Raw genomic sequence first — 115,343 nt, 5'->3', positions numbered from 1 at the left:
GGCATCGGTATGTTCTACAAAGGGAAACCAGTACATGAGGTATCCCAGCAGAAATATCAGGAAAGTACGTTTGAAGATTTTGGCTAAAACAGCGGAGTTACCCAGCTGTTCATATTTCTTCATGCTGAAGCTCATGGCGTTGCCCACGGCAAAAAGGAAGGAAGGAAATACCAGATCGGTGGGTGTCCATCCATGCCAGGGGGCATGGTCCAGCGGCCAGTAAGTACCTCCTGTGCCGCCGGTGTTTACAATGATCATGAAGCAAACAGTCATGCCGCGGAACACGTCCAGCGGTAAAAAGCGTTGGGAGCTTTGAGTCATTTTCCCCGGGTTATTGGTTGACAAGATGGTAAGGAATGCGTTTGAGTGTCTACAATATAGACATCTCTTTCCCAAAATCCAAATACCCGGGAAAAAATGAATGACTGGAAAGTTTTATTTGGAGAAGCCGCGGCCTAATACTTCGTGCACTTCGTGAATCACAACAAACGCTTCAGGATCAGCTTTCTGTACCAGTTCTTTGAGGCGCATCAGCTCCTGTTTGCCGATTACTACATATAATACTTCTTTCCGGTCGCCGGTATAGGCGCCATGACCATGTAATACGGTGGCGCCCCGTTGCATTTCCCCGGTGATCTTTTCGGCTATCTGGGGAGTATGCTGGGAGATAATGGTAATAGCCCTTTTGGTATTCAGACCGTCTACAATATAATCTACGGCCCTGGCGCCGATGTATACGGCAATAAAGGTATAAAGGGTTTTCTCCAGGCCGATGATGAAGGCGGATGCTGCAATTACTACAATATCAAAGATGAGCATCGCATTGCCGAGCGACCAGCCGAAGTATTTCTGGCACATCCGGGCTACGATGGCCGAGCCTCCGGTAGTGCCGCCGGAAAGGAATACCAGGCCTATGCCAATGCCGACCAGCAGACCGGCAAAAATGGCCGCCAGCAAGGTGTTGGAGGTGACCGGCGTCAGGTTGTTTTCTGTCAGGTACAGGAACAGGGAACAAAAGATGATGCCCAGTATCGTGTATAACATCACCCGCCGGTCCAGCAGCCGGTAACCCGCTACTATCAGGAATGCGTTGATGATCAGGTTGGTAATGCCGGGCGACCAGCCAAAGTAATAATAGGTAACGATGGTAATACCGATAACCCCGCCTTCGGAAAGTTTATTGGGGATGGCCAGGTAATTGATACCTACCGCAAATATCAATGCGCCAACGATCAGCAGCAGGATATTCTTCACATGTGATTTCATAGGGCAAAAATAGATTATTTATGCACGCAGCGATGGTTGTCTCGCAAAGAGCGCAAAGATTTTTGTTTGATGTAAGTACGCAAAGGAGCGGAGACCGACCGCCAGATTATGTTATGTTTTCCCGGTATATCTAGCGGTAAACAAGTTTTAATGTAAAACATGGTCTCCACTCCTTTGCGTACTTACATCAAACAAAAATCTTTGCGCCCTTTGCGAGAAAAAATCTTTGTGAGAAAAAATTTGGAATTATTAAAACTCGATGTATATTTGTCTACCAATTCAGTAGACTAATAGTTTACGACAGGGAGAATAAGGCAATACTCCCGGCATCCTTTGATCCACCAGCAAAGAGCAGCCGCCATTAATTGACAATTGTGTTAAACAATACACTATGAACCGGCATACTCAGGACTGTGGACTACGTTCCCAAGCGTTGATAATATCAAAGGTAAACGATACCTGTTTCCATCATATGATTGTGCTGCAAGGTTGTTGTAGCTGTTGACAAATACATCTTTGCGTTCTGTAAGCTGTAAATAGAATGCCTGGTCAGGCCTGCGGGGATGGTATGCTGCAAATTTATTGGTGGTAAATTTTTCAGTATCATACCTACCCGCGCCTTCCTGGCATATCATATGATTGATTCCAAAATCGCTTGCTATGAAAATTGTAGGATACATGCTCCTGGTGGCTGCAGGGTTTATCACTTCTCCTGTCAGCGCCCGCCAGGTTTCAGATACTATAACGGTTACGGGTACACGTTTTACTTTCCCCCTGGTACAGGAATGGATTGACCAGTTCCGGCAAACGCACCCCCAAACCATATTCCGGCTGGTATCTCCCAGAGATCCGGCAGCATCACAGGCAGTAATACATTTTGTTGCCCAACGGATCAGCCAGAAAAAAGAAACCTTTCAATACACACCGGTGGCCCGTTACGCCCTGCTGCCGGTTACCAATACCAAAAGCGGATACGCCGCCAAACCATTAACGGTAGATGCTTTGCGGGCATTATACTTTAAACGGAACGGGGGAGAAACCACTTCGGAAAAAGCAGTGGTATACAATCGCAGGGAGAAATCCTGCGCGCCGGTAACCTTTGCATCCTTTTATGGTGCTGCTTTTGAAGATATTAAAGGGAAACAGGTGCCGGGAGATGACCAGCAACTGCTCAAGGCTGTACAGGAAGATCCGGATGCTATATCGTTTAATAACCCCGGTTTCATCTACGACCTGCGCAACCGTAAACCCGTACACGATATTGCCGTGATCCCGCTCGATCTGAACGGCAACGGTCAACTGGAAAATACAGAAGATTTTTACGCCGATCTCGATGTGCTGATCCGACGCCTGGAAACCGCGCCCCCGGCAGGTATTCCCATAGAAGACGTCGTATTGAGTTACGATCGGTCGCTCGATAAAAACAAACCCATTATCCGCGAGTGGATACAATACATCCAGGCTGCCGGCCAGGAACAGTTACACCACTTCGGTTTCCTGACTACTTCACCTGCTACGGCGGCTGTCAACCGATAACTAACGGAAGCTATATACTCCGGTCAAGAGGCATTATCCTAAACAATACTGGTGGGTGTTGCAGGATGATTGCCTCCACCGCCGGGGATTATCACCTTACTTTATTTATCCTATGAGAACGCCTGTTGATCATCAGGAAAAAAACTAATGATAAAGGGCGTACTAACGTAAACGCTTATACTTTTTTCGGAAAGCCTAATTTTATCAGGAAGGAACCACTTGTTTTCAGGTAAGGCTCCCAGTGCCAGCAAGTCCCGGTCGCATGCCGGGGCTTCTTTTTTATACAGATCAACCCCCCGCTGTAGTCACCCCTCCGGAAAATATTTTTCATTTTTCTTATGGAAAATATTTTTCCTCCACATCTAGTTAAAAAACAAATTACCATGGACTCAGCTAAAATCCCGGGGAATGAATTCCTCGACATCCTTTTCGAAGGAAGAAACAAAGATTATGGGGCCTACTCATTGCGCAACCGTTATGATCGTCGTGTACGCAATGCCGTTATGGGTACCGCTTCTATTGTATTGGTGATGGTGGGTGGATATGCTTTGAACAATACATTAATGGCAAAAGATAAGATAGGGCCGCTCACCGTAAGGGAAACGCCCACTATGATTAATCCGATAGAAGAGGTGATTCCGGACCCGGTTATACCGCCACCTCCTCCGGTACAGTCAACTCCGCCGCCGGCAGCGCCTACCGTTGATTTTGCCACCCTGGCTGTAGTACCCGACAAAGATGTAAGACCAGATGAAGAGCCTCCAAAAATCAGAGACATCGGAGACAACGCCATTGGTTTTGAAAAAACAGACGGAGATCCGAATGGTGTACCGGATGGATTGGTGGATGTAAGAGGAACTACAACGGGTGTAGTTACTGCACCACCGGCACCAGAGCGTGATGAGATCCGTACTTTTGTAGAAATAATGCCGGAATTTCCCGGTGGAGAAGAAGCCTTGATGAAGTATTTGAGCAGAAACCTGAATTACCCGCGCATGGCGCAGGAGAACGGTGTTGCAGGTACTATCTTCCTACAGTTTGTAGTAAGCAGAGACGGTTCTATCTCCGAAGTGAAAACAGTCGGTGCAGCTAAAGGCGCTGGCCTGGAAGAAGAAGCGATACGTGTAGTACGTAAGATGCCGAAGTGGAGGCCCGGTAAACAAAACGGTCAATTTGTGACAGTACTCTTCAGCCTGCCCATTAGCTTCCGTCTCGACAACCAGTAATACCGGCCTGCATCCATTTAACAGGAATCACCTATACACTTTCCTTCCGCCCTTTTCCAAAAACTTTAATTCATTTAACCTTAAAAAAAACTGCAATCAACCGATTGTTCAAATCCCTTATGCCCATACTTCAGGAATCAACATGAACATAATCAGTTTTCCGCTGTTCTGATACCTATGCTCCCGGTCCGCACTTTGCGGCCGGGATTTTTTGTTATTAGAAATTTTTCAAACATTTTTCAGTTATGTAAAATAATAATTAAAAAATAAAGCGTTTGATATATAAACAACTAAGCAAAATAATTATTAATTTAACGGCCGCTTAGTTCTCTTCTTCAGCACTATAAATGGATTTATTAGTATGGAAGCGCCGGTAAATAACTCGTTGCAGCAGTTCAAAAACCTTGTTGGCACAAAGTTTCAGCTGTATAACAGTCTCTTCACCTCTCTGCCCTTTCACCGGGTAGAGAAGACGGGCATCTTTCTCTCCCTCTTCCTCCTGCACTGCGAGGAAGGATACGCCCGCGGGAACAGTCCCCAAACCATTATGGAGTCCTTTTTTGAGCAGTATACCACGTACCGCGATGAACAACAGCGAACCGATCTGTTGTTCCGCTTCGTACAATACGCCGAAAGGCAGGTGGTATTGTTCGATGCCCTGGAAGATGCCGCATTCCGCTATATCCGCGACCTGGAAGGGGCTGGTACCCTGCGTCACCTGCAGTCGGAAGTGATCCAGGAACAGGCCCAGGCCAGCCTGAAGGAAAAACTGAAACATTTTTCGGTGCGCCTGGTACTCACCGCGCACCCTACCCAGTTCTACCCCGGAGAAGTACTCGGTATCATCAACGACCTGGCCCGGGCACTGGTGGAGGAAAATACTTCCGAAGTAAACATGTACCTGCAACAGCTGGGTAAAACACCTTTCTTTAAAAAAGAGAAACCATCACCTTATGATGAAGCCATCAGCCTGGTATGGTTCCTTGAAAACATATTCTACCGCGCCGGCGGCCGTATCCTGTCCTTCCTGAAGGCGCAGTTCCCGGGCGCCGTCAGCGCCGATAACCCCGTGATCCGCATGGGATTCTGGCCCGGTGGTGACCGCGACGGTAACCCCTTCGTGAACGCAGCTACTACCGTGGAAGTGGCCGCCGCCCTCCGCGCCTCTATTATGCGCTGCTATTTCCGCGAAGTTCGTAACCTGAAACGCCGCCTGACTTTCAAAGGCGTGGAAAACGTAGTGGCCGCACTGGAAGATAAACTCTCCCGCAACCTCTTTACCGCCGGCCATAAAGCTGATATCAGCCGCCAGGAAATACTGGACACGCTGGCGGATATACGAAAAACAATCGTGGAACAGCACAACGGCCTGTTCGTTCACCTGGTGGACAACCTCGCCAGTAAAGTGGAAATCTTCGGCCTCTACTTTACGTCACTGGATATACGCCAGGACAGCTCCATCCACATGGCCCTGCTCGACGCGGTGGCTGCCACCACGGACACGCTGCCGAAAGATTATGCCTCGCTGGACAATGCCGGCAGAATTAATGCACTGCTGAATATCCAACAGGCCATCGATCCGGCGCTGCTGGAAAACCCGCTGCACCAGGATACGCTGCGTACCATCGCTGCTATTAAACAGATACAGGAGGCTAATGGGGAAGAAGGCTGTCACCGCTATATTATCAGTCACAGTACCAGCGAACTCAATGTGATGGAGGTCTACGGCCTGTTCCTGCTGAGCGGCTGGCAAAAAGAATCGATGACCATCGATATCGTACCGCTCTTTGAAACCATCGATGACCTGCGTCATGCAGGAGAGGTGATGAGAGCATTGTATGAAAATGAGGCCTATCGCGAACACCTGCGCCGCCGCCAGTGCAAACAAACCATCATGCTCGGCTTCTCCGACGGCACCAAAGATGGCGGCTACCTGATGGCTAACTGGAGCATCTATAAAGCTAAGGAAGAACTGACCCGCATCTCCAAAGAATACGAGGTGGACGTGGTGTTTTTCGATGGCAGGGGAGGCCCCCCGGCCCGCGGCGGTGGCAAAACACACCAGTTCTATGCCTCCATGGGACGTAATATCGCCAACCAGGAGATACAACAAACCATACAGGGACAAACCATCAGCTCCAATTTCGGTACCGTGGATGCTGCCCAGTTCAACATGGAACAGCTGGTACATGCCGGCATCACCAATGAACTGTTTTCCTCCCGGGAGGTAACGCTCACCGAAGCGGAGGAAGACCTGCTGCAATCCCTGGCCAATGCAGGATATGCATCTTACAATAAACTGAAGAACCATCCGTATTTCCTCGAATACCTGGACCATGCCAGCCCGCTGCGTTATTATGCGGAAGCCAATATCGGCAGCCGTCCGAGTAAACGCAACGCCAACGCGAAGCTCAACCTCAACGATCTGAGGGCGGTACCTTATGTGGGCGCCTGGAGCCAGCTGAAACAGAATGTACCGGGTTATTACGGCGTAGGCAGCGCCCTGCAGCAGTTGCACGACCAGGGTAAATGGGAGGCGCTGGAACACCTGTACCAGCATTCGCTGTTTTTCCGTACCCTGCTGGACAACTGTGAAATGGCCATGAAAAAGAGCTATTTCCCGCTGACGGCCTATCTGGCCAAACATCCGCAATATGGGGAAGTATGGCAGATGATATATGATGAATTTGAGCTGACCAAAAAATTCCTGCTCCGCCTTACCGGCGAATCCGAGCTGATGGAAGCCAGTCCGATCGATCAGCTGTCTATCCAAATGCGGGAAAGGATCGTATTGCCCTTGCTGACCACGCAACAATATGCGCTGACCCGCATACGGGAGCTGGATGCCGACACCAATAATGGTCACGGCCGGGAAACGTATGAAAAACTAATTATGCGTTGCTCCTTCGGAATTATCAATGCCGGCAGGAATTCCGCCTGATCCCCCGTTTATTAATAGTAAAATAACAGTGAAGACCTTAGCAGAGCCATGTTCCGCTAAGGTCTTTGTTCAACATGGAAATCATAATTCGTCCGTGGTAATTCACAATTCTTCCCTACTTTTACATCTCCTATTAGCATAACTACACTTCAATATGGCAAACAGCTTATATGACTTTGGAATGATTGGCCTGGGAGTAATGGGCCGCAACCTGTTACTCAATATGGCGGATCATGGCTTTTCCGTGATCGGCTTTGATAAAGACGCTGCAAAGAATGCCGCGCTGGAATCTGCCGCCACAGCGGGAACAACTGTGAAGGGCGTTGCAGAGCTGGCTACTATGGTACAATTGCTGGAACGTCCGCGCAAGCTGATGATGCTGGTACCTGCTGGTCAGCCGGTAGATGATGTGATTGAATCCCTCATACCGCTGCTGGAGCAGGGTGATGTGGTGATAGACGGGGGAAACTCCCATTATACCGACACCTTACGTCGGGTACAGTATCTCCGCCCGAAAGGCATCCACTTTATGGGGATGGGTGTTTCCGGCGGCGAACAGGGCGCCCGTACAGGCCCCAGCATTATGCCGGGCGGCGATCTCGACGCTTACGCCAAGGTAAGACCTATGCTGGAAGCCATCGCGGCCAAAGTAAAGGATACGCCCTGTGTGGCCTACCTCGGTAAAGAAGGAGCCGGCCACTACGTAAAAATGGTGCATAATGGCATCGAATACGCCATCATGCAACTGATCAGCGAAAGCTATGCGCTGCTGCAAAAAGGCGCAGGGCTCAATAACGACGAGCTGCACCAGGTATTTACCGACTGGAATAACGGCGCCCTGCAGTCATTCCTGGTGGAAATTACCGCCGACATCTTCAAACAAGCCGACGATAAAACCTCCGCCCGCCTCCTGGATGTGATCTCCGATAAAGCCGGTTCCAAAGGCACCGGTAAATGGACGTCCCAGGATGCGATGGAACTGCCCGTGGCGGTGCCGGTAATTGATACCGCCGTAGCTATGCGTACCCTCTCCGGTTACAAGGAACAGCGCCTGGAAGCGGAAAAACTGTATACCGCTCCGGACACTACTGTTCATGTAAGCCGCGAAATGTGGATCAAACAGGTACACGACGCCCTGTATTTCGCTACCATCCTGAGCTATGCACAGGGACTGGCCATGCTGCATGAAGCATCCCGCGACCTGCAAATGGAAATTCCGCTGCCGGAAGTAGTGAAAGTATGGAGAGGCGGTTGTATCATCCGCTCTTCCCTCCTGGAAGTGTTTACACAAGCCTACCAGCAGGATGCCAATCTGGGCAATATTCTCCTGGACAAAGGCGTAGCCTACCTCGTACAGTCCGTGGAAGCCAACACCCGCAGCGTGGTGGCCCAGGCGGCACAAACCGGTATCCAGGCCGCCGGCTTCATGTCGGCCCTGTCTTATTTCGACGCCTTCCGTACCGGCAGAATGGCTACCAACCTGATACAGGCCCAACGCGACTATTTCGGTGCGCACACTTACCAGCGGACAGATATCCCGGGTACTTTCCACACGGAATGGCAGCGTAACAACTCATAAAATTCATTATTAATTTTATATATGCAGATCCATAAACGCCCTCCTGCTTCCATCCTCTTTATTTTCGGCGGCAGCGGCGATTTGAACTACCGGAAACTAACACCTGCGTTATACAATCTTTTTCTCGACGATTGGATGCCCGAGCAATTCGCTATTGCCGGTCTGGGTCGCAGCCCATATTCCGACGAAGACTATCGTACCCACCTGCTGGACGGTATCACCAAATTCTCCCGCAGAAAAGGGGAACAAAACGGCCACTGGAAAGACTTTAGTCAGCATGTGACCTATCTCCAGATGGATGCGGAAGACGCGGCGGCTTACAATAAAATAACCGACTTCGTCAAACAGAAGGAGGAAGAATGGGGCGTACATCCCAATGTGATTTTTTACCTGGCAGTAGCGCCACAGCTGGTGCCCAACATCGCTACCCGCCTTGGCAATCTGAACCTGTGCAGCGATAAACATTGCACCCGCATCGTTATCGAAAAACCATTCGGTCACGACCTGCGAAGCGCACATGAGCTGAATGAACTGCTGGCCTCCAAATTCACTGAAGAGCAGATCTTCCGTATAGACCACTACCTGGGCAAGGAAACCATCCAGAACATCCTGGCTTTCCGTTTTGCCAATGCACTTTTTGAACCGGTGTGGAACCGTAACTTTATCGATAATATCCAGATTACGGCTGCTGAAAGCGTAGGCCTCGAAGGCCGCGGTGGCTACTATGAAAGAGCCGGCGCCCTGCGCGATATGGTGCAGAACCACATCCTGCAGATCCTCTGCATGATCGGTATGGAGGCCCCTGTATCTTTCGATGCCAACGAAATCCGTAATAAAAAAGTGGATGTACTCAACGCCATCCGCCGTATTACACCGGATAAAGTACATGAATTCGCGGTACGCGGTCAGTACGCTTCCGGCTGGAAAAAAGGAGAAAAAGTAGTGGGTTACCGTGAGGAAAAGGGCGTAGATCCTAAATCCAATATCGAAACCTATGCTGCGGTGAAATTTTATATCGATAACTGGCGCTGGCAGGGTGTACCGATCTACGTACGTACCGGTAAATACATGAACCAGAAAGCGACCAATATTATCCTGCAGTTTAAGGAAGCGCCTCACTACGCTTTCCCGCAGGAAGCCGCCCAGACATGGCGCCCTAACAGGCTCACCATCAGCATTCAGCCGGAAATGGATATCCGTATCCGCTTCCAGGCCAAACGTGCCGGTCAAACCATGACCCTGGACCCGGTAGATATGACCTTCAATTATGAAGATGCCAATGGCGAACACGCTCCGGAAGCATACGAGACACTGCTGCTCGATGTAATGGAAGGTGATGCCACCCTCTTCATGCGCGGCGATCAGGTAGATGCTGCCTGGAAAGTGATCATGCCTATCCTGGAAACATGGGAAAACCGCACTCCGCAAGACTTCCCGAATTATTCCCCGGATTCCTGGGGACCGGATGAAGCGGATGCGCTCATCGCCAGAGATGGTCATACATGGATAAACTTACCTTCTAAATAAGTCTTACGCAAAAGCGCAAAGCAGCAAATACACAAAGATCTTTTTAACTTTTTAATTGCTCTTTGCGTCTTTGCTGCTTTGCGCTTTTGCGTAAATAATAATTTACTGCACTATGGAATTACACATCGCCAAAGATCCTGCCCAGCTCAGTGAAAACGTGGCTGCCTGGATCAGCAACTATATACAGGAAGTATTACAGGACCAGGAAAAGTTCACCTTCGTACTGTCCGGCGGTAGTACGCCCAAACAATTATATGCGTTGCTGGCTAAAGCTCCTTATGCCGAAATTCTTCCCTGGGAAAAAATCCATTTTTTCTGGGGCGATGAACGGGCTGTCCCTTTTGAAGATGAACGCAACAACGCCCGCATGGCTTTCGACGTACTGCTGGATAAAGTGCCGGTAAAACCGGAAAATATCCATGTGATGCGCACGGATATCGCACCCGAACAGGCTGCCGTGGAATATGAACAAATACTGCGTAAATATTTCAAGGATGAAGAACTGACTTTCGACCTGGTATTACTGGGCATGGGCGACGACGGGCATACCTTATCCCTTTTCCCCGGTACTGCCGTGGTACATGAAGAAGAAGCCTGGGTGAAAGCCTTTTTTCTCCCGGCACAGGACATGTACCGCATCACCCTCACTGCACCTATCGTAAACGATGCCGCCTGCGTACTGTTTCTGACTACCGGCGCCAATAAGGCACTTACGCTCAAAAGCGTTATAGAAGGCACTTTCGATGCAGATAAATACCCTTCACAGCTGATCCGTCCGCAGGATGGTGAACTGCACTGGTTTGTGGACGAAGCGGCAGCATCGGCCATGGAACTGTAACTGTGATGGTCATGATTTTTGCTGATTAGCGGAGATTGCGTTTTGTTGTTTAAGTGATGAAGTGATGGTAGCTTGAGATAATTGTGGCTTTGGGAGTAACATATGACACCAAACAAGTTATTTTTTATTCAATAATTAGCCGTTACTTTATATTATAAGAAATATCAAATGACAAACAACAAAACATAATCTCCGCTAATCAGCGAAATCAGCATAAATCATGGCTATCACAGTTTTCGATGCACACTTGCATATCATTGACCCCCGTTATCCCCTGATCCCTAACCAGGGATACGTTCCTCCAACTTTTACCGTAGCAGATTACCGCGAAAAGGTGGCAGCACTCCATCTGAATGTTACCGGCGGCGCCGTCGTGTCCGGCTCTTTTCAGGGTTTCGACCAGCAATACCTGTTGGCTGCCCTGGATACACTGGGACCGGGTTTCGCAGGCGTTACGCAGATACCTGCGAACACCACCGATGAAGAGATTATTGCCCTTCATCAGGCGGGTGTACGCGCAGTGCGGTTCAATGTTCAGCGGGGCGGCTCAGAAAGTACCCGTCACCTCGAAGAATTAGGACAAAGAGTATATGACCTGGTGAAATGGCATGTGGAATTGTATATCGATTCCCGGCAACTACCCGGTATTTCCACCACCCTGCATAAACTCCCTAAAATCGTGATCGATCACCTGGGATTGTCTAAAGCGGGCTTTAAGTACCTGCTGCCATTGGTGGAAAAAGGGGCTATTGTAAAAGCTACCGGCTTTAGCCGCTGCGATTTTGATGTAGTCACCGCTATGCGGCAAATTACCGCCATTAACCCGGCGGCACTGGTATTTGGGACAGACCTGCCATCGACAAGGGCGCCTAAACCCTTTGCAATGGCAGATCTGGAGCTGATTACTAAAAATTTCCCGCTGTCGCTGGCAGAGAAAATTTGTCACGATAACGCCCGTGCCCTTTATCAGTTATAAGACTATATTCCAAAATTCCAGCTGTCTGTCCGCACCGTCGCCAGTTGTTCCTTCAGGTGGTCCGGTATCTGACCTTCGAGCAGGAAACCCTGTGGCGTGCTGGGGTAGATGTCTTCAAAAGTACGGATCTGGTTCATAAATACCCGGCGGAAAATATGCCGGCGGGTAATTTTATGCGGGTCCGGCAGACCAATCGCTGCGGTCAGTTCTACGGCGCTTTCGATGGTATCCCGGTGATAATTGGCTACCCGTTGTTTCTTATCATCCACCACCAGGCCGGCTGCCAGCCATTTATCCTGCGTAGCTACGCCGGTAGGACAGCGGTTGGTATTACACAACAATGCCTGTATGCAGCCAAGGGCCATCATCATGGCACGGGCGCTGTTGCAGGTGTCTGCGCCCAAAGCCAGCGCACGGAGGAGGTGAAAGCCTGTCAGCACTTTGCCGGAAGCGATGAGTTTTATATGGTGACGGATGTTGAAACCTGTCAGCGTATCATGCACGAAGGCTAGTCCATCCATCAGTGGCATCCCTACAGAGTTGGAGAATTCCGGTGGCGCTGCACCGGTGCCGCCTTCACCGCCATCTATGGTAATAAAATCGGGATAGATGTCTGATTCCATCATCGCTTTACAGATGGCGTAAAACTCACGGTGCTGGCCGATACACAACTTAAAACCCACTGGTTTGCCATTGCTCAGTTCACGCAGCTTTTTAATAAAAAGCATCATTTCACGCGGACTGTTGAATGCTTTATGGTAAGGGGGAGAGTAGACGGTGGTGTGAGGTTTCACGTGACGGATAGCGGCAATTTCCGGCGTGTTTTTGGCTGCCGGCAGAATGCCGCCATGGCCGGGCTTAGCGCCCTGTGAGAGTTTGAGTTCTATCATTTTTATCTGTGGCAGCACACTTTTCTCGGCAAACAGCTTCTCAGAGAAATTACCATCGTCCTCCCGGCAACCGAAATAGCCGGTACCAATCTGCCAGATGATATCTCCGCCCTGTTTCAGGTGGAAATCGCTGATACCACCCTCACCGGTATTATGGGCAAAATTGCCGATTTTGGCGCCGCCGTTCAGGGCCTCTACTGCATTGGAACTGAGCGAGCCGTAACTCATGGCGCTTACGTTGAAAATGCTGGCAGAATAGGGCTGCCGGCAGTCACGCCCGCCAATTACTACCCGGGGGTCTTTGTTCATCGATTCAAAATCATGCGGCTGTATGGAATGGGCCATCCATTCATACCCTTCTGCATATACGTTGAACTGGGTGCCAAAAGGCTGTGAATCCAGCTCCCGTTTGGCGCGCTGGTAGATAGTGGAGCGATCTACCCGGTTCACCGGACTGCCATCAATATCACTTTCTACAAAATACTGGTAAATCTTGGGGCGCAAAGCCTCCATCCAGTAGCGCATCCGCCCGAAAATGGGGTAGTTGCGGATAATCGCGTGTTTGGTCTGCATCATGTCCATCACCCCCATGATAATGAGCGGCAAGACAAGAATAAGCAACCAGTAAACCCAGGGAAAAAAGAATCCAAGACCAATGATTAGTACCAGGCTCGCAATCGAATATCCAATAAACGCTTTTGCCATAAAAATAAATCGTTTAATCGTTAGCTACTAAAGTTAAAAAAAATTATCCGCCGGCGTATGCGACTATTTTGCAATCGATTAACAACACAGTGTAACGGATTGTTGCCCTGTGGGCGTGATTTACGCTTATTTGCATTTGTGGGAGATTGGTTTTATATTACACGGATGCCGTGGATGGAGCCAGATATGACCGGGACCAATGCCATTTTCTATCCACCTGTATTCATAACCATTGTAGCATTCATTTTTATCGTTATTAATTTATTCTAAACATGATCAGGCATAAGTTTTTAGGGAAACTCATGACAACGGGACTGTTGCTTACCAGCACTGCTGTGTTTTCCCAGGCCAGGAAAGCCGTTCCTTTCGACGCCGCCCGCTTGAAAACCAGCTGGGAAGTAGGAGAAAATAATTATCAGGGGAAGGCCAATTTCCTGTCCACCTTCACCTTTGTTAACAACAGCGACAAACCTTTTCCTGCCAAAGGCTGGGAACTGTATTTTAACTTCATCCGTGAAGTGAAAGGCGGAGAGTTGCCCGGGCATGTAAAAGTGGAGCATATTAACGGTGACCTGTTCCGCTTCACGCCTGCGGAAGGTTTTAAAGGTATTGCACCGGGAGATTCCCTGAAACTGAACATCGTAGGGGATGCCTGGGCCGTTAACTTCACCGACGCGCCAGCCGGTTTATACCTCGTATGGGACGACCAGAAAGAAGTAGGGCTGCCGATTAAGGACTATACCATCCGTCCTTCTACTACTGCGAAACAATTGATGCGTTATCCCGGTGATAAAACAGCCGTTATAACGCCAACGGATATATTTAAACAGAATGCAGCCGTGAAGGATATTCCTGCTGCGCAGCTTCCGCTGATTTTCCCGACTCCTGTGTCGGTTACCGCCTCCGGCGGAAACCTGCTGCTGGACGCTCCTCCGGTGATTAAAGCAGATGCTGAACTGGCCGCTTCCGGTAAGTTCCTGGAAAATGAGATGACTACCCTGCTGGGTAAACGCGCTGCCGGTAAGAAAACCGTTAGCTTCCTGGTAGATAAAAACCTGGCCGCCAACGCCTATACGCTGAAGGTATCCCCTGAAGGCGTGGAAATCACTGCCGGCAGCGATGAAGGCGCGTTTTACGCCATCCAGTCCCTGAAGTCCCTGATAGCGCCTGCTGCATGGGCCGGTGCACAGAAGTCCGTTAGCATACCCACCGTACAGGTGAGCGACCATCCGCGCTTTAACTACCGCGCCTTTATGATCGACGTGGCCCGTAACTATCACAACAAACGTGATCTGTTACGGATCCTCGATGTGATGGCCCTGTATAAACTGAACGTATTACACTACCACTTCAGCGATGATGAAGGCTGGCGCCTGGAAATTCCTTCCCTGCCTGAACTGACGCAGGTGGGCGCTAAACGCGGCCACAGCACCGACTGGAAAAATATGCTGCCGCCTTCCTACGGCTCCGGTCCCGATACCAGCAACGCTGCCGGTTCCGGATACCTTACCCGCAAAGATTTTATCGAGGTATTACGCTATGCAACGGAAAGGCATATACGCGTACTGCCCGAAATAGAAACGCCCGGTCATGCCCGTGCTGCGGTTAAATCCATGGAAGCCCGCTATTACAAGCTGAAAGCAGCGGGTAAAGACAAAGAGGCGGAAGAATACCTGCTCTCCGACCTGGAAGATAAATCTCAATACCGCTCCGTTCAAAACTGGAACGATAACGTGATGAACGTAGCATTGCCTTCTACCTACCGTTTCCTGGATAAGGTAGTGGAAGAACTGCAATCTATGTATAAAGAAGCCGGCGCTCCGCTGACGGCGGTGCATATGGGCGGCGACGAAGTACCTCACGGCGTATTTGAAAAATCTCCTGCCTGCCTGGCGCTCATGCAACAGGACAAGAGCGTGAAAGATGTGAATGATCTCTGGTACTATTACTACCGCAAAGTGAATGATCTGCTGAAGGCCCGTGGCTTGGAAACAGCCGGATGGGAAGAAGCCGGTATGCGTAAAACCACCATCGATGGCGCGGCGGCGAGCATTCCAAACCCCGATTTTGCCAACGATAATTTCCAGCTCAACGTATGGAATAACGTGATTGGCGGTGGTCAGGAAGATCTGTCCTATCGTTTGGCTAACGCAGGTTATAAAATAATCCTGTCCGGTGTAAGCAACTTCTACTTTGACATGGCTGCCATGAAATCCTTTGATGAGCCTGGCTTTTACTGGGGTGGCTTCGTAGATGTGGATAAACCATTTTATTTCATTCCTTTCGATTACTACAAAAATTCCAAGGTAGATGGCAGGGGAAATCCCGTAACTCCGGAGACGTTTGTAGGCAAGGACAAGCTGACTGGTTTCGGTCAATCCAATATCCGCGGTCTGCAAGGTTTGTTGTGGAGCGAAACGGTGACTAATTCCGATCGTATGGAATATATGATGCTGCCTAAACTCCTGGGGCTGGCAGAAAGGGCTTGGGCGCAGGACCCTGCCTGGGCGACTGAAAAAGATCCTGCTAAAGCAGACGCTTTGTATGCACAGGCCTGGAGCGTATTCTCCAATGTAATGGGCAAACGTGAAATGCCGCGGCTGGACTACTACAACGGTGGTTACAACTGGCGTATTCCTACTGCAGGTGTATCTGTAGAAGAAGGTGTGGCAAAAGTAAATGTGCAGATGCCTGGTTTGGTGATCCGTTACACTACTAACGGTGAAGAGCCTACGATAAAAAGCCCCGTTTACAATGGTCCTGTTCAGGCAGGCGGTAAAATACTGAAAGTAAGGGTATTCAATACCCGTGGCCGCAGCAGCCGCACTACTACCGTGAAAGTGCCGCAGCCGACATCACAGCTGAAAAACAACCGGAACTAGCGCTCGCAAAGATTTATAAGAAAGCAAAGAGCACGAAGGTTATTGAAGCGAATATAATAAGAAAGCAAAGGAGCGAAGATCGAATGTTGGTCTTCGCTCCTTCGCTTTCTTATTAATATTAAAAAAGATCTTTGCTTTCTTATAAATCTTTGCGAGCACTATTTACCGGTCATCCATTTTCTCTGACAGCGTTTTTGCTTTTTTGTATTTTGTTCGTTCAACCCATAATAACCAAACTGTGCGTATTATTCCACGTGTTTTGTGTCTTCTGTGCTGTGTATCCATAGCAGTAACAGCAAAGGCGCAGCAGCTAAAGAAAAACGAGTCATACCATCTGAAGATAAAGAGAGCTTCGTCGCCCGTAAAAGTGGATGGTGTCATTGATGAACAAGCCTGGCAGGATGCAGATGTAGCCACCAATTTTCATATGGTGCTGCCGATGGATACCAGCGCAGCGAGGCTGCGTACGGATGTGCGTATGACCTACGATCAGCAGCATATCTATCTGTTGGTAGAGAGCTACACGCCCGACGCCGGTCCTTATATGGTAGAGTCGCTGAGACGTGATTTTGCTTTTCTGAAGAATGATAACTTCCTGCTCTTTATGGACCCTTTCGATGACCAGACCAATGGTTTCTCTTTCGGCGCCAATGCCGCAGGGGCGCAATGGGACGGTTTGATGTATGATGGCGGTAAAGTGGATCTGAGCTGGGATAACAAATGGACTTCCATTGTAAAGAATTATAAGGACAGATGGGTTTTTGAAGCCGCTATTCCGTTTAAGACCATCCGTTATAAAAAAGGCATCACACATTGGGGCATCAACTTCAGCCGCAATGATCTTAAGACTACGGAGAAATCGGCCTGGGCGCCTGTTCCCCGACAGTTTGCCACGGCGTCGCTGGCATACACCGGTAGCCTCGACTGGGATACGGTACCGCCGGCAGCAGGACCTAATATTTCCCTGATACCGTATCTGCTGGGCGGTGTGGTGAAAGATTACAACAAGGGAACGCCCGGTAAATTTCGCCGGGACGTAGGGTTGGATGCCAAGGTAGCAGTGACTTCCTCGCTGAACCTGGACCTGACCGTGAACCCGGATTTTTCCCAGGTAGATGTGGATAAGCAGGTAACCAACCTGGACCGTTTCGAGTTGTTTTTCCCCGAGAAGCGGCAGTTTTTCCTGGAAAACGGAGATCAGTTTTCCAACTTCGGTTATAGCACTATCCGGCCGTTCTTCTCCCGGCGTATAGGTTTGGGAGGGGTGCCTATTCATTTCGGCGCCCGTTTAAGTGGTAAGTTGAACAAGGACTGGCGGTTGGGTATCATGAATATGCAAACCGGAAAACAGGAGGAGACTGGTTTGCCGGCACAGAACTTTACGGTGGCGGCTTTACAGCGACGGGTGTTTTCCCGCTCCAATCTCGGGTTTATCTTCATCAACAAAGAGTCGCTGAATTATGATCCTGCCAAGGAGGTAGATAAGCCGGTTTATTCCCGCTATAACCGCAACATGGGACTGGAGTATAACCTGGCTTCTTCCAATAACTTCTGGACGGGTAAAGCGATGTTGCTGAAATCTTATAGTCCGGGTAAAAGCGGGCATGACTTTGCTCATGCGGCCAACCTGCAATACACCAGTAAGGTGTGGAACATCAGCTGGCAGCATGAATATGTAGGGCGTAACTATAATGCCGAAGTAGGGTATGTGCCGCGGCAGGGTTATATCAAGCTGATGCCACAGGTAACCCGGCTTTTCTTTCCGCAGTCGGGCCCGGTGTTGAGCCATGGTCCGCAGGTAACGGGCACCTGGTTTTTGAATGAAGATTTCCATCGTACCGATAATGAAACGATGCTGAATTATGGTATCGTTTTCCGCAAGCGTAATACGTTGAATATCTGGAGTTCCAATACGTTTATCCAATTGCTGAATCCTTTTGATCCTACGAATACCGGTAAGGATAGTCTGCATACCGGTACCCGGCATAGCTGGAATACGGTGGGGGCGGATTATGTGTCCAAGCCTCAGAGTTTGTTTACCTATGCGTTTTCTGCCCGTTATGGTGGTTATTACGAAGGCGGTACCCGTTTGATGACCAATGCAGAGCTGGGATATCGTTTCCAGCCATATGTGAGCATAGCGTTGAGTGCCAACTATAATGATATCCGCTTACCACAGCCCTGGGGGAAAAACTCTTTCTGGCTGGTGGGCCCCCGGGTGGATGTAACGATGACGAATACACTATTTTTCACCGGCTTTATGCAGTATAACGAACAGCAGAAGAACATGAACGTGAATACCCGCTTCCAGTGGCGGTATCGTCCTGCTTCCGATTTGTTTATTGTATATACCGATAACTATCTGCCGGAACCATTTTATGTAAAGAACAGGGCGTTGGTGTTAAAGCTGGTGTACTGGTTTAATATTTAACAGTTGGTTTGATGCTCACGGATACGGTTACACGTATTTTTTTAGAAGATGATATCAGGAGATATCTGAACTACACGGATACGGATACACGTATTTTTTGTAGAAAATGATATCGGGAGATATCTGTGCTTTTCTGAAAACTGCTTTTTAGTAAGGCATTACAGCTGACGGCTGTTGCGCACCTGGTAGGGTGGGTGACAGCCGTTGATGTTTTACGTTGTTATTCAATCGATTTTTATCTTCTTGTCGCATTTCGCCCTTCCTTGCTGTTTTATCCAATTTTTGTTAATAGGCAGATGTTTAGATCTCATTAACATTTCAATTCGCAATTCAGTCTATCATTGTGATCGAAAAAACACAAAGGCCGCATCCTAAAAAAACTAGAACAGCTCAAAACATCAGAGTTTTCATTTACTATCGTTGTGAATACAACCCCCTGCGGTTTTTACTGTGGGGATTTTTCACGTCCCTTTAATAGGTCCCTAAAACTACTGTGTATGCAATGCTTCCGAAAACTGTCACTCTTATTTTCAGTAGGATTCCTGATGATGCAGGTATCCGCACAAACGGTCACTACCATTTCCGGCAGGGTAAAGGGCGGGAACGGGCAGCGGATATCGGTTTCCTGGTGGAATGAGCCGGGAATTTCGGCCGCCATGAGTTTGGATTCCCTTATACAGAAAGATAGTTTTTGTTTCCGGTTGCCGGCAGTACCGGCGCCGGCCTTGTTTTTTTACCTGGATGCGGGCGGTTCTCATAACTTTTACGGTACCCTTCATCCGGGAGACAGCATTTCCCTTACGTTTGGGGAAGACACCCTGGTAGTAGCCGGCCGGGGGGCGGTAGCCTGCCGCGTGCAATACCTGACCCGCAGGGCGCAGGACCGGATACCGCCGCCGCAGCTGGAGGACGCTGCTTCCAAAGCGACCTGGTACCAGCAGCAGTTATTGGTGGCGGAAAATATGTTGCGGACTTATCATGATAGCCTGCCACCCACCTTGTATACGGTGGTGCGGGCCAATGTACTGGGGGAAACAGCCGCCAAAATAATGGGATGCCTCTGGCAGGCGTCTCCAGGGGAGGAGCAGGCTTTGTTGTATCAGCGTGTAATCAGACCTGCTTTGCCGGCTATCGTTCCATCCGATACTACGGCCTTGGCTATACGTTATCTGAATTATCTGCTGCAAAAAGCGGAAGCGGATTACGTGATGCAGCAGCATAGCCAATGTACGGAAAAGGATATTTATGAATGGATCAAGACCCATTATTCCGGTCTGCTGCGCGATAAATTACTGGCGCATCAGTTGCTGCAAAGTCTGGCTGCCGGCGGCCAGCAGGAGGAGCTGGCAAGTTGTGCCCAGGATTACTTGTCCATTGTGCAGCATGCCGTTTGTAAACAGGCGATTGCCGCTAAATACAGCAAGATCAGGAAAGGAATCAGCAAAGGAATGCCTGCGCCGGCTTTCAGTTTTCCGGATAGTTCCGGTCATCCTGTCAACCTCCGTTATTTTGCCGGTAAGGTAGTGCTGCTACATTTTTATAATGCTGAAGACCCGCTGCTGCCTTCACTTTCCGAGATTAATACCTGTTTTAATAAAGACGAAGTGGTGTTCATTCATATCAATTGTAACAACAATGTTTCCGCCAGGTATCCCGGTGTGCAATGGCAGGCCGGCGACCAGGTAGCGGGGGTATTGGAACAATACAATATCAGTCAGTATCCCGCACTGATCGTGGTGGGAAAGAATGGTAATATCTATGCGACGAAGCCGCCGGACCCCACTGCCGATCACGGCGCAGCCCTTGCTGACATTATCTATGCTGCATTATTGCAGTGACCGCATTTTTATCCTTATATCCAATATTTTATCCGGGCTAACGTTATTAAAAAGTACGCAGAACAACCGCATCAGCGCCATTGACCCGCAGCCGATTTTTAGAGAGAAACCCGTTTAAATCAGTTTACTAATATTTATAATAAAATATATATATGCGAATTCTGGTTTAATCTTAGTTATTATCGTAAATTCAATATATAACCGTTAAGCCCCTCTATGCCACATGCCAAAGCGTTATTTTGATCGACTACAAACCATTGATTACCTAATCAGGATCAAAGGGACCGGTAAACCCGCTCAGTTAGCCAAGCGGCTTCGTATTTCCGAACGAACACTCTATGAATTCCTCAAAATGATGAAGGAGTTAGGTGCTCCCATTGAGTACGACCGGTACAAGGAAAGTTATTACTACTCAGAAAAAGGTGGTTTCAACATCCGGTTCTCCAAGAACCTTGTTACCGCTACTGGTGCTGTAATGATGCTCCTCCTGATCAATCTCTGGTAAAAAGTCGGCGCCCATTCAGCTTCCCAGATCACCGGTAAGTTGTTACTGCGCTTCAGCCGCCCCCAGTGGGCCTAAGATTTACACACGGCAGGTTTAGACAAACCTCCTGTACAAATCTTTTGTTAAATTCATGAAAAATGGACAGTCAACAGGGAATACATTCCTGTCCTGTCCATTTTTTTATTAAGCTTAAAATATTTACAAGTGGTTAACATATAACTGCTTTATTCCTCTCATATTTACCAAGTTGAAAAATAACCCCGCTTGTCCCTTCATCGGTTCAACCCGGGTGCTTCATAAAACGACTTTTTTATAACGCGGTTTAGATTAGATTTTAGATTACACGCAGGTTTCTCTCCAGTCACCTGCTTCCTTTATCTTTATGATACCGAAATCTTTTTTAAAACGACACCAAAACAAATGTTATGTCCCAGGATTACTTTATGCTCCGGTGCGGTGACCGGCACGAAAAAATACCGTACAACGAACTGCAATACCTCGAAGTGATGGATGACCATATCCTGCTACACTTTCCCGACAAACGCCTCGCTACCACGGAAACACTGGAATGGATCATGTCCAGACTCCCACAGGATGCATTCCTGCCCGTACACCACTGGTTTGTAGTGGCCTTCCGCCATATTACAAAAGTGGGAGATGATTACGTGATGGTGGCTGATACGAAAATACCGTTGAACCGGGAAGGCCGCGCTAAGCTGACAGCAGTGATGATGCAAGGCCAGCTATCGGAAGAAGATTATCAATAAAAAATCCCGTGGCACCGAAGGCGTCTGCCCCCGGTACCACGGGAAACCATATATCTCCTAAAATCTAAAATCAACGAATCGCCGACAAAATCTTCCCCGCTACCCCATTGGCATCTTCATCATAGGCATGCCCGCCTGGCAACACCAGCTTGCGATAATGCGGCACGGTAAGATCAGCCAGGTTAAAGTCTTTCTCCCCGGCGCCAAAGACCAGCAAAACCGGCTTATTGGTGATACGGTTGATCTCTGCGGTAACATTCATGCCTTTATTGGCAGAACGCCCCAGCATATCAGAAATATGGACTTCCATATCGGTAAAGCGGGAAGGCGATAAAAAAACCACCTGGGTAACCTGGGATTCAATATTACCGGGTAACTGATTGTAGATAAACGGCAACACATCGGCGCCTAAGGAATACCCGATCAGCACCACTCCGTTGTTGATATTCCAGGCGGACTGATAATGCCGGATCAGCTCCGCTACATCGGCAGCTGCTTGTTGCGGCGTCTTTTTATTCCAGAAATATTTCAGGGCATTGAGCGCTATCACCGGATAGTTGTGCTGCTGGAAAGCATCTATCATGTTGACAGAAAACTTCTTCATGCCACCATCTCCTGTAATATATAGAATCAGCGGAGCGGTGCTGCCGGCGACAGGCGCCTTCACCTGTACGGGTAATTTGTTCACATTGGTTTGTGCCGGCAATTGTATAGCGGTGCATAGTAATAAACCCATCAGCCACCATTTGCCTGTCTGTAATAAATCTCTGGTTAGCATATACAAAGATATCTCCTTCCTCTAAATCAAAATCTGTTCCTTACTCAGGGTTGCATCACCTTGCTCAGGGCGGTGGGTAACTGAAGCAGATCGAAGTCGTGTTCGTAAATCAGGTACTTGTTGGTCCACATAGTGGCGTACTTATCCTTGAACTCCCGTAACCCCTGGTAATGACGGAAGAAACGGAGTTTTTCGTAGGCATATTTCACCATTTTTTCGGCGGTGTTCTCCGGTTGACTGATGCCGGACATCGGTACCATTCCCAGGTTGAGGAATTGTAAGCCCTTGCCCTGGGCGTCCTGTATCAATGCGATGATCAACGCATCCATGACACCACCGGGCGCATTGGTACGCTTGCGGATCAGGTCATAGGTACATTCACCGGGTGCATAATCGGGGATGATGTTGAGAAACGCCGCGATATTGCCTTCTGCGTCGGTCACCGTGATGACATCCTGGTCACGCATGGCAGCAGCATCAAAGAGACCTTGTGAAAACGTCATCTCCTTTACCTCGTATTGTGCCAGCCATTCATCGCTGACAACCTTCAGGGCGCTTAACATGGCAGGCGACTGTGGCGCCGGATGCAGCTGCGTTACATAACCCTTGTTACCCAGGCTGTTGAGTGCATTCCGTAAGGATTTTTTATCCTTACCGCTTAAGGTGAAATCACGGATGTCCATAATCGCTTCCTGTCCGATCAACATTTTTTTCTTCTTCAGCTGGCTGAAATAATAGGTGCTATCTTCATCTACCCGGTAAAAAGCGGGCCGAAGGCCCATCTTCTTACATTGTTGCTCAAATTCTTCCAGCAGTAACAGCTTATTGTCTTCGCTGCAAACCGGCTCTTCCAGCACAATGGCAAAACTGCTGGCTACCCGGTAAGCGATAAAACCTTCGTACTGATCAGATACAAAGAGCACTTTATCTTGTCCTACCTTGAAATAGTCCATGGGCGAATCGCCATATTGACTGAGGTAGAAGCGGGCTTTTTCGAGAGAAGTGGTGGTATGCTGTGATACATGCAGGTAGGGCCGGATGATTGTGTAAAACAGGAAAGCCCAGGCGCTGACACCCAGTACCCGGATGGCTGACATAAACTCTTTCGCAAAACGGGTGACAGGCTGCAGGCCATCATCTTCCAACAACATAAAACAGTGGAAAGCATGGCGGAGGGATTGTTGCCAGGTAAAGTCAATACCAAAATGGCGCACGTTCAGAAAATAAAACCCGATGGTCCCGAAAAAGAGTACCAGCAGGAAAGTGGCTACGGCCGTGACAACGCCGATATTCACCAGTTGAGGATTGCTTTTAACCCGATATTGCCGGGCAGTTATCAGCAACAGTATGCTGGTCACCAGTGCCAGGCTGGCTTCTTCATAATCCAGCGCTTTACTGATGTGACCGAATACAGATATTAACGACACCGACAAAGCCACGATCCATGCGCTGCGCAGGCCCCGGAAAAGAAAGGTGGCCGTTACCAGCAGGATCAGCCCGGAAAACACCACCAGCAGGTTAGACGCATGTATGGAAGTGCCGGGAATATATGCCCGCAACAAGTGCATACGATAGGCTAACGGTGGCGTGAGTACGGAAAATATGTTGACCATCCCCAACAAAAATATCAGGATAGGAGGAAGCAATCGCAGCACCAGTTCCCGACCTTTCAGGGCGAAAGCTACCATACCAGCGGCCAGTGGTAACCAGAACTCAAACAACCGGAACAACAGCGTGATCTCCAGGGCCTGGAGTGTCGTATAACCATAGTTGCTGAGCAGGTAGGCAAGCGACAGTTCAATGGCGCCCAGTCCGCGCAGGAAGGGAGATATGATGAGGAAGATAGTGGCCACAATATAGCCCACACAGGCGGCTTCCAGGGAGGGCGTTACACCCGTGGCCAGCATACTGAGATACAGGTGGGCCACACCGGCCACTTCAATCAGCACGGAGGCCAGTACCGTATACATAAAAGAAGGCACCGATAAATGGAAGGTAAACATCTCATCCACCTTATGTGCAGTAGCCGGAAAATAGCGGATCAGCAAATGATAGACCTTGCCCTTGGTTTGCATAGAGTGCACCAGCCATACCACCACGCCCAGCAACAGGCAAATAGCTGCCAGTCCCCAGCCGGCATCTTTCATACTGCCGGTGTGCAGCATGGCATACATCACTACCGGGATGCCCACCAGGAACACGGAAAGGATACCGATAAAACCATAGATGCCTGAAGCCTGGTGTATCTGCTGTTTATGCAGCTGTGCCCGGCGGAGGCTTTGGGGTACATAGGCCAGCGAACTGATACCGCCAGCCGGCAGGAATACGGACAGGAGGTTGCGCTTCAGAAACAATTCCGTGCCGAGGTAAGTGTTCAGTTTGGAGCGCACCGCGCGGAAACTGAATACATACATGAGCGCCTGTAGCAGGATATACACTCCGGTGACAGCGATGCCAATGATCACCCAAACCCGGTCGGCCTTTTCAATGGCGGGTACCAGGGATTTCAGTTCATGGCGTTGGGAACGGAAAAAATAAATGGCTAACAGGATAAATAACAGCGCCAGCAACTCCTTCCAATGGAGCTTACGCAAAAAAGCTGCAGACAGGATATTTTTTTCAAAAGGCATGGTAAATGGTAATACTTTGATTTTGTTGTCAACCTGCAAAGTTAACCTTCTCACTGGTGTAAACCCGCGTATAGCAGGGAGTTTAAGCGTATTTTAATATCTGGGCTATTCCATTAATACGATTTTTTCGGTATGTATAGTTTGCCCATTTTCATCTAAGAACTGCAGGAAGTATATGCCTCTGGCGAGATAGGAATGTATATCCGGCGAGTAATAGCTACGCGTAGGCAGGGGTTGCTGATATTCCTGTGTGAGTATCCGCCAGCCGGGAACATCCAGGAGGGCAATGGCTTTTACATGGATACCGGCGCCATAGTAAATAGGTAGTTCTTTTTCATGCACATGAAATTTGAGGGGGTGATTGGAATAAGGAAACAAAGCAGTATAGGACCCGGTTTTGGGGCTGTAGGATGGTTGGGGTGCAATGATCCGGCGGTAACTAATTCAATATAAATATACGCATTCCCGTTAGGTTGGCCGCAAAAAAAATCCCGGCCGAAGCCGGGATATCTGCAACAGACAGGGCCGTTTGCTGTTGTCTGGAAGTATTGTTACTTAGTGTTCTTCTTTGTTGTAGGGAACCACGAGTACGGGTATACGGGCATGGCGGATGATGTATTCTGCCGTGCTGCCTACCAGCATGTGATTGAGTCCGGTGCGTCCATGGGTACCGACGATCAGCATAGCTGCCTGTACATCGTGTGCCTCATCGAGCGTTTCATTTTTCGGATTGCCGGTTGTTACACGGATGTTGATATTGGCAGCCGGGTACTTGTCTTTGTAGCCTTGTAAGATGTCTTCTGCTTCCTTGATCCTGCCTTGTATGTCATCGGTAAATACGGGTCCGGTTTCCGGCAGGCCGAGGCCCATGCTGATTTCGATCACGGTGAACAGTGTGATGGAGGCGTTCATTTGGTTGGCCAGCTCGACACCTGTGTTGATCACGTGTTCAGAGAAAGGACCCAGGTCAACTGCGATCAATATTTCTGCCATATGCGGTGTATTTATTTGTGAATAATTATTCATTTATGATCTGTTCTCAGGCTTTGATAGCGTCCCAGCAAAGGTCGAAGGTAGTGTTCATCCTTGTTTTGGTGAGTGTTGATCCGGTGTAGTGGATTTGTTTCACCAGTTCATTCATGGCGCCGATAATAAAGGCGACCAATATATCCGGTTCCAGGTTTTTGATCAGTTGTTCCTTTTGTCCCCTGGCTATCAGCGCATAAAGCGGTTCAGCCAGCTGTCGCGCTTTTTCACGGGTAGCGGCAGTAATGTAGGGAGAGTGGTAACACTGTTCCTGGAAGATGAACTCTTCAAAATTGTGCAGCCGGTAACGGAGTATATTCATCCAGATGCTCCGGAAGCCGGGTTTGAATGGCTGCTGTGCATCATATCCCCGGAAGGATACCATAACGGAATTCTCCCGGCAGGCAGCGAACAACGCATTAATGAGCGCATCCTTATTATCGAAATAAACATACAGGGTGCCGGTAGCAATACCTGCTTCTTTTGAAATATCCCCCATGGTCATGCCGGCCAGCCCCTTTTTAGTTACCAGCTTGAGCACAGCCCCGAAAATACGGGCATACTTCTTATCGTCTTTCAATTTCACGATACAAATATAAGTGAATATTTATTCAGTAAAAAGTGTTTGTGAGGGAGGGGAAATCTGGAGAAAGGCAAACTCAGATAAGCCGGAAAAGAGAAGAATAACGACTATAAATGCACCGAAAAAGCAACGTTCTATGATAACCTGCCGTAGCCTATAAAGTGCTGCGGTTTAAACCATGCCGGCAGATAACAATAATTAGAAAAAAAATCCAACTGGCCTGGACAAGCCGATTGGGGTTTAGCTGAGATATTTGTTAGATGTATGCATTTCATTTGTTACTGGTTTTCATAACGCAGTGTTAGGACCGTAATATTACTGGCAATCCCCGCTGGTTTAGTTAATAGAATCTTAACGCCCTCGGATTAACAAATGCAAATGCTGTTGAGGTTGACTGAAACCCTTTATGGATAAGGATTGGCTGTTTTGGGTTATTTATCCACAGTTATTAACAGGTATCCACATACGATATCCACAGGAGTGTTGATAACCTTCGGAAGCCTTGACTGTAGAGAGGGTGGTATGCCTGGTTGACGATTGGGAAAGGTGAAATGAACGGTTTATCCACAAACGTTATCCACATGATAAACGAGAGCCGTTGAAAGGATGATGTGGCAGGGAGATCGGCAGGGTATAGCTCAACTCCCCTCGGGGAAAGCGCCTGCTGACAGACCATAAATGATATCAGGGAATAAGCAGCGCCAGGAAAGTCACGCCCACTGCGTTGTTGAACGCTACCACCGGATGGTGACAGCCGCAATATGTTTGTCAGCAACAGTTAACGGGGAGACTGTTTTGCTTTGTAGCCCGAATGCCTTAACCAGTCAACTTAAGGGAAGATGCCTTATTGAAAAAAGTCCATTAACGCTTTGGCAACTTTTTCGGGACTATTATCGTTATCAGCGGCGGTATGTCCCAAACAGCGAAATGTTATACGCTTTGCCGCAGGCAAAGCAGTACTTAACGTATCCAGTGCCAGTTTAAGATAACGTTGACTCCTGGTTCCACCCATCAGTAGCATGGCTGCTTTAATGTCTTTACACTGGTCTATCAGTTGGGGTGACTCACCTACCAGTATGAGATCGTAATGCATGGTCGGTATTAAGGCTTTATAGGTCACCTCATCGCCGGTTTGTTTCTTCGCAACGCCCGGTCCGGACCCGGTTTGTCTATAACCAATCCTTGTTCCATCCCTTGAAATAACATAACCGGTAGCAAATTGCTCTGAGAGGGGCATTGCTGGATCTGCGTTTATACGCTAAATGTACAATAAAGTGGCGCTACACAGGTTCGCGGTTACCAGTATTAACAAACATGAGAAACATCGTCGTAGTAATACGCCTCAACTGCAATACAACAGCAGTACTTCCCGTTTCCCATTCCCGCAAAAAAATAGCCCTCGCTGTGACAATGCAGCAAGGGCCTGAAAAACATTCACATGTCATCTGCAGAAATGTAGAGCACTGACAGATGTAATAATCGAAATTGAAGCCTAGTAATATGTTTGAATAAGATGATTGTTATGGTTGAGGAAGTTATCATGCAGGGTACATTCTTAACTTCTGGCACCGAAGATAAAAATTACATGCTGAATAATTGGTTAACCGTTCGTTAATACGGCGTATAGTCTTCCACGCTACCTTTTCTTGTAGCATTTTCCCTATCCCTGATAGCATTTTCCAGACACTTGCAGATGCCGCTGCTTATGTATATTTTTTGACCGATGCTATAAAAAATTCAGCGTTATGAAACGATTTGCACTGTTGCTATGGACGGTATGTCTGTGTTCTGCTCTATTTGCGCAGGATATGCCCGACATGTGGACAAAATCAGGTGGTAACCCCACCCACCCGGGCCTGAAATGGTTTACAGAAGCCAAATTTGGACTTTTTATACACTGGGGTCTATACTCCAAACTCGGCGGTCGCTGGAAAGACAGCAGTTACTACGGCAGCGGTGAATGGATCATGAACCGCGCCAAAGCACCGGCGGCGGAATATGCACAGGTCGCCAAAACATTCAACCCGCAAGGCTTCGACGCTGACGAATGGGCTACCATAGCCCGCGAAGCAGGTGTGAAATACCTCGTTATCACGGCTAAACATCATGAAGGTTTCAGCATGTTCGACTCGAAAGTAACCGACTTCGATATCGTAAAGGCATCTCCCTACGGTAAAGATCCGATGAAAGCACTCTCCAGGGCCTGCCGTGATAATGGCATACAGTTCGGATTCTACTACTCCCAATTCCTCGACTGGCACGAACCTAACGGCGGCGGCAATAGTTGGGACTTCAAAACAAAAGACAAAGATTACCAGCAATATTATCGCACCAAATCCATCCCGCAACTGAGAGAACTGCTCACCAACTACGGCCCGCTGGGACTGGTATGGTTCGATATGCCGGGAGGACTCACGCCTGAACAAACCAAACGGATGATTGACAGTCTGCGGCTACTGCAGCCTAACTGCCTTTTCAGTAGCAGGGTAGGGCACGGACTGGGCGACTACCGCGATTTCGGCGACTCCGAGGTGCCGCCGGTACCCATCGACGGCGCCTGGGAATCTATCTATACCCACAACGATTCCTGGGGTTATATCCAGCATGATCTCAACTTTAAATCTCCCGAAGAAATCATACACCTCCTGTCCAACGTAGCTTCCAAAGGGGGTAACCTGATGCTGAACGTTGGTCCGGACGGAGACGGTAAATGGCCGCAGTACTCCATCAACTACCTGAAAGCTACGGGTAAATGGTTACAACAATACGGTGAAAGTATTTATGGTACTACCTATGGCCTCATCCCGGCACAGCCCTGGGGCGTTACCACCAGCAAACCGGGTAAATTATTCCTGCATGTATGGGAGACGCCAGCCAACCGGAAACTGCGTATCCCGGGTGTAGATGCGAAAGTGAAATCCATTAAAATACTGGGCACCCGGCAAACGCTGACCTTTACCCAGCAACCTGGCGAAACCACAGTACAACTGCCGGTAACGCTGCCGGATACACGCAATACAGTGCTCGTGATGGAATACGACGGTCAGCAGTCCGATCTGTCACAGCTGCGTACCCAAACCGTCAGCAACCAATATAAAGCGGCGGAAATACCGGCTGTATGGGCTGTTTACAATGGCGCTGCGAAAAACAAACTGTTTACCTGGTCACATTATTTCGGTGACTGGAAACATGATAACTGTGCTTACGACATGACCGCTCCGGAAGATGCGTTGGTGTTTCCACTCGATATACAGGATACCGGCGATTATAAAGTGATCCTCGACTACGCCTGTGATCAGGCAAGCGCTACCCAACAGGGCGTGGTAACGCTCAATGGCCAGCAGTTGCCCTTCCTGACATTGTTTGCCGGCAATTATGATACCCACCAACCGCTGATGTTTATACATCATGCCGTGGGTATATTGCATATAGATAAACCCGGAAAACATAACCTGACCGTAAAGCCGGTATCGGGCAACAAAAAGGAATTGTTCCGGTTGCGAAAGATCATATTGCAACCGGTGAAATAAACAGATGCTAAAATCATAGTGACCAATGAAAAAAATGCCCTCCCTGATGTTATTGGCAGCAGGCATGTATGCCTCACTGGCAACAGCACAGGTGAAAACGCCGGCCCATGACTGGCTGGTAAACCCCAAAGGGTTTACCGCTACCGCTACGGAAAAAGAAAAAACGATCGTGCTCGGCAACGGACTGCTAAGCCGCAGTTTTCGTACGGCCCCTAACGTTATCTGTACGGATTACCGTAACCTCGTGAGCGGTGAACAACTGCTGCGCGCCGTAAAACCGGAAGCCCGGCTCTTTATCAACGGTCACGCCTACCAGGTAGGCGGCGCTACCGGTCAGCGTCAAAACGCTTATCTGTTGCCCGCCTGGCTCGATCAGCTACAGGCTGGCAGTAATGATTTTATTTATACCGGTCACGAGTTGACGGATATCCGGCCGGTGCTGAACTGGAAGGCAGCACGCTGGTGTTCCAATCCCCGCCAGGCCACGGGTAAAGCGGTGATCTTCACCTATAAAGCCCAGGCGCCGGAATTACAGGGCGTTACGGTGAAAGTACATTACGAAGTATTTGATGGTATCCCGCTGTTATCCAAATGGCTGGAGATAACTAACGGTACCGCACAAACGCTCAGGCTGGACCAGGTAGTAAACGAAATACTGGCCACTCCGGAAGAAGAATCTGCCGTGGTAGGCCGTCCGGAGATGATTAAAACACCCCATGGCATATACGTGGAAAGTAACTACTCGTTCAACAACGCTATGACAGCGAGCCTCAGCGATCAAACCACTCACTGGAAAACAGATAGTACCTACACCTCGCAGGTGAATTACGACCTGCTTACTCCCTGCCTGCTGGAAGTACATCCTAAAGTGCCGGTAGGTATTACCCTGGCTGCCGGTGAACATTTTGAGTCTATCCGTACCTATGAACTGCTGCTCGATGGTTATGACCGCGAACGCAACGGACTGGCCAAACGCCGGATGTACCGCACGCTGGCGCCCTGGACAACGGAAAACCCCATCTTCATGCACCTGGTGAGTACTGATCCGGTGAAAGTAAAAAACATCATCGACCAATGTGCGGCCACCGGTTATGAAGGCGTGATACTTAGCTTCGGCAGTGGTCTCAATATGGAAGACACCAGTGCGGCCAATATCACGAAATACAAAGCCCTGGCAGATTATGCACATAGTAAAAAAGTGATGCTGGGCGGTTACTCCCTGTTTTCGAGCAGGCGTATCAGTGATGAAGATGATGTGATTAATCCTGCTACCGGTAAACCCGGTGGGGCTTTCTTTGGCAACGCACCCTGCCTGGGCAGCAAATGGGGACTTAGCTACCTGGCTAAATTAAAATATTTTATTACTACCACCGGCTTCGATATCTTCGAAAACGACGGCCCTTATCCCGGCGATGTATGCGCTTCTTCCACGCATCCCGGTCACAGTGGCAAAGAGGACTCCCAATGGAAACAAATGCAGCTGCAAAAAGGGTTATATCATTTCCTGAATGAGAAAGGTGTATATATCAACGCACCTGACTGGTATTTCATGGATGGTACCAACAAAATCGCGCTGGGATACCGGGAGGTGAATTTTTCATTGCCCCGGACAGAACAGCTGATCCTTAACCGGCAAAATATTTTTGATGGCACCTGGGAAAAAACACCCTCCATGGGCTGGGGATTTGTGCCGTTGAGTGAATACCATGGCGGCGGAGCCGATGCTACCCTGGAGCCGCTGAAAGAGCACCTCGATACCTATGAACAGCTGATGATGCAGTATTATGGTGCAGGGGTACAGGCCTGTTACCGTGGTCCGCGCTTGTATGACACTGACAAGACCCGTCAACTGGTGCAGCAGGTGGTGAGCTGGTATAAAAAATACCGTGATATTCTCAATACAGATGTGATACACCTGCGTCGCCCTGATGGCCGTGACTGGGATGGTATCATGCATATCAGCGCCGCGCTGCCGCAGAAAGCAATGGTGATGTTGTACAATCCGACAACGGCGCCTGTTACCCGGGAGATAGCGCTGCCACTGTATTATAGCGGTCTTGCCCAAACCGTAAAAATAAGGGAGAAAGAAGGCCCGTTGAAAACGTATACCCTTGACCGTCAGTATACCGCCCATGTGAAAGTGACGATTCCTGCCTCCGGATATACCTGGCTGGTGGCCGAATAAACCTTAATCAACAACTCCATTTAATGCTTATTTATGAAAAAGCTGACATTCGCCATTATGACCCTGCTGTGCTGCCTGCAAATACAGGTACAGGCACAAAAAAAGATTTTTAACGAAACACCCGAACAAAAAGAAAAGCGGCTGGCCTGGTGGCTGCATGACCGTTTTGGTATGTTTATCCACTGGGGTTTGTATTCCCTGCCTGCCCGTCACGAGTGGATTAAAAACTACGAACGCATGACGGACAGCGCTTACCAGAAGTACTTCGATAACTTCGATCCGGACCTGTACAATCCCCGCGAATGGGCGCGTATGGCTAGAGAAGCCGGTATGAAGTATGCGGTCATCACTACAAAACACCATGAGGGATTCTGTCTGTTTGATTCCAAATTCACGGATTATAAAGCCACGAAGACCGCCATCAAAAAAGACCTGATCAAGGAATGGGTAGAAGCTTTCCGGGCAGAAGGACTGAAAGTGGGCTTCTATTATTCACTGATTGACTGGCATCATCCGGACTTTACTGTGGACCGGGTACACCCGCAACGTACCAACAATGCACAGGAATATGAGCGGCTGAATCAGGCCCGGGATATGTCTAAGTACCGCACTTACCTGTTTAACCAGGTGAAGGAGCTGATGACGAATTATGGTAAGATAGATATCCTGTGGACCGACTTCTCTTACCCGGGTGATCATGGCAAGGACCATAACGACTGGAATTCCATTGAGCTGATAAAAATGGTGCGTAAGCTGCAACCGGGCATTATCATTAACGACCGGCTGGACCTGGAAGAATATGATGATGGCGGCGATTTTGTGACGCCGGAGCAATACAAGGTGTCCGAATGGCCTACCCGTAACGGTAAGCGTGTACACTGGGAAACCTGTCAGACCTTTTCCGGCTCCTGGGGTTATTACCGGGACGAGACCACCTGGAAAGACAATAAACAGTTGCTGGTGTTGCTGATTGAATCGGTAAGCAAGGGCGGTAACGTATTACTCAACGTGGGGCCTACCTCCCGTGGGCTAATCGATTCCCGCGCCCAGGAAAGGTTAGCCGGTATGGGCGCCTGGATGAAAGTCAACAGCCGCTCTATCTACGGTTGTACCGAAGCGCCTGCTGATATTCAGCGGCCGGACAACACCCTGCTCACTTATAATCCTGACACGAAAAGATTGTATGTGCACCTGCTGGATTACCCATTGCAACGTATAGCCCTGCCCGGATTAAAAGGCAAAGTGAAATATGCACAGTTTCTGCATGACGGATCTGAACTGAAAATGAAAGGCGACGATAAAGGCGCGTTAGTCGTGGATGTGCCCGTACGGAAGCCTGACGTTGAAATTCCGGTTATCGAGCTGATGCTGGAGTAGCCGGTATCCGGCTGCAAAGAGTATGAAAAACGCAACGGCGGAAGGTCATTAACGGCCTTCCGCCGTTGCGTTTTTATGACTATAAGAAAAAAGACTTCTTTTTGTGAAAAAGATGTTATTTTTAACCTACCATTTCTTTTTTGTTAAACATTCGGAATGAAGCAATTAGTCAACATAAGAAAGATAATTTTGCGATGGCAGGTATCTTTTCCGCTTCAGCATACCGGTATCTCCGGTAGGTCTTAATGTCATCAATACAGTCATGGAGCAACCATATCAGCCAGCTATGTGCGAGGTCAGGGATATAACGGCAACATATATACCGGATACCGGAGCAAACAGCTGAAAAACCTTAAACCATTAAACGATATTCCCGAAGCGGCTGTGAGCCGACTTTCCGGGGAGAACAGATGAAAACAACTCATTGAAAACCGTAAGACTGTCCTGGCATTTTATCAATCCGCTGAAGACAGGGACCAAAAGGCCACAACCAACAAAATCCAGGGTGTTTTTCCGGAATATTCATCAACCTGTTCCGGATAACCGAATTTGAAAAAATAAGTGCGGCAGTGTAAAAATGTGTAGGAATGGTTAAAATACGATATATATGATTAAATATAATTTGTTAGAATTGCAAAAATAGCCAGCTTTCAAAAAGCTGATAACTAGTTGATTGTAATTCAGTTAATCCTTAAATTATTGATTTTGACCACGTTAGTTGTTAGTTTTATCTCTAATATAGAACAAATTGTATATTAATATTTTTTGAAAAACCATATACGTATCCGATTGACTGCTGCTAGTAATTGTTTCAAATTTGTTTGGGGTATGGAAACCGTGTGAACTTTCCATTATACAAAATATTCAGCCATACCAACTTCCAGACTTACGGTTAAAATGGAAGATTTTTTTCATACGAAATATACATAACCCAAAAGGAATAATATGAAAAAAGTGCGGCCTATAAATGCTGGTCATTTAGGAGAAGGGGAGGTTTATGAGGTTGCAGCATTGCATAGCGAATCAACGAATGTGTTACAACAATTAGCTAAAGATATCTGTAACCTGGTTTTTATGGATATAGAGATACCTGGATTGACTGCGATTGAAGCTGCCAGCATTGTAAAAGCTGCATATCCTGACATCAATGTGATTTTGCTGACGTTGAATGAAAAAGGTAAATCCCTGACAGAGATGCCCGTCCGTGAGGAAGGGCTGGAGGTGGATCATATTCCTCCTGTATCCCTGACAGAGTTTATATCGCAGGTATATGAAACAGCGCTGCAATCAAATATGGTAGCAGTAAATAAGGTATTGGCGTTTTTCCGGAAGGAGCGCGGAAGTTATCATGATCCTTATGGATTGTCACCCCGTGAAAAAGAAATTCTGCGTTGCCTGGTCAACGGTGATACCTATAAGCAGATTGCGGAACATTGCCACATTAGTGTGGGAACGGTGCGATCGCATATTATGAATATCTACCGCAAACTTGATGTGAATTCCCGGTCCAATGCCATTGTTAAGGCCATGAAAGAACGCCTGGTCTGAACTTTTACCGGTAAATGCTGACTTAAACGCCATGAAAGAATAACTGGTGTAAGCCCCTTGCCTGTGCTTGTGCCTGAACTACCTGAACTATGATGGCCATGATTACCACTGATTTCGCTGATGGGCGAAGATCGGCACGATTTGCCATGTGCTCCATAGTACTTTTTTATTCATTGGTATAAAGGAACCTATTACAAGCTCCGCATGGGCGGTTTACCGGCAGGCTACGCACTGATCTTCGCCCATCAGCGAAATCGGCTATAATCATGGCTATCGGCGTTCCAGTTTAGATACCATTGATAAAAGACAAAATAATAGTGAAAGTTATGCAACCGTTTGCATAACTTTCACTATTCTATTTTAAACCTGCTGCCAAACACGTTATGAAAGAAAAGAAAGCAGTCAGGAAAATAATAGCAGCAACCAAATTCAGACAACTTTTGGAACACCGTGATACAATGAAATGAACTGCCATGAAGGCCTCGCCGGCAATGGCAGTAGCGGCGTTTCATTTTGACCAACAACCGATTTACCAACATGATGGAAAGAAAAAGATTCTGGTGGATGTTAGGCTGCCTTTTAGCAAGCGCTATCCTTTGTGAGGCACAACAATCAACCCGCCTGACACAACGATGGGAATACCTGCGGGGTGACCTCGGCGGTATCTGGGAAGCCGTGCGACCGGCAACGGAAGGCAGCCCGGAATCAGTGCCGCTATGGCAACAGGTAACCCTGCCACATTGTTTTAATGCCACAGATGCCGTGAACCCGGATGAAAACTACTACGAAGGTCCCGGCTGGTACCGAACCCTGCTGGATGTCAAAAATCCCTATAACAGCGGCCGTACACTGCTGCACTTCGAAGGAGCAGGGCAGAAAACTACGGTATATGTATATACTACAAAAGTAGCGGCACATACCGGCGGCTACGATGAGTGGACGGCAGATATTACCGGGGCAGTGCAACAATTCCTGCAATCGCCGGATGCCAAACGGTTCAAAGGAAAAGTACCACTTTCCATCCGTTGCGATAATACCCGCGACCTGGAAATGATCCCCTCCGATATGTCGGACTTTAACGTATACGGCGGATTATACCGTTATGTTAATCTCGTATATACGCCGGCGTTATCTTTTGAGACGTTGCATGTACAAGCCGTGACAGATGCTGCTGGCAATAACGGTACACTCTCCGTCAGCGCCGCTTTCCGCAACCCCGGCCACGTTTTCCGCGGTACACTTGAACTGCGTGTGCTCGATCCGCAAAATAAAGTAGTAAAGGAAATTCGTCAGGATATCGATATACAAACAGGTGAACAACAACTGGCAGGCATCTCCCTGAAAAAACCGGTATTATGGTCGCCCGACCAGCCCCGGCTGTATACCATAGCTGCCCGTATCACCGCTGCCGGCGAAACCGCGGAATGGAAAGACCATACCGGCTTCCGTCATTTTGAATTTGTAAAACAAGGACCCTTCCTGCTCAACGGCAAACGACTGCTGCTGCAAGGCACCCACCGGCATGAAGATCACGCGGGCGTAGCTGCTGCTATGACGGAAGACATGATCCGCCAGGAAATGCTGCTTATCAAAAACATGGGCGCTAATTTCATCCGGCTGGGGCATTATCAGCAATCCCGCATCGTACTGCAATTATGCGATAGTCTCGGTATCCTCGTATGGGAAGAAATTCCGTGGTGCAGAGGTGGCCTCGGTGGCGACAGCTATAAAGATCAGGCTCGCCGTATGCTCACCCATATGATCAGTCAGCATCGTAACCACCCGGCGGTGATCCTTTGGGGACTGGGCAATGAAAATGACTGGCCTGGCGACTTTCCGGAGTTTGATAAGGAAAAAATCCGGGGCTTCATGTCGGAACTGAATACCCTGGCACATCAGCAGGACAGCACCCGGAAAACCACTATCCGCCGCTGCGATTTCTGTAAAGACATCGTAGATGTATACTCGCCCTCCATCTGGGCTGGCTGGTATCGCGGCCGTTATACAGAGTATAAATCCGAAAGCCTGAAAGAAATAGCGCGTGTACCACATTTCTTCCATGCGGAATGGGGAGCTGACAGCCACCAGGGCCGCTTTGCGGAGGACCCGGAAAAATTCATCCGGCAGGTAGCCACCGGAAAAGGCGCCGATGAACGCACCGGCGATTTTGCCCTCACCGGCGGTAATGCCCGCGCCTCTAAAGACGGTGACTGGTCTGAGTCCTACGCGGTGAACCTGGTAGACTGGCACCTGAAGGAACAGGAAACCATGCCGCAACTCACCGGTACAGCCTATTGGGTGTTCAAAGATTTTTCCACACCGCTGCGCCCTGAAAACCCGGTTCCTTATGTCAATCAAAAAGGCATTGTAGCAAGAGATCTGACGCCAAAGGAAATATATTACGTGTTCCAGTCGTACTGGACCAAAACACCGATGGCGCATATCTATGGCCACGGCTGGCCCGTGCGCTGGGGTAAGGAAGGCGAGGCGAAAGAAATACGGGTATACTCCAATTGTACCGAAGCAGAACTGTTTGTAAACGGTAAAAGCGCCGGCATGAAAAAACGGAATAGCCAGGATTTTCCCGCTGCTGGTCTGCGTTGGCAGGTGCCATTGCAAACCGGCGCCAACCAGGTGAAAGTAGTGGCCCGTAACGGCAAAGAAACCATTACGGATGAAGTAACCTGGCAGTATCAAACCGATACCTGGTCAGCTCCTGTGAAATTAATCGTAGAAGAAGATAAATCCTTTTCCGGCAATAATCTCCGGAAAGTGCGCGTGAAAGCGGTAGATGAAAAAGGCGTACTATGCCTGGATGCAGCCAGCGAAATCACTTTCTCCGCAGCCGGAGACGGCCGGCTGATCATCGATCAGGGCACCGCCAGCGGTTCCCGTAAAGTACAGCTGGCTAACGGTCAGGCCTGTATTTTTCTGCGCACCGGCAGCGGCAAAGGCAGCACTGTAGTAGCTGCCACCGCGAAAGGAATAGCTACCGGCATGACAACCATTACCTATTAACTGTACTCAAACACAATGTGCTCATGAAAAAACTTTTTACCGGAATAGGGCTGCTGCTGATCTCGTGGCAGGCCAACGCCGCGCCGCCGGCAGATTCCCTGCTGAAGCTCTGGTACAAACAACCTGCCCGTCAATGGGTGGAAGCACTGCCGGTGGGCAATGGCCGCATCGGCGCCATGGTTTTCGGCGGCGTACAAAAAGAAGAATTACAACTCAATGAAGGGTTCCTTTGGTCCGGTACACCGCGTAACGGCGATAACCCACTGGCCAAAGAAACGCTGCCACTCATGCGCCAGGCGCTGAAAGAGGGGAGATATATGGACGCTGACAAGCTGGCGAAAAAAATGATGGGCACCTACAGTGCCCGTTATGTAACGCTGGGCAGCCTTTTCATTGAAAATGATATTCCACAGGAAGCGACTGATTATCGTCGCGAACTGGATCTTACCAAAGGTGTTAATAAAGTATCCTATACCGCTGCAGGCGTGCATTACACGCGGGAAGTGTTTTCCAGTTATCCTGCGCAATTGCTGGTAGTACGATATACTGCCAGCAAACCCGGTATGCTGACTTTTCATACCTCCTTCGCCAATCCAATGCCACATACCAACAAGGCGGTCAACCATCACTATCTCGTGATGAAAGGCCGTTGCCCGGAATACGTGGCTGCCCGTCCTTATGAAGCCAAACAAATCGTTTATGGCGATAAAGGCATTAACTATGAAGTGCATATGGATGCCCGCACCAGCGGTGGTAAAATAAATACCGATACTGCCGGCATTACCGTGAGCGGCGCTACAGAAGCCATGCTGCTGGTATCTATCGGTACCAGTTATAAAAATCCGGAGGACTGGGCCGGTGATCCTGCCGCTGCCGCTGTTGCTCCGTTGAAGAAAGCTCAGGGTACTACCTATGCTTCCCTGCTGAAAGCCCATCTGTCCGACTATCAGCGTTTATTCAATACCGTAACCCTCAACCTGGGCGCCGATGGCGGTGAACAATTACCGACCGACGAACGTCTGAAAGTATATACCCAAAACGGCGGTAACTGCGATCCGCAGCTGACTACCTTATTATACCAGTATGGCCGTTACCTGATGATTGCCGGTTCCCGTAAAGGTGGTCCCGCGCTTTCGCTGCAAGGCTTGTGGAATAAAGACATGCAGCCGCCATGGGGGTCTAACTATACGATCAATATCAACACGGAAATGAACTATTGGCCCTCTGAACCGGCTAACCTGTCGGAATGCGGCCAGCCGTTATTTGATTTTATTCATAAGATGGCTAAACGCGGACGTGTAACCGCTGCCGTTCATTATGGCGCTTCCGGATGGACCGCTCACCATAACACCGATATCTGGGCCATGACCAACCCCGCCGGTGGTTTCGATTTCAGCGATCCCAACGGTAATCCCAAATGGGCGATATGGCCTATGGGCGGCGCCTGGCTGAGCCGCCACCTGTGGGAACACTACCTGTATACCGGTGATAAACAACAGCTGGCGCAACTGTACCCCGATCTGAAAGGGGCTGCGGAGTTTATGCTTGACTGGTTGATTAAAGATGAAAACGGCCATTGGGTAACGAATCCATCCACTACACCGGAGAATAATTTTTTGATAGATGGAAAAAGAGTAGGTTCTGTTAGCATCGCTTCCACGATGGACCTGTCTATTATCCATGACCTGTTTACCAATACCATCCGCGCCGCTGCCGTGCTGGGCAAGGATGCGGATATGGTGGCTAAAATGAAAGACAGGATGAAAGATATGTATCCTTTCCATGCAGGCCAGTATGGCCAGTTACAGGAATGGTATAAGGATTGGGATGATCCGAAAGACAGTCACCGTCACGTATCTCATGTGTACGGCCTGTTCCCGGGTAATTTCATTAACCCCCGCCGGGATACGGTTCTTGCGGCAGCGGCTAAACGTAGTCTGCTGCTGCGCGGCGATGGCGGCACGGGCTGGTCCAAATCCTGGAAGATCAATTGGTGGGCACGGCTGGAAGATGGTAACCACGCCTATACGATGTTAAACAAACAGCTGTTCCTCGCCGGCGGCCAGGAAGTGAGCGTGGCGGATAACAGCGGTGGTTCTTATCCCAACCTGTTCGACGCACATCCGCCATTCCAGATAGATGGCAATTTCGGTGTTACCTCCGGTATTACTGAGATGCTGCTACAAAGCCATGATGGCGTAATACACCTGTTGCCCGCCCTGCCGGATGCGTGGCCTTCCGGCAGCGTAAAAGGCCTGAAAGCCCGTGGTGGTTTTGAAGTAGATATAGAATGGAAAGACGGTCAGCTGACGCACGCTGTAGTACGTTCCGCACTGGGCGGTAACCTGCGCGTACGTACGTCCAAAGCCGTAAAGGTGAATGATGCTGCATTGCAACCTGCTTCCGGCGTGAATAACAACCCTTTTTATCCTTTGCCGTTACCGGTGAAAACAGTGGTGAAAGATGCATCTAAACTGGCGGAACTGCCACTGAAACAGGTATACGAATATGACGTGCCCACTGTGGCAGGCAAAACCTATGACATACGATGAACGTTAGAAAAACATTATTGAGTATAGCCGCCGGCGTTATATCCGTTACTGCCGTTGCCCAGGTAAAGGGGGATGATGACGGTATCCTTTCGCAGCGGGCTGCCGGCAGGGATAAAGCCGCTATAGATACGGCAGTCAACGGTTGGTGGACCGCTTCTATGAAAAATCATGATCAGCGTATCGCCTGGTGGCGGGAAGCCCGCTTCGGCTGTTTTATTCACTGGGGCGTATATTCTGTTCCTGGTGGTGAATGGAAGGGTAAAGAAGTGCCTGGCTACGCCGAACACCTGATGCGCAAGGAAAAAATCAGCCGTCAGGAATATGCCGATCAACTCATCAAACATTTTAATCCGGAACACTTCGATGCAGATGCCTGGGTAAAAATGATCAGAGACGCAGGCATGCGTTACCTGGTCATCACCGCCAAACATCACGATGGAGTGGCCATGTATCCTACTGCTATCGGCGATTACAGCATCAGTCAGTCGCCTTTTAAGCAGGACCCTATGGCGGCTTTGTCTGCCGCCTGCAAAAAATATGGTATCCGCTTCGGCTTCTACTACTCACATGCCTTCGACTGGGAGCATCCGGACGCACCGGGCAATGATTGGGATTACGACAATCCCGGTGGCGACAAGAACCTCCATGGTGGCGGTAACTGGTATGACGTACATCCGGAATTGTTGCCCAAGGCGGTGAAATATGTCAATGAAAAATCCATACCGCAAATACAGGAATTGCTACGAAAGTATCATCCTGATATACTGTGGTTTGATACGCCGCATAAACTGCCGCTGAGTGAGAATATCCGTATTCTACAGGCTATTCGTGCAGTAGATACGAATGTGGTAGTCAATGGAAGACTGGCCCGCAGTAGCGGCATCTCTTTCGGGGATTATAAAAACACCGCCGACAGACCGGCGGAGTTTTATCCGGTTACCGGCGACTGGGAAGCGATTCCTACCACCAATGAATCGTATGGGTATTCCCGTTATGACAAGAGTCATAAGCCACCGCGTTTCTTCATTCAGCTTATGGCTAAAGCGGCGTCCAGAGGAGGCAACCTGTTAATGAACATCGGTCCCAAAGGAGACGGCAGCATCGATAATGCGGACAGCTTAATCCTGCATGGTATCGGTAGCTGGATGAAAGAAAACGGAGAAAGTATTTACGGCACCACCGCCTCACCATTGCCGCCGCAGCCCTGGGGAGTAAGTACCCGGAAAGGCAATAAACTCTATCTGCATGTATTTGAATGGAGTAATCCATTGTATGTCGGCGGTTTGATGGGTAAGGTGGAAAAGGCCTACCTGCTGGCGGATAAACAACCACTGAAAGTAACGCGCCTCAATCCGAAAGATGTAAGCATTGCGGTGGGAGACCTGGCATCGGCTAGTCCGGATAACGTGATCGTGCTGGAAATGAAGGATATAAAAACCGACAGTGTGCGCGTATTGGATACCCGGCGTATCAACAACGTGCTGCTGGCTTTTGATGCGATACAACATGGGAAGGGTTTCTCTTTCGGAGATGGTAAAAAAGCCGCTTATTTTGTACAGGGTTGGAAAAACATGGATCAGTACCTGAGCTGGAAAGTACGTATTACCCGTGACGCGGTGTTCAGCATTGGCATCAAGTACGCCACCGACCAGCCTCCGGGTAATGCCTATGAAATCCGTATCGGTAAAAATGTGATCAATGCGGAAGTGAAGCCGGCGAAAAAAACGGAGATCGTTACACAATCGCTGCAGGAAATTAAACTACCGGCCGGAGAATATGAAATCACGGTAAAGCCTACGCAGATCAGCGGGCCGGAGCTGATGAAACTATTTGAAATCACTATGCAACCAAAATGATAATCGTTATGAAAAAATATTCCCTGATAGGCTGTTTATTGCTGGGCCATCTGCTGGCAAAGGCAGGAGAAACAGACCAGTTTGTAAAATCACTGAAGGCCAGTCCTGCTACTGCTTTTCAATCGAGTGGCGCCGTAGCGCCTGCTACGGTAAAGGTAATACGTAACTGGAACGGCGAGTTGTGCGATGTGCGTGTAGTCAACACCGGTAGTCAGTCCATTAAACTGAAAGAAGTGGTGTTAGGGGCTGTAGGTAAGGTATTACCACCGTCTACCTCCTTTTATGCAGAAGGTTTTCAGATGCTGACACAAACTGCCGGCACGCTGGAAGCACCTAAAACACTGGGCAATTATACGGATGAAGGACACTATAAAATCCCCAAACCGGATGGTTACCTGGCTGTATATAACCTGCTGCGCCTGTATCCGGCAAAGGATGTACAGCTGCTGTTAGGATATACTTCCAGCAACCGTTTTGTGGGGAAGTTCTATCTGTCTGCCGATACCATTAAGGCGGTGGTAGACCTGGAGAACCTGGAACTGGCGCCCGGTAAAGAGTTTAAGCTGGAAGAACTGATGGTGCTGAGTGGTAAAGACGGCAACAACCTGTTGGACCGCTTCGCCAACCGTATTCATCATTTTCATCCGAGACTGGAGTTTAAGGCACCGCCTACTGGTTGGTGCTCCTGGTATTGTTTTGGTCCGAAAGTAACGGCGCAGAATATTTATGACAACCTGGATTATATCAAAACAAATATCCCTGCACTGAAATATATCCAGCTGGATGATGGTTATCAGCCGCATATGGGCGACTGGCTGGAAGTGGGTAATTCCTTTGGGGGCAATGTGCAGCAAGTGCTGCATACCATCCGTGATAAAGGATTTGAGCCGGCTATCTGGGTAGCGCCGTTTATTTGCGATAGTAATTCCACTATCTTCAAACAGCATCCGGACTGGCTGGTAAAAGATTTGAGCGGTAAGCCGCTGCGCAGCGACCTGGTGACTTTCGGCGGCTGGCGCCTGAAACCCTGGTATGTATTGGATGGTACCAATCCCGCAGTGCAGCAGCATTTGGAGCAGTTGTTCCGTACTATGCGCAACGACTGGGGCGTGACCTACTTCAAACTCGACGCTAATTTCTGGGGTGCTATTCATGGCGGCGTGTATTACGATAAAAATGCAACCCGTGTAGAAGCTTATCGCCGCGGTATGGAAGCCATTCTCAAAGGTACCCGCGATGCCTTTATCCTGGGATGTAATCATCCGTTATGGCCTTCGTTGGGACTGGTACATGGTTCCCGCAGCAGCATGGACATCAAACGTACCTGGACCGTATTTGAAAAATCGGGCCGTGAAAATCTTTATCGCTCCTGGCAGAATGGCCGGCTGTGGTGGAATGATCCTGACTGCCTGGTACTTACCGGTAGCATGCCCGACAACGAATACAACTTCCATGCAGCGTTGATATACGCTACCGGTGGTATGCTGCTCAGTGGCGACGACCTCACCAAAATAAGCCCCGAACGTTTAAACATGCTCCTCAAAGCGGTGCCACCTACCGCTAAGGCAGCGGCTTTTACCGATACTAATTTTGAAGTGGGAGAAGTTAACACTAACAGCGGAAAAAATATTATCTTCCTCAACTGGCAGACATCTCCCAAAAAATTAACGGTAAAACTGGATAAACCTTGCGAGGTGCTGGATTACTGGACAGGAAAGAGTTACGGCAAACATAGCGGTAGTTTTACCCTGGAACTGGATGGGCATGATGGAAAAGTATTTACCTTGAAACGCTAAGCATATCCGGCAAAGCAGCGAAGCATCACTTCGCTGCTTTGCATGAACCTATATCCTTTATATCATGCGGTATTACATCCTCTTCTTTATGCTGTTGGCCGGGCAATTGCAGGCACAGTCGCCCTTATTGAAAAAGGTATTGCAGGACACTAAACCAGCTATCCTGGAGCGGGCGGCGTGGGCGTTACAGCAGGCGCCGCTGACCATTACTGCGTTTAGCTGTGACCGTAGTGCCGGTGGTAAACACGATTTTTATTCAGAAGGCGACTATTGGTGGCCTGATCCGGTGCATCCGGATAGTCCGTATGTACAACGCGACGGACAAAGCAATCCGGCCAATTTCGTGGAGCACAGGCAGGTAATGATCCGGTTCAGCCGTATCATGGGCGCACTGGCAGCGGGGTATGTAGCTACCAAAGACAAAACTTACCTGCAACATGCGTTGGTACATGCCCGTGCCTGGTTTGAAGACAATGCTACCCGTATGAATCCCGGTTTGTTGTATGCACAGGCTATTAAAGGAAGAGCTACAGGCAGAGGGATCGGTATTATCGATACCATTCAACTGCTGGAAGTTGTGCAGGCCTTACGCATTATGGAGAAGGCCGGTATGATACCAGCGTCGGACCTGGCGGCGTTTAAGAGTTGGTTCACCGCTTATCTGAACTGGATGACGACGCATCCGTACGGCAAGGATGAAATGAATGCTAAAAACAATCACGGTACCTGCTGGGCTATGCAGGTGGCGGCTTTTGCACAGTTTACCGGTAACCGGGAGTGGACCGCGTTTTGTATCAACCGTTATAAAACCGTGCTGTTACCCGCGCAGATGGCGGAAGACGGCAGTTTCCCGCTGGAACTGAAGCGTACTAAACCTTACGGCTACTCGTTGTTTAATCTCGATGCCATGAGCACGCTCTGTCAGTTGTTGAGCGATAAGAAGAATGACCTGTGGCGTTATACCGCGGATCAGCGTAATATGGCCAAAGGGCTGGCATTTATGTATCCCTATATAAAAGACAAAAGTACCTGGCCTTACCCCAAGGATGTGATGTACTGGAGCGAATGGCCGGTAGCGCAACCATCGCTGTTATTTGGTGCAGCGGCTTTAAACAATACTGAATACTACCGGCTCTGGCTGATGTTAAACCATGACCCGCAGGTGGAAGAAGTGCTCCGGAACCTGCCCATCCGCAATCCTGTGATATATTTGTGATTTACGATTTTTTTTAATATCTTTAGGTTCCTATGAAATAAAACTTTAGCGGTATGAGTTGGATGAACGACTTATATGTTATTTACCAGAAACTGGATGCCAACAGTTGTGAAGCGGTAAAAAATGACATTCTTAAAGCCCAGATAGATGGCTGCAACAGAGGAGAGATTTACTTCCTGGTTTTACAGCAGCTGGTGCAAATAAAAAGAACAAAAGCGTCTGTATATGAGCTGATTAAGGGAGAAGTGGACAGCTTTATCCATTATAGTACCAGCCCGTATCGGTTATCCGCCTAATTCTTCGATCAGTTTCTGCACCTTGATATAATTGGGAGCCTGGGAGGGTATTTTTAATAACCAGTCCAGACATTCCTGCTTGTGTCCTTCCTTGAGATAACTCAGTCCCATGTAAAAAGCAGCTTCATATTTCAGGTCGTTGCTTTGCTGGTAAACCTGTATCAGATCTACCCTGGCCGGCTCCAGCTGGTTCAGGTCTACCTTGCATACACCCCTGTAGTAGCGGGCGTAAAGATTACCGGGATGTTGTTGCAGTACTTTATCGAGCAGCGTGATGGCATCGGCGAAATGGCCGCGGTTAAACTTTTCGATAGCTTCCCGGGGTAACCGGAGGCTGTCGGTATCGGGCGTCTGCATTTCTGTGGAAGCAAACTGACCATAGATATTTTTCCGCCAGGGGCTTACATACAACATGATAGCGATGCCTGCGGCAACGAGGGCAATGAGGATAACGGTATTGCGGATAGGCGTAGGCGTAGTTTCCTTCAGGGAATACCAGGCGTTACGACGGGAGAAAAGCTGATGCAGGAGCGCATCGCGCGACGTGTCTTTGCAGATACGTTGTGCAAGCAACTGCCGGAACAGGTCAAATCGTTTTACCTGCTGGTTAAGTGCAGTATCTGTTTTTAGCCGTGCTTCAAATGTTTTTCTTTCTGTTTCAGCCATTTGGCCGGAAAGAAAACGATCGCTGGCAGCCAGGTCTTCTGCGGCCATGCCGCCGGATTTGAGCCTGGAATCAAGGTTGCTGAAGAGGGAAAGGTAACAGGCTTGCCGGTTGGATGGTAAATCCTGCACCGGTATTTTAGTAGCAACGGCAATATCTTCCTGGAGACAGTTGGTGAGCGACCAGCTCAGCAGCTCTTTACAGCTGTCATTGAGCTGAAGGTAATAACTGTAGGCGAGCCTTCGTTTTTCACCTTCCCGCAGTACATCTTCTATGTCCTGCATATCATCGCGGCTGAGGGCGGCATTTTCTTCTGCTTCCATGCCGGCAATACGTTGTCCCCGGTTTTCCAGTTCCCGCTCCCAGATACGTTTGCAGAGCAATTGCAGAAAGGGCTCGAAGGAGCTTACCTGCAACGGATGACGCCGTGCATAGTAGTAGATGTCCATCAATGCTTCTTCGAAAATACGTGCTGCGTCTTTGACAGTGCCGCTCTTCTGCAGTATAAAACGTTTCTCTTTGGAGGCGAAACGCTGGTAGATATCATCAATGATTTCCGGGGTGTGATGCAGCAAGCCGTCAATGTAGTCCTGGTCGAAATGTATTTCAGGTGACATACCTATCGTTTTTGCCTTTTCGCTGTATTAAAAATATTAAACCTTCCCGAGGTAGCCTAATTATTTATTCTGTGCGCCGGCTTTTGTATCTTGCCGGATATACCATTATCCCAGCCACAGGACAGTAACTTTTTTGAATCTATGCCAGCTATTGATGAGCTGATTACACACTTTATCCAATCTCCGCACGATCCCGTGTTGCAGGAGACGATCGCCGTTTTGGTGGCGGAAAGCCCCGAAAAGGCGCGTTATGTGGAGGAAAAACTGGAAGCATGGCTGACGGTAGCCCAACTACCGGTAACACCTGCTACTACCGTGAAAACCTCTTCCACACCGTCTTTGCTGCAATCCGCCAAAATATGGATCGCGGCAGCAGTCCTCGTTGTGCTGGTAGCCGGCTGGTTTTATTTCCACCAGTCTTCCTCCCGCTCTTTACACACCATTGTCAACAACACCGGTCGCATAGATTCTTTACGGCTTCCGGATGGTAGCTGTGTCATACTGAACAAAAACGCGGCCATTTCGTTCGACAGCAGTCGCCGGCAATCTTTTTATGCGGAAGTATCCAAAGGCGAGGTGTTTTTTGATATGGGCCGCAATACTGTCTGTACGATATTGGTACCGGGAGGTTTCCAGCTGAAAACGAAAGCGGCCGCTTTTCATGTGCACGCGTCTGCCAACGGTTCCAAAGTGTTTGTTACCCGCGGCAAACTGGGTATAGCGGGAAAAGAACGGGATACGATGATGTTATCTGCCTATATGCAGGGAACGCTGGAACACCGTAAAACCCCTGCACGGAAGAAGCTGGTCAGTCAAAGCCCCCTGGCCTGGAGAACAGGTGAACGGGTGTTCCGCAATGTGCCCGCAGCAGAAATACTGGACGCTGTTTGCAGTATCTACGGCATACAAATCACAGTCCCTCCCTCTGCAGAAAGCCGTTGTGAAAAAAAGCTCACGATCAACCTGCACAAAAAAACAGAAAAGGAAACCATTTCCCTGTTACAGCAAAGCTTGTCCGCACACCTGGTGAAAGACAGTACTGACGTGTATTACCTGACAGTTAAATAACTTTTAATCACTTATAGTTGACCAGCTTACAGGGCATGCGTACCTGCTGGTAACGCTGGGCTTCTCCACCGGAGATCAGTTGTATTAATACTTCCATGGCTTTACTGCCCAGCAGAAAAGGGTTTTCTTCAATAGAGGCGGTAGGCGGCGTATCCAGGAACTGCAGAAATTCATGGTTACCAAAGCCAATAAAATCTACCGGGCCTCTTCTGCCGGCAGCGTTGTTTTTAACGTACTGCATAGCTTCCAGCACTACCAGGTCTTTAAATCCCAGTATAGCCGTTGGCGTGTCCGGCAGCGCCATGAGCTGCGCCATGCAGGCGCGGGTGCTCTCAGGGCTCAGCGTGGTATGGCATATCAGGTCCGGATCAGCAGGCAGCTGGTGTTGTTGCAGGGCATGCAGATAACCGGCCTGCCGTTCTCTGGATGTCAGTAACATTTCCGGGCCGTTGAGATGCGCAATGCGCCGGTGCCCTCTGTTGAGCAGCATCCGGACTGCCTGATGGGCGCCGTCAAACACATCAACGGTTACATAATGACACTCTTTGATGGGAGGCGTACGCATCAGGTACACGATAGGAATGCCCCAGGCTTCCAGTGGCAGCAGGTGATCGCGGCTTTCGGTTTCACTGGTGAGCGCTATTATCAGTCCATCTACGCGGCTGCGCTGCATAAAACCAACGAGCTCCTTTTCCCGTTGCAGGTGGTTGTACGACTGCCCGGAAATAACGTTGTAGGTATGTTGCAGGGCATAATGTTCGGCGCCGCTTAAGGCCTTGGTGAAAAAGTGATCCGTTAGCTGTGGAAGAATAACCCCGATGGTATGGGTTTTCCCGCTTTTAAAATGAATGGCTGTTTGATTAGGGACATAGTGCATGGCGGCAGCCAGCTGGCGGACTTTCTCACGGGTTTGTTCACCAATAGCCGGATGATTGTTGAGTGCTTTGGAAACAGTAGATACGGAGATGTTCAATTGCAGGGCAATTGCCTTGATTGTTGGTATGTTTTTTTTCATCGCGCACGTGGGTATTATTAGGTTGGGACATGGCAGGGATGGGCATCATCCTGCCGTGGCGGAAAAACTATTGGTTGATATATGATAATTGGTTGATAATACGAAGCCTGTGGCTTGTCAGAGGATAGACGCGGGGACGTTGGCGTTGTACTATGATGGCTCAAAAAAAGGCAAAAAAAGACTGTTGGCGTCGGAATACCGGGCCAGTGAGGGGTGTGGGTTAAGAGGTTTGGGATGCGTACAGTACAGGGATAAAGGTTAGGATGGTGTTACAGGCGGAGGCCTTCGTGCAGGCGTAGTAGTACCTGTTTTAAGGTGGTAATGTCTTGTTCTCCCACCACGTCGGTGTAGCCCGCTTCAATTTCTTTGATGGATTCGGAAGCCTCAATCAGCAGCATTTTCCCCTTGTCGGTGAGGAAGATGAGGCTGGCGCGATTGTCGGTGTCGTGTTTGCGGGTAGCGATGTAACCGTCTGCTTCCAGATTTTTGACCACTTTGCTCATGGCTTGTTTGCTGATGCGGGCCTTTTTAGCCAGTTCATTGTTGATGGTGCCGGCATCGTCAATGTTGATCAGGACTACCATATCTCCCGCCCGGAAGTTGCGGTGCCCCAGTCCCACCAGTTTTTCTGTCAGACGCTGGTCCACGTCCTTTTTTACGAGGCTTAGCAGTCGTCCAAGACTGGACGTTCTCCTGATGAGAGAAGCCTCGTACCTTTCTTCAATTGTACTCATAGATACTGTGTAGGTTTAGTATGTCGAAATAACGAAGGGCTGACTTTTTTGGAGTCAACCCTTCGTATCAATATGATAAAGAACAGCGCTGTTTGTACGCGTAATCAGCCATTACGGTATGGTTTCAAATATGCTTTCTGCTCTGGCGTAGCATCTCAGTCCGACGATGGTATTGCTTATCCCCACCCTTACTCTTTGTGCAGACCTGATACTGGTAGATGTCAGTCAATCAGAGCCTAAGGCCCCGGCTATACCCATTTCCAGGCCTCTCAGCTCGGCCAGTCCGCGCAGGCGGCCGATAGCGCTGTATCCCGGATTGGTTTTTTTCTGCAGGTCGTCCAGCATCTGGTGTCCATGGTCCGGCCGCATAGGAATGGAAACATTGCGGCGTTTCATGGTGAGCAGGATGTTTTTCACCACGGCAAACATATCTACATCGCCTTCCAGGTGGTTGGCTTCGTGGAAGTTGCCCTGAGCGTCACGCTGGGTGCTGCGCAGGTGGATGAAATGGATATGATCGCCTAAACGTTCGATCATGCCCGGCAGGTCGTTGTCGGCCCGTACGCCATAGGAACCGGTGCAGAAGCACAGTCCGTTGGAAGCGTAAGGAGCGGCAATCAACAGTTCTTTGGCGTCCTGCTCGGTGCTCACGATACGGGGCAGCCCGAAAATCGGGAACGGAGGATCGTCCGGGTGGATGGCCAGTTTTACACCCACCTCTTCTGCTACCGGCGCTATCTGCTGCAGGAAGTAGAACAGGTGCAGCTTCAGCTGGGTGGCGTCGATGCCTTTGTATTTGTCGAGTGCTGCCTGGAACTGTTCCAGGGAAAAACTCTCTTCGGAGCCGGGCAAACCGGCAATAATATTTTTCTGTAACAGCTGTTTGGATTCGGCTGTCATACTGTCGAAATGTTCCTTGGCACGGGAGATCTCTTCTTCCGTGTAATCTTTTTCCGCCTCCGGACGTTTCAGCATGAACAGGTCAAATGCCATGAACGCTGCTTTTTCAAAACGCAGTGCTTTGGAACCGTCAGCCACTTCATAACTGAGGTCGGTGCGGGTCCAGTCCAGCACCGGCATAAAATTGTACGTTACTACGTGGATACCGGCAGCGGCCAGGTTCCGGATAGATTGCTGGTAATTGGCAATGTATTCCCGGAAATTACCACGCTGCGTTTTAATATCTTCATGAACAGGGATGCTCTCTACTACAGACCAGGTCAGGCCTGCTGCTTCGATCTCCGATTTACGCTTTAAAATTTCTTCCGTCGTCCACACTACTCCATTGGGTACATGGTGCAATGCTGTCACGATACCGGTAGCACCGGCCTGTTTAATATCAGACAGGCTAACCGGATCATTGGGCCCGAACCATCGCCATGTCTGTTCCATTCTCAGCATAATGCAATATTGGTTTTAGTAAAATCCAGAACTTGTGAATCAAACCCCAAAAATAGAATCTATCAGCAGATAATCAAAGTTTAAATAACAAAAGCTGCCGGTTTATGTCAGCAGTACGATCATGAGATCCATCACATTGGTTTGTGTAGGCCCTGTAATCAGCAACCCGCCTGCTTTTGAGAAGAATGTCCACGCGTCCTGCTGTTGCAGGAACTGTTGCGGGTCCAGTTGCAGGCTGGCCGCTTTTTTTAGGGTATAGGCATCCACGATGGCGCCGGCGGCATTGGTAGGACCATCTGTACCATCCGTACCGGCGCTGAGCAGCGTAATACCAGTCTGCCCATCGAGCGCTATCGCTGCGGCCAGCGCCAGCTGCTGATTGCGCCCTCCTTTGCCGTCGCCGGTCACCTGTACGGTGGTTTCCCCGCCCATGAGTAAACAGCCGGGCCGTGGCCCCTGATAGTGCCGGGCGGCGGCTATCAGCGTTTCAGCTACCGTATGTGCATCACCGGTAGTATCTGCGGCCAGTATCTGTGTATGGTATCCCAGGCTACGGGCTTTATCTGCCGCGGCTTCCAGGGCAATGTGATTGGTGCCGGCCAGGTAATGACGTACCCGCGCAAAAACGGCATCGCCGGCTTTGGGCGTATCCGGTATTGTGCCGGCCATACCATCATGCAGATACTCACGCAAGCTATAGGGGATAAGGGCCAGCAGCCGGTATTTTTCCAATATGGCAATGGTATCTGCAAAGGTAGACGGGTCGGGCACGGCAGGCCCGGAGCCGATCACACTCAGGTCGTCGCCCACTACATCGCTCAACACCAGGGAGCATAACGTAGCAGGATATATGTTTTGCGCCAGCCATCCTCCCTTTATTTTAGAGAGATGCTTACGCACGATGTTCATTTCGTGAATGCCCGCACCACTTTTCAGCAACAGGGAAAACAACTGTTGCACATCTTCCAGGGTACTGCCTTCCGGTACATCGGCCAGCAGGGAAGAGGCGCCTCCGGACAGCAGCAGGATCACGAGGTCCTGTACTCCGGCGGTAGCGGCTATTTCCAGGAAACGTCGTGAGGCTTCCACACTGTGTTGGTCCGGTACAGGGTGACCGGCTTCCAGCAAAACAAGATGTTGTAAGGGTAAAGCGTGCCCGTGTTTAGTGACTACGAGGCCTTCGGGGCGTATATGTCCTTCCAGTACCTTCTCCAGCTCCTGTGCCATAGCAGCAGCGGCTTTGCCGGCCCCCAGTACGATCAGGCGGCCCTGTGGGGGCAAAACATATTCATCTCCCGAAATAAGAATAGTGGAAGTGTCCTTTACCTGCACATGACGGCGGATCAGCTGAACAGGATGTACAGCAGACACGGCATGCATAAAAATGGTTTGTATGTCGCTGATAGCTGAAATGATGATGTCGTTTTTCGTTAGGAACGATTCGCTTCCTTGCGTTGTCTTTTCTTTTCCATCTTTTTTTCCAGATGCTCTTTTTTGCTCATCTCCCAATCATTCCATCTTTTGTATTGGGTAGCAGAGAGCACTGTCTTAAAACGCTGGCTGCGCTCTGTTTCCAGCGCTTTCATTTGCCGCATCCGCTCTTTTTGGGTCAATTCCGTGTTAGCGCGGATAACGTCCATCCGGCGGATGATGTCCTCATTGATGGCGTAAATTTCCTTGTATTGCGATTTGTTGAGGCCTACCTGTTTGGAGATTTTATCGCTGATTTTGTCTGCCCTGCCTTCTACGCCCCAGCGGCCCCTGTTATAGGCGCTGTCCTGCGTTTGTGCAGAGGTGGTCAACCGGATGCCCGTCAACAGGCAACACAACAGAAGAACCGGGGGAAGAGAAAATATCTTCATAGTCAGCAATTATTATATGAAATTTAGACAAACTTAATGGTAAACCCTTTTCAAATTATCCCTTTTTCGTGTTAATGCAAAAAACTATTGGAGATACCATTCATAAAAAAAAGGGATAATTACTAACTCCGCCATCAATCATTTATTACATTTAAGACCAGCAACTGAAAATCTGAATCGAAAAAAAACCGAACATGAAAAGAGCTTTTGAGAAACCCGGGAGGGCCCTGCTTTCCCGTGGCGTCGCCTATGCCCTGAACCGGCACCGCAGTAAGCTGCTGGTGTTCTCGCTACTGTTGGCAGGCTCCTATGCCCATGCACAGGAAACCTATCCTGTAAATGGAATTGCAGACCCGAAGGAAGGCTGCTTTGCTTTTACCCACGCTACCATCGTTAAAGATGCACAAACTACCCTCAGCGATGCTACGCTGGTGATCCGTGACGGCAAAATTGTGGCTGCGGGTCCGGGTACTGCTATCCCGAAAGATGCGGTGGTGGTGGATTGTAAAGGGAAGTACATCTATCCTTCTTTTGTAGACATCTTCAGCAACTACGGTCTGGCAGAGCCTAAACGCACCAGCGGCGGATGGAATGCGCCACCACAGTTCCTGTCTAACACCAAAGGCGCCTATGGCTGGAACCAGGCCATTAAAAGTGAGGTAAACGCGGTCGACCTGTTCAACACGGATGATACGAAAGCAGCCTCCCTGCGGGAAGCCGGCTTTGGTACGGTGGCAACGCAACAAACAGACGGCGTGGCCCGCGGTACTGCCGCACTGGTAACCCTCGCATCTGACAAGGAGAACAAGGTGATCATCCGCGAAAAAGTAGCGGCTGGCTATTCTTTCGATAAAGGCAGCTCCACCCAGAATTATCCCAATTCACAAATGGGATACATCGCCCTGCTGCGCCAAACCTACCTCGACGCACAATGGTATAAGTCGCAGCCGGCTAAGGAAGGCGTTAACCTCAGCCTCCAGGCCTGGAACGCCAACCAGCAACTGCCACAGATCTTTGAAGTAAAAGATAAATGGGATGCCCTCCGGGCAGATAAAATAGGGGATGAATTTGGGGTGCAATATATTATCAAAGCCGGAGGCAACGAATACCAGCGTATCGCTGAAGTAGCCGCCACCAAAGCCACCTTTATCCTGCCGCTTAATTTCCCCGGCGCTATCGATGTGGAAGACCCCAACGATGCCCGGTTTGTATCACTGGCTGAAATGAAACATTGGGAGATGGCTCCTTCACAGCCCGCCGCCTTTGAAAAAGCCAATATCCCGTTCTGCCTAACGGCAGCAGACCTGAAGGATGTGAAATCATTCCTCTCCGGTGTGCGCAAAGCCATCGAATACGGGCTGAGCGAACAGAAAGCACTGGAAGCACTCACTAAAACACCTGCTACCACCCTGAAAGTATACGATAAAGTAGGAAGCCTGGAAGCCGGTAAACTGGCCAACTTCCTCATCACTTCGGGTCCGGTGTTCAAGGAAAATACACTTATCCTGCAAAACTGGGTACAGGGCAACCGCTACCTCGTAAAACAGGATGGCTGGAATGATATCCGTGGTATTTATACCGTTACCCTTTCTCCGGGCAGCAGCATCACGGTGGAGGTAAAAGGCACGTCCTCTGCACCTTTGCTGTCGGTATTGCAAAAAGATACTATTCCCGGCCGCATCGACATCAACGGTAAACTGGTAACGCTGTCCCTGCCACTGGTGAAGAACGGCCGCAGCAGCGTACGGCTCAGTGGCCTCATCGGCGACAACGGCTGGTCTGGTACCGGTGTAGATACCACCGGCGCCAATGTACGCTGGAACGCTGTATTTGCCCGCACGGCCCCGGTTAAAGCAGATTCTGCGAAGAAGAACAACCGCGCGGATATAGGGGCGTTGTATTATCCTTTCAATGGCTATGGCTGGGATAAACTGCCGCAACAACAGGATATACTCATTAAAAACGTTACGGTATGGACCAACGAAACAGCCGGTAAACTGGAAAATACCGACGTACTGGTACGTGCCGGCAAAATCGCGCAGATCGGTAAAAACCTGTCCGCCGGCAATGCCCGTGTGATTGACGGTACCGGCAAACACCTGTCAGCCGGTATTATCGACGAACACTCCCACATCGCTATCTCCAATGGCGTGAACGAGTCGTCTCAGGCTGTTACCGCCGAAGTACGTATCGGTGATGTGCTCAACCCGGATGATGTGAACATTTACCGGCAGCTGAGTGGTGGCGTCACCGCCTCACACCTGCTGCATGGCAGCGCCAATCCTATCGGCGGCCAGTCGCAGCTCATCAAAATGCGCTGGGGGCAGGATGCAGAAGGGTTGAAAGTCACCAACTGGGACCCTTTCATCAAGTTCGCACTCGGTGAAAACGTAAAACAATCCAACTGGGGCGAACGTAATACGGTACGTTTCCCGCAAACCAGGATGGGAGTGGAACAGGTATACGTTGATGCGTTTACCCGTGCCCGTGACTATGAAAAACAAGGCGCCAATAAACGCCGCGACCTGGAACTGGACGCGCTCGTGGAAATCCTCAACGCCAAACGTTTCATCACCTGCCACTCTTATGTGCAAAGCGAAATCAATATGCTGATGCATGTTGCCGACAGCTTCCATTTCCGTGTCAATACCTTCACACATATCCTGGAAGGTTATAAAGTGGCCGACAAAATGAAAGCCCATGGCGCCGGCGCCGGCACCTTCGCCGATTGGTGGGCATACAAAATGGAAGTGCAGGACGCTATCCCGTACAACGCTGCTATTATGCATAAAGTAGGGGTGGTGACCGCCATCAACTCCGACGATGCTGAAATGGCCCGTCGCCTGAACCAGGAAGCCGGTAAAACGGTAAGATATGGCGGCGTACCGGAAGAGGAGGCACTGAAAATGGTGACGCTCAATCCTGCCCGGCTGCTGCATGTGGACAACCGCATGGGCAGCGTGAAAGTAGGTAAAGACGCTGACCTGGTGTTGTGGAGTGATAATCCGCTGAGCATTTATGCCAAAGCAGAGAAAACCATTGTAGATGGCATCGTGGAATTTGACCGCGACTATGACCTGCAACTGCGCCAGCGTATTGCCGCAGAACGTAACCGCCTTATACAGAAACTGCTGGGCGAAAAGAAAAAAGGCACGCCCACACAGAAAGCTGCTTTTACACCAGACGAAATGTACCATTGCGAAGATCTGCAGGGTGGCCATCAGGAAGGCCTGGGATTAACTACCGGCGCCGGGTTCTAAAAACTGAAATATCATGAAAAGAAGCATATATCTACTGGCCCTGGCTTTTGGCGTAAGTTCCGCCTATGCCCAGGAAACCATTTCACCGGCGGGTCCGCAGGATAAGCCAGTATATCTTACCAACGCCGTGATCCATGTAGGCAACGGCCAGGTCATTGAAAACGGTACTATTGCCTTTGCCAAAGGGAAAATTACCGCGGTAGGCGCAGGGGTGTCTGCCCCCGGCGATGCCACCGTACTGGATATGAAAGGACAGCATGTGTATCCCGGCATCATTGCACCGGACACCAAGCTGGGCCTTGTGGAGTTTGAGAGCGTAAGGGCCACGATCGATGCCAGAGAAGTAGGAGAGATCAACCCTTCCATCCGTTCCATTATCTCCTATAACACCGATTCCAAGGTGATCAATACGCTGCGGTCCAACGGTATCTTACTGGCACAGGTCACCCCTGAAGGTGGTGTGATCAGCGGTACTTCTTCCGTGGTACAGCTGGATGCCTGGAACTGGGAAGACGCTGCCTATAAAACAGACAACGGGTTACATTTCTTTATGCCCCGCCTGGTGAACTTTGGTTCCGGCCGTGGTTTCCGCGGACCGCAAGCGAAAGACCCCGTGAAAGAAGGGCAGGAGCAGGTGGAGAAAGTACGGGTGTTTTTCCGTGAAGCCAAAGCATACCTGGCGGAAAATAAACATGCCGCTACAAATATTAAGTTTGAGGCGATGCGTAAGCTGTTTAACCGCGAGCAGAAACTGTTTATCCACTGTGAACTGGTAAAGGAAATGCTGATTGCCATTGATTTTGCCAAAGAATTCAACATGGAGGTAGTGATTGTTGGCGGAGCAGATTCCTGGCAGATTGCCGACCTGCTGAAACAAAACAATATCGCCGTAGTACTGGCGCAACCGCATAGTTTGCCGTTGATGCAGGACGACGATATTGATCAGCCCTACAAAACAGCTGCGCAATTGCAGAAAGCGGGAGTGCTGTTTTGCCTCAGCAATGAAGGTTTCTGGCAGCAGCGCAACCTGGGTTACGAAGCCGGTACGGCGAGTACTTTTGGGCTGAGCCGGGAAGAGGCTTTGTCCGCCGTAACGCTGAATGCTGCTAAAATACTGGGTATTGACAAAGTGGCCGGTTCACTGGAAACCGGTAAAGACGCCAATATTGCGGTTAGCAACGGTGATATGCTGGATATGAAGTCCAGTGTGATTACCCGTGCTTTTATCCAGGGCAGGGAAATCAACCTGGATAACAAACAGCATCAGTTGTACGAAAAATATCAGCAGAAATACAGTATCAAATAACGGCTATATCAACATAAAAAAAGGGAAGATCGTGTATTGATCTTCCCTTTTTTATGTTGATATCGTTTGATTATACCGCTTTTACGAGGATATAATTTTCTTTCCCTTTTTGTACCAAAATATATTTATCCCGAAGCAGCGAGCTGGTATTAACAGCTGCGTCTATGCCAGGCACTTTGGTTTTGTTGATGCTGATACCGCCACCTTGTACCATTTTACGGGCTTCTCCTTTACTGGTGAAGATACCGGCATCTGCAAGGAAGCTAACAATATCCTTACCTGCTTCCAGATCGGTTTTAGGTACTTCGCGTTGAGGTACTCCCTCCATTACTTCCATTAACTCGTCTTCAGACAGCGCCAGTAATATTTCTGCCGTGTTTTTGTTGAAGAGTATAGAGGAGGCAGATACTGCGAATTTATATGCTTCTTCACCATGGATGAAGGTGGTTACTTCCTGTGCCAGCCTTTTTTGCAAAACACGTTTGCCTGTATCTTGTCTGTGTTCTTCAATCAATGCATCCACTTCTTCTTGTTCGAGGAAAGTGAATATTTTGATATAGCTTTCTGCGTCCACATCACTGGTATTGAACCAGAACTGATAAAACGTGTAAGGCGAAGTCCTTTTCGGGTCCAGCCATACGGTACCTTGTTCGGTTTTACCGAATTTGGTGCCATCTGCTTTTTTGATCAGCGGGCAGGTGAAGGCGAAGGCCTGGCCCTGTGCCTTGCGGCGGATCAGTTCCGTGCCGGTAACGATATTGCCCCATTGATCGGAGCCGCCCATCTGTAGTTTACAGTTTTTGGCGGTATACAGGTGAAAGAAGTCGTATCCCTGAATAAGCTGATAGGTAAATTCGGTGAAAGACATCCCGTTGTCGCCTTCGATTCTTTTTTTCACAGAATCTTTGGCCATCATATAGTTGACGGTGATGTGTTTACCCGTATCGCGGATAAAGTCGAGGAAGGAAATGTGTTGAAACCAATCGTAGTTATTCACCATTTCCGCCGCATTAGGTTTGGCAGGATCAAAATCCAGGAAGCGCTCCAGTTGTTTCCGGATACCATTCACATTTTTTTGAAGGGTTTCGTCGTCGAGCATTTTCCTTTCTTCTGCCTTGAATGAGGGGTCGCCTACCATACCGGTAGCGCCGCCTACTAACGCCAGGGGCTTATGTCCTGCCTTTTGCAGGTGCACCAGCAGCAGGATGGGTACCAGGCTACCGATGTGCAATGATTCTGCAGTAGGGTCGAAACCAATATAAGCGGTGGTCATTTCCTTTTGCAGTTGCTCGTCCGTGCCAGGCATCATATCCTGTAGCATACCCCGCCAGCGCAGTTCTTCTATCAGATTCATGATTCAATAACAATTTTTGCAAACCTACACAAAAATGTGGGAACAGGGGGTGTTTTAGCTGTAAACGACTGTTTTTTCGGCGGGTTGCGGAAATGCTGTATTTTTAACGCAGTCTGCCCCAGGCAGATGATTCACCTGGTTATATATTATTTCCAAAAAAATATTTGTTATGAAAAAAGGAGGATATTTTATCCTGATGTTATTACTGGTGGCCGGATCACTGTCTGCTCAGGACTGTGGCGGTTATTATTACCTGCTCAATAATGCGCAGGTGGAAATGACCATGTATGACGGCAGTAAGGCAGCCGTGGGCAAAACGGTGTATAAAGTCAGTAATGTTCATAAAGACGGCGCCGGTACCACTTCCGATTTCACTGCTACAGTGTATGATAAAACCAATCAGATGATTACCACCAGTGAAGGGCAGTTCAAATGCACCGGCGAAGGAATAGCAGTGGATATGAAAATGGGCATGCCTTCTATGTCGCAACTGAAAGACCTGAAGATGGAAGCGAAGACCACCAATGCTTTCCTGACTTATCCTGCCAATATGCAGGTAGGACAGGACCTGAAAGGAGGTACTTTTGAAATGGCCGGTAATTTGGGAGGTATGGATGTAGGCGTGGCGTATACGGTGAGTGACCGTAAAGTGGTGGGCAAGGAAAAAGTGATCACATCTGCTGGTAGCTGGGACTGCTACAAAATCAATTATCACCTGTCGTTTAAAATGCAGATGCTGGGAAATACGGTGCCGATGGACCTGACGGCGACGGAGTGGTTTGCGCCGGGTTTTGGTGCGGTGAAGACCGTATCCTATAATAATGGTAAAGAAGCCGGCAGTATGGAGATCACAGGGTTCAAAAAATAACAAAATCCGTAAATCAATAAATTCCTAAATGAAAAAGGCCTTGTATCACTACAAGGCCTTTTTTATTTACATCCTCCGGAGACACTTTACCAGGCTGTCGCGCCAGTAAGGTATCTGTATGCCGAAAGTAGTTTTGATCTTTTCTTTATTGAGTACACTGTATGCTGGTCTTGCGGCAGCCGTTTTGTATTTATCGGAGGTAACCGGCAACACCCTGGTGGTGGCAGCGGTGAGCTCCTTAATGGTAACGGCGAAGTCGTACCAGCTGGTAACACCTTCGTTGCTATAATGATATATGCCGCCGAGCGTAGCGTCGGGGTGGTTGGCTTTGTACTGTAGTATGTCCAGCAGGGCGGTGGCCAGGTCGCCCGCATAGGTAGGTGTACCGGCCTGGTCAAATACCACGCTCAGTTCTTCTCTTTCACGCATCAGTTCCTGCATCCGTTTTACGAAGTTGACGGCATATTCTGAGTATAGCCAGGAAGTGCGGACCACGATAGTATCGGGGTTGTAACCAACGGCTGCTGCTTCGCCACGGAGCTTGGAGGCGCCGTAGATGCTTTGCGGGTCTGTATCGTCTTCTTCGGTGTAAGGCACATTTTGTTTACCGCTGAAAACATAATCGGTGGAAATATGGATCAGTTGTGTATGGTGTTGCGCGCATACTTCCGCCAGTGCCAGGACAGCCTGGAAGTTGAGCAGAAAGGCGGTTTCTTCATCAGATTCTGCTTTGTCAACTGCCGTATAGGCGGCACAGTTAATACAGGCATCTATCTGGTTGGCGCCGAAATAGGTGGCCAGTGCTGCGTTGTCGGTGATATCCAGTTCAGTGGCGTCGGTAAAAACCAGGTTGAACTGTGGATAAGCTTCGCCGGCCTTCTTCAGGGATTGTCCCAGTTGGCCGTGTCCGCCGGTAATAAGAATGTTTTTCATGACAAATAGCTGCTGTTAAAACACAAAATTATGGGTCACATCTGCCAGTTTGGGCAACACCAGATCTTTTTCCGATACCAGTGCTTTGTCCAGGTCAATACCCCAATCAATGCCCAGGGCGGGATCATTATAGATAATTCCGCCTTCACTGCCTTTGTGATAAAAATTATCACATTTATACATCACTTCCGCTGTTTCGCTGATAACGGCATAGCCATGGGCAAATCCTTTGGGTACCAGGAGTTGCAGCTTATTGGCTGCACTCAGTTCTATGGTGTAGGATTTGCCATAGGTGGGAGATCCTTTACGGAGGTCTACTACTGCATCGATGATGCTGCCTTCCAATACCCTGATCAGTTTGGTCTGGGCATGGGGTTCCAGCTGATAGTGCAGGCCCCGCAGCACACCGTAGGTAGAACGGGCCTGGTTATCCTGTACAAAATTGTATTCCTGGCCGCCGGCGCGGAAGGTATTGGCATTATAGCTTTCGAAGAAATATCCGCGATGGTCTCCGAAGACGGTAGGTTCGTATATGACTAATCCGGGAAAACCGGTCTCTGAAAAAGGCATAGCTGGTAATTATCGCTTTTGATACTGCTCCTGGTAATAGTTTTGATAGTTGCCACTGGTAACATGTTGTAACCACTCTTCGTTGGAGAGGTACCAATCTACGGTTTTTTCCAGGCCTTCCTCAAACTGGAGGGAGGGTTCCCACCCCAGTTCCTTGTTCAGTTTGGAGGCATCGATGGCATAACGGAGATCGTGGCCCGCACGGTCTTTTACGAAGGTAATCAGCTGAGCGGAAGTGCCCTCAGGGCGGCCCAGTTTTTTATCCATGATACGGCATAACAGCTGTATCAAATCGATGTTTTTCCATTCGTTGAAGCCGCCAATATTGTAGGTTTCTCCAATTCTGCCTTTGTGGAAGATGGTATCAATAGCCCGGGCATGATCGTTTACATATAACCAGTCACGAACGTTTTCTCCCTTACCATATACAGGTACCGGCTTATTATTTTTGATGTTGTGGATAGCCAGCGGAATTAGTTTCTCCGGAAAATGATGGGACCCGTAGTTGTTGGAACAGTTGGAGATGATAGCCGGAAGGTGATACGTATGATGATAAGCCATCACAAAATGATCTGAGCTGGCTTTGGAGGCTGAATATGGCGACCGTGGATCATAGGCGGTGGTTTCATGAAAGAAACCTTCTGCGCCGAGAGAACCATACACTTCATCGGTAGATACATGGTAAAATAATTTATTGTCCATGTTGTCTTTCCAGTGTTTACGGGCAGTATTGAGCAATACAGCTGTTCCCATCACATTGGTTCTGATGAAAGCCAGCGGGTCCATAATTGAGCGGTCCACATGACTTTCAGCAGCCAAATGTATCACTCCATCAAACTGGTACTTCCCAAAAAGCTGATCAATGAAAGTTTCATCAGTAATATCTCCTTTTTCAAAAATATAATTCGGAAGATCTTTTACATCCAACAGATTCTCGAGGTTACCGGCGTAGGTCAGCGCATCAAGGTTCACGATCTGGTAATCTGGATATTTGGTAACAAATAGTCTGACTACATGTGAACCGATAAAACCTGCTCCGCCTGTAATAAGTATATTCCGTTTCATGGAATGATGAATAGTTTTTTATTTTAATAATGCCTGTTTAAAATATTCGTAGGTGATCCTTAAGCCTTCCTGTCTGCCCACTTTGGGTTCCCATCCCAGCAGGGTACGGGCCTTGGTAATATCCGGCTGCCGTTGTTTCGGATCGTCCTTCGGTAACGGATGGTAAACAATTTTCTGTTTGGTTCCGGTCAGTGCAATGACTTCTTCTGCAAACTGATTAAGGGTGATCTCTTCCGGATTGCCAATATTCACCGGCAGGTGATAGTCGCTCAGTAACAGGCGGTAAATGCCTTCTACGAGATCGTCTACATAACAGAAAGAACGGGTTTGTTTGCCATCGCCGAATACGGTGAGGTCCTGTCCATTCATCGCCTGGCTTAAAAATGCCGGTAAGGCGCGGCCATCATTGAGACGCATACGGGGACCGTAAGTGTTAAAGATACGTACGATCCTGGTTTCCACACCATGAAAATTATGATAAGCCATGGTAATGGACTCCAGGAATCTTTTGGCTTCGTCGTACACTCCCCTGGGGCCTACCGGGTTTACATTACCCCAGTATTCTTCCGTTTGTGGATGCACGTTAGGATCGCCATATACTTCGGAGGTGGAAGCTACCAGTATGCGGGCTTTCTTTTCCTTAGCCAGTCCCAGCAGGTTATGCGTTCCGAGTGATCCTACTTTCAGGGTCTGGATCGGCATTTTCAGGTAATCTATCGGGCTGGCCGGCGATGCGAAATTAAGAATGTAATCCAGTTTGCCGGGTACATGAACAAACTTGGTAACATCGTGGTGATAATACTCAAAATCTTGTAAGGGGAACAGATGTTCAATATTTTTGAGGTCACCAGTAAGAAGGTTGTCCATGGCAATCACATGAAAACCTTCTTTAATAAAGCGGTCGCACAGATGCGAGCCAAGAAAGCCGGCTGCGCCGGCTATCAGGATTCTCTTTTTTTCCATGTATTCAAGGTATGTTGTGATCTTTAAGCAATTGAAGGACGACCCACACTCTCATAATGATATCCCATTTCCTTCATCCGTGCTACTTCAAACAGATTGCGGCCATCGAAGATAGCTTTATTTTTCAGGGCGGTAGAAATTTTATGGAAATCCGGGGTCCTGAATACGCTCCACTCAGTGGCGATAATCAATGCATCGGCCTTTTCCAGGCAGGTATACTGATGTTCGGCATAGGTGATTTTATCGCCTACTATCTGTTTTACATTGGCCATGGCTTCAGGATCGAATACAGATACCGTAGCGCCGGCAGCCAGCAGGGCATCAATGATGTATAATGCCGGAGCTTCGCGGATGTCGTCTGTATTGGGTTTGAAAGCCAGGCCCCATAAGGCGAAATGTTTGCCCTTCAGGTCGTTATTAAAGTATGCAGCGATTTTAGGCAATAAAAACAGTTTCTGTTTTTCGTTGACATCCATCACGGCATTGAGTATACGGAAGTCGTATTGTACGTCTTCGGAGGACTTTACCAGGGCCTGTACGTCTTTCGGGAAACAGCTGCCACCGTAGCCAATACCGGGAAACAGGAAACGTTTACCGATACGGTCGTCGCTGCCAATGCCTCTGCGTACCATGTCCACATCCGCGCCCAGTTTCTCGCACAACACAGCGATCTCGTTCATAAAAGAGATCTTGGTGGCCAGGAAGGAATTGGCCGCGTATTTGGTCAGTTCGGCAGATTTTTCGTCCATGTAGATGACAGGGTTGCCTTGCCTTACAAACGGGGCATACAACTCACCCATTACTTTGCGGGCTCTGTCGGAATTGGTACCGATGACTACACGGTCCGGTTTCATGAAATCGTCTACTGCCACGCCTTCACGCAGGAATTCGGGGTTAGAAACCACGTCGAAAGCTGTTTTACAGTTCCGGGCGATGGCCGCGGTCACCTTTTCGGCGGTACCCACCGGAACGGTGCTTTTGTCAACGATCACCTTATAGTCGGTCATCAGATGCCCCAGTTGTTCTGCTACTTTCAGTACAAAAGAAAGGTCTGCGGAGCCGTCTGCGCCGGGAGGGGTGGGCAATGCCAGGAAAATAACTTCGGCATCACGGATACCATCTTCCAGGCTGGTGGTGAAAAATAAGCGTTGTTCCTTGAGGTTACGTTCAAACAGTTTTTCCAGTCCGGGTTCGTAAATAGTGATCTGGCCGGAAGATAGTTTCGCTACTTTGTTGGCGTCGATGTCTACGCAGGTAACTTCATTGCCTGTTTCTGCGAAACAGGTGCCGGTTACCAGTCCTACGTAACCGGTGCCTACTACTGTAATCTTCATGCTGGGAGATAATTTAGAAATGATTTGACAGAGTGAATAATGTGATCTAACTGATCTTTGTCCATTTCAGTGTGTATCGGCAAGGAAATAACCTTGGTGGTGAGGTCGTCGGTTACGGGTAAGTCAAAGGTAGCTCCGCCAAAATGCTCGAACATTTTCTGACGATGAGCCGGTACAGGATAATAAATCATGGCTGGCACCTGATGATCGGCCAGGTATTGTTGCAGCTTGTTCCTGTCTGCTCCATGTAACTGGATAGTATATTGATGAAACACATGATAGCTGTTGGCTGCACGATGTGGCGTGGTAATCTGCGGCATGTCGGCAAAAGCGGCGTCGTAGGCGTCTGCAACGGCTCTGCGGGCGTTGATATATTCGTCGAGCAACGGCAGTTTAATGCGTAAAACCGCTGCCTGAACAGAATCCAGGCGGGAATTAACACCCACTACATCATGATAATAACGGGCTGACTGGCCGTGGTTGGCTACCATCCTGATTTTGGCTGCCAGTGCGTCGTCGTTGGTGAACAAAGCGCCACCATCGCCATAACATCCCAGGTTTTTGGAAGGGAAGAAGGAAGTACAGCCGATATGACCAATAGCACCTGCTTTTTTCACGCTGCCATCAGCAAAGGTGTAGTTACCACCGATGGCCTGGGCATTATCTTCAATAACATAGAGATTATGTTTGGCGGCAACAGCCATCAGCGGCTCCATGTCAGCTACATGACCATAGAGATGCACAGGCACGATAGCTTTGGTTTTAGGCGTAATAGCTTTTTCCACGGCGGCTACGTCCAGGCAGTAAGTCTGCGGGTCTACGTCCACAAACACCGGCTTTAGCTGTAGCAGCGCTATCACTTCGGCTGTCGCGATAAATGTAAAAGATGGTGTAATCACTTCGTCCCCCGGCTGCAAATCCAGTGCCATCATAGCGATTTGTAAGGCATCGGTGCCGTTGGCGCAGGGTATTACGTGCTTGATGTCCAGGTACTGTTGCAGTTCTTCCGCAAATTTCTGTACGGCTCCGCCATTAATAAAAGCGGCACTTTCCAATACTTCCTGGATGGCAGCATCCACTTGCGGTTTAATCTTCGTGTACTGGCGTTTCAAGTCAACCATCTGAATAGGCACCATATAATATGTATATTTTTATTTTGTTTAAAGTGTGCAAATTTACAAATTTTGGGAATGGGTGAGGATTATCTTTGCAGGACGATTAAATTTCAGTAAAAGTACGCAGACGGATGTTAGCAAGGGCAATTTACAATACAGGTATCCGCTTATACCGGGCGGGTGTAGGCCTGGCAGCCATGGGCGGCAAAAAGAAGGCATCTTTATGGCTAAAAGGCCGTCAACACTGGCGTTCCAGGATGAAACAGGCGGGTATAGGCCAACACCGGCTGATCTGGGTGCATGCTGCTTCGCTGGGTGAGTTTGAACAAGGCCGCCCCGTACTGGAGGCGCTTCGCCGGCAATACCCTGCATATAAAATTTTGTTAACATTTTTTTCCCCCTCGGGCTACGAGGTAAGAAAGGACTATCCGGGCGCCGATTACGTATGTTACCTGCCATTGGATACCCGCCGTAATGCGCGCGATTTTATGGATATTGCCCGGCCCCACCTGGCTATCTTCATTAAATACGAGTTCTGGTATCATTTCCTCACGGAACTGTATACACGAAAAATACCGGTGTTGCTGGTATCCGGCATTTTCCGGGAAAGCCAGTCTTTTTTTAAAGGCTATGGCGGCATGTTCCGCCGCCTGTTGCAACAGCTGACCCACGTCTTTGTACAAAATGAAAGCTCCCTGCGCCTGTTGCAGGGCATCGGTATACAAACGGCCAGCGTAAGCGGTGATACGCGGTTTGACCGGGTAGCGGCGCTGCTGACGGAACAGGCTTCGTTGCCATTAGCAGCACAGTTTGCGGGCAACAGCCGGTTACTGGTGGCTGGCAGCACCTGGCCGGAAGATGAACAGCTGCTTGCTTCCTGGTGGAAACAAACCCGGCGGGAGGGACTGAAACTGGTTCTGGCGCCCCACGAAATCCAGGAATCACATATCCGGCAAATACAGGGACTGTTCCCGGAAGCGGTTACCTGGTCGGCCCTGAAAACCGGCGCTACGGCTTCTGACGTACTGATCATTGATAATGTGGGTATGCTCACTACCCTGTACCGTTATGCCCATATTGCTTATGTAGGCGGCGGTTTCGGGAAAGATGGTATTCATAATGTGCTGGAACCGGCGGTATACAGCAAACCGGTGATCATCGGACCGGAATACAGTAAATACTTTGAAGCGGTAGAACTGGTATCGCAGAAAGGCGCGCTGGTGGTATCGGGATTGTCTAACCTGGAAGACTATATGAAACGGCTATTGCAGGAGCCTGCTTTTTACGCAGAAACGGCTGCTATAGCCGGAAACTATGTCCAGGCCAACAAAGGGGCTACCGGTAAAATCCTGGAATATATTCAGGAAAAACGTTTTCTGAGCAAAGAATAGAAATGTTGTACCAGGTGATGATCATCCTGCCATCCCTGAATAATCTTAATTTCCCGCTGTATCCAATAATCTGCTTCCTGCAGGGTATTGCATTCATTGATGGTTTTTACGGAGCGCTCATAGAGATCTGTGTCCCCGCGGAACAGTTCCTGGATGAACTGGTATTTGTCGTTGATACCGATGGCGGCGCGCAGGTCTTTGACGGGCATATCTCCCAGTTTCTGGGCTACTTCCGTTTGTTGCTGCCGTAGCCGGTCGTTGAGGGAAAGGCCGCTATGATTGCCTACCAGCTCGTTCAGGTCCTTGCGGATACCATTGGTATCTGGTGTGGCAGGGTGTTTCGCCGGAGCGGGAGCCGGTGCTGATACTGCTGCCGGAAGGTCCGGTTGATCAAACAGGGTAGCCGGTGCCGGTGTTTTTTCCTTCGGTTTCTCTTTCTCTTTCTCTATGGGAACAGGGTTGCTGAAGACAGGCTCCTGTAATGGTTCATGTGTGGGCGGCGGCGGGGAAGCAGCTGCCAGTGTGGGAATGGGCTGTGCGGTGATAACCGGTTCCGGTTTGGCCGGAATAGGATCTGCTGCTACAGCGGATTGTGGATAACCTGCGGCCTGTACTTCCGGTTTATCTGCCGGTAATGTTGTAGTTTGCGCTGCGGTTGTTGAAGGAGGTGATATCATAGGCGCGCGCATGGGCATGATCACGGCGATATGCTGTCTGTCCTGCTTCTCTTGTTGTTGCTGTTGTTTGTTTCGCACATACAACACTTCCGCCTGCAATAACTGTACATAGTAAGATATCGCCTGCAGGTCTGCACCGGAATTTTTCAATTCCTGTAACTTCTCAATTAATGCATTTATTTTTTCCATGCCTTAATTGTTAACGCTTGGTGATAGGAAATATTTTATTTGTATAAAATTAGCGTATTTTAATTAATTAATAATCAAAATAATACAATATGTTTATTGAACCTTCTCTTGCAGGAGGACGGAGGGGCTGGATCGAGGTAATTTGCGGCTCTATGTTCTCGGGAAAAACCGAAGAGCTGATCCGCCGCCTGAAACGTGCCCGTATTGCCAACTTAAAGGTGGAGATCTATAAACCGGTGATAGATACACGTTATGATGAAGGCAGCATTGTATCCCACGATGAAAATAAGATTGTTTCCACCCCCATTGAAAATTCACAGCAAATCCTGTTACTGGCGCAAGGTGTAGACGTAATAGGCATAGATGAGGCCCAGTTTTTTGACGCGGAACTGCCTTCTGTCTGCGATCAGCTGGCCCTGCGGGGTATCCGGGTGATTGTAGCGGGGCTTGATATGGATTATACCGCTAAGCCCTTCGGGCAGATGCCTTTTATGCTGGCCAAAGCCGATTATATCACTAAACTCCACGCCATCTGCGTATGCTGTGGCAATATTGCCAACTATTCCTTCCGTAAATCACCGGAAAAAGAAACGTTGCTGCTGGGGGAAAAAGATTTATACGAACCCCGCTGCCGCCATTGTTATTACGAGGTAGAATAATAAAACAACGAGGCCAACCGGAAAGGTTGGCCTCGTTGTTTATGGAATATGATCACCGGTTATTATGATACCGTTTGTTTTACTTTAAAAGTGAATTTTTTCTGGGTGAGATAACTGAAGATGACCACCAGCGCGGTAGTACAGATTTTACCCACGGTAGGATAGAAGTGCAGCCTGTCTACAAACAACTTCATCAGGAAGTAGTTGAGCAGAATACAAATGCCTACCAGCACAAAATACCGGAACAACTGTACACGGCCCCGGAGGTTGGATTCCGAAAATACCACGTATTTACTGAGTAGAAAACCTGTAGGGAAAGTAACGGCCATCGACATAAACAGGGCCGCGATGTGCGCACTGATATCCAGGAACGGCAGGTGGATCATCTCTTTGTTGAGCACAAAATTGTAGCATATAAAATACAAAAAGATATCCATAGCCGTATTCCCGCCACCACAGGCCAGATAGCGGAATGTTTGCCGGGGCATTACCCGGGCAAACGGCTGGTAGAAGAAGTCGATGATTTGTAGAATGATCCTGCGTAACATGTTAAAAACTTCGCGAAGTTAGTCGTTTTCAGATTTTTCGGAACCTATTTAAACTTATCTTAACATATTTCTTTTTTTCCAGGCAGATGGAGGCTGTTTTTCATTACCGGTCACTGGTTGTAAAGCTACGCTTTGTTGCTGCCACACTTGTGCAGCCAGTATGGCTGCCAGCTTATCTATGTCCGGACGCTCTGCCAGCAAGGCTTGCGGCGTATAATATTTATTGATAAAGTTGGTATCAAAACGGCCTTCTATAAACGCAGGTTGTTGCAGGGCCCAGTGTCCGAAGGGCAGGGTAGTACGGATACCTTTCACCTGGTATTCTTCGATGGCGCGGATCAGCCGGTAGCGGGCTTCTTCGCGGGTGCTGCCCCAGGTAATGAGTTTGGCGATCATCGGATCATAGAAAATCGGGATGTTCATCCCCTGTTCGTAGCCGTCATCTACACGTACGCCGTAGCCCTGCGGACGGATATACGTTTCCAGGCAGCCGGTATCCGGCAGGAAGTTATTGGCCGGGTCTTCGGCGCATATACGCAGTTCTATCGCATGTCCGTTGATGGTAAGATCTTCCTGGGCAAACGATAGTTTTTCACCCCGGGCGATCCGTATCTGTTCCTTTACCAGGTCCAGTCCCGTGATCAGCTCCGTTACTGGATGTTCTACCTGTAAACGGGTGTTCATCTCCAGGAAATAGAAGTTCAGCTGCTCATCTACCAGGAATTCCACGGTACCGGCGCCATAATAATTACAGGCTTTGGCCACATCTACGGCACATTTGCCCATAGCGGCCCGGATAGCGGGCGTTAGTATGGAAGATGGCGCTTCTTCGATCAGTTTCTGGTGACGGCGCTGGATAGAGCATTCCCGTTCAAACAGGTATACGCAGTTGCCATGCTGGTCGCCCAGGATCTGTATTTCGATATGGCGGGGAGCGCCCACATATTTTTCAATGAAAACGGCATCATCGCCGAAGGCGCTAAGGGCCTCACTTTTAGCCAGGCGGATCTGTTCTTCCAGTTCTTCGGGAACATTGACAACCCGCATACCTTTACCACCACCACCGGCGGAAGCTTTGATCAGAATAGGGAAACCGGTTTTTTTCACCACTTCCCGGGCTTCTTCCACACTGCGAAGCGGTGTTTCGGTACCGGGTACCATGGGTACGCCGAATTTTTGCGCGGCCTGTTTGGCGGCCAGTTTGCTGCCCATAACTTCAATAGAGGCGGCAGCAGGCCCGATAAAAGTGATACCGGCATCAGTCACCTGTTGGGCGAATCGTGCATTCTCACTTAAAAACCCGTAGCCCGGATGAATGCCGTCAGCGCCCCTTTCTTTGGCTACCGCAATGATTTTTTCTCCCAGCAGATACGATTGGCTGGATGGTGCAGGCCCGATGCACACGGCTTCGTCGGCATACTGCACAAAAGGCATGGTGCGGTCAGCTTCTGAATAAACGGCTACTGTCTTTATTCCCATCTCACGGGCAGAACGCATAATACGTAAGGCTATTTCTCCACGATTGGCTACCAGGATCTTTTTCATGCAAAATTTTTAACAAGCAGCTAATATAAGGAATCAATTACGAATGGAGAATTACGAATGACGAATGAAGGGGACTCGATGGAGCAGTCAATTAGCAGATGGCTCATAAAGCAGCCTTAAATTCGTCATTCGTAATTCCTAATTCGTAATTTCGCGCTCAAATGAAAAGTACCATCCATCAAATATATACCCTGGTCCGTAAGGACCTGGTGCTGGAACTGCGGCAACAATACGCCTTTTACGGGGTGTTGCTCTATATCATTTCCACCGTTTTTGTGATCAACCTGATGATGGGAAAACCGGATGATAAACTGTGGAACGCCCTTTTCTGGGTGATACAGCTGTTTGTAGCGGTAAACGCCATTGCCAAAAGTTTTATGCAGGAAAACAGGGGACGGCTCTTATATTTTTACTCACTCACTTCTCCCAGGGCTTTCATAGCGGCCAAGCTGATCTATAATGTTATCCTGATGATGCTGATGAGCCTGATCGCGCTGGTATGCAGCTTTATGTTCCTGGGCAACCCGCTGAACAATACCGGCTATTTCGTTGGCATTGTATTGCTGGGTGGCACCAGCCTGAGCCTGTTATTTACCGTACTGGCGGCTATTGCGGCACAGGCCAACCATAACGCTGCCCTGATGGCGGTAATGGGCTTTCCGCTGATGATGCCCATGCTGATGCTGCTGGCCAACGTGTCCTTGTCGGCTTTTGTGACAGTATACCAACCGGGCCTGCCTAAAATGTTTTTCCTGCTGGGAGGGATGGACCTCCTCACTATCGCCCTCACCATGGTGCTCTTCCCGTTTTTGTGGAAGGACTGATTTTCGAAATATCGAACATTTCTGCTACTTATATAAACGGATTTTAACGGGTAATTCAGGATTTTGGATAAACTTAAAATCGCGTAAAATCTTTGCGATTAAGGATAAAACGTGTAGGTTTGCCCCGGAATATTGCTGTTAAAAATGGCCAGACATTGGTGGAAAGCATTAGCGATACTGCTTCTGATTTATGTAATTATCGCCGGGTTCACTATTAAAATACCAATTATAGGAACCAATGGACAATCATCCCGTGGATTGTTTTTTCATGTGCCAATGTGGATATGTATGTATACCATGTTCACCATCTCCGTCGTTAACTCCCTCCTTTACCTGTCAAAATATGATCTGAGAAGAGACGTATATGCCTCCAGTGCAGCACGGGTAGGCGCCTTTTTTGGCGTGCTGGGGTTTGCGACCGGTTCCCTCTGGGCTACCTATACCTGGGGAGGCACCCTCACAGACGACCCTAAACAAATGTGCACGGCCATCGCCATCCTTATTTACCTGGCTTACCTGGTACTGCGCATCTCCATTCATGATATTGACAAAAGAGCCCGTATCTCTGCGGTGTTCAACATTTTTGCCTTTGCCCTGCTCATCCCGCTGACTTATATTATCCCCCGCATGGTGGACTCCCTTCACCCGGGAAGCGCTACCACGCCCGGATTTGCTTCGAAAGACACGGACGGCGGCATGAAAATGGTACTGTACCCGGCCTTCATCGGCTGGACGCTCCTCAGTGTATGGATCTATACACTCGTAGTCCGGTATAAAAAACTTGAGCTTAAAAATATTTTTAAATGATCAATAAAGCGTTTTCATTCTGCCTGACAATCACCCTCCTGCTGGTGTCGGTCCTGGCAAATGCACAACAACAGGATACAGAGTCAGGGGCCGTAAATCAGTTCTTCCGCAGCAATAACAAAATATATGTGATCGTCGGTGTGTTGTTGATCATCTTCCTGGGTATTGTTCTCTTCCTCATTAACCTGGACAGAAAGATCAGCAAGTTGGAGCAGCGGGATAAAAAATAATCCGTGATAATCTAATCGTTATACCAAAACAATACATATTATGTCGCAAGATCAGCATTATAGCTTTTTCCAGAGCGTGGAAAAAAGTTTCGACAAAGCCGCTGTATTCACCAAATGGGATAAAGGTATCCTGGAGCAGATCAAAGCCTGTAACGCCGTTTACCAGATCAAATTTCCGGTAAGAATAGGCGATGGTGTACAGGTAATTGAAGCTTACCGGGTACAGCACTCCCATCACAAACTGCCCTGTAAAGGTGGTATCCGCTTCAGCGATGAAGTAAACCAGGATGAGGTGATGGCCCTGGCTTCCCTGATGACCTACAAATGCGCGATCGTAAACGTGCCCTTTGGTGGCGCCAAAGGTGGTATCAAAATTAATCCCCGCAACTATACTCCCTTCCAGCTGGAAGCAATTACCCGCCGTTATACCGCTGAACTGGTAAAGAAAAACTTTATCGGCCCCGGTACCGACGTTCCGGCTCCTGACTATGGTACCGGTGAAAGAGAAATGAGCTGGATACTGGATACTTACATGAGTCTCCGCCCGGGTGAAATTGACGGCTACGGCTGCGTTACCGGTAAACCGGTATCCCAGGGCGGCGTACGCGGACGTACTGAAGCTACAGGCCTCGGTGTGTTCTACGGCCTGCGTGAGCTGTGCAACATCAAGGAAGATATGGAACGCCTCGGCCTTACTACCGGCATCGAAGGTAAACGTGTGGTGGTACAAGGTATGGGTAACGTAGGTTATCATGCTGCCAAATACTTCCACGAAGCAGGTGCTAAAGTAATCTGCCTCATCGAATGGGATGGCGCCATCTTCAACGAAAATGGCCTCGATCCTGATGCAGTACAGAAACATAAAAAAGAAACCGGCTCTATCATCAACTTCCCGGGTTCTGCCAACCTGAATAAAAATACGGACGGTCTGGAACTGGAATGCGAAATCCTGATCCCTGCCGCGCTCGAAAACGTGATCGATAAACACAACGCTCCTAATGTAAAGGCTAAGATCATCGGTGAAGCCGCCAACGGCCCGCTCACGCCGGAAGCTGATGAAATCCTGAACAAAAAAGGCGTTATCGTAGTGCCGGACATGTTCCTGAACGCCGGCGGTGTAACCGTTTCTTACTTCGAATGGCTGAAAAATCTGAGCCACGTGCGTTATGGCCGTCTGGGCAAACGTTTCGATGAAAACATGAATATTCACATTCTGCAAACCATCGAAGACCTGACCGGTAAAAAAGTATCTGAAAAAGAAAGGAAATTCATCGGTCATGGCGCCGACGAAGTAGATCTGGTGTACTCCGGTCTCGAAGAAACCATGCACGCTGCCCTTCACGAGGTGCGCGACGTAATGATGGCCAATCCGCAGATCCACGATATGCGTACAGCCGCTTATGTGGTAGCGATTAACAAGGTGGGTGCCGCTTACGAGCAACTGGGTATCTTCCCTTGATCATTTAGGGATTTAGTTATTTTTGAATTTAGCTATTTAAAATGCAGCGGAGATCTTAGCGGTCTTCGCTGTTTTTTATTCATAGAGGAACCCTCAATAATTAAATATCAAAATAACTAAATATCAAAATACAGGGAGGGCATCGAGAAACAGCCATTGCCTCGATTCAGCGTTGTGAGTGCAGCAGAAGGTATGGGTACCATTGGTCATCACCAGGTAGGTAGCCGGAATGACCATATTATAACGGACTACCTGTTCCAGCGTTTGCTGGCTGATAGGAACATTCATCTCCTTACATTCTATCAGCATCCAGGGTTCCATCTGCCGGTTATACACCACGATATCGAAACGTTTTTTCAGCTCCCCGAGCATAATCTCTTTCTCAATTCCGATCAGGGAAGCAGGGTACCCCATGGATTTTACGAGGTAGTTGAGGAAATTTTGTCTTACCCACTCTTCTGGTGTAAGGCGTACATACTTTTTCCGGTAACGGTCAAAGATCAGTTCTTTATCCTGCTCCTTGCTGATCCTGAAATCCGGTGGTGGAAAGTGAATGGTGATCAATACTGTATTATTTATGCCATTACGAAGATAGGAGGATAATATGGAGAATACCGAATAAAACCTTATATTTGCGTGTCAAAAGGCTATGAAGACAAAAGAAGAAATTGTAGCTAATTGGCTTCCCCGCTACACTGGTGAAAAGCTGGACCGCTTCGGGTCCCACATCCTCCTCACCAATTTCAGTAACTACCTGACCATGTTTGCCGAATGGAACAACGTTGAAATTATCGGCGCAGGTAAACCGATGCAGTGCGCTACTGCCGGCGATATTACCATTATTAATTTCGGTATGGGCAGCCCTGGTGCGGCCACCGTCATGGACCTGCTGAGTGCTATTCACCCCAAAGCAGTATTGTTCCTGGGTAAATGCGGCGGTCTGAAAAAGAAAAACGCCATCGGCGACCTGATACTGCCCATCGCGGCAATACGGGGCGAAGGTACCTCCAACGACTATTTCCCGGCTGAAGTACCTGCACTGCCGGCATTTGCGCTGCAAAAGGCTATCTCCACCACCATCCGTGAACTGGGCCACGATTACTGGACCGGCACCTGCTACACTACCAACCGCCGGGTATGGGAACATGATGCGGAATTCAAACAATACCTGGAACGCGTAAGAGCTATGGCGGTGGACATGGAAACGGCCACTATCTTCTCTGTGGGCTTCTTCAACAAAATCCCTACCGGCGCCCTGCTGCTCGTTTCCGACCAGCCCATGATACCGGAAGGCGTTAAAACAGAAGAAAGCGACAAAAAGGTAACTACCAAATATGTGGAACGCCACCTGCAAATTGGTATTGAATCCCTGCAGAAACTGATCGACAGCCACCAAACGGTGAAGCACCTGCGTTTTTAGAATTGTTGTATCTTCCGGGCATGCATGCAACCCGCCTGGAAATACAAGATATGGAAGTTACCTTCCACGCACATGATACCATTGTTACGGCTGTCAACCACCTGAACCTGTCTATAGGCAAGGGGGAGATTATTGGAGTAGTAGGGGAATCCGGTTCCGGTAAATCGGTGACCTCTCTTTCCGTGATGCGCCTGATACAGGCGCCCGGAAAAATCTCCCACGGAAAAATCCTCTACCATCATGCCGATGGACAGGTGACAGACCTGGCTCAACTCCCTGATACGGCCATGCGGGCTTACCGTGGCAACGAAATTGCCATGATCTTCCAGGAGCCTATGACCTCCCTCAATCCTTTACATACCTGTGGCGCCCAGGTCACAGAAGCTATCCGGCTGCACAAGGGTATCCCACAGCGGGAAGCCCGTGAGCAGGCGAAAGCGCTGTTTGCCCGGGTAAAACTGCCCGATCCGGCTGCCATCATGAACCGTTACCCGCATGAACTGTCCGGCGGACAAAAACAACGCGTCATGATTGCCATGGCTATTTCCTGCGAACCCCGCCTGCTGATTGCCGATGAACCTACTACGGCACTGGATGTAACGGTGCAAAAGGCCATCCTGGAACTGCTGAAAGAGCTGCAGCAACAAATGGATATGAGCGTGCTGTTTATTACGCACGACCTGGGTGTGGTGGCGGAACTGGCGGAAAGGGTAGTAGTGATGTACAAAGGTAATATCGTGGAAGAAGGTCCGGTACGGCAGGTATTTCAGCATCCGCAGCATCCTTATACAAAAGGGTTGCTTGCCTGCAGGCCCCCGTTAAACAAGCGCCTGTCGCGGTTGCCGGTTACCCGTGATTTTATGGAGACCGATGCCAGCGGACAAATACATGAAAAAGCAGGCGCCGTCGCAGATGTGGTGAACCGGCTGGTTGTCAGCGACAGCGAGGTGAAAGCCCGGCAAGCCTTGCTGGCTGGTAATCCGCCGTTGCTGGAAGTACATGGGCTGCAGACCTGGTTTCCCGTGAAAAAAAGTTTTACCGGCAAAGTGCTGCAATGGTACAAAGCGGTGGATGATGTGAGCTTTACCGTTAACAGTGGTGAAACGCTGGGACTGGTAGGTGAGTCGGGCTGTGGTAAAACTACCTTAGGAAGATCTCTTTTACGGTTGATAGAACCAACCGGTGGAAGTATTGTTTATAAAGGGCAGGACCTGCGTAGCCTGTCCCCCGCAGGTATGCGGGCGCTGCGGAAAGATATGCAGCTGATTTTCCAGGACCCGTATGCTTCCCTGAACCCGCGGAAGTCCATCGGATCGGCTATCCTGGAGCCCATGCAGGTGCATGGCCTGTATGGCAACGAAAAGGCGCAGCGGGAAAAAGTACAGGAGTTGCTGGAGAAGGTGAACCTGTCGCCGGAGCATGTAAACCGTTATCCGCATGAGTTTTCCGGCGGGCAACGGCAGCGGGTGGTGATAGCCCGGGCGTTGGCGGTAAACCCTTCCTTCATTATCTGTGATGAATCGGTGGCAGCATTGGATGTAAGCGTACAGGCGCAGGTGCTCAACCTGCTGATCCGGTTGCGGGAGGAGTTTGGTTTCAGCTGTATTTTTATCTCCCATGATTTGTCGGTGGTCCGTTTTATCAGCGACCGGATGATGGTGATGCAGAAAGGGAAGATAGTGGAGATGGGGCAGGCGGATGCCGTATATAATCATCCGCAGCATCCATACACACAACAGCTGATTGCAGTTATACCTAAAGGAATGTAATACATATATAGCTGGTTATTATACTTATATCTCATTTTTTTGATGGAATAGGGAATAATCAGTACCTTTGCACCCACTAAAAATTTCTTATTCATACCGTAATATGAAACTATCACAGTTCAAATTCGATCTCCCTTTAAACCTGATCGCACAGCACCCTTCCAAGACAAGAGATGAATCACGCTTAATGGTGGTAAATCGCACTACCGGAAAAATTGAACACAAGGTATTCAAGGATATCCTGGGTTATTTCAATGACAAGGATGTGATGATTGTGAACAACACCAAGGTGTTTCCGGCAAGGTTGTATGGCCGTAAGGAGAAAACGGGAGCAAAAATTGAGGTATTCCTGCTGCGTGAGCTGAACAAGCAAAATCGCCTGTGGGACGTAATTGTTGACCCGGCGCGTAAAATCCGTGTAGGTAACAAATTGTATTTTGGTGATGACGAATCACTGGTGGCAGAAGTAATTGATAATACCACTTCCAGAGGCCGTACCATCCGTTTCTTATTTGAGGGCAATGATGAAGAGTTCAAACAGGTGTTGGATACCCTGGGTGAAACGCCGCTGCCAAAATATATCAAACGTAAACCGGAAGAGGAAGACAAGGAGCGTTATCAAACGGTGTATGCCAAGTATGAAGGCGCTGTAGCGGCTCCTACTGCTGGTTTGCACTTCAGCCGTGAGCTGATCAAACGCCTGGAAATTAAAGGGGTGAAATTTGCAGAAGTAACGCTGCACACCGGTTTGGGTACTTTCCGTCCGATTGAAGTGGAAGATCTGAGCAAACACAAGATGGATGCTGAATATTTCCACATTGAGGAACATGCCGTGAAAGTGGTGAACAAAGCGAAGGAAGAAAACCGCAGGATCTGCGCTATTGGTACTACTTCCGTACGTGCCGTAGAATCTTCCGTGACTGCGCAGAACCTCCTGAAAGCGGCAGAAGGCTGGACCAACACCTTTATCCACCCGCCGTATGAATTTGCTATTCCGAATGCGCTGGTAACCAACTTCCACCTGCCGAAAACAAGTCTGCTGATCATGACTTGCGCCTTTGCAGGATATGACCTGATCATGGAAGCTTACCAACAGGCCATCAAAGAGAAATACCGTTTCTTCAGCTATGGTGATGCCATGCTGATTATCTGATAACAACGGCTAACAAGTTAACAGTGGATGCCTGAGAGAAGAGTGATTGAAATGCATATTTCGCACTGGTCTTCCCTCAGGCATTCGCGATTTTTACAGGGTAGTACGAATACCTTTTATGGGCAATAGAAAAAAAACAGCCATCATTGTAGCAGGCGGCTCCGGCTCCCGGATGCAGAGCGCCATACCCAAACAGTTTATGGACCTGGCGGGAAAGCCGGTGTTATATCATACCATTACTGCTTTTACTGCTGCTTATCCGGATATGGAGATTGTGCTGGTGTTACCGGAGCAGCATATCAGTTTTGCCAATAACCTGTTGCAGGCTTTTGATACTATTCCGGCCATTACGCTGGTGAAGGGCGGGGAAACCCGCTTTCATTCCGTGAAGAACGGGCTGCAGCAGGTAAAGGGTGATGGCGTGGTGTTTGTGCATGACGGGGTGCGTCCGCTGGTGTCGCCGGCGTTGGTCCGTACCTGTTATGAAGCTGCATTCAGCCATGGCAGTGCTATTCCGGTGATTGATATGAAAGATAGTATCCGGGAGGTAACCGGGGAGGAGAACAGGGCGGTGGACCGGGGGCGTTTCCGTATTGTGCAGACGCCGCAGACTTTTGTGTCATCGTTGATATTACCGGCTTTTGAGCAGCCTTATGATCCGTTGTTTACGGATGAAGCTACCGTAGTAGAGCATTATGGACATTTTATACACCTGGTGCAGGGGGAGGAGTCGAACCTGAAGATCACGAAGCCGTTGGATTTGGTGATGGCGAAGGCTTTCCTGGATTTACGCGGTTAGTTCACGCAAAGTATTTTAAGGAGCAAAGAGCGCAAAGATTATTGAAGCGGGTATAAGAAAGCAAAGGAGTCTCGCAAAGGTTACATAAGTGAGCAAAGAAAGCAAAGGAGCGAGGATCAACATTTGATCTTCGCTCCTTTGCTTTCTTATAAAAACATAATAAAAAACCTTTGGCTCTTTGCTCTTTTGCGCGCTTTGCGTGAACTACGCTTTCGCTGTTTCGTTCAGGCTTTTGTTGATTTTTTGCAGGATCTGATGAGCTACGTCCAGTGCCTGCAAGCCGTCGATCGCGTTTACGGCTACGGGTTTGTTCTGGAGAATAGCGTCGCGGAAGAGTTCCAGTTCCATACGGATGGCGTTGGATTGTTTTACCTCCGGGTTATCGATCGCGATGGTTTTTTTGCCGCTGTTGGTTTCGATATCGAGGGTGAAGAGGCCTTCGTCTTCCGGTGTTTTCAGTTTGATGATTTCTGATTTTTTGTCCAGGAAATCGATTCCGATATAGGCATCTTTCTGGAAGAGGCGCATTTTGCGCATTTTTTTCAGGGAGATGCGGCTGGAGGTGAGGTTAGCCACGCAGCCGTTATGGAATTCGATGCGTACGTTAGCGATATCCGGGGTATCGCTCATAACGGCTACGCCGCTGGCGGATATACGGCTGACGGTAGATTTTACGATGCTGAGTACGATGTCGATATCGTGGATCATGAGATCGAGGATAACGCTTACATCTGTACCGCGCGGGTTAAATTCCGCGAGGCGGTGTACTTCGATGAACATGGGCTTCAGGTCGTAGCCTTTCAGTGCGAGGAAGGCTGGATTGAAGCGTTCCACATGGCCTACCTGGAATTTGATATTGGCTTCATCCACCAGTTTAACCAGTGTTTTAGCTTCTTCCATGGTGTTGGTCATGGGTTTCTCCACGAAGATATGTTTACCGTTACGGATGGCCAGTTCACATAGTTTGAAGTGGAGGGTGGTTGGCGCCACGATGTCGATGGCATCTACGGCCATGATCAGATCTTCCGGTGCGGTGTAGCGGGCGATATTATATTGCGAGGCTACGCTGGCGGCGTTGGCATCGCTGGGATCATAGAAGCCTACTACTTCCACATCTTTCATGGTTGAAAGTTGGGAGAGGTGAATTTTACCCAGGTGTCCTACCCCAAAGATTCCTATTTTGAGCATATTGGATCGTAATAAATAAATGCGAAAGTAAATACATTTGGTTATTTTTTGATTTTTATATCACGCCTTCTTCCACGAGGCTGCAGTAGCCGCATTCCGACACGATAATATGGTCCAGTACATCGATGTCGAAGAGTTGTCCCATTTCTTTTATTTTTTGGGTGATCCGGATATCGGCGTGGCTGGGGCGCAGGCTGCCGGAGGGGTGATTATGGCAAAGGAGTAATTTACAGGCCTGGGCATCGAGGGCTTCGCGGAAGATGATGCGGGTGTCTACGATGGTGCTGGTCATGCCGCCGGTGCTGATACAGCGGTAGTGGAGTACTTTATTGGCCTGGTTGAGGAACATTACGTAGAAGGCTTCACAGGAGAGGTCGGCCAGGATGGGTTTAAAGAACAGGGCTGCATCTGAACCGGCCCGGATGACGGTTTTTTTATGAATGGGGCTTGCCTGCCTGCGCCGGGCCAGTTCCATGGCTGCCAGGACGGTAACGGTTTTGGCGATGCCCATACCCCGGAGTTTTCGCAGTTTGCGGACGCTGATCCTGCCCAGTTCCGGTAAGTTATAATGGGCCAGTTGCAGCACTTCCCGTGCGAGGTCCAGTGCGGATTTGTTTTTATGGCCGGTATGGAGCAAAATGGCCAGTAATTCGGTGTCTGTGAGGGCGGCTGCGCCACGTTGCAGCATTTTTTCCCGGGGTTTTTCGGCATCCGCCCAATTACGGATAGCCACGTGGGGTTGTGGTTTCGGGCTAACAAACATACTTCATTGCATTTCTTCAAATATCGGAAATATCTCCTGGAAAAAATTCCCCCTCCTGCTTTTTCTTCTCTTGAAAAACTACGTAAAAAGCGATATAATCATCTAGCTATATTAATTTTATATTAAATGATTTATTATAATTTGATTTTTGATCGAAAAATAATCACGCCGGTAGCCCTAAAAAATCATTAGTTTTGCCACCTCTTTTCTACTACTAGTATTTAGTATGCAACCTTCAGTAAAAATCTTCACAGGCAACAGTAATCCGGCGTTGGCTGAGAAAATTGCCAAAAGATACGGCAACGGACTCAACGCCCTCGGTAAATTAAAAATTCAGAAGTTCAGTGATGGCGAGTTTCAGCCCGTTTTCCTGGAAAGTATCCGTGGTGACTATGTTTTCCTGGTGCAAGGCACCAACGCCCCGTCAGACAACCTGATGGAGCTGTTGCTGATGATTGACGCGGCCAAACGCGCATCGGCGGGGTATATCACGGCGGTAATTCCTTATTTCGGGTTTGCCCGTCAGGACCGGAAAGACAAGCCCAGGGTAGCCATCGGGTCTAAACTGGTAGCGAATTTGCTCACTTCTGCGGGTGCTAACAGGGTGATTACCATGGACTTACACGCTCCGCAGATCCAGGGTTTCTTTGATATCCCGGTAGATCACCTGGATAGTTCTGCTATTTTTATTCCCTATATTGAGCAATTAAAGCTGGAAAATCTTACCTTTGCGTCCCCTGATGTGGGAAGCACCAACCGGGTGCGTGAAGTGGCGTCCTACTTTAATGCTGAAATGGTGATTTGCGACAAACATCGTAAGAGAGCCAATGAAATAGCATCCATGGTAGTGATCGGTGAGGTAAAAGACAGGGATATTGTGCTCATTGACGATATCTGTGATACAGCCGGCACGCTGTCAAAAGCGGCCAACCTGCTGAAGGAAAAGGGAGCCAGAAGTGTTCGTGCTTTCTGTACCCATCCGGTATTCAGCGGTAAGGCGTATGAAAACATTGAGAACTCGGTATTGGAGGAAATTGTGGTATGCGATACGATTCCCATCCGCCCGGAAAGTTCCAAAATTAAAGTGGTGTCTGTGGCAGACCTGTTCGCGGTAGCTATCCGTAACATGCATGAGAACAAGTCTATCACCAATCTGTTTGTACACAGCCAGCGCCGCCAGGACTAATGTATTTTTTTATTTTATATAAACTGTTTAAACAATGAATACAATAACCATCGAAGGACAACTCAGGAGCGAATTCGGCAAAAAAGCCACCCGCCAGATCCGTTCTGAGGAACAAGTGCCTTGTGTTATTTACGGGGGTGCAGAAACTGTAAGTTTTTCAGCTCCTGCCAAAGCATTCAAAAACCTGGTTTACACTGCTGCTTTCCAGATCGCAGAAATTAAACTGGGCGCTAAAACGTACAAAGCTGTACTGAAAGACATGCAATTCGACGTGGTGACAGATGAACTGGCACACATCGATTTCATGGAACTGGTAGAAGACAAAACAGTGTCTGTGACACTGCCGATTAAACTGGTAGGTTCTTCTGTAGGCGTTAAAGCCGGTGGTAAACTGGTAAGCAAACTGAAAGCCCTGAAAGTAAAGGCACTGCCTAAAGACCTGGTAGAGAGCATCGAAGTGAACATCGAAAACCTGGAACTGAACGGCAACATCCGTGTTGAAGACGTGAAAGTAGCAGGTATCGAAATCACCAACTCTCCGCGTATTCCTATCGCTTCTGTGGTAATGACCCGTCAGCTGCGTCAGGAAGAATCTGCTGCTGAAAAAGATGCTAAAAAGAAATAATCTTTTAGAAATATTTTTCGAAAAAGCCTCTCTACTTGTAGAGGGGCTTTTTAATTTTGATATATTATGAAATACCTGATCGCCGGTTTGGGCAACATTGGAGAAGAATACCGTCATACCCGCCACAACATTGGTTTTGATGTGGCAGACGCTTTTGTGGCCAAACATAACGCCAGCTTCCATAACGACCGGCTGGCGGAGGTGGCGGAATGTAAATGGAAAGGCAAAACGTTTATCGTGATCAAACCTACCACTTACATGAACCTGAGTGGCCGTGCCCTCAAATACTGGATGGACAAGGAAAAGATTTCTATTGAAAACCTGCTGGTGATCATGGACGAACTGGCCCTTCCGCTGGATGTGCTCCGCTTGCGCCCCGGTGGCAGCGACGCCGGCCACAACGGATTAAAAAGCATCCAGGAGTCGCTGGGCTCCAGTCAATATCCCCGCCTGCGTTTCGGTATCGGCAACGATTATCCCAAAGGGCGCCAGGTGGACTTTGTACTGGGCAAATGGAAAACAACGGAAAAGCCTGTGGTAGAACAAAAAATCAACGTTTGTTGCGATATCATTGAAAGTTTCGCCAGCATTGGATTGGCACGTACCATGAATGAATTCAACAAGATGACGTTTCCTTTGTAAAGTAAATTTGCATTTCTGCACGCTATCTGCTTAATTTATCTTTTAAAACTCACGCATTATGAAAATTATTTGCGTAGGCAGGAATTATGCCGACCATGCCAAAGAATTGAAAAATGAGGTGCCTGCTGAGCCGGTGTTGTTCATGAAACCCAAGAACGCACTGCTGCAAAACGGCCACCCGTTTTATTATCCGGAGTTTACGACTAACCTGCACTACGAATGTGAACTGGTGCTGCGGGTCAGCAAAAACGGCAAACATATTCAGGAAAAATTTGCGGATAAATACTACGATAAGATTTCTGTAGGGATCGATTTTACTGCCCGTGACCTGCAAGACCAGCAAAAAGCCAAAGGCCTGCCCTGGGAGATTGCCAAAGCATTTGACAACTCCGCTATCGTAGGATCTTTTATTCCTATTACACCTGAGATGGATAAGAAGAATATCAACTTCTGCCTGTATAAAAACAAAACATTGGTACAACAAGGCGATACCAAAGACCTCCTGTTTTCTTTCGACTTCCTCGTTGCCTATATTTCCAGGTTTTTTACCCTTAACATCGGTGACCTGATCTTTACCGGTACGCCTGCAGGCGTAGGACCCACCGCCATCGGCGATTCTTTTGAGGCTTTTATTGAAAACGACAGCCTGCTGGAGTTTTCCGTTAAATAATTTCCGGATTTCCGGATTTTGGGGATTTAATGAGCGGAGATTATGTTATATGTTATGTGATCTTCGCTCATTAAATCCCCAAAATCCGTAAATCCGAAAATCCGTAAATGATTAAATTTTAGTGGGGATATTCCCGTAAATAGTATCCAGTATCCGGGTTAACTCTGCATAATCGGCTTCTGTCAGCGATTTCCATCCTGTTTTACGCATTTCATGCACCAGCGGCTTCACCTGTTTATATTTCTCCGTTCCGTCGGGTGTGAGCTGCAGGTACACCTTCCTCCGGTCATAAATGTCCGCTTCCCGCTTTACCAGCCCTTTTTTTACCAGTAATTCTATGATGCGGGAGATAGTGGTAATATCCTTTGAGGTGTTACGGGCCAGCTCGTTATGCGTTGTTTTTTTGTGTTTATACAAATTTTCCACCAGCAACCATTGATCCACCGTGATGTCCATCTGACGGGAATCAAACATTTTCTGCCAGTAGTTACGCAGTTTTTTTAAAGTAGCATCCAGCTTAAAAAAAGAGGGATTATTGATAAAAGTATCAGCCATATTAATTAATTTGCAATAGCAACAGTTGTTATAGCAACTATTTTACTTAACCACCATCGTCATCACCAAAACAGTTTTACGTGTTTAAAGATAGTACAAGCGTTTCAACTTTAAAAGCCGGTACTACCGGCCAGCACGGGAAAAAAAGCGAGCTGGCGGAGTTATTGGCCGCCTACCGGTGGATGTGCCAGGCAGGCCGGATGGCTGCTACCTATGAGGCTAACCGGTCTATATGCAAATACGTACATTCTACCTCCAGGGGGCATGAGGCTATCCAGATAGCCACCGGCATGCAGCTGCGGCCCTGGGATTTTGTCAGTCCCTACTACCGCGACGAGAGCATGCTGCTGGCCATGGGCTTCGAACCCTACGAGCTGATGTTACAGCTGCTGGCCAAGGCAGACGATCCTTTCTCCGGCGGCCGCTCCTACTACAATCATCCTAACAGCCGCCGCGCGGATAAACCCAAAATTCCCCATCAGAGCAGTGCTACCGGTATGCAGGTAATACCCGCCACCGGCATGGCACAGGGCGTACAATACCTGGAAACCATCCACTCCCGTTTATTACAGACCGGACCAGCCGGAGAACTGCCCGTAGTGGTTTGTTCACTGGGCGACGGCAGCGTGACGGAGGGAGAGGTGAGCGAAGCGCTACAGTTTGCAGTATTGAAACAACTGCCGGTCATCTACCTGGTACAGGACAATGACTGGGGTATTTCTGTTACCGCCGCAGAAGCCCGCGCCATGGATGCCTATGAATATGCGGCCGGTTTTAAAGGGCTGGAACGCATGCGGGTAGACGGCAGCGACTTCACTGCCAGTTACGCGGCCATGGAAACGGCTATCGGATACGTCCGGCAGGAGCGCAAACCGATCCTGGTACAGGCTAACGTGCCGCTGTTGGGGCATCATACCTCCGGCGTACGTAAAGAGTGGTACCGCACGGCGGAAGACCTGGAAAAACATGCGGTCAACGACCCGGTACCCAAACTAAGGGCGCTGTTACTGAAACATGGCGTAACGGAGGTAACCCTGCAGGAAATAGAGCAAACAGCTATTGAAGATATTGCAGCAGCCTTTGCGGCGGCGGTAAAAGCGGCTGAACCGGCGCCTGAAACGGTCCGGGAACATGTGTTTGCACCGGCTGCCGTTATGGAGGAATCCGGTACCCGCACACCTGCCAACGGCAGTAAAGTGGTGATGGTGGATGCTGCCCTGCACGCGGTAGAAGAAATCATGCAACAGTACCCGGAAGCCATCTTTTTCGGACAGGACGTAGGTAAGCGGCTGGGAGGCGTGTTCCGGGAGGCCGCCACCCTGGGCGATAAATTCGGTGATCACCGGGTGTATAATACGGCGATCCAGGAAGCATATATTATTGGCGCTACCGCCGGATTATCTGCCGTAGGCGTAAAACCTATAGTGGAAATACAGTTTGCGGACTACATCTATCCCGGATTTAACCAGCTGGTGACGGAGATATCCAAATCCTGTTACCTGAGCCAGGGCAAATTTCCGGTACAAACGCTGATCCGTGTTCCCATCGGAGCTTATGGCGGTGGCGGACCTTACCACTCCGGCAGTATTGAATCTACCTTACTGAGTATCAAAGGCATTAAAGTGGTATACCCTTCCAATGCGGCCGATATGAAAGGCTTACTGAAAGCGGCTTTCCTGGACCCTAACCCGGTAGTGATGCTGGAACATAAAGGACTTTACTGGAGCAAAGTGCCCGGTACCCAGGAGGCGATGACGATAGAACCGGCGGCGGATTATGTACTGCCACTGGGCAAAGGCCAGGTGGTACTGCAAGCGCATCCGAAAGATGTGCAGCGGGGTGAATCGGTTTGTATCATTACCTACGGTATGGGCGTATACTGGGCAAAAGCAGCGGCACGCGCATTTCCGGGGAATGTGGAAATCGTGGACCTGCGTACGCTGTTTCCACTGGACGAAGCGCTGGTGTTTGAAACTGTCCGCAGACATGGTAAATGCCTGTTGCTGACAGAAGAACAATTAAATAATTCCTTTACCCAGGCGCTGGCCGGCCGTATACAGAAAGCCTGCTTCAGGGAACTGGATGCGCCGGTATTTATGCTCGGTGCACTCGACTTGCCGGCAGTGGCGCTCAATACCGGACTTGAAGCCGCTATGTTGCCCAATCCGGCAAAAGTGGAGGCGATGATAAAAGAACTTTTGTCCTACTGAAAACCAACCAGCCAGCTAATGCAAGGCCCTGTCAACCTAATGACAGGGCCTCTCTTTTTTTATCGGGAAGGATAGTATGCGTATTTACCAGACACTGGTGAAGGTAACAGACGGGTTATTGACACTGACAAAGCTCAGCAGCAGACCATCCGGCGTTTCCATAAATTTCATGGCGAACTGATTGGTTGACAGCATATCTGTCAGTGGTTTGGCTTCATTTTTTACAGCGTTGCCGTTGGCGCCTGGTGTATCAGGGGTAAATGGCTGCTGCACAAAAGTATATACGCCCTCTGCAGTTCGTGTGTACTTAAACGTGAATCTACCCACATAGCTGGCAAAAGTAATGTTCACCGTCAGATAGCCTGGCACCTGGAAGTCCAATACGGCCTGGACTAAAGGCAGGCCCCTGGCTTTAAATTTATTGGTCATATTGGTCCAGATAGCCTTAAAATCAGCAGACCAGCCAGGTAGTGGCAGTACATTGGGAGGCAACAGATACTGCTGGCCGGAGATTTCAGTGCCTACCAGGTAATAGGCTGGCAGTGCAGGCACATTTCCCTGATCAAAATAAGACTTGTCTTTGTCCGGTTGTGTGTAGAAATTACCGGCATCTGCGTCCCAGTTCAGGGTGGAGATGGTTTGGTTTCCTACCTGTACCGGATGGCGGAGCACAATGCCTGTTGGCGTAAAGGCATAACCGCTGCCGGCAGAGGATTTGACATTGTTGTTCACACTGGCAAAACCGACACTTTTGTTATCTGTATCGAAGTACACCATGCAAGGGATATTGTTTTGCCTGAATGACAGATAACCGGCATTGTCCAGAAAATTGGTAGCCTCGCTGATGACAGTCTTTAGTTTGCCGTTGGCGTAATCTGTTTTTGTTTGGGCGCTGGCTTTTACCAGGCGGAGTTCATCGCTGTATTTATTACCCAGGAGTATCAGGGTGTCCCCGCTGGCATAGCGGAAGGCATAAGCGGTGTCTACTCCTCTTTTAACAGCGAGCCTGATATCCTGTAGCTGGGAACCTTCAGCAAGCGTGATAGTGGGATTGACGGTCTGTGAAACGGAGAGCCTGAAAGGGCTTTTGCTGGGCGTAGTGGCGCTGGCGATACTGAGATCGGTGTACAGGGTGGCTTCGTTTTTACCATTATCAAGTTGCAGGTATATGCTGTATACCTGGTTGCTGTTGCCGGGTACGAGTGTGCCTACCCAGCCGTTAGGAGCGTTTCCCAGCGCGGTTTTAAAGGAATCGAGCTGCCTGGAAGGGTCGGGATAAGACGGTTCGATGGGGTTACCGAGCGAATTGTCTTTCCGGCAAGACGCCACCATAGCGGCGCACAGGAGTGTATATAAAGCGATTTTTTTCATTTGAGTCAGTTGCAGTTAAATGAATTATCTAAGAGTGCCGCCCAGGATAAAAGCGGGATCATCTACCCCTATTATCTGTCCCATTTGGGTATTGCCCGGCAGGGAGAAATAATCTACCCGGTATTTGCCGACGCCCAGTTTGTCCAGGATCGGTTTGACTGCCGGTAGAATGACGGTAGCCACATCGCCTTTAACATCCTGCATGGTGAAGGTGAACACGCCGTCTTTACTTTTCGTATAGTCGTATACGAATAAAGCAGTGAACTGATTGGGCGCCTGGGTAACTTTGAAATTAAGTCCCATCTGCTGGTTGGCAGGATCGAAAATAACATCCACGCCGTTCAGTTGCAGGTTAGGAGCGGTAGTTGGCATTTTGGTTTTAGCTGCTTTCCACATCGTCAGGAAGTTGGGGGAGAAGGCTCCTTGTGTGGCATCGCTGACGTTCAACTGATTATAGGCAACTCCCAGCAATACATGGAGTGCAAAGATAGGGCCGGGTGCCGGCTGCAGTTCCACATTTTTGCCGTTGTCTTTCAGGTATAATACCTGTTTGGCATCATCATAAAATACTTCCTGGTAAAACTTATTACCTATTTTAAAAGGTTCTTTGGTGATAATACCGTTTAACGTATAGGCGTAAGGGACAGAGAATGTTTTTGCGGCGCCATCTTCTTCATATATCAGCGAAAATGTCCGGGAGTCCGGTACGATAGCCGTCTGCATTTTTTTGCCATCAGGTGTGGTAACATACATGATAGGATGCGTAAAGACATAATCGTAGATCGCATTCTGGATGGTATTAAGGCCGCCTGCGGCGTAGGCGGTTTCTTCCTGGGCATTTGCCCGTACCAGCATCATTTTACTTTTATTGGCGCTGCCGGTCAGAAAAATAGTGTCAGTACGGGTAGAGTCGTATCCGAATTCAAAATCCGAATCGTAACCTCTGCCAAATATGCCGCCGAACACTCTGCCGTCGGGGTCGGACAGCAGGTGAATATAGCTATAGGTATCAAACACCAGGGAAGGTCTTTGCTGGGCGCCCATTCTATAGGAGCTTTCGGCAAGGTCCTGCCCGGTCTCGGGTGTAAGGTCCCCCAGCATATTCACCCGGTTGTTTTCACCGAACTTAAAATAGAAGCCGAAACCATAGCCTCCGTCGGGGAAGAGGTATGCCTTCCATCCATTAGTGCCGCCGGTAAGCTGCTTTTTGTAGGCGGTGAGTGTGGCGTTCATCCGCTCTTCCGGTCTAACACCGAACACGGAGCCATCGTTGTCTTTGCGGCATGCTGTTGCTAGCGTGCATAACACCATACCTGCTATAATGAATTTTTTCATATATCCGTAATAGTTATCATTCATGTTAAAAACTACTTGATCGCTTCCTTAATAGCAGTGGACGTTGCCAGCTGAAGGCTGTCCAGATTTATTTTCCAGCTGTTCTGCAGATAGTTTCTCACGATCTCTGCTTTTTGGTGCAGCATGTCTTTACCATAGTCGGTTTCGGCCTGGTTCACGATGGCTTCAAATCCTTCTTTGCCTTCGGTAAGCATGGTAGATAACATTTCCACGAAGTCCTCATCTGCCTTGGATCTGGCGTAGGGTGTAATAAAGCCCAGGTCAAGCGCTTCCTGGTCGGTGGTATTGTTCCAGGTGCCGGTATAACCACTTGCTGTCAATGCCTTGAACTCTCTTGGATAAAAGATAGTTTGATGCAGAATATGGGCAAATTCGTGGTGAATGGTATGCAGCATGAATTTGATGTAGCCTTCATTTTTCAGGTCAAATTCGTTGAGCCGAAACAGTTGTATCGCTTTACCTCCTTCTGCTTCTCCCACGGTGATGGTACCATTGGAATTCCATTTGGCGCTTCCTATCAGTATAAACTGTTTGGGTGCATATTTCAGGAAGAAAGGCATGCCTGCTATCTTGATATAAGGTTCTGCCCAGGTTTTGTGTACGAGGTCCATTACAGGAATAACGAGTGGTTCCCTGACTGGAATCAGCGTTTTATCGGTTGCCACATAAGGGTCCCATTTGTACCGGACCTCGATATTATACGGTTTGGTATAGTGTTCTGTGAGCCATGTGTCCAGCGCGGTAGGCTGCTGGGTATTTTCCGGGAACAGGTTGGAGATGTCCAGGTCATCTTTTTTGCGGCAACCGGAAAGAACCGTGATCAGTCCTGCTACCAGCATGGGAATAATATAATGACGTTTCATAGTTACAAATTTGAGCGGTGTGTTTATCGGGGATTTAGTTCCAGTCCTGACAATTGTGCTTCCTGTGGAATCTGCACCATGCGGCGCGGATCGTTGGGGCCTAATGTCATTTTGACTTTACCATCGAAAGAGGTATGTACTACCGGAAGTTTATGGCGGAGTATATCAAACCAGCGCAGTCCTTCGAACATATATTCTATCCGTTTGAAGTAAAGGATTGTTTGGATGATGGCAGAGCGGGTGTCGATAGTGCCATAGTAGTTTCTTACTTTACCGACTGTCAGGTTATGCGTTGTGGCGATGTAACCGCTGATGCGCTGGCTCAGGAAGTCGTTGACATCCGCGAGCGCCGCCTCGTAGTTGCCTAGTTCGGTATTGGCTTCAGCTCTGTTGAACAGCACTTCTTCAGCTGTGAGCAGGGGAATCATATCGTAAGGGTCCCCGATATTGGCGTTCTGGTCTACCCGGATAAACAGCTCGTAAAACTTAGGTACGAAAAAGTCTTCCGGCCTTGTGTAATAAACCTTATAGCTCAACCGGCCGCCGGACGGGTTATCGCGGCTATTGATCAGATTGCCCAATACAGGATCGCAGCCATAACGGTTATCGCGCAGGTCTCTGGCCCATACGGACTGGGTTTCCACCAGCAGCAGGTTGGCTTTTTGGGTGGCCCTGGTATATTCTTTTCTGAGCACCAGTTCTTCCATCGCATTGTACGTGGTATTTACCGGTCGGAGATAAGGCAATGCTTTTCCTGCGGGGAAGGTGAGGTTGGCATGCTGCACTACTTTATCATACTCTTTTTTGAAGAGATAGAAGCGGGTGGCAAATGCGTGTGCCGCTGCGGTAGTGAAGTGGTAGGCAGGGGCTACCATGTAGGAGTTATCGTCTATCAGCGGTAAACCTTCCGTGAGGTCTTTCTCTATTTGTTGATATACGTAGGCGACTGTTTTCCTTTCATATTTTTCCACTACTACGTTTTCCGGTTTGGTAACGTAGGGAATGCCCGGGTCTTTAGCGGCGCTGGCAGCATCGTACGATTTACAGTAGATGGTTACCAGCATAAAATGAGCATATGCCCTGGCGAGCAGCGCTTCGCCTTTGCTGGCGCGGTAGGCGGATTGATCTTCGGCATTTTCAATCACCATCAATGCCTGGTTGGCCGCTGCAATGGCGGCATAGGCTTTTTGCCAGTAATAGTCCGGGGTGTCCTGGTCTCTGTCGGAAGACACTTCCCAGAACCAGGGTTGGCGGTTATAGCGGCTATTGTTGTTGGTGCCTTTGTCATTGGCATTGTCTGACATGGCTTCCAGGAACGGAATATAGTTGGCCCGGGGGTAAGCAGAGGTGAGCAGCTCTGCTACTTTAGCAGGTGAGTTTACTTCCGTACGCTGATCGGGTAATTGCTCCAGGTATTTTTTACACCCGGGAGCAACAGTGATGATCGCTAACGCTGATATATATACGAGATTTCTTTTCATGTCTAAAACTTTTCATGCAGGTTAAAAACCAACTTTTACGGAGAGGGTGTATTGCTTGGGAACAGGTAACGCTACGCCACCGGACTGGAAGAACTCAGGGTCCTGGCCTTTCAGTTTTGGATCAGCATAGATCAGCCAGGGGTTATTAGCCACCAGGCTCAGGGAGGCGTTGTTAAGGCCTATCGCTGAGGTGTAGCGCAGCGGCAGGTTATAACTTAGCGATACCTGTTTGAGGCGAATGAAGCCCCCATCAGCAACCCGTGCAGTTGAATAGTTATAGGTATAATAGGGCGTTACGCCGCTCAGCCTGTTGATGACACGGAGATCAGACAGGGCAGGGATATCGGTCTTTTTTTCGTCGCCGGTCATCATCCAGCGGTCCAGGAACTCTTTCGGCATGGCCGTGAGGTCGGTATATTTTTGCTGGAAAGCAGGATTGAGGCGGATTACGTTGCCGGCGCTGAAAGTAAACAGGGCGGAGAAAGTGAAATCCTTATAGCGTACGGAGTTGTAGAAACCGCCGGTGAGCTTGGGATCGATAGCCCCGTTGTATTTCAGGTAGTTGATAGCATCGCTTTGCAGGTTGACTTCATTTACTTTTTCGCCTTTTTCATTCATGAAAACCGGTGTGCCATCGAGGGCTGAGAGTTCTACCAGGTCTATGGAATAGAGACCTCTGTAAGGACGTCCCGGCATAGGACCGCCATCGGGGCCGATCAGGTCCCAGATATTGGGATTGGTTTTCAGGTTCGTGATTTTGTTTTCATTATAAGCAGCATTGAGTTGTGTTCTCCATTGCCAGTCTTTCTTTTGCACGATAGTGCCACCAATGGTCAGTTCCACCCCGTGAGATTTCATATCGGCATAGTTGGCGTTTTTAAGAAACTGGCCACCGATAGCGGAAGTACGGATCGGGCTGATGAGGTCGAAACCGTTACGGTTATAGCCATCGAGGGTAACCGTGAGTCTGTCTTTAAACATACCCAGGTCGATGCCCACGTTGGTTTCGTATTGTTTTTCCCAGGTAAGCTGTGAGTTTTCGAGATCGGCGATATTGATCACAGACTCGATTTCAGGCAGATAGGGGCGGTATGTTTTAGCGGTACGGGTAATAAGGCTGGAGTTGGTGGTTTTACCCTGCAGGCTGGCGGTGAGGCCATAGGTAGCGCGAAGGGTGAGGCGGTTGATGTTCTGTACCGCTTTCATAAACTCTTCTGTATCCACGTTCCAGGAGCCACTGATATTCCAGGTAGGCAGCCAGCGGGCATTGCGGGCCTTGCCGAGCAGGTTGGAGCCATCGTAACGAACGGTACCGTTGATGTTGTATTTGCCATTATAGGAATAGGCGCCGTTAGCCATATAAGCGAGGAAACGGTCGTAGTAGTTTTGCATACCGTAGAAATCGAAGCCGCTTTCAACTGCCTGTTTCACGATGCGCGGATCTACGTAGGGCACGCCGCCTTTATCAAACTGGTAGCCGTAACCGTTAGAGAACTTATTCTGGCGGTTGGCGTATCTCAGTTCCTGGGAAGCATAGGCTACCAGGATGTGTTTATTGTTATAGGTTTTATTCCATTCCAGGGAGTTACGGATGTTGTAGCTCACCAGGTAGTCGTCGTTGGTATTATAGAAACCGCCATAGGGCAGTACTACCACGGGGTATGCTTCCGGATCGTCCGGGTTGCGGTAGAGGAATTTGTTGTTTTCCATGACGGTAGCGTTGTCAGCAGCGCGATAAGCCATGGCCATATTGGAGTTCTCCCTTACCTTATGTTCCCGGTTGGTTTTCGCATAACGCAAAGCGCCGAGGAAAGAGTATTTCAGGGTAGGAGTGATTTTATAACCTGCTTCGCCCTGTAATTTGATATCCACCATAGTGAGGTCGAGCGTATTGTTGCGCAATTCATTGATGATGTTGAAAGGGGCGTAGTTGCGGCGGAAATATTCCAGGTTCCCCTGTTCGTCGAAGGCGGTGAGGGTACGGCTGGTATTGAGTGCGTAGCTGAAAGGGTTGATATCGAAATCACGGTCGAATTTTCCTTCTACAGGATTGCTGACCCTGCCGATACTGCCCGGGGCGCGCTGGTCTCTGATAGATCCCTGGGTGATGAGTCCTACATTCAGTTTAGGAGAGATGTTGAAATTGGCGCGGGCGTTGCCGGTAAAGCGTTTCACGCGGTCGCCGATGGTCCAGCCGTTATCGTTGAGGAAGCTGGTAGAGAAATAGAGTTGTGATTTTTCCGTACCGGAAGAGATACTCAGGGAGTGTTCCTGCAGGAGGGAATTGCGGAACAGTACATCGAACCAGTCGGTATTGGCGGTAGCATATCTTTTCAGGAATTCGTTCCTGGATTTCTCATCGTTGTAAACGGTCCGGTCGTTGATTTTTTCGGCCAGTTTGGTGAATACGCCGCCGTCCTGCCTGTTGGCTATGTCAGCGTACTGGAGATATCCCCGGCTTTCCATGGATTTGTAGACCGACATCTGGTCTGCCGAGTTCATGATATTAAAATCGTTATAGGTTGGCTTGATATAGGTAGAGAAGTTACCGGTATAGGAGATGAGCGGTTTGCCTATGCGTCCTTTTTTGGTGGTGATCACTACTACGCCGTTCATGGCGCGGGCGCCATACATAGCGGTGGCAGCGGCATCTTTGAGGATCTGGAAGCTCTCGATATCGTCCGGGTTGAGGCCGGCCACAGAAGAACCCAGCAGGGTGGTAGGATCTCCGGTAGAGAGTTGTTCGTTGGATACGTTGACCACATCTTCCAGTACGATACCGTCCACAACCCAGAGGGGTTTGTTATCACCGGTGATGGAGGTAGCGCCGCGGACGCGGATTTTAGGGGCGGCACCGAAGGTACCGGATACGTTTTGGATAGAAACGCCGGCTACGCGGCCTTCCAGCATGCGGCTTACATCGGTGATACCATCGCGTTTCACATCACTGGCTTTGAGGGTGGCAGCAGAACCGGTAAAGAGTTTACGGTCGATGGTCTGATAGCCGGTTACCACTACCTGGTTGAGGTTGGTCACGTTTTCTTCCAGTGTTACGATAATAGGTTTATCGGCGGTGGCTTTTACTTCCACCGTTTTAAACCCTACCATACTGATGACCAGTGTGGCGCCGGGTTTTACGCGGATAGTGAATTCTCCTTTGCCGTCGGTAGCGATGCCGTTGGTGGTCCCTTTTTCCACGACGCTGATACCGGGAACAAAGGAAGCATCACCGTTTTCCGAGCGGGTACCAGCCCGTCCTTTCACGGTGATGACTTCCTGTTGCGGCGCTGGCTTTTCGGCGGGGCGTGTGAGCACGATCTTATCGCCGATGACCTTGTGTGCTATGCCTTTGCTCTCGAGCAGATTAAGCGCCTGCTGCATAGAAAGTTTATCGGGGTCCATTTCCACGTTCATATTTTTGTTGATGACCGCGGCATCATACACAAATACGACGTTGTATTTTTTCTCCATCCTGCCGAGGATGATTTCCAGCTTCTCTCTGTTTTGCTCGTTTGTAAGCGGGGCAGCCTGGTTTTCCAGGCAAGCCACTGTCAATAGGGCCAGGAGTAACTTCGATTTTGGTCGCTTTTTTTTGTAAAGGATTTCAAACATCGTGTATAATTATTATAGGTTAAACGGGTCCGGGGCAGGCATAGGCATGACGTTCCGTGGGGAACGTTACATAGCCTGCAGACGATCTTGGTTGCATTTCCGGGTTACAGAACTGCGATTGTTGATTTCAGTTGACACATTGGGTTGCTAAACAACGGAGAAAGGCCTTTTCGTAGCAGGTGTTTACCTGCCGGTGATGGTGATTTCCCGGTTGCGGTGCACTACCGATATAGGGTAGGTGGCTTGCAGCACTTCCAATACTTCCTCCAGCTTATTGTTCTTAAATGTTGCATTCAGTTTTTTTACAGGGATTTTGCCCTGCAGATTGATTTTCACCTGGTAGAGTGCTTCCAGTTTTTTGCATACTTCGAACAGGGGGGCATCGACAAATACCAGTTCATGTGTGATCCAGGCATCGGCGTTGCTGTTGATGGCATTAAATTGTTCTATACTGCCGGTAGCCGGATTGAAGCGGATGCCTTCGCCGGCAATCAGGATAGTCTCTGGTGTATTGGAATGACCGGAGTTAAAACTGATTTTACCGGTTTTAACTGTAACGCCTATACTATTTTCGTTCATTTGGATATTAAAAGAGGTACCCAGTACAGTGATACTGGATGATCCGATTTTCACCATGAATGGGGTGCCGGTTTGAGGGGCCACCTCAAAGAAGGCGGTGCCTTGTTCCATGATAACGGTCCGGATTTTTTCCATTTTTTCCGGATATCGGATGCGGCTATTCTTATCAAGATAGATATGTGACTGATCAGGAAGCAGGAGGGAGTCGATGGAGGCCATCGTAGTTTTCTCGCGGTAGGTGATAGCGCCGGTGCTGTGATAGAGCCACCAGGCGGCGGCCATAACAGGGATGGCTATTGCGGCTACACGGAACCATTTATAGCGGCGGGCAGGGAGCTGAAGAACGGTGTTATCTTCCGGCAAAGCGTCCTGCAGGCGCGCGATGGCGGCGGGTGTGTCCAGCTGGTCCAGTATTTTCAGGTCGGGCGACAGTTGCCATAGTTGCTGTACCTGCTGGTAAATGGCCTCATTTTCAGGGGCAGCAGCGATCCATGACCGCACTTCCTGCTCCAGGGCAGTATCCTGTGGGTTGTTCAGGTATTTCACCAGTTGTAGCCAGTTGATCGTTTCTTTTTGCATTGGCAGAGGCCTTTGTATTGTTACAATTAACAGGAGGGGATACCCCCAGTCAATGTTAAAAAAAAATCACATTGTTTTTTATATAATATATATAAGGCAATAATCCGGTGAGAGGATGAGGGCGTTATAATCTGTGCATCAGTTCCCCGGAAAGGGCGCAAAAAAGTTGCAGCAGGCGCAGATGGGTGGTATAATCGCGGGTGTTATCCTGGCGATAGAAGAGGTTTTCCCGGAGTGTTTTCAGGGCGTGGATGATGTGGTTTTCCACGGTTTTTTCCGATATCTGCAGTTGTTCGGCAATTTCGCGGTATTTAAGTCCATCGAAGCGGCTCATTTTAAATACGCGTGCGCATTGTTTAGGGAGTTTTTCTATTTCCTGGTGGATACGGAGTTTGAGTTCCTGTTCTTCCTGCAGGTTGAGCAGGTAACTATCGGTCAGGGATTCGGCAATAACGGAGTGATGGCGGGCGATATTTTTTTCCCGCCTGAGATAGTTGAGGGCATGATTGATAACCGCCTTATACAGGTAGGCGCGAAGCGCGCCGTTTTCATCCAACAGGGCCGGGTTTTCCCATATTCTGATAAACACTTCCTGGACCAGTTCCTGTGCTATGCCTGCGTCTTTGCAGTAACGGAAGGCTGCCATCACCAGTTCCCGGAAGTGACGTTCATATACATAGGTAAAGACCTGCCTGTTTTTCGTATGGATTTCCCTGATCAATGCGGCCTCGCTCAATTGGGCTATATCGCTGGTTCTCACCATTGTTTTCCTACTCTTTTCCAGGTATCAGGCTATAAGGTATAAAAAAAACATGAATTCGTTCAGGCAGGAAGAAAGAAATAGTGAAACTGAAATTATTGCAGGAAGATAATTTTATGTGAGTTATTTCATTTTTTCCTGTTCTTCAGGCATATAGCTGGTAATTTATCATCAACCTTTTCCCGGTGATAAAAAAAATTGCAAAAACGTTTTAGTTATCTGGAAATAGTTATATTTTTATGACCGGAGCTGTAGTGAAAACGCCAAAAAAGTATTGTGGATAATATGCCAGCCCGGGTCTGAATCTAAAAAAATTATTCACTTGTAATGGTAGCACTGTTAATGAAAATCATTTGTAGCCGGTAGCGGTACTCAATCATTCAGTTCGCGCCGCATTTCACGTTAGGTTTAAAACCATATTTTAATTACATGAGAGCTGCCTCGTCTGGCAGTGTAAACAGGTTTCATTTATTCATCAAAAACGTCATCATTCAAACAGGTATTTAACAGGTATTAACACAAAATCGTTTTAGCACGTTATAAAAAGGCATTGTCAAATCAGCTATGGGACCACGTCCATGGATGTATTGTTTCAGGCAAACGGAGAATGAAGTAGCCATCGCCGTATGTAACAGCCGGGAATAAATGATGTCAGCCAATTTGGGGTAATCACTTTTTCCGGCCGGCCGGAAGTAACGTTATACAACCCTTCCGGTCCCCCGCTGTAAAGCCTTTCCTGTGCATTTCCGGGCCATCGGGGTGAGCATCGCACCGTCACCCTTACTGCTTATCGCTGTTGTAAACAGCTGGTACAGCGGCCCCTGTCTTTAAAGTATTACAGAACTGTTTCCTTTCCACAAAAATTGTCCGGAATGGTTCCTGGGATCTTTTTGCAAAATCGTTTTAGCATTGAACCTTTATTAACCAAAAAACAAACAAGTATGAAGAAAAAACTGACATTCCTGGTACGGACCAGCCTGCAGAGCAGCCTTCTGCTACTGCTGTCGCTGCTGGCCTTTTCCCAGGAAAAGAAGATCACCGGTAAGGTGTTTGATGCACGGGACAATACGCCGCTGCCGGGCGTGACTGTGCAGGTAAAAGGCACCAGCACCGGTACACAGACCGGCCCCGACGGTAGCTATACCCTCACAGTACCCGGTAATAACACTACCCTTGTATTTTCTTTTGTTGGTTATACCCCCACCGAAAAACTCGTTGGTAACGCTGCTACACTCAATGCGGCGCTCAGCACAGACGTGAAATCATTGCAGGACGTAGTGGTAGTGGGCTACGGTACCCAAAAAAGATCGGATGTAACCGGAGCAGTAGCTTCCGTTAGAGCCGGCGCATTACAGGAACGTCCTGCCCCTTCTGTTAACCAGGCACTGAGCGGCCGTATGCCCGGTGTGCAGGTGAGCACCAACTCCGGTCGCCCCGGTGGCCAAACCAGGATACGTATCCGCGGCTTCAGCTCTATCAATACCACCAGCAACCCGCTGTATGTGGTAGACGGGGTAGCGCTGCCTATGGGTAACCAAATTCAAAACTCTAACGCCATCGACTATATCAATCCTAACGATGTGGAGTCTATCGAAGTACTGAAGGATGCGTCTTCTACCGCTATCTACGGCGCCAGAGGCGCCAACGGCGTTGTATTGGTCACCACTAAAAAAGGTTCTCCTACCGGCGGCCGTGTAATTTATGATAACTACTTTGGCATCAACACTCCTGGTCCACACCGGGTAAAAATGCTCAACGCCAGGGAGTATCTCGATCTGGAAACACAAGGCTGGAAAAATGCGCAGATCTATGATAAAGCAGGATGGGATAACGGTAACTATGTTGCCAGCAACCCTGCCCTGAAAAGAACGGACTCCCGGTTCTTCGACAAAGACGGCAACCCGCTGTATGATACCGACTGGTTTAAGGAATCTATTCAGCACAAACTCACACAGAGCCATCAGTTGGGCTTCTCCGGTGGTAACCCCGATACCCAGTATGGTCTCTATCTCGGTTACCTCGACGATAACGGGCTGCTGCTGAACTCTTACCTGAAACGTTATTCCGCACGGTTTACCATCCAGACCAAAATCAAAGAATGGTTACAGGTAGGTGGCTCACTGAGCTATAACAACCAGGAAGAAAACCTGGTAGACATCGGTACCGGTGGCCTTAACTCTGTGCGTATGATTACGGAAGCGATGCCTTTCCTGCCGATAAAACTGGCAGATGGTACCTGGACCAATAACAAAATGTACCCAGGCGCTGAAGGTGGTTCTAACCCGGTGCAGATCCTGACCGACAGAAAATATATCCTGAATACACAGAACATCCTCGGTAATGTGTATGCCAATATTACGCTGGCTAAAGGGCTGGAACTGCGCAGCACCGTTGGTACCAACGTGGTAACCCGTGGCCGTAACGAATGGAATGGCCGCTCCCTGCTGGATATTTCCGCCTCTCAGAAAGGTATTGCTGTGGTAGCCAACGACCGCGAAACTTTCTGGTCCTTTGAAAACTACCTGACCTATAATAAACGTTTTGGCACCGACCACAGCTTTACCGGCATGCTGGGTATGGGAACTTCAGAAGATAATTTCTTTACCTTCAATGCAAGAGGCGAAAACTATTCGACGGATTATTTCGAAAACAACAATCTTGGTGCAGGCTCTGTGATTCCCGCCAGTGGTGTGGGATCTAACCGTAACCGGTTCTCGTTCTTTTCATACTTCACCCGTTTAAACTACGCTTACAAAGAACGTTATCTGCTGACACTTACAGCCCGCAGAGATGGATCTTCCCGCTTTGGCCCTTCCAACAAATACGCTACTTTCCCCTCAGCCGGCCTGGGTTGGAGAGTGTCTGAAGAACCATGGATGAAAAACAACCGCGTCATCTCTCACCTGAAACTGCGTACCAGCTACGGTGTGACCGGTAACTCCGAAATTCCGCCATACCAGTCCCTTGCCAGTCTCGCTGCCAACAGCACCTTCGCGGCTGTGATCGATGGCGCCAAAGTACAGGGTATCGGTATCAACAGACTGCCTAACCCGGACCTGAAATGGGAAAGAACGGCACAAGCAGATTTCGGTGCTGAAATAGGATTCTTTGGTAATCGCCTTAATTTAGAAGCCGACGTATACTACCGGAAAACATCCGATATGTTACTGGATGCGCCCGTGCCTACTACCAGTGGTTACGCTACCATCCGTAAAAATATCGGTTCCATGGAAAACAAAGGACTGGAACTGGGCTTGAATGCACTGGTGATTAACGGTAAAGACTTTAACTGGAACACCACCTTCAACATATCCTTCAACCGTAACAAAATCCTGTCGCTCGCTACACCTGCAGATATATTCGGTGTAGGCGGTCCCAACTTCACCAACCAGACTAACATTCTGCGTATAGGCGAATCCGTTGGTTCCTTCTGGGGACTGGTGCGTGAAGGTACCTGGAGCGAAGCGGAGAGAGCGGAAGCCGCCAAATTCCAAAGCTATCGCGGCGGTAATACCATGTTGCCCGGTGATATCAAATACCGCGACGTAAACGGCGATCACATTATTAACGATGCTGACCGTATGATTATCGGTAACGGTAACCCGAAAGGTTGGGGTGGTTTTATCAACACCTTCAAGTATAAAAACTTTGACCTCACGCTGGAACTGCAGTATTCTTATGGGGCTGACGTGCTGAACATGTCACATCACTCCGGTGAAGACCGTATCAGCATTGCCAACAGCTTTAAATCTGTACTGGATTACTGGACACCACAACATCAAAATACGATGATCGCGGCTCCCCGCCCGGTAGCTGCCGGTTATGTGACCAACGTAGATACCCATTGGGTAGAAGACGGCTCTTTCATCCGTGGTAAAAACCTCTTGCTGGGCTATACTTTCAAACCGGAAGTGCTGCAACGGATACACCTGAGTAAACTGCGTATCTGGGCTTCAGCACAAAACTTCTTCGTGCTCACCAAATACAGTGGTAACGATCCGGAGGTTAGTACTTATGGCGACGCTTTTGCGCAGGGACAAACGTTCTTCGACTATCCCAAACCTACCACTTATCAGTTAGGTTTAAACGTAGCGTTCTAATTAGTTCAGTATTCAAAAAGACTTTATCATGAAGAAAAATATCATTCGTAAAACGATACAGCTGGCACTCTGTGGTGCTGTGCTGATAGGTGCGGGGAGCGGCTGTAAGAAGTTCCTGGAAGAACAGGATCCTTCCAACCTCAGCCCGGACAGCTATTTTACATTACCTGAACATGCTGATGCAGCCGTTTTGGGTGCATATGCACGGTTACGTTTCATCGGTGAAGGCGCCGGTATCTTTACCAATAACTACGCCTTCCTGGATGCAGCTACGGGTACCGTTATCTCTAAAACGGCCCAGAACTCAGACCTCAACAACCTGTTAGGGCTGGTGTATGATGGGGATAATCTCCAGATCGGTAACTGGTGGAAAGGACTTTATAAGGAGATTGCGCAAGCCAACCTTGTAATTGATAACGTGCCCAGAATTAATCCCATGGACGAAAACGCCCGTAAGCGGGTAATGGGAGAGGCCTATTTCCTGCGTGCCTGGGCCTATTTTTATGCGGTAAGGTTATGGGGAGATGTGCCTTTGATCCTTAAATCACAAACACCACAGTCACCTGATTTCTCTCCCGGCCGTACCAGCCAGGAGGAGGTGTACAAAAGCATTGTAGACGACCTGCAGAAGGCAGAAGCTGCCGGACTTGTATGGAAAGATAATACCGGCCGCGCCAGCACTGCCGCTGTTAAAGCCCTGCTGTCAAAAGTATATCTGACGATGGCAGGTTTCCCGCTCAACAAAGGACAGGCATACTATAAACTGGCAGCAGATAAAGCGAAGGAGGTGATTGACTACGCCAATGCACATACGTCTGAAATCGGTTTGTTTACCAACTATGCAGACCTGCATAACGTAGCTACCAACAACAGGCTGGAATTCCTGTTCCAGGTAGGATACCTGAGCGGGGTAGAGGAAAATCCGCTGCAAACCACTATGCTGCCCAACAATGCGCAGCCTGATATATCTGCCAAAGGCAGCGGTCAGGGCACCTACGTGCCATCTCAGTCTTTCTACAATTCCTATAAGAAGTTTGAGCCAACAGACAAACGCACAGACCAGCAGCAGTTTTTCTATACCTACTACTTCTTCAAGGGTAGCCAGGATACTATTCAGTTGGTGACACCGTATATCTACAAGTTCTTTGACGTGACTTGCCATGGTGCGTACGGCAAGCCCGGTACCGGTATCAGTAATCTGAATCTGACGCTGATCCGTTATGCTGAGGTATTGCTGACTTATGCAGAAGCACAAAACCGCGCGGATGGAGCACCTAACTCAGACGCATATACGGCACTGAATGCCATCCGTCAACGTGCCAACCTGCCTGCCAAAGCAGGCCTGAGCCAGAGCGATTTTGAACAAGCTGTATGGCGCGAACGCTGGCACGAACTGTGTTACGAAGGAGTGACCTGGTTTGATATGCTGCGCCTGCGTAAAGTTTACAATGAAGACACCAATGGCTTCGATGACTTTATCGGGCATGTCAACAAACCTAACGGCGCAGTGCTGGCTAAGAAACACCTGCTGTACCCGCTGCCGGTGTTTGAAATGAAGAATAACCCGAATCTGAAACCACAGAACGAAGGATACTAGTCATTTTGTTATTTTTTTTATTTTGATATTTAATAAAAGAGGAGACCGAAGCGGATGGTTGCTTTGGTCTCCTCTTTTATTAAATATCAAAATATCAAAATAAAAAAATGATCAAATCTTTTCCAAAGTGAAATTAACAGCCGTGGTCAGTCGTTTCATGGCAATAGCCAACTGATTTTCCACTGTTTTTACAGAGAGATTAAGTACGGAGGCTACTTCTTTATACCGCAATCCGTATTGCTTGATGAGGATATACACCATTTTACATTTAGGAGGAAGTTGTTCGATGGTGTGTTCCATTTTACGGATCATTTCGGCGGAGATCATGAGTTGTTCCGGATCGCTGTCGAAAGATATTTCCAGTTTTTCTTCTTCTGCGATGGTGATCTGCCGGGAGGCAGATTGTTTACGCATATGATCGATGGCTTTGTTTTTAGCAACCACAAAAAGATATACCTGCGGATTTTTAACGTCCGTTAGTGATTGCCTTTTTTGCCAGCAATGCATAAAAACATCGTTCGTAATTTCTTCCGCCACCTCTTTGGAACGGGTGAGCGAAAAGGAAAAACGCAGCAGTTTTATGAAAAAATGATTGTAGAAAGCTTTGAAGGCTGTCTGGTCATTGTTCGCTGTGATGTTTTTGAATAGTTCATTGATAGTACACTGATCCATCCCTTTTTTAAGCCACTGATATTGGTTGCAATAATATATAACGCAGATTACGCTAAAGTTAACAAAATAATTTATCCGGTAATTTTTTTTTGACGGTGGTGCTTTTTTGGCGAAAGGTAATAGTATATGATCAGGTATTATTCTGTTCCCCCATATAAATCGCCGATTCGCCGGAGAATGGTGTATACTTCTGCGGCATTACCTTCTGCATAACGGCGTGCCCAGAAAGAAACCATCCATACGGCCAGCCGGTTGCTTTGCTGATCGCCTCTGTCGAGTGCGTCATCAATACTTCTCAGGCTACCTGCCCAGGCGATATCATTGATATAGGTTTCCGCCTGGGGTTCTAACTCCTCAGGCGCTACGAACATTTTAGTATACAGGGTTTTAAGGGAGTCGCGGTAGTGGGGGATTGTTTTCAGGTAATCGTGCGTAGCCACGAGATTGTCTCTGTACCAGGCTGCCAGGGAACGGCGATACACTGCCACCGGCAATACTTCCGGTAATAGTCGCCCGAATTGGCTAAAACAAGCTTTTAGCCGCTGTCCGTTACGGCTGGTGAAGGCGAAGACATCTACTGCCGGAGAGAGGGTGGATGTTCCGAATTGCGACAGCGCATCTGCCCGAGTGGCGGGATCGGCCTGTGCAAAGAGACTGCGGATACCCATTCCCCAATAGAGTATCAGGTCATCGGGTGATCCGTGATATTTACCCAGTTCCAGCTGATCATAACAAATAAACTGCAGCGCAGCCTTGATACTATCACGATGCGGCTGCGGTCCGCCCCAGAGGATATCGCCGGCCTCCGGCTCGTCCGGTTCCAGGGGAGTGCTGCTTTCGGATAGGAGAGAGGAGGGGGCGCCAAATTCTCCATTAATGGAATTGGTTAAATCCTCGGCTGCAGCCGCCACCTCCGGGGATACATGATCTATGGTGGTATAGCCCACATAGGCCACCAGGTCGTAAACGCCATAAATAACAGTGAGCATGCCGGTGATGGTAACGGCACTGAGAATAATACTCACCAGACGATAGTTAGGCCATAACCTGGAAATCAGCCACCAGAGAATACCCAGCATAAATGAACCGATAATGGCAACCAGGCAAAACAAATAGGCTTTTATACAAAAAGCATCTTCTGATATAGGGGTAATACTTATTTCCCGCTCGGATTTGAGAATGAAAATAAAACTAAATGCTACCAGGGATATTAAAAGGTTGGAGAGGAAAACTTTTTTCCAGAAGTTCTCCGGAGGGATTATCGTATCGGTTTTTTTCCGGATAAACCGGACAAAGGCAAATAACAATCCCCCCCATAAATAACTGGTGAGCAACCATACCAGTGGAGATACAAATATATCGCAGATGCTTTCCTGTGCATCACCGGCAGGGAATATATGCGACAGGTTATCCATGCGGTACAGCAAACCAAAAGGAAGCGTCAGCAGCTCATAATAAGATGAGATGCGAAACCCGGCTAATCCCAGGTGGATAGCGCCAAAATTGGAGGCCATCCAGGGAATACCCAACAAGACGGTCACCAATATTACTTGCAGGATCAGGATATACTTATACGCTTTGTTTTCCATAAGGGACAGGTTAACCCGGACAAATATATTATTAATAAAATTATCCGGGATAATTCGAAAAAAATGTTAATCCGCTTTGGGGGTTTTTAATTTTCTTTTCGACCTTATACTGTAACACGGATTAAAAAGTAAATGATTGAGCGTAACCGGATAAATACATTGATGGCCAGGAAAATATCCGGCGAGGCCACCACGGAGGAGTTGAAAGAACTGGAAATGCTGCTGATGCAGTTCCCGGAATTGCAATATGCCTTTACTATTGTGGAAGATATACAGACTGTCAATCCGGCCAACGGCTTTACGCCGGAAGAAGAGAGCCGGTTAGCCAGCGAAGGCATGGACCGTATCAATTTGTTCCTGCAACAGGAACAGGACGCACCGGTCAGAAAATTGCCCCCCTGGAAGATGATGGCCGGGATAGCCGCTATGATAACGGTACTGTTGACAGTATGGGCGTTATGGCCGGTATCGTCCGACAGGCAGGCTTTTCGTAATGAAGTAGTCACCAAAACAGGTTCCAAAACCAGTGTGGTACTGCCGGATGGCACAACGGTAGTACTCAATGCCTGCAGCCGTCTGCAATATGATGCTACCCGCTTTCTCCAGGGAGAAAGGGAAGTAGGGCTCATTGGAGAAGCCTATTTTGATGTAAAACACGATCCGGCGCACCCTTTTATAATCCGGACAGGCCCTGTCAATATCCGGGTATTAGGAACCGTATTTAACGTGAAAGCCTATACGGAAGATGCTACTGTAGAAACCACCTTGCTGAGCGGCAAGGTAGAGGTCAGTTTCCCGCAGGGGTCCGACAGCCGCAAAGTGGTACTGGAACCCGATCAGAAGCTGATCATCGCTAATCAGCAAAACCAACCGGCGCCCGATCATAAAAAAGCCAACTTTAGCATCTCACCGGTAAAAAATATTATTGCCGGCGCCAGTGCCGGTGAGGATGCAGATAAACCTGCCACCGCCTGGATCAACGACCGTTTCGACTTTGACAATGTAACTTTTGAAGCGCTGTCGCATGACCTGGAACGCTGGTACAACGTAACCTTACGGTTTAAAAATGATCGTTATAAACACGAAGTATTTACCGGCGCTTTCCGCAAGCAGGGCATAGAAGATGTATTACAGGCCCTGCAGCTGATGTCTGGTTTTCACTACGAAGTGAACACAAAGGAAAATATCATCTATATATGGTAAAAATGTAAAATGCCTATTCCGGTAATCAGTGATGACAGAACGATAACTACCCGATAAAATTTTTTTGCGGACAGCAAAAAGGGAAATGCGGCAACATTCCCCTTTTACAATGCTGGCTAAACAATCTAAACCGATTCGAAAGAATCTGGTAATGGCTAATTATTTAACCTAACGAAACAAATTTATGAAAAAAAGCTTTTGGTGGCCTTCTGATATTCCCCGGCGGAATATGAGGAAACTGTTAATGCGTATGAAACTAACCTCCGTATTGCTTTGTGCAGGGTTTTTACAGCTCAGCGCACATGGTTTTTCCCAGGAGCGGATCACTGTTAATTATAACAATATTAACATTGGAAAGCTACTAAATGTGATCGGGCAGAAAAGCGACTACACTTTTGTGTACAAAAATGCCAGCATCCCCGACCGGAAGATCTCTATTACGATGAAAGATGCGCCTGTCCGGGAAGTCCTGGATAAAGCGCTGGCAGGCACCTCGTTAGGATATAAGATTATGAAGGACAACCTGATCGTTATCCTGGAAGCAGGGGAAACGGTACAGAATGTGCCCATCAGAGGCCGCGTAACAGACGAAGCCGGCGTTCCGCTGATTGGTGTTACCGTTATCGTGAAAGGCACCACTACCGGCGCTAAAACTGACGTAGACGGCCGTTTTAAGATGGACGTGCCGGAAAATGCCATCATCGAGTTTAGCTACGTAGGGTATGAAGGTAAACAGATGACGGCTAAAGAAGGAGCTGTCTTTAATATCTCCCTGAAAGCCAATTCCAGTGGTTTGAACGAAGTGGTGGTAGTAGGTTACGGCAAACAGAAAAGAGTGAACCTGAGCGGCGCGGTAGACGCTATCTCCGGCAAGGAACTGGAAAGCCGTCCTATCGCCAATATCAACAACGGTTTACAAGGCCTGCTGCCCAACCTCAATATCACCAATGATAACGGCCGCGTTTCTTCTGCTGCCAAGTTCAATATCCGGGGTATGACTTCCATCAACGGAGGCGATCCTTTTATCCTGGTAGATAATATTCCTTTTACCAATGAAGAAGTATCCCGCCTGAACCCGGCCGATGTGGAAAGTGTTACTGTGCTGAAAGATGCTGCTTCTGCTGCTATCTATGGCGCCCGTGCTGCTTTCGGCGTGGTACTGATCACCACTAAATCCGGTAAAGACGGCCGCATGGCGGTAAATGCCAACACCAACTACGCGGTACGTACACTGGGAAAAGTACCTAAGATTGTAACGGACCCGCTGACTACCATGGAGTATAAACACGATGCCGCTACACCGCTGTATGATCTGTACCCCGCTGCCGACAGAGCTTATGCACAGAAACTGAAAGATGATCCCTCCCTGCCTAACGTTATTGTAAGCCCTACTGACCCAAAAAAGTGGAGCTACTATGGTACTACCGACTGGTTACACGAAGTATACCAGAAGTCTGCTCCGGCTTATAATGCCAATGTCAGCATTTCCCGCGGTGATGAAAAACTCAACTACTACTTCTCGGCGGATTATTATTCCCAGGATGGTATGCTGCGTTATAACCCCGATAAATACAACCGCTACAACCTGCGTGCGAAAGCCACCTATAATTTTAACGATCGTATCAAGATTGGTAGCAACACCATGTATACCAATACCACCTATGATCAGCCATCCTTTACGCAGGACTACCTGTTTTTCCATAACTCCAATCGTACACCTTCCCTGAGTGTGCCCCGTAACCCGGATGGTACCTGGACTTCAGACGGTGCTGCCCTGCTGGGTAACCTGCAAAGCGGTGGCCGGGCTGCCGATACCTGGAGCGAGTTCATGACTACCCTCAATGCTGAAGTGGGTATTATCAAGGATGTGTGGACCATCAAAGGAGACGCTACATTCCGCAGAGGTAATGACGTGGGTAACATTTTTGTACTGCCGGTGTCTTACCGTACCGGCCCTAATCAGCCATTCGGTTATACCAACAGTAATGTATCATCTGCGGAAAACCTCAGTACTGCCGTGAAATACAACGTGTATAACCTGTACACCGATTTCCATAAAACGTTCCATAAAAAACACTATGTAGGCGCGTTGGCCGGGTTTAACCAGGAATATCACACCTATAACCTGTTCCGCGTGAAGAAAGAAGGACTGATCAGTACTGATTATCCTACTCCTCAACTGGCTACGGGTACTATTACCCAAAAACAAACCTGGGAAGACTGGGCAGTTAGAGGTATCTACTATCGCCTGAATTACATCTTCGATGATAAATATATAGTAGAAGTAAATGGCCGTAACGATGGTTCTTCCCGTTTCCGTACCGATAACCGTTGGGGCTTCTTCCCGTCCGGCTCACTGGCATGGGTGGTTTCCAAAGAAAAATTCTTCGGCGGTATTAAAGACCGTGCCGGTATTGACCTGTTGAAACTGCGCGGTTCCTATGGTTCCCTGGGTGATCAGCAATGGGATGCCTATGGTTACATGGAAACCATGAAAACCGATAACATCAAATCTGCCCTCAACGGCCAGATTCCGCTAGGCGTATTTTCTCCCGTGCCTGTAACCGCTACCTATACCTGGCAACAGGTTAAAACGCTCAACGGCGGTATCGATATCGCCCTGCTGAAGGAAAAATTATCGTTTAGCTATGACCGTTATACACGGTATACTACCGGTATGTTTGCCAAAAGCCAGGAACTGCCTGCCGTTTTTGGTGCAGACGCGCCTAAAACCAACTCTGCTGACCTGAAAACAAGAGGATGGGAAATGACGCTCTCCTGGCGCGATCAGTTCAAGATCGGTAAAGATGACTTTAGCTACGGCGTAAGATTATTGCTGGCAGACAGCCGCTCCTTCATTACCCGTTATACCAATCCAACCGGTACCCTGGCGAATTACGACAACTCCGATCTGAAAAAACGTAACTACTACAACGGCCAGGAAATTGGCGATATCTGGGGCCTGGAAACAGAAGGTTTCTTCCAGAACGAAGCGGAACTGAAATCACATCCCAATCAGTCTAAAGTAGGTTCAGATGACCAGCAGTACCTGTTTTACGTAGGTGACCTGAAATTCAAAGACCTGAACGGTGACGGTGTAATCGACTATGGTGATAACACCGTATCCAATCCGGGCGACCGTAAGATCATTGGTAACAATGCTCCCCGTTACCCTTACAGCATCGATCTGACTGCTTCCTATAAAGGTTTCGATTTCCGCGCCCTGATTCAGGGTATCGGTAAAAGGGACTGGTACCCTAACCCGGGTAACCACTACTTCTGGGGCGTATATGCACAGCCGTGGACCAACGTACAGGTACACAACCTGGACAGATGGACACCTGAAACACCGAATGGGTATTTCCCGCGCCTGAAATCATATATCGCGGAAGACGCTACCGAACTGGGTGCGCCACAGACACGATATCTGCAGAATGCGGCCTATACCCGTCTGAAAAACGTGACTCTCGGTTATACCCTGCCGAAGTCACTCACCACCAGAGCGAAGATCAACCGGTTACGGGTATACGTAAGTGCAGAAAACATCTTCACCATCTCCCACCTGAAAGCCAATATTGATCCGGAAGGTCTCGATGGTACAGTATATCCTTATCAGAAAACCTACTCGTGCGGATTGAACCTGAACTTTTAATTAAAGCAAAAAAGTGCAACATGAAAAACAAGCGGCTTATTTTATCATTCATCATATTGGGTAGTGCGGTTGTTTCCTGTAAGAAGGATTTCCTGCAAAGGATGCCACAGACGGAGATTACACCAGACGCTTACTTTAAGACACCGAAAGACCTGGAGACCTATCTCTATGGTTTGTATGACGATAACCTGTCAGCTCCCTATGACGACAATAACTCAGACAACGTGTCCATCAATACCGGCAGTGAAATGGACAAACTGGTACATGGTACGCTGGATGAAACAACTGTAGAAGGATGGGACTCCTGGAAAAAGTTGCGTAACGTCAACTACCTCTTGGACAATGTGCATAAGGCACAAGGCGATGCTGCGGATATCGCTCACTTTACCGGTATTGCCCGTTATTTCCGTGCCCGTATTTATGCGGAACTGATTGCCCGTTACTCCGATGTACCCTGGTATGGCCATGTGTTGACTGACATCGACCCTGCTTTATACAAAGGCAAAGATCCCCGTGCCAGTGTGGCCGATTCTGTGTTGGCTGACCTGCAATATGCGGTAGATAATGTTAAAGTAGATAATATCAAGGATAAGCCTACCAGCAACACACTGGTGAGCAAGTACGCTGCACTGGCGCTCATGTCGCGCTATTGCCTGTTTGAAGGAACTTTCCGGCGTTACCATCCTGAATTGAAACTGGAAGGAACGGCTGATACCTGGCTGAGAAAATCTGCCTGGGCATCCCAGCAGCTGATCACCAGCGGCCGTTTCGATATCTACAATACAGGTAAAGGCGGTGAAGACTACCGTGCCCTGTTTGTAAGCACCAGCCTCGCCGGTAACAAAGAAATCATTCAATGGCGTGATTATCCGCAGGCGCTGGGTAAAGCCAACAATACCCATACCGTATTGGGTTGGACCTGGTCGCTCAGCCAAAGCCTGGTATATAGCTATCTGATGAAAGATGGTACGCCATTTACGGCACAGCAGGGTTATGATAAGATGGACTTCGTTACTACGTTTAAAAACCGTGATCCCCGTTTGGCTGAAACAGTCGCCTATCCCGGATTTAGCACTACACAAGACACCTTGCTGTATGTTGCCAAACCGAACCTGGGTGGTTATGATCAGTTGAAATTTTATCCCCGCGATCCTAAACAACGTGGAGGATGGGAACTCAACTATTCTGCGCTGCCGGTTTACCGCTATGCAGAAGTACTGCTGAACTTCGCAGAGGCAAAAGCCGAGCTGAATGACCTGAGTCAGTCAGACCTGGATATGTCCGTTAACCTGTTGCGTCGTCGTGTACAGATGCCTGATATGAACATGGCCAGCGCCAATGGCAATCCTGATCCGGCATTAAGCGGCCAGTATGATGTAAAGGGCGCCAATAAAGGTGTGATCCTGGAGATCCGCCGTGAGAGAAGAGTGGAAATGGCCTGCGAAGGACAACGCCTCAATGACATCAACCGCTGGGCTGCGGGGATCAATATCACGAAAGCCCCGGCTGGTATGTACGTACCTGCATTGGGTGCGATCGATATGACCGGCGACGGTAAACCGGATATCGCTATCCTGCCGAATCCGAACGACAGCTCGGCCCTTATGAGCCTGCCGCAGGAAGTAAGATGGAAGCTGACTGCCCGTTTTTACCTGGCAGACAAAAACGGTAGTCCAAATAACTTCTACCTGGAGAATGGCAATAGCGGCCATATTGTATTTACGGCAGATAAAGCAGGACGTAACTTTATCATTCCTAAGTACTATTACCGCCCGATTCCCAAACAGCAACTGGTACTGAACAAAAACCTGGAACAGAACATTTACTGGAAATAGTTTTTTCATTACGAATTACAGACAACAAATCGGTGGAAATGCCTGTCAATCCTTTGTTTCATATTGACTGGCTACCCTGGTTTGTTGTCTGTAATTTTTTTATAAACTTTGACGATGAAAAAGATTTTGTTTGCTTTCCTGTCCTGTTGTACCTGGCACGCAGCCATGGCACAGGGCTTTTCGGGAAACGTATTCCTCGACAGCAATGCCAATGGCAAACAGGATGCAGCTGAAGCCGGTATGCCTGGCATCAGGGTGTCCGACGGCCTTTCTGTAACCGTTACCGATCAGTCCGGCCACTTTCAGTTACCCGGACATAGCCGTGCGCGTTTTATATTTATCACCACACCAGCCGGATATCAAACCACTAAAGAATTTTATATCCGGACAGACAGCAGCCTGACAGCCTATCAGTTTGGACTACAGCCACGTAGCGGCGCTACAGATAAAGCGAAGTTCGTTCGCCTGGCCGATACCGAAACCACGCAGTTCAACAACTGGGTGACCGAAGCCAAAGATTTTGCCCGCAATGAAAACGCGGATTTTATGATTCATACCGGAGATATCTGTTATGAAAAAGGAATGGCTTTTCATGCTCAGCATATCAACACCAAAACCATGGGGCTGCCGGTATATTATTGCATCGGTAACCACGACCTCGTGAAAGGCCCTTATGGAGAAGCATTGTACGAGTCGTTGTTTGGCCCGGTGTTTTATTCCTTTGAAGCGGGGCCGGCCCACTTTATCGTAACACCGATGCGCTATGGTGATTACCAGCCTTCCTACACACTGGATGATGTGGTAAAATGGCTGAAAAACGACCTGGCCCACACTGATCCTGCCAAACCGGTGATTGTCTTCAACCACGACCTGCTCACGTATGATACCCTGTTTGCATTGAAAGCAGGTAATGACAGTATCAACCTGAATGAACATAACCTGAAGGCCTGGATCTACGGTCACTGGCATATTAATTTCGCCCGTACCCATGGTAACAGCGGTATCCGTTCCCTCTGCGCCGCCCCGCCTCCCGATGGCGGTATCGATAACTCTGCCTCCAACTTCGATGTAGTGGATATCGATAAAAACGGTATTTCGTTGGTGCAACGCCGTTATACCTATGTGGAAAACCAGCTTACACTGGTGTCTCCTTCTGTAAATGGCACTGCTTTCGATCAGGATAAGATGGTGGTGAGCGTGAATGCCTATCATACCGCTTCACCCGTAAAGGCTGTGCGTTTCCGTATGTTCGATAAAAAAGGCGACCTGCTGCGGGAGCTGCCTTTGCAACCGCGTACCGACTGGAACTGGGGCGCTACGGCTGTTGTGCCTGCTGCCGGTAAAAACGACGTATATACGGCAACGGTAGAAGCTACCCTAAGTACCGGGCGCATCCTCTTTACCCGCGATACATTCCGGCTTACGAAGACAACATTGCCTGCCATCAAAAGCGCAGCATGGCCGGAAGCCCTGCAAAATGCGCAACGTACAGGCGTTACCGGTCTTTCCGGCGCCGGCAACCTGCTGCTGAAATGGACGGCCAACCTCGGTGGGAATATCTGGAAATCATCTCCCATAGCTGCCGAAGGCAAAATATTCGCCGGCACCATCGATGACGAAGAAAACAAACAATGCCGGATTACCGCGCTGGACGCAGCTACCGGCCGTGTGTACTGGCAGTTCCCTACCGGTAATTCCATTAAACACAGCATGAGTTACAGCAACGGCGTACTGCTGGCTACTGATGCAGAAGGCGTGACCTATGCGCTGGAGGCGGCTACCGGTAAACTGCGCTGGAAACACCAGGGCAACCAACAATCCCTGCCCGGTTATAATTCCGGTGGCGTAGCACAGGATGGCGTGTATTATACCGGTTCCGGTAATAACCTGCAGGCGCTGGATATCCGTACCGGTCAGGTGAAATGGACCAACCACGACTGGACCGGCGGAGAAGGTACGCCTGCATCTATGGCCTTCCACAACGGACAGCTGATCACCGGCGCCAACTGGAGCCACCTGTTTGCACATGATGCCGCCACCGGCCGCGTACAATGGAAACGCAGTGATGAAGGCATCCGCTTCCGCAGCGGTACCCCCGCTTTCTTCGATAACAAACTCTATGTACACGGCATTAATAAGCTCCATGTGCTGGAACCTGCTACCGGTAAAACGATCGACAGCATTCCGGTGACAGCCGAACTGAAAACCATGACAGCGCCACTGGTGACAGCACAGTACATCATTACCTGTACCGCCTCCGGTGGGATGATCGCCTTTGATAAACAGACCAAAGCACAGCTATGGCAGTTTAAACCAGGCGAAGCGTTGTTCTATACCGCGCCTTATACCACGCCGTCT

General features: G+C 48.8%; 85 protein-coding genes (2 of these 85 only partly in view). 47 read left to right on the top strand and 38 right to left on the bottom strand.

Translation table 11 applies throughout. The annotated features are described in order from the left end of the window. Together ICL07_RS30870 and ICL07_RS30865 are read right to left on the bottom strand one after the other, a co-directional pair. Positions 1 to 321: the 5' portion of an acyltransferase family protein gene (locus ICL07_RS30870; protein WP_188091905.1), read on the bottom strand. The gene continues 801 nt to the left of window position 1, outside the view; 321 of the gene's 1,122 nt are visible here — the first part of the coding sequence; it begins with the start codon at positions 319 to 321; its stop codon lies off the left edge, out of view. A 114-nt stretch (positions 322 to 435) separates the two neighbouring features. Then, complete coding sequence (locus ICL07_RS30865; RefSeq protein WP_188091904.1) at positions 436 to 1,266, bottom strand: YitT family protein; 831 nt, start codon at positions 1,264 to 1,266, stop codon at positions 436 to 438. A gap of 660 nt (positions 1,267 to 1,926) precedes the next feature. On the opposite strand from ICL07_RS30865, the gene ICL07_RS30860 reads away from it, so the two are divergent. The 7 genes from ICL07_RS30860 (at position 1,927) to ICL07_RS30830 (ending at position 11,889) form a co-directional block, all read left to right on the top strand. After that, positions 1,927 to 2,802 carry a type 2 periplasmic-binding domain-containing protein gene (locus ICL07_RS30860; protein ID WP_188091903.1) on the top strand — a complete coding sequence of 292 codons (876 nt, stop codon included), beginning with the start codon at positions 1,927 to 1,929 and terminating at the stop codon, positions 2,800 to 2,802. Positions 2,803 to 3,185: 383 nt separating this feature from the next. Further along, positions 3,186 to 4,028 carry an energy transducer TonB gene (locus tag ICL07_RS30855; protein ID WP_188091902.1) on the top strand — a complete coding sequence of 281 codons (843 nt, stop codon included), beginning with the start codon at positions 3,186 to 3,188 and terminating at the stop codon, positions 4,026 to 4,028. A 361-nt stretch (positions 4,029 to 4,389) separates the two neighbouring features. After that, entirely contained in the window at positions 4,390 to 6,969 is a 2,580-nt protein-coding gene (locus tag ICL07_RS30850; protein WP_188091901.1) for a phosphoenolpyruvate carboxylase, read from the top strand. A gap of 154 nt (positions 6,970 to 7,123) precedes the next feature. Then, positions 7,124 to 8,548, top strand: a complete 1,425-nt coding sequence (gene gndA / locus ICL07_RS30845; RefSeq protein WP_188091900.1) for an NADP-dependent phosphogluconate dehydrogenase — start codon at positions 7,124 to 7,126, stop codon at positions 8,546 to 8,548. Between the two features lie 21 nt (positions 8,549 to 8,569). Beyond that, positions 8,570 to 10,075: a glucose-6-phosphate dehydrogenase gene (gene zwf / locus ICL07_RS30840; protein ID WP_188091899.1), complete on the top strand. Its 1,506-nt coding sequence runs from the start codon at positions 8,570 to 8,572 to the stop codon at positions 10,073 to 10,075. Positions 10,076 to 10,187: 112 nt separating this feature from the next. After that, the gene (gene pgl, locus ICL07_RS30835; protein ID WP_188091898.1) at positions 10,188 to 10,913 is read left to right on the top strand and encodes a 6-phosphogluconolactonase; all 726 of its coding nucleotides are present in this window, start codon (positions 10,188 to 10,190) and stop codon (positions 10,911 to 10,913) included. A 220-nt stretch (positions 10,914 to 11,133) separates the two neighbouring features. Further along, positions 11,134 to 11,889 (top strand): amidohydrolase family protein, encoded by a 756-nt coding sequence (locus ICL07_RS30830; protein WP_188091897.1) that lies wholly within the window; start codon positions 11,134 to 11,136, stop codon positions 11,887 to 11,889. 2 nt (positions 11,890 to 11,891) lie between these two features. Here ICL07_RS30830 and ICL07_RS30825 read toward each other — a convergent pair whose 3' ends face one another. Further along, positions 11,892 to 13,484, bottom strand: coding sequence for an FMN-binding glutamate synthase family protein (locus ICL07_RS30825; protein ID WP_188091896.1), 1,593 nt, complete (start codon positions 13,482 to 13,484; stop codon positions 11,892 to 11,894). A gap of 272 nt (positions 13,485 to 13,756) precedes the next feature. Between ICL07_RS30825 and ICL07_RS30820 the strand changes: the two genes are divergently transcribed. The 5 genes from ICL07_RS30820 to ICL07_RS30800 all read left to right on the top strand — a co-directional run bounded on the left by ICL07_RS30820 (position 13,757) and on the right by ICL07_RS30800 (position 21,907). Beyond that, a complete protein-coding gene (locus tag ICL07_RS30820; protein ID WP_246485212.1) occupies positions 13,757 to 16,366 on the top strand; it encodes a family 20 glycosylhydrolase in 2,610 nt (869 codons plus the stop codon). A 259-nt stretch (positions 16,367 to 16,625) separates the two neighbouring features. Next, entirely contained in the window at positions 16,626 to 18,797 is a 2,172-nt protein-coding gene (locus ICL07_RS30815; RefSeq protein ID WP_223152150.1) for a carbohydrate binding family 9 domain-containing protein, read from the top strand. 497 nt (positions 18,798 to 19,294) lie between these two features. After that, positions 19,295 to 20,635 (top strand): TlpA family protein disulfide reductase, encoded by a 1,341-nt coding sequence (locus tag ICL07_RS30810; protein WP_188091895.1) that lies wholly within the window; start codon positions 19,295 to 19,297, stop codon positions 20,633 to 20,635. 352 nt (positions 20,636 to 20,987) lie between these two features. Beyond that, positions 20,988 to 21,140, top strand: coding sequence for a hypothetical protein (locus ICL07_RS32850; protein WP_246485218.1), 153 nt, complete (start codon positions 20,988 to 20,990; stop codon positions 21,138 to 21,140). 425 nt (positions 21,141 to 21,565) lie between these two features. Next, entirely contained in the window at positions 21,566 to 21,907 is a 342-nt protein-coding gene (locus ICL07_RS30800) for a LytTR family DNA-binding domain-containing protein (RefSeq protein WP_188091893.1), read from the top strand. Positions 21,908 to 21,977: 70 nt separating this feature from the next. Here ICL07_RS30800 and ICL07_RS30795 read toward each other — a convergent pair whose 3' ends face one another. The 6 genes from ICL07_RS30795 to ICL07_RS30770 all read right to left on the bottom strand — a co-directional run bounded on the left by ICL07_RS30795 (position 21,978) and on the right by ICL07_RS30770 (position 28,161). Then, complete coding sequence (locus tag ICL07_RS30795) at positions 21,978 to 22,685, bottom strand: AcvB/VirJ family lysyl-phosphatidylglycerol hydrolase (protein WP_188091892.1); 708 nt, start codon at positions 22,683 to 22,685, stop codon at positions 21,978 to 21,980. Positions 22,686 to 22,729: 44 nt separating this feature from the next. After that, positions 22,730 to 25,315: a phosphatidylglycerol lysyltransferase domain-containing protein gene (locus tag ICL07_RS30790; protein ID WP_188091891.1), complete on the bottom strand. Its 2,586-nt coding sequence runs from the start codon at positions 25,313 to 25,315 to the stop codon at positions 22,730 to 22,732. Between the two features lie 105 nt (positions 25,316 to 25,420). Next, positions 25,421 to 25,657, bottom strand: coding sequence for a hypothetical protein (locus tag ICL07_RS30785; RefSeq protein WP_188091890.1), 237 nt, complete (start codon positions 25,655 to 25,657; stop codon positions 25,421 to 25,423). Between the two features lie 213 nt (positions 25,658 to 25,870). After that, the gene (locus tag ICL07_RS30780) at positions 25,871 to 26,308 is read right to left on the bottom strand and encodes a universal stress protein (protein ID WP_188091889.1); all 438 of its coding nucleotides are present in this window, start codon (positions 26,306 to 26,308) and stop codon (positions 25,871 to 25,873) included. A gap of 46 nt (positions 26,309 to 26,354) precedes the next feature. After that, positions 26,355 to 26,927, bottom strand: a complete 573-nt coding sequence (locus ICL07_RS30775; RefSeq protein ID WP_188091888.1) for a TetR family transcriptional regulator — start codon at positions 26,925 to 26,927, stop codon at positions 26,355 to 26,357. A gap of 841 nt (positions 26,928 to 27,768) precedes the next feature. After that, entirely contained in the window at positions 27,769 to 28,161 is a 393-nt protein-coding gene (locus ICL07_RS30770; protein ID WP_188091887.1) for a hypothetical protein, read from the bottom strand. A gap of 508 nt (positions 28,162 to 28,669) precedes the next feature. On the opposite strand from ICL07_RS30770, the gene ICL07_RS30765 reads away from it, so the two are divergent. The 10 genes from ICL07_RS30765 to ICL07_RS30720 all read left to right on the top strand — a co-directional run bounded on the left by ICL07_RS30765 (position 28,670) and on the right by ICL07_RS30720 (position 46,298). Then, on the top strand, positions 28,670 to 30,454 hold the full coding sequence (locus ICL07_RS30765; protein ID WP_188091886.1) for an alpha-L-fucosidase: 1,785 nt from the start codon (positions 28,670 to 28,672) through the stop codon (positions 30,452 to 30,454). A gap of 25 nt (positions 30,455 to 30,479) precedes the next feature. Further along, positions 30,480 to 32,639: an alpha-galactosidase gene (locus ICL07_RS30760; RefSeq protein WP_223152149.1), complete on the top strand. Its 2,160-nt coding sequence runs from the start codon at positions 30,480 to 30,482 to the stop codon at positions 32,637 to 32,639. Between the two features lie 33 nt (positions 32,640 to 32,672). Beyond that, positions 32,673 to 34,016: an alpha-L-fucosidase gene (locus ICL07_RS30755; protein WP_188091885.1), complete on the top strand. Its 1,344-nt coding sequence runs from the start codon at positions 32,673 to 32,675 to the stop codon at positions 34,014 to 34,016. A gap of 1,074 nt (positions 34,017 to 35,090) precedes the next feature. Then, a complete protein-coding gene (locus ICL07_RS30750; protein WP_188091884.1) occupies positions 35,091 to 35,564 on the top strand; it encodes a response regulator transcription factor in 474 nt (157 codons plus the stop codon). A gap of 537 nt (positions 35,565 to 36,101) precedes the next feature. Next, positions 36,102 to 38,582, top strand: a complete 2,481-nt coding sequence (locus ICL07_RS30745; protein WP_246485211.1) for a glycoside hydrolase family 2 TIM barrel-domain containing protein — start codon at positions 36,102 to 36,104, stop codon at positions 38,580 to 38,582. A gap of 23 nt (positions 38,583 to 38,605) precedes the next feature. Next, the gene (locus ICL07_RS30740) at positions 38,606 to 41,134 is read left to right on the top strand and encodes a glycoside hydrolase family 95 protein (RefSeq protein WP_188091883.1); all 2,529 of its coding nucleotides are present in this window, start codon (positions 38,606 to 38,608) and stop codon (positions 41,132 to 41,134) included. Further along, positions 41,131 to 42,990 (top strand): alpha-L-fucosidase, encoded by a 1,860-nt coding sequence (locus ICL07_RS30735; protein WP_188091882.1) that lies wholly within the window; start codon positions 41,131 to 41,133, stop codon positions 42,988 to 42,990. Before ICL07_RS30740 ends, ICL07_RS30735 begins: the two co-directional genes overlap by 4 nt. 8 nt (positions 42,991 to 42,998) lie before the next feature. Beyond that, on the top strand, positions 42,999 to 44,786 hold the full coding sequence (locus tag ICL07_RS30730; RefSeq protein ID WP_188091881.1) for a glycoside hydrolase family 36 protein: 1,788 nt from the start codon (positions 42,999 to 43,001) through the stop codon (positions 44,784 to 44,786). A gap of 64 nt (positions 44,787 to 44,850) precedes the next feature. Next, positions 44,851 to 46,002, top strand: coding sequence for an alginate lyase family protein (locus ICL07_RS30725; protein WP_188091880.1), 1,152 nt, complete (start codon positions 44,851 to 44,853; stop codon positions 46,000 to 46,002). A gap of 53 nt (positions 46,003 to 46,055) precedes the next feature. Continuing rightward, a complete protein-coding gene (locus tag ICL07_RS30720; RefSeq protein WP_188091879.1) occupies positions 46,056 to 46,298 on the top strand; it encodes a hypothetical protein in 243 nt (80 codons plus the stop codon). On the opposite strand, the gene ICL07_RS30715 is transcribed toward ICL07_RS30720, so the two are convergent. Beyond that, a complete protein-coding gene (locus ICL07_RS30715) occupies positions 46,287 to 47,579 on the bottom strand; it encodes a tetratricopeptide repeat protein (protein WP_188091878.1) in 1,293 nt (430 codons plus the stop codon). The genes ICL07_RS30720 and ICL07_RS30715 overlap by 12 nt on opposite strands. Before the next feature lie 141 nt (positions 47,580 to 47,720). Here ICL07_RS30715 and ICL07_RS30710 point away from each other — a divergent pair, with 141 nt between their 5' ends. Continuing rightward, positions 47,721 to 48,647, top strand: a complete 927-nt coding sequence (locus ICL07_RS30710) for a FecR family protein (protein WP_188091877.1) — start codon at positions 47,721 to 47,723, stop codon at positions 48,645 to 48,647. 7 nt (positions 48,648 to 48,654) lie between these two features. Here the strand turns inward: ICL07_RS30710 and ICL07_RS30705 are convergent, their stop codons facing one another. The 5 genes from ICL07_RS30705 to ICL07_RS30685 form a co-directional block, all read right to left on the bottom strand. Next, positions 48,655 to 49,662, bottom strand: a complete 1,008-nt coding sequence (locus tag ICL07_RS30705; RefSeq protein ID WP_188091876.1) for a LacI family DNA-binding transcriptional regulator — start codon at positions 49,660 to 49,662, stop codon at positions 48,655 to 48,657. A 269-nt stretch (positions 49,663 to 49,931) separates the two neighbouring features. Next, complete coding sequence (locus ICL07_RS30700; protein ID WP_188091875.1) at positions 49,932 to 50,396, bottom strand: MarR family winged helix-turn-helix transcriptional regulator; 465 nt, start codon at positions 50,394 to 50,396, stop codon at positions 49,932 to 49,934. A gap of 225 nt (positions 50,397 to 50,621) precedes the next feature. Further along, positions 50,622 to 51,797 (bottom strand): mannonate dehydratase, encoded by a 1,176-nt coding sequence (uxuA, locus tag ICL07_RS30695; protein WP_188091874.1) that lies wholly within the window; start codon positions 51,795 to 51,797, stop codon positions 50,622 to 50,624. A gap of 102 nt (positions 51,798 to 51,899) precedes the next feature. Next, positions 51,900 to 53,306, bottom strand: a complete 1,407-nt coding sequence (locus ICL07_RS30690; protein ID WP_281389810.1) for a glycerate kinase type-2 family protein — start codon at positions 53,304 to 53,306, stop codon at positions 51,900 to 51,902. Beyond that, on the bottom strand, positions 53,228 to 53,659 hold the full coding sequence (locus ICL07_RS30685) for a hypothetical protein (protein WP_188091872.1): 432 nt from the start codon (positions 53,657 to 53,659) through the stop codon (positions 53,228 to 53,230). Before ICL07_RS30685 ends, ICL07_RS30690 begins: the two co-directional genes overlap by 79 nt. 194 nt (positions 53,660 to 53,853) lie before the next feature. On the opposite strand from ICL07_RS30685, the gene ICL07_RS30680 reads away from it, so the two are divergent. Further along, positions 53,854 to 56,919, top strand: coding sequence for an amidohydrolase family protein (locus tag ICL07_RS30680; RefSeq protein ID WP_188091871.1), 3,066 nt, complete (start codon positions 53,854 to 53,856; stop codon positions 56,917 to 56,919). Between the two features lie 13 nt (positions 56,920 to 56,932). After that, positions 56,933 to 58,225, top strand: a complete 1,293-nt coding sequence (locus ICL07_RS30675) for an amidohydrolase family protein (RefSeq protein ID WP_188091870.1) — start codon at positions 56,933 to 56,935, stop codon at positions 58,223 to 58,225. A gap of 70 nt (positions 58,226 to 58,295) precedes the next feature. Here the strand turns inward: ICL07_RS30675 and tyrS are convergent, their stop codons facing one another. Continuing rightward, on the bottom strand, positions 58,296 to 59,579 hold the full coding sequence (tyrS, locus tag ICL07_RS30670) for a tyrosine--tRNA ligase (RefSeq protein ID WP_188091869.1): 1,284 nt from the start codon (positions 59,577 to 59,579) through the stop codon (positions 58,296 to 58,298). 169 nt (positions 59,580 to 59,748) lie between these two features. Here tyrS and ICL07_RS30665 point away from each other — a divergent pair, with 169 nt between their 5' ends. Beyond that, positions 59,749 to 60,447: a TapB family protein gene (locus ICL07_RS30665; protein WP_188091868.1), complete on the top strand. Its 699-nt coding sequence runs from the start codon at positions 59,749 to 59,751 to the stop codon at positions 60,445 to 60,447. 66 nt (positions 60,448 to 60,513) lie between these two features. Here ICL07_RS30665 and rfbD read toward each other — a convergent pair whose 3' ends face one another. Genes rfbD through ICL07_RS30635 form a run of 6 tightly spaced genes read right to left on the bottom strand, consistent with a single transcriptional unit; the run spans position 60,514 to position 66,448 of the window. Further along, a complete protein-coding gene (rfbD, locus tag ICL07_RS30660; protein WP_188091867.1) occupies positions 60,514 to 61,380 on the bottom strand; it encodes a dTDP-4-dehydrorhamnose reductase in 867 nt (288 codons plus the stop codon). Positions 61,381 to 61,395: 15 nt separating this feature from the next. Then, positions 61,396 to 61,950, bottom strand: coding sequence for a dTDP-4-dehydrorhamnose 3,5-epimerase (rfbC, locus tag ICL07_RS30655; RefSeq protein ID WP_188091866.1), 555 nt, complete (start codon positions 61,948 to 61,950; stop codon positions 61,396 to 61,398). A 9-nt stretch (positions 61,951 to 61,959) separates the two neighbouring features. Beyond that, on the bottom strand, positions 61,960 to 63,015 hold the full coding sequence (gene rfbB / locus ICL07_RS30650; RefSeq protein WP_188091865.1) for a dTDP-glucose 4,6-dehydratase: 1,056 nt from the start codon (positions 63,013 to 63,015) through the stop codon (positions 61,960 to 61,962). A gap of 18 nt (positions 63,016 to 63,033) precedes the next feature. Then, positions 63,034 to 63,978 (bottom strand): UDP-glucuronic acid decarboxylase family protein, encoded by a 945-nt coding sequence (locus ICL07_RS30645; protein ID WP_188091864.1) that lies wholly within the window; start codon positions 63,976 to 63,978, stop codon positions 63,034 to 63,036. Between the two features lie 23 nt (positions 63,979 to 64,001). Continuing rightward, positions 64,002 to 65,312 (bottom strand): UDP-glucose dehydrogenase family protein, encoded by a 1,311-nt coding sequence (locus ICL07_RS30640; protein WP_188091863.1) that lies wholly within the window; start codon positions 65,310 to 65,312, stop codon positions 64,002 to 64,004. Further along, positions 65,309 to 66,448, bottom strand: a complete 1,140-nt coding sequence (locus ICL07_RS30635; RefSeq protein WP_188091862.1) for a DegT/DnrJ/EryC1/StrS family aminotransferase — start codon at positions 66,446 to 66,448, stop codon at positions 65,309 to 65,311. The genes ICL07_RS30640 and ICL07_RS30635 overlap by 4 nt, the downstream gene beginning before the upstream one ends. A 110-nt stretch (positions 66,449 to 66,558) precedes the next feature. Here ICL07_RS30635 and ICL07_RS30630 point away from each other — a divergent pair, with 110 nt between their 5' ends. Next, positions 66,559 to 67,818, top strand: a complete 1,260-nt coding sequence (locus ICL07_RS30630; RefSeq protein WP_188091861.1) for a 3-deoxy-D-manno-octulosonic acid transferase — start codon at positions 66,559 to 66,561, stop codon at positions 67,816 to 67,818. Here the strand turns inward: ICL07_RS30630 and ICL07_RS30625 are convergent. After that, positions 67,788 to 68,684, bottom strand: coding sequence for a hypothetical protein (locus tag ICL07_RS30625; RefSeq protein ID WP_188091860.1), 897 nt, complete (start codon positions 68,682 to 68,684; stop codon positions 67,788 to 67,790). The two genes, ICL07_RS30630 and ICL07_RS30625, sit on opposite strands and share 31 nt — an antisense overlap. 89 nt (positions 68,685 to 68,773) lie before the next feature. Here ICL07_RS30625 and ICL07_RS30620 point away from each other — a divergent pair, with 89 nt between their 5' ends. Next, positions 68,774 to 69,343 carry a thymidine kinase gene (locus tag ICL07_RS30620; protein WP_188091859.1) on the top strand — a complete coding sequence of 190 codons (570 nt, stop codon included), beginning with the start codon at positions 68,774 to 68,776 and terminating at the stop codon, positions 69,341 to 69,343. A gap of 62 nt (positions 69,344 to 69,405) precedes the next feature. Here ICL07_RS30620 and ICL07_RS30615 read toward each other — a convergent pair whose 3' ends face one another. Both ICL07_RS30615 and accC read right to left on the bottom strand, forming a co-directional pair. Continuing rightward, the gene (locus ICL07_RS30615) at positions 69,406 to 69,891 is read right to left on the bottom strand and encodes a GtrA family protein (protein WP_188091858.1); all 486 of its coding nucleotides are present in this window, start codon (positions 69,889 to 69,891) and stop codon (positions 69,406 to 69,408) included. 54 nt (positions 69,892 to 69,945) lie between these two features. Next, positions 69,946 to 71,436 (bottom strand): acetyl-CoA carboxylase biotin carboxylase subunit, encoded by a 1,491-nt coding sequence (accC, locus tag ICL07_RS30610; RefSeq protein ID WP_188091857.1) that lies wholly within the window; start codon positions 71,434 to 71,436, stop codon positions 69,946 to 69,948. Positions 71,437 to 71,597: 161 nt separating this feature from the next. On the opposite strand from accC, the gene ICL07_RS30605 reads away from it, so the two are divergent. From ICL07_RS30605 to ICL07_RS30590, 4 genes are all read left to right on the top strand, one after another. Then, positions 71,598 to 72,260, top strand: a complete 663-nt coding sequence (locus ICL07_RS30605) for a heme exporter protein CcmB (protein ID WP_188091856.1) — start codon at positions 71,598 to 71,600, stop codon at positions 72,258 to 72,260. Positions 72,261 to 72,404: 144 nt separating this feature from the next. Further along, on the top strand, positions 72,405 to 73,067 hold the full coding sequence (ccsA, locus tag ICL07_RS30600; protein ID WP_188091855.1) for a cytochrome c biogenesis protein CcsA: 663 nt from the start codon (positions 72,405 to 72,407) through the stop codon (positions 73,065 to 73,067). Continuing rightward, the gene (locus ICL07_RS30595) at positions 73,064 to 73,297 is read left to right on the top strand and encodes a CcmD family protein (protein WP_188091854.1); all 234 of its coding nucleotides are present in this window, start codon (positions 73,064 to 73,066) and stop codon (positions 73,295 to 73,297) included. Before ccsA ends, ICL07_RS30595 begins: the two co-directional genes overlap by 4 nt. Before the next feature lie 40 nt (positions 73,298 to 73,337). Next, positions 73,338 to 74,756, top strand: coding sequence for a Glu/Leu/Phe/Val family dehydrogenase (locus tag ICL07_RS30590; RefSeq protein WP_188091853.1), 1,419 nt, complete (start codon positions 73,338 to 73,340; stop codon positions 74,754 to 74,756). Positions 74,757 to 74,879: 123 nt separating this feature from the next. Here ICL07_RS30590 and ICL07_RS30585 read toward each other — a convergent pair whose 3' ends face one another. Further along, the gene (locus ICL07_RS30585) at positions 74,880 to 75,320 is read right to left on the bottom strand and encodes a type I restriction enzyme HsdR N-terminal domain-containing protein (protein ID WP_188091852.1); all 441 of its coding nucleotides are present in this window, start codon (positions 75,318 to 75,320) and stop codon (positions 74,880 to 74,882) included. 85 nt (positions 75,321 to 75,405) lie between these two features. Between ICL07_RS30585 and ICL07_RS30580 the strand changes: the two genes are divergently transcribed. From ICL07_RS30580 to ICL07_RS30565, 4 genes are all read left to right on the top strand, one after another. Further along, entirely contained in the window at positions 75,406 to 76,176 is a 771-nt protein-coding gene (locus ICL07_RS30580) for an AMP nucleosidase (protein WP_188091851.1), read from the top strand. A gap of 20 nt (positions 76,177 to 76,196) precedes the next feature. Further along, a complete protein-coding gene (locus tag ICL07_RS30575) occupies positions 76,197 to 77,945 on the top strand; it encodes an ABC transporter ATP-binding protein (protein WP_188091850.1) in 1,749 nt (582 codons plus the stop codon). A 103-nt stretch (positions 77,946 to 78,048) separates the two neighbouring features. Beyond that, positions 78,049 to 79,098: a tRNA preQ1(34) S-adenosylmethionine ribosyltransferase-isomerase QueA gene (gene queA / locus ICL07_RS30570; RefSeq protein WP_188091849.1), complete on the top strand. Its 1,050-nt coding sequence runs from the start codon at positions 78,049 to 78,051 to the stop codon at positions 79,096 to 79,098. A gap of 118 nt (positions 79,099 to 79,216) precedes the next feature. Next, positions 79,217 to 79,897 (top strand): 2-C-methyl-D-erythritol 4-phosphate cytidylyltransferase, encoded by a 681-nt coding sequence (locus ICL07_RS30565; protein WP_188091848.1) that lies wholly within the window; start codon positions 79,217 to 79,219, stop codon positions 79,895 to 79,897. Between the two features lie 204 nt (positions 79,898 to 80,101). Here ICL07_RS30565 and ICL07_RS30560 read toward each other — a convergent pair whose 3' ends face one another. Next, complete coding sequence (locus ICL07_RS30560) at positions 80,102 to 81,085, bottom strand: Gfo/Idh/MocA family protein (protein ID WP_188091847.1); 984 nt, start codon at positions 81,083 to 81,085, stop codon at positions 80,102 to 80,104. A 55-nt stretch (positions 81,086 to 81,140) separates the two neighbouring features. Beyond that, a complete protein-coding gene (radC, locus tag ICL07_RS30555) occupies positions 81,141 to 81,818 on the bottom strand; it encodes a RadC family protein (protein WP_343071135.1) in 678 nt (225 codons plus the stop codon). Positions 81,819 to 82,074: 256 nt separating this feature from the next. Here radC and ICL07_RS30550 point away from each other — a divergent pair, with 256 nt between their 5' ends. From ICL07_RS30550 to ICL07_RS30535, 4 genes are all read left to right on the top strand, one after another. After that, a complete protein-coding gene (locus tag ICL07_RS30550; RefSeq protein WP_188091845.1) occupies positions 82,075 to 83,034 on the top strand; it encodes a ribose-phosphate pyrophosphokinase in 960 nt (319 codons plus the stop codon). 34 nt (positions 83,035 to 83,068) lie between these two features. After that, entirely contained in the window at positions 83,069 to 83,659 is a 591-nt protein-coding gene (locus ICL07_RS30545) for a 50S ribosomal protein L25 (protein ID WP_188091844.1), read from the top strand. Positions 83,660 to 83,725: 66 nt separating this feature from the next. Further along, positions 83,726 to 84,301 (top strand): aminoacyl-tRNA hydrolase, encoded by a 576-nt coding sequence (gene pth, locus ICL07_RS30540; RefSeq protein WP_188091843.1) that lies wholly within the window; start codon positions 83,726 to 83,728, stop codon positions 84,299 to 84,301. A gap of 58 nt (positions 84,302 to 84,359) precedes the next feature. Further along, positions 84,360 to 84,971: a fumarylacetoacetate hydrolase family protein gene (locus tag ICL07_RS30535; protein ID WP_188091842.1), complete on the top strand. Its 612-nt coding sequence runs from the start codon at positions 84,360 to 84,362 to the stop codon at positions 84,969 to 84,971. A gap of 111 nt (positions 84,972 to 85,082) precedes the next feature. On the opposite strand, the gene ICL07_RS30530 is transcribed toward ICL07_RS30535, so the two are convergent. Then, complete coding sequence (locus ICL07_RS30530) at positions 85,083 to 85,526, bottom strand: MarR family winged helix-turn-helix transcriptional regulator (protein WP_188091841.1); 444 nt, start codon at positions 85,524 to 85,526, stop codon at positions 85,083 to 85,085. An 80-nt stretch (positions 85,527 to 85,606) separates the two neighbouring features. On the opposite strand from ICL07_RS30530, the gene ICL07_RS30525 reads away from it, so the two are divergent. Further along, the gene (locus tag ICL07_RS30525; RefSeq protein ID WP_343071134.1) at positions 85,607 to 87,736 is read left to right on the top strand and encodes an alpha-ketoacid dehydrogenase subunit alpha/beta; all 2,130 of its coding nucleotides are present in this window, start codon (positions 85,607 to 85,609) and stop codon (positions 87,734 to 87,736) included. 84 nt (positions 87,737 to 87,820) lie between these two features. Here ICL07_RS30525 and ICL07_RS30520 read toward each other — a convergent pair whose 3' ends face one another. From ICL07_RS30520 to ICL07_RS30490, 7 genes are all read right to left on the bottom strand, one after another. Then, complete coding sequence (locus ICL07_RS30520) at positions 87,821 to 89,107, bottom strand: DUF4302 domain-containing protein (protein ID WP_188091840.1); 1,287 nt, start codon at positions 89,105 to 89,107, stop codon at positions 87,821 to 87,823. Positions 89,108 to 89,131: 24 nt separating this feature from the next. Continuing rightward, a complete protein-coding gene (locus ICL07_RS30515; protein ID WP_188091839.1) occupies positions 89,132 to 90,442 on the bottom strand; it encodes a DUF4302 domain-containing protein in 1,311 nt (436 codons plus the stop codon). 32 nt (positions 90,443 to 90,474) lie between these two features. Next, entirely contained in the window at positions 90,475 to 91,326 is an 852-nt protein-coding gene (locus tag ICL07_RS30510) for a zinc-binding metallopeptidase (RefSeq protein ID WP_188091838.1), read from the bottom strand. A 23-nt stretch (positions 91,327 to 91,349) separates the two neighbouring features. Further along, positions 91,350 to 92,807: a RagB/SusD family nutrient uptake outer membrane protein gene (locus ICL07_RS30505; RefSeq protein ID WP_188091837.1), complete on the bottom strand. Its 1,458-nt coding sequence runs from the start codon at positions 92,805 to 92,807 to the stop codon at positions 91,350 to 91,352. A gap of 21 nt (positions 92,808 to 92,828) precedes the next feature. After that, positions 92,829 to 96,419: a SusC/RagA family TonB-linked outer membrane protein gene (locus ICL07_RS30500; protein WP_188091836.1), complete on the bottom strand. Its 3,591-nt coding sequence runs from the start codon at positions 96,417 to 96,419 to the stop codon at positions 92,829 to 92,831. A gap of 183 nt (positions 96,420 to 96,602) precedes the next feature. Beyond that, complete coding sequence (locus ICL07_RS30495) at positions 96,603 to 97,577, bottom strand: FecR domain-containing protein (protein ID WP_188091835.1); 975 nt, start codon at positions 97,575 to 97,577, stop codon at positions 96,603 to 96,605. Between the two features lie 124 nt (positions 97,578 to 97,701). After that, entirely contained in the window at positions 97,702 to 98,340 is a 639-nt protein-coding gene (locus ICL07_RS30490; protein WP_188091834.1) for an RNA polymerase sigma-70 factor, read from the bottom strand. 938 nt (positions 98,341 to 99,278) lie between these two features. Here ICL07_RS30490 and ICL07_RS30485 point away from each other — a divergent pair. Continuing rightward, positions 99,279 to 102,437, top strand: a complete 3,159-nt coding sequence (locus ICL07_RS30485; protein ID WP_188091833.1) for a SusC/RagA family TonB-linked outer membrane protein — start codon at positions 99,279 to 99,281, stop codon at positions 102,435 to 102,437. Positions 102,438 to 102,465: 28 nt separating this feature from the next. After that, positions 102,466 to 104,034: a RagB/SusD family nutrient uptake outer membrane protein gene (locus ICL07_RS30480; RefSeq protein WP_188091832.1), complete on the top strand. Its 1,569-nt coding sequence runs from the start codon at positions 102,466 to 102,468 to the stop codon at positions 104,032 to 104,034. A 111-nt stretch (positions 104,035 to 104,145) separates the two neighbouring features. Here ICL07_RS30480 and ICL07_RS30475 read toward each other — a convergent pair whose 3' ends face one another. Further along, positions 104,146 to 104,706 (bottom strand): RNA polymerase sigma-70 factor, encoded by a 561-nt coding sequence (locus tag ICL07_RS30475; protein ID WP_188091831.1) that lies wholly within the window; start codon positions 104,704 to 104,706, stop codon positions 104,146 to 104,148. 137 nt (positions 104,707 to 104,843) lie between these two features. After that, positions 104,844 to 106,295, bottom strand: coding sequence for a hypothetical protein (locus ICL07_RS30470; protein ID WP_188091830.1), 1,452 nt, complete (start codon positions 106,293 to 106,295; stop codon positions 104,844 to 104,846). A 162-nt stretch (positions 106,296 to 106,457) separates the two neighbouring features. On the opposite strand from ICL07_RS30470, the gene ICL07_RS30465 reads away from it, so the two are divergent. The 4 genes from ICL07_RS30465 to ICL07_RS30450 form a co-directional block, all read left to right on the top strand. Next, entirely contained in the window at positions 106,458 to 107,498 is a 1,041-nt protein-coding gene (locus ICL07_RS30465; protein WP_188091829.1) for a FecR family protein, read from the top strand. A 250-nt stretch (positions 107,499 to 107,748) separates the two neighbouring features. Next, the gene (locus ICL07_RS30460) at positions 107,749 to 111,150 is read left to right on the top strand and encodes a SusC/RagA family TonB-linked outer membrane protein (protein WP_188091828.1); all 3,402 of its coding nucleotides are present in this window, start codon (positions 107,749 to 107,751) and stop codon (positions 111,148 to 111,150) included. Between the two features lie 20 nt (positions 111,151 to 111,170). Beyond that, positions 111,171 to 112,985: a RagB/SusD family nutrient uptake outer membrane protein gene (locus ICL07_RS30455; protein WP_188091827.1), complete on the top strand. Its 1,815-nt coding sequence runs from the start codon at positions 111,171 to 111,173 to the stop codon at positions 112,983 to 112,985. 114 nt (positions 112,986 to 113,099) lie between these two features. Next, on the top strand, positions 113,100 to 115,343 hold the 5' portion of the coding sequence (locus ICL07_RS30450) for an outer membrane protein assembly factor BamB family protein (protein ID WP_188091826.1). Its footprint extends 210 nt past the window's final position; the window shows 2,244 of its 2,454 coding nt (coding positions 1-2,244); the start codon lies at positions 113,100 to 113,102; the stop codon falls past the right edge of the window.

It is taken from the genome of Chitinophaga qingshengii (assembly GCF_014529935.1).
GTDB classification, from domain to species: Bacteria; Bacteroidota; Bacteroidia; order Chitinophagales; family Chitinophagaceae; genus Chitinophaga; species Chitinophaga qingshengii.
The sequence above is the reverse complement of the archived record's forward strand: the minus strand, read 5'-3'. Positions and strand labels throughout refer to the sequence as shown.

Coding starts and splice junctions, on each gene's coding strand:
- ICL07_RS30865 (WP_188091904.1), bottom strand. CDS start 1,266: ATGAAATCACATGTGAAGAATATCCTGCTGCTGATCGTTGGCGCATTG.
- ICL07_RS30860 (WP_188091903.1), top strand. CDS start 1,927: ATGAAAATTGTAGGATACATGCTCCTGGTGGCTGCAGGGTTTATCACT.
- ICL07_RS30855 (WP_188091902.1), top strand. CDS start 3,186: ATGGACTCAGCTAAAATCCCGGGGAATGAATTCCTCGACATCCTTTTC.
- ICL07_RS30850 (WP_188091901.1), top strand. CDS start 4,390: ATGGAAGCGCCGGTAAATAACTCGTTGCAGCAGTTCAAAAACCTTGTT.
- gndA (WP_188091900.1), top strand. CDS start 7,124: ATGGCAAACAGCTTATATGACTTTGGAATGATTGGCCTGGGAGTAATG.
- zwf (WP_188091899.1), top strand. CDS start 8,570: ATGCAGATCCATAAACGCCCTCCTGCTTCCATCCTCTTTATTTTCGGC.
- pgl (WP_188091898.1), top strand. CDS start 10,188: ATGGAATTACACATCGCCAAAGATCCTGCCCAGCTCAGTGAAAACGTG.
- ICL07_RS30830 (WP_188091897.1), top strand. CDS start 11,134: ATGGCTATCACAGTTTTCGATGCACACTTGCATATCATTGACCCCCGT.
- ICL07_RS30825 (WP_188091896.1), bottom strand. CDS start 13,484: ATGGCAAAAGCGTTTATTGGATATTCGATTGCGAGCCTGGTACTAATC.
- ICL07_RS30820 (WP_246485212.1), top strand. CDS start 13,757: ATGATCAGGCATAAGTTTTTAGGGAAACTCATGACAACGGGACTGTTG.
- ICL07_RS30810 (WP_188091895.1), top strand. CDS start 19,295: ATGCAATGCTTCCGAAAACTGTCACTCTTATTTTCAGTAGGATTCCTG.
- ICL07_RS32850 (WP_246485218.1), top strand. CDS start 20,988: ATGATGAAGGAGTTAGGTGCTCCCATTGAGTACGACCGGTACAAGGAA.
- ICL07_RS30800 (WP_188091893.1), top strand. CDS start 21,566: ATGTCCCAGGATTACTTTATGCTCCGGTGCGGTGACCGGCACGAAAAA.
- ICL07_RS30795 (WP_188091892.1), bottom strand. CDS start 22,685: ATGCTAACCAGAGATTTATTACAGACAGGCAAATGGTGGCTGATGGGT.
- ICL07_RS30790 (WP_188091891.1), bottom strand. CDS start 25,315: ATGCCTTTTGAAAAAAATATCCTGTCTGCAGCTTTTTTGCGTAAGCTC.
- ICL07_RS30780 (WP_188091889.1), bottom strand. CDS start 26,308: ATGGCAGAAATATTGATCGCAGTTGACCTGGGTCCTTTCTCTGAACAC.
- ICL07_RS30770 (WP_188091887.1), bottom strand. CDS start 28,161: ATGCCCCTCTCAGAGCAATTTGCTACCGGTTATGTTATTTCAAGGGAT.
- ICL07_RS30765 (WP_188091886.1), top strand. CDS start 28,670: ATGAAACGATTTGCACTGTTGCTATGGACGGTATGTCTGTGTTCTGCT.
- ICL07_RS30760 (WP_223152149.1), top strand. CDS start 30,480: ATGAAAAAAATGCCCTCCCTGATGTTATTGGCAGCAGGCATGTATGCC.
- ICL07_RS30755 (WP_188091885.1), top strand. CDS start 32,673: ATGAAAAAGCTGACATTCGCCATTATGACCCTGCTGTGCTGCCTGCAA.
- ICL07_RS30750 (WP_188091884.1), top strand. CDS start 35,091: ATGGATATAGAGATACCTGGATTGACTGCGATTGAAGCTGCCAGCATT.
- ICL07_RS30745 (WP_246485211.1), top strand. CDS start 36,102: ATGATGGAAAGAAAAAGATTCTGGTGGATGTTAGGCTGCCTTTTAGCA.
- ICL07_RS30740 (WP_188091883.1), top strand. CDS start 38,606: ATGAAAAAACTTTTTACCGGAATAGGGCTGCTGCTGATCTCGTGGCAG.
- ICL07_RS30735 (WP_188091882.1), top strand. CDS start 41,131: ATGAACGTTAGAAAAACATTATTGAGTATAGCCGCCGGCGTTATATCC.
- ICL07_RS30730 (WP_188091881.1), top strand. CDS start 42,999: ATGAAAAAATATTCCCTGATAGGCTGTTTATTGCTGGGCCATCTGCTG.
- ICL07_RS30725 (WP_188091880.1), top strand. CDS start 44,851: ATGCGGTATTACATCCTCTTCTTTATGCTGTTGGCCGGGCAATTGCAG.
- ICL07_RS30720 (WP_188091879.1), top strand. CDS start 46,056: ATGAGTTGGATGAACGACTTATATGTTATTTACCAGAAACTGGATGCC.
- ICL07_RS30715 (WP_188091878.1), bottom strand. CDS start 47,579: ATGTCACCTGAAATACATTTCGACCAGGACTACATTGACGGCTTGCTG.
- ICL07_RS30710 (WP_188091877.1), top strand. CDS start 47,721: ATGCCAGCTATTGATGAGCTGATTACACACTTTATCCAATCTCCGCAC.
- ICL07_RS30705 (WP_188091876.1), bottom strand. CDS start 49,662: ATGAAAAAAAACATACCAACAATCAAGGCAATTGCCCTGCAATTGAAC.
- ICL07_RS30700 (WP_188091875.1), bottom strand. CDS start 50,396: ATGAGTACAATTGAAGAAAGGTACGAGGCTTCTCTCATCAGGAGAACG.
- uxuA (WP_188091874.1), bottom strand. CDS start 51,797: ATGCTGAGAATGGAACAGACATGGCGATGGTTCGGGCCCAATGATCCG.
- ICL07_RS30685 (WP_188091872.1), bottom strand. CDS start 53,659: ATGAAGATATTTTCTCTTCCCCCGGTTCTTCTGTTGTGTTGCCTGTTG.
- ICL07_RS30680 (WP_188091871.1), top strand. CDS start 53,854: ATGAAAAGAGCTTTTGAGAAACCCGGGAGGGCCCTGCTTTCCCGTGGC.
- ICL07_RS30675 (WP_188091870.1), top strand. CDS start 56,933: ATGAAAAGAAGCATATATCTACTGGCCCTGGCTTTTGGCGTAAGTTCC.
- tyrS (WP_188091869.1), bottom strand. CDS start 59,579: ATGAATCTGATAGAAGAACTGCGCTGGCGGGGTATGCTACAGGATATG.
- ICL07_RS30665 (WP_188091868.1), top strand. CDS start 59,749: ATGAAAAAAGGAGGATATTTTATCCTGATGTTATTACTGGTGGCCGGA.
- rfbD (WP_188091867.1), bottom strand. CDS start 61,380: ATGAAAAACATTCTTATTACCGGCGGACACGGCCAACTGGGACAATCC.
- rfbC (WP_188091866.1), bottom strand. CDS start 61,950: ATGCCTTTTTCAGAGACCGGTTTTCCCGGATTAGTCATATACGAACCT.
- rfbB (WP_188091865.1), bottom strand. CDS start 63,015: ATGAAACGGAATATACTTATTACAGGCGGAGCAGGTTTTATCGGTTCA.
- ICL07_RS30645 (WP_188091864.1), bottom strand. CDS start 63,978: ATGGAAAAAAAGAGAATCCTGATAGCCGGCGCAGCCGGCTTTCTTGGC.
- ICL07_RS30640 (WP_188091863.1), bottom strand. CDS start 65,312: ATGAAGATTACAGTAGTAGGCACCGGTTACGTAGGACTGGTAACCGGC.
- ICL07_RS30635 (WP_188091862.1), bottom strand. CDS start 66,448: ATGGTGCCTATTCAGATGGTTGACTTGAAACGCCAGTACACGAAGATT.
- ICL07_RS30630 (WP_188091861.1), top strand. CDS start 66,559: ATGTTAGCAAGGGCAATTTACAATACAGGTATCCGCTTATACCGGGCG.
- ICL07_RS30625 (WP_188091860.1), bottom strand. CDS start 68,684: ATGGAAAAAATAAATGCATTAATTGAGAAGTTACAGGAATTGAAAAAT.
- ICL07_RS30620 (WP_188091859.1), top strand. CDS start 68,774: ATGTTTATTGAACCTTCTCTTGCAGGAGGACGGAGGGGCTGGATCGAG.
- ICL07_RS30615 (WP_188091858.1), bottom strand. CDS start 69,891: ATGTTACGCAGGATCATTCTACAAATCATCGACTTCTTCTACCAGCCG.
- accC (WP_188091857.1), bottom strand. CDS start 71,436: ATGAAAAAGATCCTGGTAGCCAATCGTGGAGAAATAGCCTTACGTATT.
- ICL07_RS30605 (WP_188091856.1), top strand. CDS start 71,598: ATGAAAAGTACCATCCATCAAATATATACCCTGGTCCGTAAGGACCTG.
- ccsA (WP_188091855.1), top strand. CDS start 72,405: ATGGCCAGACATTGGTGGAAAGCATTAGCGATACTGCTTCTGATTTAT.
- ICL07_RS30595 (WP_188091854.1), top strand. CDS start 73,064: ATGATCAATAAAGCGTTTTCATTCTGCCTGACAATCACCCTCCTGCTG.
- ICL07_RS30590 (WP_188091853.1), top strand. CDS start 73,338: ATGTCGCAAGATCAGCATTATAGCTTTTTCCAGAGCGTGGAAAAAAGT.
- ICL07_RS30580 (WP_188091851.1), top strand. CDS start 75,406: ATGAAGACAAAAGAAGAAATTGTAGCTAATTGGCTTCCCCGCTACACT.
- ICL07_RS30575 (WP_188091850.1), top strand. CDS start 76,197: ATGCATGCAACCCGCCTGGAAATACAAGATATGGAAGTTACCTTCCAC.
- queA (WP_188091849.1), top strand. CDS start 78,049: ATGAAACTATCACAGTTCAAATTCGATCTCCCTTTAAACCTGATCGCA.
- ICL07_RS30565 (WP_188091848.1), top strand. CDS start 79,217: ATGGGCAATAGAAAAAAAACAGCCATCATTGTAGCAGGCGGCTCCGGC.
- ICL07_RS30560 (WP_188091847.1), bottom strand. CDS start 81,085: ATGCTCAAAATAGGAATCTTTGGGGTAGGACACCTGGGTAAAATTCAC.
- ICL07_RS30550 (WP_188091845.1), top strand. CDS start 82,075: ATGCAACCTTCAGTAAAAATCTTCACAGGCAACAGTAATCCGGCGTTG.
- ICL07_RS30545 (WP_188091844.1), top strand. CDS start 83,069: ATGAATACAATAACCATCGAAGGACAACTCAGGAGCGAATTCGGCAAA.
- pth (WP_188091843.1), top strand. CDS start 83,726: ATGAAATACCTGATCGCCGGTTTGGGCAACATTGGAGAAGAATACCGT.
- ICL07_RS30535 (WP_188091842.1), top strand. CDS start 84,360: ATGAAAATTATTTGCGTAGGCAGGAATTATGCCGACCATGCCAAAGAA.
- ICL07_RS30530 (WP_188091841.1), bottom strand. CDS start 85,526: ATGGCTGATACTTTTATCAATAATCCCTCTTTTTTTAAGCTGGATGCT.
- ICL07_RS30520 (WP_188091840.1), bottom strand. CDS start 89,107: ATGAAAAAAATCGCTTTATATACACTCCTGTGCGCCGCTATGGTGGCG.
- ICL07_RS30515 (WP_188091839.1), bottom strand. CDS start 90,442: ATGAAAAAATTCATTATAGCAGGTATGGTGTTATGCACGCTAGCAACA.
- ICL07_RS30510 (WP_188091838.1), bottom strand. CDS start 91,326: ATGAAACGTCATTATATTATTCCCATGCTGGTAGCAGGACTGATCACG.
- ICL07_RS30505 (WP_188091837.1), bottom strand. CDS start 92,807: ATGAAAAGAAATCTCGTATATATATCAGCGTTAGCGATCATCACTGTT.
- ICL07_RS30500 (WP_188091836.1), bottom strand. CDS start 96,419: ATGTTTGAAATCCTTTACAAAAAAAAGCGACCAAAATCGAAGTTACTC.
- ICL07_RS30495 (WP_188091835.1), bottom strand. CDS start 97,577: ATGCAAAAAGAAACGATCAACTGGCTACAACTGGTGAAATACCTGAAC.
- ICL07_RS30490 (WP_188091834.1), bottom strand. CDS start 98,340: ATGGTGAGAACCAGCGATATAGCCCAATTGAGCGAGGCCGCATTGATC.
- ICL07_RS30485 (WP_188091833.1), top strand. CDS start 99,279: ATGAAGAAAAAACTGACATTCCTGGTACGGACCAGCCTGCAGAGCAGC.
- ICL07_RS30480 (WP_188091832.1), top strand. CDS start 102,466: ATGAAGAAAAATATCATTCGTAAAACGATACAGCTGGCACTCTGTGGT.
- ICL07_RS30475 (WP_188091831.1), bottom strand. CDS start 104,706: ATGGATCAGTGTACTATCAATGAACTATTCAAAAACATCACAGCGAAC.
- ICL07_RS30470 (WP_188091830.1), bottom strand. CDS start 106,295: ATGGAAAACAAAGCGTATAAGTATATCCTGATCCTGCAAGTAATATTG.
- ICL07_RS30465 (WP_188091829.1), top strand. CDS start 106,458: ATGGCCAGGAAAATATCCGGCGAGGCCACCACGGAGGAGTTGAAAGAA.
- ICL07_RS30460 (WP_188091828.1), top strand. CDS start 107,749: ATGAAACTAACCTCCGTATTGCTTTGTGCAGGGTTTTTACAGCTCAGC.
- ICL07_RS30455 (WP_188091827.1), top strand. CDS start 111,171: ATGAAAAACAAGCGGCTTATTTTATCATTCATCATATTGGGTAGTGCG.